The following is a 106,232-nucleotide window of genomic DNA, read 5'->3' as shown; positions in this document are numbered from 1 at the left end:
TTCCTCATCGCGATGTCGAGCACGCAATGGTACCGCGCGCGCAGGCCGACTGGATCGACCCCGACACCACCATTGCAGAGATCCAGAAGGTGATGGCCACCGGGCACACACGATACCCGGTCATCAATGACGATGACGTGCCCGTCGGCCTGGTGCATCTGGCCGACATTCTGCCGCAGATCAATGCAGGCAGGCCTGACGCGCCTGCCACATCGGTGATGCGGCCAGTCTCCATCGTGCCGACCCTGATGCCGCTTCCCGCCGCGCTCGACACGCTGGTCAAGTCCGGCAACAAGATGGTCTGCGTCATCGACGAATATGGTGGTTTCGCGGGGGTGCTCACCATCGAGGACATCGCGATGGAGGTCGTGGGCGAGATCACCGACGAATTCGACAAAAATGCAATCTCCCCGGTCCGGGAAGAAGCCGAAAATGTCTGGGTGATGGAAGGCGACGTTCACCTGGATGAGGTGGAACGGGCCATAAATCATGACCTGCCCCGAGGCGATTTCGAGACGATTTCCGGGCTGCTCATCGCGCAACTGGGGCGTTTGCCTACCAAGATCGAAACCATTCGCATCGATCTGCCCACCGAGGGTGCCGATCTTGTCTCCGAAGCGCCGATCCACCGCTGGCTGGAGGTGAATGTCCTGCGTATCGCGCGCCATGTCCCAAGCCTCGTGCGCGTCAAATTTGTCGAAGAGCCGGAGCAGGACTAATGACAGACCCGCTTGTTGTTACCCTCGCGACCATCGCCCTGATCATCCTCAGCGCCTTCTTTGTGATCATCGAGTTTGCGCTGCTCGGCGCAAGGCGGCACCGGCTGGAAGAGCTGGCCCCGAACAGCAGTTCCGCCCGTGCGGCGCTGCGTGGCATGAATGACCTGACCCTGATGCTGGCCGGCGCGCAACTCGGGATAACGCTGTGCACCTTTGCCCTTGGCGCCATTACCAAGCCGGCGGTCCATTACGCGCTTGGACCGCTCCTCCTTGAATGGGGGGCCGCCAGCTGGCTGGCGGAAAGCGCCTCCTTCTTCCTGTCGCTCCTGCTCGTCACCTTCCTGCATCTGGTGGTCGGAGAGATGGCCCCGAAGTCCTGGGCCATTGCCAATCCCGAGAAATCGGCAATGTCGATCAGCCTCCTTGCGCAGGCCTATATCTGGCCGCTGCGCCCGCTGCTGCGCTGGATCAACCACATCGCCAACCGTCTGGTCAGGGCGAGCGGCGTCGAACCGGTTGAAAGCGCCGCAGTAGGAGGACAGGACGCGGCCACGATCCGCCAGCTTGTCGAGCATTCCGCCGAGGTCGGCGCGCTGGAACCTGGCTTGCGCCGTCAGCTCTCCGGTCTGATCGACCTTGGCACCATGCCCATCCAGAGCATCATCGCAGCCGGCCATTCCGTGACCACCGTCAAACCAGACGCAACCGTGGCAGAGGTCCGCGAAATCGCCTCGAAATCCACGCATATGCGCCTGCTCATTGGCGGAACCGGCGGACCGCGCGTCATCCATGTGCGGGACCTCCTGCTGAAGGACGACAAGATCCCCGCCGCCAGCCTGGCGCGCCCGGCATTCATCCTGAAAGCCGAAACACCGATCTACGAGGCTTTGGCAAATATGCGCGCAGCAAGCGTGCAACTGGCGGTGGTTGCGAGTGAAAACCGCGTCGCTGGCGTCGTAACTCTGGCCGACATTCTCAAGCGTGTACTGCCTGTCTCACCGACAAACGCCACCCGCAGCACTGCGTGACCAGGCAAGCGGGCAGCCTCAGGAGTCGAGGAGAAGGTCAGGATGACCATAGCCCCGCAGTCAGACTGCGGGGCTATGGCAGTAAGTATTCGAACCTCCGGGACGCGACCTCGGCGCGAAGGTCAGTGGCCTCGCCCCATACCTGGGGCGAGGCCGTCTGGTTTTCACCTCAGAAGTCCATTCCGCCTGCGGGAACAGGAGCCGCTGTTTCCTTCTTCGGCTTTTCTGCGATCATCGCCTCGGTGGTGATGAGAAGCCCCGCAACCGAAGCTGCGTCCTGCAGAGCAGTCCGGACCACCTTTGCCGGGTCAATCACGCCCTGCGCATAGAGATCGCCGAACTCACCGGTCTGGGCGTTCCAGCCCCAGGTCGGTTCAGAGCTTTCCCGCAGCTTGCCGACAATGACGGCCCCTTCGGTACCGGCATTGGCCGCGATTTGACGAACCGGGGCCTCGATGGCCTGTCGGATGATCTCGATGCCGTGTTTCTGGTCAGCGTTCTCGGTCGCGATACTGTCCAGAACCTTCGCCGCCCGCAGAAGCGCCGTACCACCCCCGGGAAGGATGCCCTCCTCGACGGCAGCGCGGGTCGCGTGGAGCGCATCGTCGACGCGATCCTTCTTCTCTTTCACTTCGACTTCTGTCGCACCGCCAACGCGGATCACCGCAACGCCGCCTGCGAGTTTTGCCAGCCGCTCCTGCAGCTTTTCGCGGTCGTAGTCGCTGGTGGTCTCCTCGATCTGAGCTCTGATCTGGCTGACGCGCGCCTCGATATCGGCCTTGGTGCCTGCCCCATCGACGATGGTCGTATTGTCCTTGTCGATGACGACCTTCTTCGCACGGCCGAGCATATCGAGCGTGACATTTTCCAGCTTGATGCCCAGCTCCTCGCTGATCGCAGTGCCGCCGGTGAGGATAGCGATATCCTGCAACATCGCCTTGCGACGATCACCAAAGCCCGGCGCTTTGACCGCCGCGATCTTCAGACCACCGCGCAGCTTGTTCACAACCAGGGTCGCCAAAGCCTCACCCTCGACGTCCTCGGCGATGATCAGGAGCGGCTTGCCGGACTGGATCACCGTCTCAAGGACCGGGACGAGCGCCTGAAGGTTCGAGAGCTTCTTCTCATGAATCAGCAAGTACGGGTCTTCCAGCTCGACCCGCATCTTGTCCTGATTGGTCACAAAATAGGGCGAGAGATAGCCACGGTCGAACTGCATGCCCTCGACCACTTCGAGCTCGGAGATCGCAGTCTTGGCCTCTTCAACCGTGATGACGCCCTCATTGCCGACTTTTTGCATCGCCTCGGCCAGGAAACCGCCGATCTCCGCATCGCCATTTGCGGAAATCGTGCCGACCTGAGCGATCTCGTCGTTCTTCGTCACCTTGCGGGCATTCGCTTTCAACTCGCCGACAACGGCCTCGACCGCCTTGTCGATGCCGCGCTTGAGATCCATCGGGTTCATGCCGGCGGCAACAGCCTTCGCGCCCTCGCGCACGATGGCCTGCGCCAGAACCGTCGCCGTCGTGGTGCCGTCCCCGGCAGCATCATTGGTCTTGGAGGCAACCTCGCGCACCATCTGCGCGCCCATATTCTCGAACTTGTCCTCAAGCTCGATTTCCTTGGCGACCGATACACCGTCCTTGGTGATGCGCGGAGCTCCGAAGCTCTTGTCGATCACGACATTGCGCCCCTTGGGGCCAAGCGTGACCTTCACGGCATTGGCAAGGATATCGACGCCACGCAGCATCTTTTCACGGGCGTCAGAGTGGAATTTGACTTCCTTCGCAGTCATTTTCTGATTTCTCCTCTACAGGCAGTTTCTTCGACTGGATTGCAGGGGAAGGCCTCAGGCGGCCTTCTTCGCGGCGGCGGGCTGGTCGATGACACCCATTACATCGCTTTCCTTCATGATCAGCAGATCCTCACCATCAAGCCGGATCTCGGTACCGGACCATTTGCCGAACAGAATGCGATCCCCGACAGAGACGTCGAGCGGGATCAGCGTGCCGCTGTCATCACGGGCACCCGAGCCGACAGCCAGGACCTCCCCTTCCTGGGGCTTTTCCTTGGCGGTGTCGGGGATGATCAGCCCCCCGGAGGTCTTCTCTTCAGCGTCGATACGGCGGACCAGAATACGGTCATGCAGTGGACGGAACGTCATATCGTTCTCCTCTTGGACAAACAGATTTTGAGAGGTTCCACCGCTCCGGACCGGCCCGGAAAGACCGGGCCCAGAGCGGGGCCGCGCGACCCGTGAGGCGTCGCGCGCCATATAATTCTGTAACCCCAAAAGAGGTTTCAAGGGGTCAGGTCAAAAAAAATCACTCGCAACCCGTCGCTGCTAACAGACTGTATTCCCCCGACAAAAAATCGCGAGCACCGCCCCAACATCTTGAAAATTCGCTCTGGCCGGGACAGCATGCCTCTGTCCGGGTTATCAAACGAAGGAGGATGATATGACCCGTATTCACGGATGCGAGCTCCGTATGCAGCTTGAAGGCTACGGCCTCACAACTGCGGAAATCCACTACCGGATGCCCGATCATCCGGGGATCCTCCAGACCTATGTCTGGCAGGAATATGATCTTGCTCCGGAGTTCCCGGAGCTGCGAGGCTTTCTGGAATTCTGGGAAGCAAAACTCCACGGCCCGCTGCACTCCGTGCGCGTCGCGCATCAACACCTGATCAGGCCATCAGAATGGAAAGCTGTTGACGGGATCATCTCGATCCACTGACGGGACATTGAAGCCGGAACCGCCCACCAACTGAATTCGAGAGGGGTGCCCTGTAGCCAGAGACACGAGGCGATGTTGCGGAAGCCCGAACATGCGCATCTCGCATTTTGATCCTTATAGCGCTATTGCCAAACCATGACCGATACCTTGCCCCCCTGCCCAGAATGCAAATCCGCCTATACCTATCAGGCGGACACGCTGTTGACCTGCCCGGAATGCGGCCACGAGTGGCAGCCAGGTTCGGCTGGAGACACAGATACGCGGGAGGTGCGGGATAGCGTGGGCAATGTGCTGCATGACGGCGATACCGTCACCGTCATCAAGGACCTGAAGATCAAGGGATCTTCTTCCGTGGTGAAGGTAGGCACCAAGGTACGCGGCATCCGACTGGTGGACGGAGATCACGACATCGACTGCAAAATCCCGGGAATTGGCCAGATGGGGCTAAAGTCGCAGTTCGTGAAGAAGGTCGCTGACTGACCTCGCATACGCTCCGTATTCCAGGCACTCGCTTGTGCACATAAGTGATCGATGGTGCCAGAGAACTGACGTTCGCAGCGTTGGAATGTGCACCTGACGCATTTCATGCCGAACTGCGCCTCGTCGCTGGAGTCTGACATTACCTTTCGTGCTTATGACCGGCGCTGTTCCTTCAGGATCTCATGGCACCCCCTGCGGATCAGAGCGGCGGCAGCCGCTCCGGCGACCTCGAAGTATTCCGGGTCACGGTGCAGCAGGACGACCGCGAAGGCACCATCCAGCAGCAGGATAACTTGGCGGGCAAGCGTCTGCGAAATCACATCGTCCCCCACCTCGCGCAGCACCGAACACAGCCAGGCCTCGACCCGGTTCTTGTGCGCGCGCGCCGCTACAATGGCCGGGTGGCCCGGTAGGTCGACCAGTTCCGCCGAGGCCCGCAAGAAACCACAGCCCTTCCAGGTCCGGCGGCGTGCGGCACGGGCCAACTGGTCGAAAATGGCCTGGACCTTGTCGGCCACATCGCCCTCCGCCCGCGCGAACCAGTGCTGAAACGCGGCCAGATTGGGCTGGTCCCGCATCTCGAGCCAGGCGGCGATCAGATCGTCCTTACTGCGGAAATGATAATAGAGCGTGCGCTTGGTCACCCCCACCGCCTCGGCGATACCGTCCATGCTGACGGCGCGGAGCCCCTCGGCATAGAACAGCTTTCCGGCAGCGTCGAGGATGCGGTCGCGGGTGGGGGAAGACAGCCTAGCCATGGCCAAATATATACCGACCAGTGAATATACTCAATCCGACCCGCTGCTAAGCTGGCGCGCATGGAACATAGTTGCGATCATCAACCCCCGCCGAACGCTCCCGTCACGCTCCAATGCGCCGACGGGGTAAGCTTGCATGGTCATCTGTGGCCCGCCCGGGCAATGCGTGAAGGCCGAGTCATCATCAACCCGGCCACCGGCGTGCTCGCGCAGTATTATCACCGCTATGCGGCTTTTCTTGCCATGCACGGGTTCGACGTCCTGACCTGGGATTATCGCGGCATTGGACTGTCGCGCCCGGCGGATCTGCGCGGGTGTGGCTATCGCTGGCAGGACTGGGGAACGCAGGACTTCGCGGCGGCGCTGACGTTCATGGCCGGGCGCAGAGGCGGCCCGCTGATCGTGGTGGGGCACAGCATCGGCGGCTTCCTTCCCGGCCTCGCGGCAGGAGCGGAGCAGATCGACCGGCTTCTCACCATCGGCGCGCAATATGCATGGTGGGGCGATTACGCCCCCCGGCGGCGACTGGCGCTCTTGCTGAAATGGCATATTGCCATGCCAGTGCTTGCATCGCTTTGCGGCTATTTCCCCGGCCGGCGCCTTGGGTGGCTGGAGGACCTTCCAGCCGGGGTCGCCCATGAATGGGCCTTCCGCCGCATGCGTTTCGAATTGTCGCATCCGGTTGCGGAAAGGTCGGAGGTAACGCGACGCATGGCTTCTGTCCGCGCGGATATCCTCGCGGTCGGGGTCTCGGATGACGAATTGGGAACCCCTCCCGCCATCCATCGCACCCTTGGGTATTACACCGGCGCGGATCGCACCGCCGTGCTGCTGCATCCCGCCGATTACGGGCGGCAGAGCATCGGTCATTTCAACCTGTTCCACGACAGCCATGCGCGGAGTTTCTGGCGTGAAACGCTGACCTGGCTGCGCGACGGGCAAAACCCCTGGCCGGATCGCGTCACGCTACAGGCGCGTCCCGCGTCAGATGGCGAAACGGGCTCCTCGCCCGTGTCGGGAGGTCGGCACCCAGCCCGATACTGACTGACAGTGGCCGCACGGCCCGACCGTCTACCAGTCGGATGACCACGCGGCCCGATAGCGGGAGATATGGAGCGCACCTACGCGGGATACGCAGTGCCCCACACTAGCGCGGTGCCGAATTCAGGAAATTTCTAGAGGCAGCAACAAAATCAACGGCGGTCCCGATGACACACCACTCCGCCTGCAAGCTCGCTCAGAACATGATGAGTTAAAAGCAATTGCTTGGCCAACGACTTGCATGGCCGGACACGCTGTCGGTAGCAAGTAGCACCACCGAAACGCCTACAAGGTTGCAAAGGGCGGAAAGCCGACTGACGGCAGCGCGGCATGGCGACTGCAGCAACTCTGTCGAAGCAGCCGTTCGCGCAAGTTTCAGCAATAGGCCGCACCGGTCAGCCGAGATGGAGAAATGCACACTGACATCAGTAAAAGATGTTGGTTCCAGGAAAAAATCAGAAAGCGACCACCCAGATAGCACGCTGGAACGGCGCTGCGCCCTCGCCATGCAGGGCGGGAAGTGGGGCCGCAACAGCACGGCTCCGCATACGGAACCGCTATCTTCGTACTTTAAGATAGGAACCATTTACACAGTGCCGAGATCTCCGCCACTCCAGAACCACTACAAATATATTTACATCAGACAATGCTCAGGCCACTATTGCACAGGGTGGAATCAAAATATACTTGTACAATGGCAAAAATTTCAAACTATTCACAACCCCCAAGACTTTATAGGTATAGAAACATAGATAATCTTGATCGAGAAATGCGCTGCATCGAGGGCGCGAATTTCTGGTGCGGACTCCATAGCAAACTAAACGATCCAATGGAGGGTACCCATAGGTTTAGCGCATTGCTAAAGGAGATCACAAAGAACTCAAAAGAGGGATCACTCTCTAATGCAAAGCGGGAAATTGATAAAGTCGGCGTGGCTTCATTTTCAGAGATCAAAAACCATGAAACAATGTGGGCGCATTATGCCGGTAACTTCAACGGGATATGCATTTCATACAGAACAAGCTACCTCTTGTCTGGCCTTGATGAAGACATTGACCTTATAAAGATGAACTATAGCGAAGAAGCACCGATGCTTGTCCATAACAACGCGTCAGCACATGATCGTGCGCGCTTAGCGTTGTCTCATAAATCATCGCGGTGGTCGCCCGAGCGAGAATGGCGCATCGTAACTCCCAAGGCCGGAACGGCTGACTACAAAAACATTAAGTGCGTGACCGCCGTTTATATCGGATCACGCACTTCACAGAAGGACACAGATGAAATAATAGCAAGAATGCGAGAATTGGGAATCTCAACTTATTCGATGAAGGTGGACAGTTACACTATGAGATTCACGGCCAATACGGGCATAACCCTCAAGATATCCCCGAGAAGAAAGAAATCCTAAGGATATGTCTATGTTTGAAAGTATTAATAAATACCTTTCTGTTTGCCAATTAAAACTTAGCCCATAGAAGTAACTTATGACGAAGTTCCTATCCCGTGAAGCAACGCAAGATTACTTTCTCCTGACACTACTATCTTATCACCACGGCATCATTGGCAAGCAAGTCTTCTTAGAAAGACTGTCAGTCCTTTCATCCCTCGGAGATCGAGCGGGTGGAGCCACGATCTTTGCGAATGAAATCTTACAAGGCCACGACTGGCTGAATGACTACACCGAATTGACGGATGATTGGCTGGCGCAGGAAGAATCAGAGTTAAGTGACAGTCATGGTGAACGATCAGTGGAGGAGTCATCGAAAGACGATCCCGACGGCTTTGTAGCGCACTTAATTATCGCTGTTGGAGGAATTAGTTGGGATTTTCATCCCTTCGATGATGACTGGTTTCCGTCCGTTCCTCATGGGCACAAGCGACCAGGAAAATCGACTGAAAAGCTAGATCCATACCTTGGCTGGATATACGATAAATCCAAACAATCGGGCAGATTGAAGCGAAAAGCCATAATTTCACTCTGGAGCAATGACCGATTTCGCGAAACCGCAAGCCGCGCGATTGACTACTACCTTCATGAGCACCCCCATTATCGTGGCTGGCGTGTGTCCAATCCGCGACGGCTTCCACGACGCAAATAAGCGACTATGCGCCGGTGAATTGATCTATCGCTTTCCGCCGATCAGTGTTGGCTTCGGGGATGCTGCACTGCAGGGTCGGAAACGGCTTTGTTGCGTTATTCGGATTGAGCCCGCACCTGTCCCTTTCCCGGCTATCTTCAGCGCATGCGGACGGTCTCGGGCGTGCCGAGCGATGTGAAGCGGTTCATGAGTGCGATGCGGATCTGAACTTCTGCATCCTGCCTGTCGAAGTCTCTGGCCATGATGCGCTCGCCGAGGAGTTTGACGCATCTCATCTTGGCCTCCACGCGACTTCGTCGGTGATATCCGGACCACTTCTTCCAGTTGGCCCGGCCGAACCGCTTGCAGGCACGTAGCGCTTCGTTGCGGGCCTGCAGGCCGGGATCATGGCCCTTCCAGTCTCTGGCATTTCGTCTTGGTGGGATGATGGCATCGGCACCTCGGGCCGCGATGACGGCATGGCACCCCTTAGTGTCATAAATGCCATCGGCGGTAACGCTGCCGATCCGCTCTTCAGCCGGGATCTGCGCCAGCAGGTCGGGCAGAACGGGCGCATCGCCGATACGGTTACTGGTCATCTCCACCGCCCGCACTTCCAACGTATCAGCATCAACACCGATGTGAATCTTGCGCCACTGGCGACGGCGGCTGGCCCCGTGCTTGCGGACCTGCCACTCGCCTTCGCCCGAAAACTTGATCCCCCCTCGCCGGTTCGCTCGAACCGGTGGCGCTTGCCGGCTCGATGTCCACCAGCAGATGCAGGGGACCGGATGATGCCCGATACGGGACCTGCACCTTCAGGTGCTTCTGCCTGCGGCAGAGCGTCGTGTAATCCGGCACTGGCCAGTCAAACCCGCTCAGAGCCAACAGGCTCTCCACAAACCCCGTCGTCTGCCGCAGCGGCTGTCATCGTCATCCGCGAGGCGATCCGCCTCTGGGTCAATCGTTTCGGTGCGCATTTTGCCGCCTGCATCCGCCGCGACCGGCCACGGCCGACGGACAAATGGCACCTCGACGAGGTCGTCGTCCCGATCAACGGTGTGAAGCACTGGCTCTGGCGTACGATCGATGCCAACGGCGATGTGCGCGACGTCCTTGTTCAGCCAAGCCGGAACGCAAAGGCGGCAAGGCGCTTTCTGCTCCGGATGATCGCGCGTTTTGGCGCGCCGCGTGTCGTCGTCACGGACAGGCTGCGCAGTTACATCAAGCCGATTTCCCAATTGGTACCGCGCGCAGATCATCGGACGCACAAGGGTCCGAACAACCGTATCGAGGGATCGCACCGCACGAGCCGACGAAGAGAGAAGATCATGGGCCGGGTCACGTCACCAAGGCAGGCGCAACGATTTCTCGCCGCACACGACCAGATCAACGCGATCTTCCGGCGCCACCGCTATCGCCTTTCTGCAATCCCATACCGCAATGCCAGGGCCGATGCGTTGGACCTGTGACTCGGCTACGCTGCCGAAAAGCACGCCTGATCGCCAGACCTCGCGTAAAATCGCAGGCTTCCCCAGATAATTTGGCAATGCCAGTCGACCTTATCCGCACCGGATCGCGCACCTGTTACGTAGGCGATCGGACGAACCTTCACAAATGGGGATACGGGTGTGGGGAATGCCCCGCCTGCGACCTCGGAAGCGGAGGCTGGGAAACCGTCACATCGGCTTGAAAATCGGAAAATAAACATGGATGCTTTGATTTCCTCAGGGCATATCGAGAAGGGGAGGCAGCGCGATCTGTGTTTGTGCGAGCGGTTGGGGGCGAGTTTGCGTCGCTAGGGATAGGAAAGCAGGTCGATCGACAGGGTGACAGCTGTTCGGTCGAGTATTTCGATTCGCCTACGTCTCCGACCGTTGTCCGAACCGTTGATGCTCGTTCTCTCGAGCAAGCTGCACTGGGCGAGCAGACGCGCGTCTACCATTTTGACCAAGGGTCTGGGGTTTGGGAAATCGGCCGGCTCCTTGACGATCACGGCGACAGTCATCTCGTTCAATTCCCCAATGGGAAGACAAAGCACCTAAAATCCGAGGCGATTTTCGTTCGGTGGTCTCGCCCCATCCAGGATCCGACGCCTTTTCTCGCCAACCGGATCAATGAGAGCCCGCGGTTCTCAGACAGTCGCAGCGCTTTTGTCGGCTCGCAGATGCGACAGCGCGCCGCTTCGATGGGAATGTCTGCAGTGTTAGCGTGCGCTGTGGAGATCGAGGCCCATCAGGTCGAAGTTGTACGCCGTATCCTACAAGACCCGGTCCAGCGCTACCTCCTCGCAGACGAGGTTGGGTTGGGGAAAACAATCGAAGCGGGAATCCTGATTCGCCAGTGCGTTTTGGATGCCCAGTCCGATTGTTCCGTCCTCATTCTAGTCCCCAGCGCTCTCGTCAGCCAATGGCGCGATGAATTGACGAGCAAGTTTTTCCTTGGCCGTAGCCTCGATCGCATCGTCCACGTCGTAGCCCTCGACGACGACGACCGAATTAGAGCGATTTTGCCAAACGCCACGATGCTCGTAGTGGACGAAGCCCATCACCTTACCGAACGCGCCCGGGGTGGTGACGCAGGGATCTACGGAGAGATTGCGAGGGCAGCGCCGGCAATCGAGAGGGTGTTGCTACTCTCTGCCACGCCCGCATTGCACAATGAGCGCGGGTTCCTTGAAATGCTGCACCTCCTCGACCCAGTGACATATCCGCTCGACGGGGAGGAAGGCTTCCGCCGGAAGGTTGAGGGCAGGCAGGCGCTGGCCGAGGTGGTAGCGGGACTAACCCCGGAGAATGCCCTTTACCTAGACTACACAATCGATCAGCTCGAGAGCCTGTTCCCGGATGACGACCTGCTCCAGCAACACGCATCGGAGTTGCGGACGGTCGTCGATACGATGCCGGACGAAAGCGATCCTGCCTTGATAGCAGCCATCGGAAAGCTCCACGCGCATTTGAGTGAGGTGTATCGACTGCACCGCCGCATCCTTCGGCATCGTCGTCGCAGCATAGGCGGCTTAACGCCTGACCGTGCAGGCGCAGAGATTATTCGATATCGCAGCAGCGACCGGGAAGCGCTCACCACAGCGATCGATGACTGGCGGTTTGGCGAGGCCAGACAGTTGGACATTACAGGAACAGAGGCCTTGTGGACTGATCGGTCGAGGGCGCTGTGGCAAGTCTTGGATCGAGCCTCGCAGTTCCCGAACTCTGGTGCAGGGATGATCGAGTTTCTCGCACGGCAAACGGCAATGATTGGGGACGCAAACCGGTTCGCTCCGATAGTGAAGCTGCTTGGACGGCCAGGCCTTTTTGATGATCGGGCTGACGCATTAATCGACGCCATCCGTCCAATTCTACTCGCTAAGTCTCAATGTGTGATATTCTGCTCGGATCCTAAAACTGCGGACGCACTCGCTCTTCGGATCGCTGAGAGCCTCGACATCACGGTAGATCGGCACGATCCCAACGGACGAGAGTGGATGGCGTTTCGAGAGACCGCTGATCGCTCGGTACTGGTTTGTGATCGCCGGGCGGAGGAGGGTCTCAATCTTCAAGGCGGCAAGAAGGTCGTGGTCCACTACGACCTACCTCTAAATCCCAACCGGATCGAGCAACGGCTTGGGCGTGCAGATCGCTATGGCTCGGGTCAGGCTGTGCGATCCTTCGTGCTGGCCTGTGAAGATGACCCGCTTGAACTCGCCTGGGTTTCCTACCTGAATGAAGCGCTGAGGGTTTTCGACCGATCGGTTGCAAGTCTGCAGTACCTGATCGAGCAGACCGTGCGGAACATCACCCGGTCGTTGCTGACTGATGGCGCAGATGCGCTTGTGGATTTAACCAGTTCCAGTTCTGGCGAACTTGGTTTGATCGAGCGGGAGATCAAGGCAATCGACCAGCAGGATGCCCTTGACGCATTGGGTACCCCTCCAACCGATCTTTCGGACGAACTATCGGAAGTTGACGAGGACTGGGAGGGCATCGCAAGCGACACCGCAGGCTGGCTCGACACTATGCTGCAATTTGGGCGTGTCGACGAAGGTTACAACGGTATCAGTGGCCCTTCGCTGCCGTTTCGTTACCTATACTCGACTGCCAATCGCCACACACTGGTGCCGTTGTCGACATTCATGACGCACTGTGCGGACGCACTCGACCTGGGGCTGAATGCTCGCGGTGGCCGGGCGATCAGAACGATTCCTTACTCCTTCAGACGGCGGACTGCCCTCAATCGAGTAGCGCGCTCGAATGGTGTGGGTCTTGTCCGATATGGCGACGCCTTCGTCAGCGGGATGACCGCGTTCACCGAGGCAGATGACCGCGGACGTTCCTTCGCTATGTGGCGCTTCGCGCCAGACCATGCCGGCGATCCCATCGCGGACATCTTCTTTCGATTCGATTTTCTGCTCGAAGCTGATGTCTTCGCTGCTACGGAGTTGGCGTGCGAGCGAGGGCAGGGAACGAGTGCGGTTCGGGCCGCAATCCAGCGGCGTGGAGACATGGCGCTACCCCCATTTCATAGATCGCTCTGGCTAGATCGCGAGCTGATACCTGTAACCGACGATGCGTTGTTAGCGCGCCTTTCTCGACCCTATGCGGTCGAACCCGATCGCATCGGAGCAATGGACCTCAATCTCAACGCTCGCCGATGGCAGCGCCTTATGCAGATGCCAGTACCTGAGCTTGGGCACTGGCAGGATCTCTGTGTGAAGGCCCGCGTCTCCGCGGAAGATGTGCTGCGGACGGATCCTAACCTAGTCGACTCGTTGGTGAAGGCGGAACAAAGGTCGCTCAGGGTGGATCTTGGTCGCGCTGGGCAACTGCGTGCACGTTCGCGTGCCGGCGGCAGCGACCAGGATGAAGTTGACTTGGCATTTGAGGAGGGCCTTGCGGCCGCCATTCGAGATGGCATCCGAAAGCCTCGGATCAGGGTAGACACGGTTGGAGCCGTATTCCTGTCGGCCAGTCGCCCCGCAACTGAACGCGTGTCTGGCGGGTCCTAATGGCAGAGTTCGATTTTGGTGGCTTGCAGGATCAGATCTCAGGAGAGGCTGCCGGTCCGGATTGCAAGATTGAGGACGGTGTATTCGACCGCCTCGTGCAGATTCTCACGGCGTCGCAGGCCGGCGGCGGGCTGCAAAATTGGCCAGACGCGATCCCTCTCTTCCGCCACGTCTTGCGGCGCCAGTCGCTTCGTTCCGGCCAGCAAGCCCAACTCCGCGTTCCATCGCATGATGGGTGGCCCGATCGCTTGGGTTGGGCGTCAAGTGGCGTGCGCGCGCACAGCGAGGCCAATGGCCATTTCCTGATTGAAGCGCGACCCTGGGAAGCATCTTGGCTCGAAGAAAGCGATCGCCCGATTTTCGAGGCTGTCTTTGCTGAGCACGATGTCAGGTTGGATTGGCGGCGTCCGATTGATCCATTCCTTGGAGAAGCCAGCGGGTTTGATACTTACGTCTCTCCAGGCCAGCGTGAGGCGGTCCGCAGTGCTTTCCTGTTACCGCCCGGCGAGACGCTTATCGTCTCACTTCCAACGGGGTCAGGAAAGAGTTTCGTTGCGCAGGCGCCGGTCCTCGCCCGAGGTGTCGAAGGCGGACTGACCCTCTGTATTGTCCCGACGACTGCGCTCGTCCTCGACCAGGCTCGGCAGATGGCGGTCATGCTTAAACGCCGGTATCCACGACGTGAGGTTCCTATTCTCGCGTGGCATTCGGGCCTCAGCGCAGAAGATCGAACGAGCGTGAAGAGCGCTATCCGTGAAGGCCGACAGGGGATTCTCTACTGCTCACCGGAAGCCGCGACCGGCGCTCTGCTGCCCTCGTTATATGAGGCCGCAAGAACGGGTCTTCTGACCTATCTGATTATCGACGAGGCGCATCTGGTCAGTCAGTGGGGCGACGGGTTCCGCCCGGCTTTCCAAATGCTTGCAGGAGTTCGGCGCGGGTTGCTGGCGGCATGCCCTGAAGGGGGAGCTTTTCGGACGGTCCTAATGTCGGCAACCATGACCCCGGATACCGTCACTACGATCGATGCGCTTTTTGGCCCAACCCGCACGGTGAAGATGGTAGCGTCGGTCTATCTTCGGCCGGAACCGCAATACTGGGTGCATCGGGAGGATGATGCGGACATCAAGGACCGCAAGGTTCTCGAGGTTCTGCGGCATGCGCCGCGCCCATTCATCCTCTATGTTACAAAGCGGAGTGATGCGAAGCGATGGCTCCGCCGTCTCCGGCAAGAAGGGCATTCGAGAGTAGATTGCTTCCACGGCGAAACCGGAATCAGCGATCGCCAGCGCATAATCGAACAGTGGTCCGACAATAAACTTGATGGAATTGTTGCGACATCGGCCTTCGGTGTGGGAATCGACAAAAGGGACGTCCGGACTGTGGTGCACGCCGCCGTCCCTGAGACCTTGGACCGCTTTTACCAAGAAGTCGGTCGCGGCGGCCGTGACGGTCGACCATCGGCCTCATTTCTAATTTACTCAAAACAAGACCAAGAAACGGCGAGCCAGATCGGCTCGCCCTCACTCATCAGCGACGCTTTGGCCTTCGAGCGATGGTCAACGATGTATGGTAGCAGTCAGCAGCGTGACGGCATCGGACAACTCCTCGAGGTGGACTTGAGTGTGGTTCCTCCGCGCTTGAAGCAGCAATCCGATTATAATCTCGCTTGGAACATGCGGACGCTCATCATGATGGCCCGCGCCGGGATGCTCGAACTTGAATCGCAAGCTCCCTCAAAAATCGCCCAGCAAGACGAAGAGGCGGATTCCGCTTTTGAGTTGCGACGCGAGGAGCATTGGTCGGAATATTTCCAACGAGCAGTCATCGGAATGAACGAATTTGGTCATTTGAGCCAAGGCCGCTTCGAGACATTGTTCGGCCTTGAACGCCAGAGATCGTTTAATGCCGCAGCAGAAAATCGCACTTTGCTTGAGCGTTTGCTTAGTGGAAAGGTGGAGATCTCGTCCTTGTTGGACAATCTCTACCGTAGTAACGCGCCGGGCCGTTCGGTGATCGTGTCACGTGCTTGCGGCGGTTGCCCGGAGCATAGACGTGAAGGAACAGTCAACACACACTATCCTGCCCCGCCGGCTTATGGCATAGAAGACGTTGGCCGGCGCGATCTCAGCCTCTTCGCTGATCGGTTTCCGCAAATAGACCCCAATGAACCGGTAATTCTACCGGTCGAAGAATCGTGTGATGATTCAGTGCTGATTACTCTTCTAAAGGACTTGGTTTCGCTTTTTGGGATTCGGGAGATCGCGATGCCAGACGCCTTCCGTCAGCGAAACGCGGCTCTCGATGCCATCCACAAGCAGAGCGACGACCATATGCTTCTGATCCAGTCGCTTGAGGAAGAGCGGCTCTGGCCCTCGTCATATGAACTACCTCGCGCAACGCTCTGGACGGGTGCCTCTGGAGCATCTTTGCCGCACCACCTGTTCACAATGACCCGGCCGCTGCACGTCATCATCACCCCAAAATCGACACCTGACCATTGGAACGCCGAACGACGGATCGGGGATACCGGTTCGAACGTGTTGAGCTTTGATCAATTCAGGCTGGGAGCCCGCTTGTGAGCGTCCTTAACCAAGCCAGCGATGGCCTTTTCTCTGTGCTTATTGCTCTGACGCGCACAATCGTGCGCTTTGGCCCACGTAATCGCGAAGACCTGCTGCTCGCCTGCGGCAGTGCAGTGGACGCGGTCGATCCAAGCCAGTTGACCCAGACGTTGAACCGGTGGACCGAACTCGGTCTTTTTGGCCAGATCGATGGCCTGGTCATTATCGCCGACCCCTATCGTACGAGCCTTGGGAAAACCGCTGACGAAGCGGAAACCCGGTTGCCAGCGATTGTGAGAACGGTTGCGATGCTCCCTGAGAACAATGACCGTTTCTGGGAACGCGAAAAGTCGAAATCAGCGGACCTGTCCCGCGCCGTCGCATGGATGCTCGCTCAGGACGTGTATTCCCTCGACGGAAACGTCAAGACACTCGCGATTCTCGAAGAGGCCCAGATCGTTGACTCCAGTAAGCAAACCATCGGAAAGAACGATACACGGTGGAATGGCCTCAAGACCTGGATGCTCTATCTCGGGTTCGCTCGGGACGGCATGCAGTGGGTCGTTGATCCGACCGACGCTCTGCGCGATGTGCTGCCGGCGATATTCGGATCAGCCCGCGATCTTACTGGTCCAGCATTTGTTGAGAATGCCGCTGCGGTGCTGCCAGTTCTCGATGGCGGTTCGTACAGGACCCAAGTCGAGGCGTCGCTGAAGGATGCGGCTTGGCCGCGACCGCGGGCGGGGTTGCTCTCGTCGTCGCTCTCTCGCGCGCTTCAACGCCTTGACCGGGAGGGAGTGATTACACTTGCAAACCGGAGTGACACCGAAGGCGTCGTGACGCTGTCGGGTACAGGCATGCGAACGTGGCGTGACGTATCCCACGTGACGTTCATGCCAGCGAAGAAGGTACGCTGATGCTTGAAAAATACTGGCCCGACGCGAACGAGGTCAACGCCTGCATCAAAAATGAGGCGGAGACAACCGATGTTTCAGTCTTGCTCGCCGTCCATCAGCCTTCGCAGCTAACCACTCGCAACGCCGGGACCAATATCGAGATGCCCGCATCGGAGCAGCAACTGCTCGATGCGTTTCTGTCGGACGATGTGCCGGGAGGCTATCTTCTCTTTCCCATCACTGGCCCGTCTGGGATCGGCAAATCGCATATCGTTCGTTGGCTCGACGCGCAGCTCCAACGATCGCCGAAACGCGATCGCCTGCACATCATTCGGATCCCGAAAAGCGCCAGCCTCCGCAAGGTAGTCGAACTCATTCTCGAACCGTTGGCCGGCGATCCTCGCTTCGAGAAGTCGCGGTCGGATCTTACACGTGCTGTTGCGGAGGTGGACAAGCGTAAGGCGGTAGTTCTGTTCCGCGCACAGATTGAGAATGCGCTGACAGCCCGTGCCGAGGCGATGCAACTCGAAGCTCGGGAGCATAAGGAACGTGCCGTTGATCTGCGGCCGCTCATCGGCCACGCGAGGTCGCTGCCTCAACTGTTTAGTGACGCAGCGCTCAAGGACCATTTCGATGAAACTGTGCTCGCACGCGTAGTGGCTAGAGCTCTGCAGGGCCGCGAGGACGGAGCGGAAGGCGACGAGACGCAGTCTCAGTTTCTCGCGGAGGACCTGATCCTTCCCGACGGCATCGACCTCAACAATGCCGCACTGTCTGTGAAGACCTATTATCAGACGCAACTCGCGGTGTCGGACAGTCGGCGCCGGCAGGCAGCTGCGGATCTTCTCAACACGATAGTCGATACCGCGATTGGGAATGTCTTTCAGTTAGAGCAGAGTACCGGCGGTATCACGCTTCAGGAAATCATCTTGGGAGTCCGAGAGATCCTGTTGAAGGACAAGATGGACCTTGTCCTCTTGGTCGAGGATTTCGCCGCCCTCGCCGGAATTCAGGACGTCCTGCTCAAGGTGTGTGTTCAAGAAGGGGAATATGCCGGCAAGAGGGTGCGCGCGACCATGCGGACCGCACTGGCGCTGACCGATGGTTATCTCGCGTCGCGGGACACTATCCTGACACGCGCCCAACGTGTTTGGGTGATCGGGAATCGCCAGCAAGGCGATGATGAGATCAAAGCAGCCGTCGTTGATATGGTGGGCTCATATCTTAACGCAGCGCGGTGGGGCGAGACTGGACTGCGGCGGCGCTTTGACCGCCGCGGATCGGACGAGGGCCTCACCGATTGGCTGCCTTCATGGCATGATGAAGAGCAAAGCGAGGAGGAAGGAGATGCCCTTAACGCATTTGGCTATTCTTCGCGTGGCCATCCTCTGTTTCCATTCAATCGCCTCGCGATTGACCAACTTGTTCAGCGCCACCTGGTCGAGGGGAGTAAGCTCAGCTTCAATCCACGCCGAGTGATCAACGAAATCCTTCGGCGGCCGTTGCTCATGCGCGCCAGTTTTCTGAGTGGCGCGTTCCCTCCGGCCGAGTTTCATGGGCTGCGGCCCAATCTTTACCTCGCCGGTCTGGTTCGCGAAGCCAGCCAACCCGACGCAGTGAAAGGCCGACTGAATTCAGCGCTTGCCGTTTGGGCAGGGAACGCCGCGGACTCAGGCGATCTGGCTCACGTCCCGCCTGCAATCTTCACGACTTTTTCGCTGCCGACACCGGCGAACCTCGCGAATGTCGCGTTCGTACCAGAGGCGAAGTCCAAAGCACCGGCCGCCGCATCCGAGCAATCCAGCGTCGCTCGCGTGCCACCCCCACCGCCAGCCACGACTGAACAGGACAAGCGCGTCGCGGACTGGTCGAAGAAACTCAACGCTTGGGCTGAAGGCACCGATCTTGTGCAAGCGGATGCGCGCGAGTTGCGATCCGCACTCGCCGCGATGTTGAAAGGGGCGATTAACTGGGGCGCTCTCCGCATCCCTGACCAGGAGATTAAGGCGACATGGCTGTCGATCGCCGGCGCGCGTAGCAACCCTGTTGCAGGGCGTATCCTCGTTGTCTGCGATAGTTTTGAGGATAAGGATGCAACGCTTCGGGAGGGTTTTCTAGGCGCCCTACGGTTTGGGTATAATGGCAACCGGTGGACCTACCCCGAGGCCGACTTAGATTATGTTGCTAGCGCTGCGATCGTCGATCGCCTTGTTGCCCAACTCGTACCTATGCTCGTGGCCGAAGCGAATGCGCAGACTGCCGTAGTTGGACGAGCGCTGCTCAATCAGTCACGGATCATCGGTCTCACGCCACCAGTACGCCCATCATCGCCCGAACCCTTGCTGCGGGGGCTTTTCGCACCCGCACCAAACACCGAAGTACAGGCTTTCGAGGACGGCTGGGACCAACTACGTTCGCTGGCACTTGGCGCTATCAATGGGCGCACCACGCGGGCCGCGCTGCAAGGCCTGGTACTGGATCGAACCGCGAGCTTCCAAGGGTCAGGTAATAAGCCCTTCGCGATCGACAGCACACGCCTTCTCGATGCGCTGACAGGTGAGGCACCCACCGGACCGCCGCCGGAAGGGCTGCCGGACGATGTGCGGACGTTCATCGCGGCGATGAGCGACACACGGCTCTGGAATAGGCTGCAGACGGTGATTGCAAAGCTTCGCACGTTCAGGGAAGAGATTGCCGACTTTGTCGACGATGGCCTCGATAAGAATGCATTCGTTTCTGACCTTCGAGAGATAATTCCACTCTTACAGAAAACGAACTGCTGGCCCTCTTCAGTTACCATCAAGCATAGCGAGTTCGAGACGCGACTGACGGAGTTTCAGGCGAGCCGCTTTGTCGATCTCGTCGAGAAATCCGCGACAATCGTCGACGAGGCAGATCGAGAACAGATTCCAAAGCTGCTCAACGCTCTCGGCTCGATCGACCTTGGCCTGATCCAGCGCACCATGTCGTTCCTCAAGATCGCAAATGAGATCGTCACATTGGCTGAGCCGCGCGTCACCCAACAGGAGACAATCCGTGGTCAGTCTGATCCGTCGGTCGCGGCCAGCGAAATCGCTGGCTTGCTAGAGGCGGTGAGCCGTGAACGAGCTTCGCCTCAGGAGGCTGCCCGATGAGCGCGTCGCTCCCTGTCCGAGCAAAATTGCTTCGCGATCGCCTTCTCGCCTTAGATCACTTGGCGGCCAATGTGAAGGAAACCGGACTTCTCGCAGATTTACGATCGGACCTTGCTGCGCCAGCGACCGAACTCAGTCGGGCGCTCGACCAGCGGGGCGTTCTCATCCAATCAGGGATCACATCCTCGGCGCCCGCCACATTAGACGCTGCGCGAAAGCGCGCTGCCGCCCTGCTTGAGAAATTCGCGGCCGACCGGAAAGCAGCGACGCTCACCAAGGGGGTAGGTTGGGCAAATATGATCCGGGATATCACGACCGCATCGACGGACGTCTCCGGCGCGGTTTCGAAAAGCTGGAAAGCTTTTCGGCAGGATATCTTCACCGGAGAGGCGCCAGCCGTTGTGAAAGGGCGCATTGCCTTTACTCCAGGCAACAGCGCCGCATTCCAGCGCTATGACAAGCTTCATCAGGCTTTTCGGGCAGAGTTCGATAGGCTGCCTCCCGACCGCGCCACAGTCGACCGAATTCGGGCACTTGCTGCCCAACTCACCGAGGCTGCCGCAGACTTTGATTATGATGTTTCACCCGACGTGAAGCGGTTTCTCGAGGCCGTCCAGAGCGGGGGAGCTACGCTCGATCTGCTGACCGACGTTGTCACAACCTGGCTGAAGGATAATGGCGCCTTGGCGAGCTATCGCATCGTACCGCGGGGTGCAGATGGAAGCCGATGAGGTCCTGATACTGGCGGCGCTCGACGAGATCGAGCAGCGCGAGGCTCGGCTCCTGACGTGGGGACTCGTGGACGGCTACGTCTCGGCCGGCGAGCTATACGGCATCATCGATTCCTTGCTCGACGACCCGGAAGCGGGTGTCGGCATATCCTTTGGTGACGCAAGTGAGGTGATTTCAGCGCTGATCGGTCGGGCCCTCCTGTTCGATATCAGTGAGGATCAGCGAATGCGCTTTCGCTCGCGCATGGCTGAAGGTGTGCGATTGCTGTTCCGGCTCCGCCAACTCTTCCCTCAGCACCGCGGCCCAACAGGTTGGCAGAGTGCGCCGACGCTCGTCGCGGATTTCCGATTTATCTGGCGCCGTCGACGCTACCCGCGCCGCGACATAGACGGCTCCGCAGCGCTTTCACGGATCGCGGCTGCAACGGCTGATCAATCTGCGCGCGCTGCCCTGTCGGCTTTGATCGAAAGCTTTGGCTCAAACTTTGCCTTGGCGGGGTTCCAGGTCGATGCGGCAGCGCGCATACTTGGAGGTTTCGAGGGTTCGCAATCGATCGCTACCCTTGTCAGCGCCGGCACCGGTAGTGGCAAGACGCTCGCCTTTTATCTGCCAGCGCTGTCTCGCATTGCATCTCACATTCAGCGTGACTCGACCAATGATCGGTGGGTCAAAGTACTCGCGCTCTATCCCCGCAACGAATTGCTCAAGGACCAATTCGCCGAGGTTTACGGTCAGGCTCGTCGACTTGACGCCACCTTGGCAGCACGTGGCCGGCGCAAGATTCTGATAGGAACATTCTTCGGTCCAACGCCGCGGTCGGCGGAGACCGCGCATGAGGCGCGCAGCGGATGGCGCGTGACGTCGGCAGGGCTTGTGTGTGAGTACCTACGCTGTCCCTCATCGAGTTGCGACGGAGAGATGGCGTGGCGCGACGCTGATCGGCGCGCGAACCGCGAGCGCCTCGAATGCGTCGAATGCTCGACAACGATCGAGAGCGACGAGATCATTCTGACCCGTCAGCGGCTCCAGACTGAAGCGCCCGATATTCTGTTCACGACAACCGAAATGCTCAATCAACGCATGGGCGACGACCGCTTCCGGCACCTGTTTGGGATCGGCGCGCGTGCCCAGCGCCCGGTCGAGATGATGCTATTGGACGAGGTGCATACTTACGCAGGCACATCAGGAGCGCAGGTCGCATTTCTGCTGCGGCGCTGGCGGCGACTGGTACGACGCCATGTCAGCTTTGTGGGACTCTCAGCGACCCTGAAGGACGGCGCCCGCTTTTTCGCTAGGCTAACAGGTTTGTACGAGCAGGCCTCCGTTGAGATCACTCCTACGAACCGAGACATGATTGCTGAGGGCGCCGAGTATCTTCTTGCGCTTCGCGGAGACCCGGTGTCGCGCACAGCCCTGCTCTCAACCACTATCCAAACGGGAATGCTGCTGTCGCGCTTGCTCGACAATCCGGATGAGCGGAAGAGTCGTGGCGTCGTTGGTGAACGGGTCTTCCTCTTCACCGATGATATCGACGTCACGAACCGTATGTACTTCGCTATGCTGGACGCCGAAGGACGCACAAGCAGTGGCGCTCCTGACAGAGCGAGCAAGCCAGACGGTGGCCTAGCTTCACTCCGTCGGCCGCTTCCCGTTGAGCAGCGAAAGCTTCACGGGCAGGATTGGGAAGCCGTGGTCGATATCGGTCATAGCCTGCAGCCGCAGGACCGGAAGTCGGTCGGCCGGGTTATGTCCATGGATCCCGGCGTCGGTAACAATCTCGATATCATCGTCGCAACGGCTTCGCTCGAGGTCGGCTTTAATGACCCACGCGTTGGCGCTGTTATTCAACACAAGGCACCGCGCGACGTTGCGCAGTTCCTCCAGCGCAAGGGTCGGGCCGGTCGCTCGCGTACAATGCGACCTTGGACGGTCGCAGTGCTCTCAGATTACGGTCGAGATCGGGTCGCTTATCAGGGCTATGATCTCCTTTTCGATCCTGAATTGCCCATGCGCACCCTGCCAATCGGCAACCGCTATGTTACGCGGATCCAGGCGGTCTACGCGACACTCGACTACCTAAGCCAGTCTCTGGGCTCTTCGCGGCATGGCAGCGTGTGGGTCGATCTATCTGCGAGTACTGACAGAAGCTCTCAGCGAGCGAGGCAGACCGATTTGGCAGCGCTGATCCGCCGTATTTTGACGAGCCCCGCTGAGCAGGACCGATACTCAACATATCTCGCGTCGGCGCTGAAGGTGGGTGAGGATGCGATTACGCCACTGCTTTGGGAGCACCCGCGCCCATTGATGACACAAGTGCTTCCAACCGCGCTGCGCCGGTTGGAGAGTAATTGGACAGCTCAGGGTCAAGTCGGCAACGACTATCAGGTTTTTAACTCGCCCTTGCCCGAGTTCGCGCCAGCCAATTTGTTCAGCGATCTCAATCTACCTGAGGTGAACATCGTGCTTCCCCAACCAGGGAGCGCGACGCCCGATGAAGTAGCCATGCCGATCGCGCAGGCGCTGCGCGAGTTTGCGCCCGGTCGGGTATCGAGGCGCTATGGTATCAGCCATGCTTTCGAGCGGCATTGGATGTGCCCTCCTCTCGACCAGAATCGCGAGCAGATGATGCCTCTCGAGCCGTTCACCCAAGTAGACTCTCTCGGAGATTGGAAGATCTCGATTGCGGGTGCTGTTCGCCAAGTCCCTGTCTACCGGCCGCGTGTTTTTGAGGTGCAGCCTCCCCCAGGTACGGTTGTAGATACGTCGAACGCTCGGTTGCGGTGGCAAAGCCAGTTGGTCGCGCGAGAGCAAGGCTTAGTGCTTGATCCGCCCCGTGGCAGTCCCTGGACGCCATTGATTGAGGATGTGCGATTCTACACGCATGAGGGGCTCGCACCGATTGAAGCGCGGCGCATGGCTCTTGGGAGTGACGCTGGCATTCGCTTCCGGGACGGTGGATCTCTGCTGAAAGAGTTCATCTTCGAAGTCGGTGGAGCCGCGGCAGCGCTCGGGTTCAGCCTTGCAGTCGATGCGTTCTCTCTCCGCCTGAACTTCCCAGACCGTATGTGGTCCAATCTCGGCGATGAAGCCGACCCGCGCTATCGTGCGATGCGCACGGCTCGCTTTCACCATCAGGCCGTGCACGGGCCCTTTCTCCAGGGGGTCGACAATCCCTTTGCGCGTGACTGGCTGGCACACCTCATGTTGGCAACTCTTAGCAACGAGGCAATTGCACAAGCGATAACATTGCGAGCAGCGGCAGCGCGCTTGGAAGACGGAACGGCTGAACTCGATCTCAACCAGACGCTTAACATCCTGTTCCAGTCTCCGATCGTCGACGATGCAAATGCTCAGGGCAACCAACAAGACAAGCTGCGGCAGGATCTCGCGGCGCTCCTCGCCGATCGGCAGGTCGTTGACAGCCTGTTCAATCTGGCCGCCATCCTGTGGACGCCGATCGACGCGGGATGGGAGCCTTGGTTGCGCGAGCGATATGCGTCGACTGTTGGTGCGGCGGCGATGAGTGCCATCACTAGCCTCTGCCCAGAGATCGATGCTGACAGTCTGATCCTGGACATCAACGCAGGACCGCGTGAGGCTGACGACGTCCTTGCCAACGTCGCCCACGCTGACATTTGGATCAGCGAGGCGACGCCGGGCGGTAACGGTCAAATCGAAGAGGCCCAGCGCCAATATGTCGACGATCCAAGGCGGTTCTTCAGTTTGATGACGGCTGCGTTGCGCGACAATGATTTCGCGATCAGCGATTTTCAGCTCAGTCGGTTTCTCAGCGCCGTTGTGGACGGCGATCGGGATGATCCGCTACCGGCCGCCGCACAGGTCTTCCGGCAGGCGACGGGCGCCGAGGAAAGCCACCGGGCATTTTCGGCCCTGCGGCAAACTCTGGCCGAGGATGGCTTCATCACGTTCCACGCGTTCCTTGTCGCGTTGGCAAACCGAATCCTGCGTCCGGGGTCGAGTGAGGACAGCGATGCGTTCTTTCTCACCGCAGTCCGCCTATGGAATGCTGAAGAGACAAGGCTCGGTGTCGAACTGGATGCCCGAGTGCTCGCATATCGACTAGCTCGTTCCGAGGAGATCGACGCCGCACTTGGACTCGCTGGCATTGACGCTCCAACTGTCAATCCTGACCAATGGCGCTTCGGGGTAATCTACGGCTTACTCTGGCCTAGAGGTTCGCACATTCGGCAATCAGGCTTACGCCTCTATTCTCCCTTCGCGGATTTGCCCGCGGGGGAACCACTGCTGCTTCAGGCGTATCTCGCCGAGGATGGATCTCTGATCGATCTGATGGCGGAAGGCTGGCAGGAACTTTGCCTCGACCGTCTCGCCGATATTGGCGCGGCGACCTTGGTCTGCCCGATGTCATCGGCATCATTACTAGCGGACGCGCTGAGTTTCTTGGCCACAAATCCGGTGCAGACGGTCTACCTCTCGGTTTTCGCCCGTGTTCAAGCGGTGCGGCGCGTCGAACACGAATTCCACGTGGACCTCGACGTTGCGGAGGCGCTGCAATGAGTTTTGAGACCCGGCGCATTTTTAAGAGTGCAGTGACGAGCCAGAACCTGATCCGCGAACTCCTTCAGATGATGCTTCTCGGGGAACTCTTGTCGCCCGGCGGGCAGCGTACTTGGCTGGTCAGCCCGTGGATCAGCAACATCATGCTCTTCGACAACCGCACTGGTGGCTTCGGCACAATTAACCCCGAATGGGGGAATCGCGAAATCCGCCTCGTGGAGGTGCTTACCGACATGATGGCGCGCGGCACCGCCTTGGGAATTGCGACTAGCATGGATACGCACAACGATCCGTTGATCGCCGCGTTGACGACAGCCGTCGAGGAGGGGGGACTTTCGGACCAACTGCGCATCGTTCGCCGACAGCACCTGCATATCAAGGGAGTATTACTCAAGCGTGGTCTGCTGACCGGCTCGATGAATCTCACTTACAACGGCCTCGAACTCAACGACGAAATGGTCGTGTACGATACGACGCCTAAGACTCTTTCGGAGGCGCGGATCAACTTCGAGTCCTATCTGGTGGCCGACAGATGATCGAGCATCTCTCTCAGCAGGACCAAGCATGGCTCGCGCGCTTTTTCGCGAGTCCGAATGAACTGAGTTGGCCGACCCTTCTGGATGGCTCTGCACCAAGGCGGGAGGCAGATCAGGTTAGACACTGGCTTGGTTTCCTTGAGACGCGTCCGTCCGCTCCACTCATTCTGCCCTTTATGCGGGGAGGGAAGGTGACGGGGTGGTATGCGACAACCCAGCAGTCGTCGGGCGGTTACGAACTAGGCGATGAGCTAAATGCCTGGCTCGGGCCGACCTGGCTAAGCCGCCTTGAGCGCGTAACCGACCCAGAGAGCGATCCCTTCGCCGCTGTCTTAGCAGACCGGTTCCAAGGGATGGTCTACCGGTTCACCGGCGCGGACGCCGCGGCAATCCATTCGATAGCCGAACTTCTTAGCGAGTACGCGAGCGTTCTTTCTCGGAAGCCCCCTACTACCAAGCGACGTGTCCGCCCAGTTGGAGCGATACGAAGTGATTTCGAGCGCGCCCTGATTGCCGGAGACGAGGGGCAAGCGGAGGCGATGATCGCCGAGCTAAAGCTAAGCGGCCGCTTGAACGAGGAAAATCTCCGCTACCTAGAAGTGCGGCTCAGCGCTGGCCTGGGACTATGGCCTCAGATTGCGCGTAATCATTGGCTTATAAAGACGTTGGCCGATCTTGCGCTTCCGCCACAGGTCCTCGCCGATCTGATCGAAGCCCTATATCGTACTTATGTCGATGACGCGGAAATGGCAGGCGACGCTGCGGGGATGCAGGAAGCATTCGCGCGCGAGATAGCAACGCCATATCCTAAGCTTTTCGCATCCCGTCGAGGCGACCGCACTCCACGGGTTTTGAAGGCTTTCGCGCTCTACGAGCAACTCCAGGCGAAGCCTGATCCAGGCATAATCGGTGGGTTGCTCGAGCAACTCCCGGCGGACTCGGATACAACGCTCTTTGTTGTACCGCCTGTCTCGGATGCCTCTCCTCCCGCTGACACCTCGCTCGATGAAGCGGATGAAGCATTTGACGATGGTCAATTCGATCGAGCTTTCGAATTCTATCTACGGCTCACTCCAAGCAAGAAGACCGTCAGCAGGTTGGTATCCTGCGTCGGCACGATCGGCACGGACGACGTAAAAGATCGGCTCCTCGAACTGTTGGCATCGGCTGAACCCTCGCTGCTTATGGCGCTCGCGCCGGCGGTCACCACAAAGATCGAGAGCTTCCGGTCTTTTGAAAGACTCGCTGCACCAGACGTCCCGGAAGCTACGATAGAGGTAAATGGCGTTGATCCATGGATACGCTGGGCGAAGCATCTGCAGAGTGGCCAGAATCTAGCCGACGCGGAGCGCGCTGTCCAAACGGCAGCAACCGCGTGGGACGCGACCAAAATTAGGCGTAACAGTCAGTTTGCAAGAGCGTTCGCCGAGATCCTCGGCGGATTGAACGGCGATGCAAGTCTGGTGGCACGTTCAGCCGTTCCTCAGATCTATGTCAGTTTTTTCCCTGAAGACGCACCTGTAGCACCAGCGGCGAAGCCCATTGCCTCGCTGCTGTTCCTGCTGATCGCGATGGACGACAAACTATCGCGCACGGATCTCGACCTTCTTGGCCAACTGACCGCCATTCTGATTGAACAGGGGTTGTCGCCCGACGAGTATGTGGCCCTGATGGACGATTTAACCGATGTCCAAAAAAGGATCGGTTCCTACAGCTATTTGCCTTGGAGTCTGGACGTAAGCGAAGTCCTTGCGACGTTGCCCTGTCCGACAGACGCCGCACGTGAGGCGCGCTTACGTTTTTTTCTGCAGATTCTCGGGCAGGCATCTGGCTTCGCCCATCGCCTTGTCGTCACCGATCTCATCCCGATCGAGACGCTTGGAAGGGACTATGGCGTCGGGGACGAGGCAGTTGCCGCGCTGAAGCGCGACGTTTCTCAGGATGCTTCCGACAAGGCATCATTGCCTGACCTGCAGGGCAAGACGATCGGCATCTATACCCTCGCCGAGGCTGCGGGCAGCCGAGCGAAGGCAGCACTGGAGAGACTTTTTCCGGGCTGCAAGGTAGTCGTGAATTCCGATCTCGTCGCGACGGCGCAGTTAGCCAATCTGGCCAAAGTGGCCGACTTGTTCGTCTTCGCTTGGAAGAGCAGCAGTCACCAAGCCTTTTATTGCGTGAAGGAAGCGTTGGGGAAAGGTGAGCCCATCTGGGCACCAGGTAAGGGGACCGCAAGCATCCTTCGAGCGGTGTTGGATCAGCCGCCGCGGTAGCAATCGGCCGGTTACGGACACTCCCTTGAGTAGCGGTGCTTCAACACCCGCCGCTACGGCACATCGATGCCGCCGGGGGCGTCCACCCCATCGCCTACGATGGTCAGGGCGGGATACGTTCTTGCCATAGGCGCTCGGCGATCGATGTCTGGACGTGATCGGGACCGCTAGACTGTCAGACACCGCGCTTGTTGCCCCAGATCAGGACATGCAACTGCGGCAGGATGCGGGGAGCGAACCAGCCGTCGGCCATGGCCGTCTCGGTCAGCCAGCCAAGCCGGTCAGCCAGCGCGTGAAGATCAACCGGCGTTTCCGGATCTACCTCCGGATTGCCGGGCTGAAGGTAGAGCGGCATCTCGGGATGACGGGCATGGGCTGTCTTTGCCCAGTCGTAATCAGCTTGGTCGAACACTACGATCTTCATCACGGTCTGTCCGGCCCGAGCACCCGCCGCGACACTGGCCGCAAAGCTGTCCCAGTCCACAGTTTCGCCGCTTGACGGCGGCTTTGGCGACAAGACCAGGGTGTCGAGCGCCGAAAACCATGGCCGCGCGACCGAGCCCTGGGTTTCGCAGGCAAAGCGATAGCCCATGGACCGCCCGCGCTCGATCACCGGCCCGAAATCCTGGATGGCCGGGTTGCCGCCGCTAACCGACACCGTCAGGGGCCGGCTCTTGGAGAGGCGCAGAACCTCGGTCCAGACCGCGTCGGGGCTCATCGGTGACCAGGTATGGCGGTACCGGCTTTCTACTGCATGCAGACTGTCGCACCAGTTGCAGCGATAATCGCAGCCGCCAGCGCGGATGAAGACGGTGGGCTCGCCGATCAGGGCGCCTTCGCCCTGGATCGTCGGGCCGAAAATCTCGGCGATCCGCAAGGTCATGGCCTATACTCCGCCCAGGTCTTGGGCGTCTCGCTGACCAGGACGGCGCTGGTCTCGGGCCATTGCGCTCGGCACCAATCGTAGAAATGCCGGGCCAGGTTCTCGGCGGTCGAGGGAACGTCCAGCAGATCGTTCAGATGCCGGTGGTCGAAGCTGTCGTCGATATAGGTCTTGAGCGGCTTGAGATCATGGTAGTCGCGGACGAACCCATCCTTGTTCAGGGTCTCGGCGGCAAGCTCCACCACGACGATGTAGTTGTGACCATGCAGCCGCGCGCATTGGTGATCGGGCGGCAGATGGCTCAGCTGATGCGAGGCGGAGAATTGGAACTCCTTGCGGATGCGGAACATCAGCGCCCCTCCTGCGCGGCGACTGCCTGAACCCAGTAGTCGGGATCGGCATAGGGGGTGGGGTCCGCGACGCCGGCAAGATGGAAGGCCTCGCGTCGCTCCACGCAGGTGCCGCAGCGCCCGCAATGGACCTCGCCGCCCTTGTAGCACGACCAGGTTTCCGCAAAGGGCGTGCCAAGGGCTGCCCCCTCGCGCACGATGTCGGCCTTGCTGCGTCGGACGAACGGCACGTGCAGGCGCACATCGGCATAGCCGTCAAGCGCCGCCTGCTGCATGGCGTCGAACGCATCGGTGAAGGCCGGACGACAATCGGGATAGATGAAGTGATCGCCGCCATGAACGGCGGTGGCGACGGCTTCGTCGCCATTGGCGGCGGCTACCCCGAAGCCGATCGCCAGCATGATCGCGTTCCGGTTCGGCACCACGGTGATGCGCATGGTGTCCTCGGCATAATGGCCGTCCGGCACGTCGATGTCGTCCGTCAGCGCCGAGCCGGTAAGCGTGGCCCCGATCGGGCGCATGTCGATCAGGTGATGGGGCACGTCCAAGCGTCGCGCGGCAGCAGCCGCGAAATCAAGCTCCTTCCGGTGGCGCTGGCCGTAATCGAAGGAAACAAGCCGCGTGAGCTGGTGCCGGGCGGCGATGATATGCGCGAGCGACACGGAATCCAATCCGCCCGAGCAGATGACAAGTGTTTTCATGTTGGGCCTTTGTTTTGATGTTCGGGTAGGCTGCGACCGGATGGCGGGCATCTATCGGCATGTCGGACGCTGTGCAACCGCAGGGCAGATCCGGCGCATGTGCCCAGCCTACACGAGAAGCAGTGTTCAGACTGTCCTTTTGAAGCGCTCACTCTGCCACAGTTCTGGTCAAGGTCGCTGCAAGGCGTTGCTATCGGCCGCGGACCAAACGGTTGCGGCCAGTAGTTGATTAGGATGAGGCTGCGGCCATTCCAATGCGCTGATCCCGATTGCGAAGAAGGATCAGCACCGGGATTGCCACAAGCACCATCAAGATCTTACCGACAATCTGCCCTGCAACAAAATCTAGGCTGCCGAACGCCAGTTGAAGGAAGATGATACTGTCGATGATGAGCCCGACAACGCTGCTCACCACCGCAGCCAGCACAAGTCCACGCTTTTGCAGCGGAGTGAAAACCAAGAGATCCGCCAGTTCTGAAAACAAGAAGGCCGAGGCCGAGGCGACGACAAGACTCGGTGCAGAGAATCCAACCGATAGCGCTGCGCCAAGCAGAATGGCGCCTACGGACCACCAAAGTCCGAGCCTGCGTTGCACGAGATCGCGCAAGACCAGTCCGAGGCCGACCATTAAGACCCCGCTTGGTGCGGTCAGGCCGGGGGCAACTGGGATCATGCAGGGGCCACCGTCGGGCAGGCAAAAGGTGCCGACATGCTGAACAAGATAGTTCGCGGCCGGAATGCAGGCGGCAAAAGCTGCCAGAAAGGCAAAGCCCTCAAGGCGCCGTTGGGTGTCGTTGGGCTTGTTCATCCGCTTCTCCCTGCGAGTGTTTCGGTCCGAGACCGGAACTTTTCATAGCCATTTGCACGCAACTGGCAGGCGGGGCAGTTCCCACATCCATAACCCCAGGCATGTCTATGAGTACGGTCCCCAATGTAGCAGGTGTGGCTTTCCTCGATGATCAGATCGACAAGATCGCTGCCACCGCTCTCTTCCGCCAGTTGCCAAGTTTCAGCTTTGTCTAGCCACATCAGGGGTGTGTCGATCACGAAGCGCTTGTCCATGCCAAGGCTTAACGTGACCTGCAGGGCTTTGATCGTGTCGTCGCGGCAATCAGGGTAACCTGAGAAGTCGGTTTCGCACATACCGCCAACAAGGTGACGGATGTTACGCCGATAAGCCACTGCTGCAGCAAGCGTGAGGAACAGAAGGTTTCTTCCAGGCACGTACGTGTTCGGCAAACCGCTCTCAGCAATGGTAATTGCCATGTCCTGCGTCAGCGCTGTTTCGGAAATCTGCCCGAGGATCCCTAGATCGATCAGATTGTCTTCCCCGATGCGCTCCGCCCAGTCGGCTTGGATGCCTCCGATCCTGCCTAGGATCGTCCTGCGGCACGCCATTTCGACGATGTGCTTTTGTCCATAATCAAAGCCGATCGTTTCGACCCGATCGAACCGCGAGAGCGCCCACGCAAGGCATGTGGTCGAGTCCTGACCACCGGAGAACAGCACGATGGCACTGGAGGTCATTGTTCGGACCCTGCAGGCACCGGAGTTTGTTCGGACGCCATCTTAGTCCTCCAAAGGCGGTCGCGCTGATCGGTCCGCACCTCTCGAACAATATAGTCTGACAACAAAGCGATGTCGCTGCTGACGTTCTGGATCCCTCGCCAGCTGCGGCGTTCACCGTTGCCGAAGTCCCATTCACCCTGAGTCCAAGCAGTTAGCGGTTTAAGACAGGCAAGACCGATTGCAAATTGATCGCGTTTCGTCGCCTTGTCAAAATAGGCTAGGAGTTCCATCACATGCCCCATCGCAACGATTCCTGCGCCGTGCACAAGGCGTGAGGTCTTTGGCTTATGCCCCTCCCAATCACCGCGGAAGGTTTCGCGGACAGCCCAGTAGAACTCGTTGATCAGATCGTAGCAGCGTTCAACGCCATCAGCCTCTGGCAACAGTTCACGCATGGCCCCGTCGCTGACGGAGTTCATAATCACCTTTTGGATTGCGGTATCCTTCACCACGCCGTCTGGGTTGGTGTGCTGGTGAATAAGGCCCTTTAGCGCTGACCCTTCTGTAAAATTCAGTCGTGCTGTCAGTTCGGCAGCCAAGGCGCGTTCGCCCATCTTGCGACTGAGGCCCTGCATTGACGGCAGAAGTTCGTAGATCAGCGATTTCGGCAACGGTCGAGCCGAGTTAATTAACACGAATTGACGTTTCAGTTCTGCCTCGTCGCGGCAAACCACGGCAGATACGAGCAGTTGAAAATCCCCTCGCGAGGCTTGCGAAAGCGCGGTCAGACGTTGCTGACCATCGACGACCCACCCCGGTTTCGAGGTGGAAGTGTCAATCTTCACACGACAATGGCCTCCATCGTGCCGGTCAACCACTGTCAAGCCACCCAGAAACGCGACGACAATTGGATTTGGCAGGACCGCATCGTCTTGCTCCAGATAGTCACGGATGTTCCGAACGTGACTGGCTATCTGGGGCCGCTGAAAACCGCTAAGGCTCCCGTCATTGTCTCGACCAGCCCGATCAATCACGGCAAAGTCAAGAATTTCTGCGGCGCTGGCCGTGAAGGTCAGCACATCATGCGCTGCGCTCTGGTTGGCAAAGACAGCCGAGAAAGTTTTAGTGGAGCGCATAGGCAGACTTTTCTTTAAGGTTTTTGAGGTGACTTGAGTAGATGTGAAGATTATGAATGCCGCGGCGTTTGTTCCGGTTCGAGGCACGGAACAGCATGACTTCGATCGAAACCTCACGGCAGATCACGCAATTGCATTGCTTCCAAGGGCGATCGGTTAGCGTGCGCTCATATCGGCTGCGCAACTCGGAAATCTGTCGCGATCCGGGTAGGTTTTGTACCAGATCCCCAATCGTGGCGGGTACCGCGTACGCGAGCACTTTCTCAACGGTTTCATCGAGGTCTGCTTCGTTACGATCGTAGCGGCGTAGTGCATCGAGCGCGTCGGCCTCCATCTTCTGAAGGTCTTCCTGATGCAGAATGCCTCGTTTTGCGAGGTTCATTAGTTTCGGGTTCTCGATAGCCTGCGGCACCCGGATCGCGGTGTAGTAGTTCAGAGTGCTGCCCGAACCTGGCAGATAGAAGTTTGATTTCCCGTCCTTGAAGGCGCGGATAAGTGGTGAGGTAGTGTCGAAACTGGTGATGCCCATCCCAAAGAACTCGGAAATGTTGTCGGCCTTCGCGAAGCCGAGCACATGCAGACGCGTTTCGCGCGGGATGGCCTCGCGGATGGCAGCAACGCAGGCCTTGATCTGCGGAGCCTTCAGGGGAACCGTGCCCCCAAGAGCAAGATAGTCATAGCCCATCGCAACCAGCCTGCGTGCGGCCTCGGCCATGCTTCCAGGGGACCAACCCTGAATGACGCCCAATGGGCAAAAGCGATTTGACATGTGCCGCGTGGCCGCGAGAAACGCCTCCGCATTGGCTTGTGTGATGTCAAAGCGACGGCGGTTCTCCTCGGTCCCGCCATTCATCCCCGTCATGACCTCAGTGAAGTCGAATATGATATGGTCGACCGAGCAACCATGCGTAAACTGCCCGTCATCGTAAAACTCGGCGGTGTCTTCGGGCTTGTACGGCGGAACGTCCTCCTTGTGGTAGGAAAACGCCCCACAATCGCCAAAGATGTCGAGTGTGGCATATTTCGGGTCATCGAGACGTAGAAACTCTCGTGCGCCGACCCGTCGAAAACGCATTGCCTGAGCCTCAGTGTACTTCCCCGATATCCCGCTTCCTGCGCCGCCGCCGACGATGGCACGCGAAACCAGCATTCCCTGATATGGGGCATATCCCAAGGCCTCATGGGGGTAATGGTCGTCCCAATAGGGGCGACGGCCCTCGGCGTTGCGCTCCCGCACAAAATCATAGCCCGGATCGACGTAGTCGAGACTATCTGCGAAAATGAACTTCATTTCATGGCCCTGGACAGTTCCCGATCCTTGGCGACCAGAAACTGTGTCAATCGGTTGATGTGCTGGGGCGTTCCCTGCACCTCATTCCACGCTAGCCCGAGTTCGACTGGCCAGCGTCCTTCTGTCCACGCGCAATGCGGCGCAAGACGACCAAGGGCTGTGCGAATTTCCTTCCACGGGTCCGGCATAGATTCGGTGCGCAGGATTAACGTATCCATGAGGGAGGCCATGGATTTAATTCCGGCAGAATGCATCAGACGGCTTTGCGTCGGATCCTTGCCCCACGCCTCCTGAAAGATTTCCTTTACCGCGGTCCAGTAGGCAATCAAAGCCTCAAAGACCCTCTCGGCTTCGATCCCGTCGGCATTCCGCATCGCCGCTAGCCCGCCATAGGCCGGTCGCAGATTTTGGCGAATGGCGGTGATCAGGGCTTGATCCGAAATCACACCGCTCGTCCCACTTGATGCTCGTTTGATTAGGCCGAAGAAGGGGGAACCGGGACGCGTGTTCAGAAGAGTACATAGTTCCGACGGCAGAACGTTCTCGCTCAGATCTTTGGGGAGAAGCGCGCCAACTTCGGGCAGCAGTTCATTGATAAGGCGGGGCTCAAGAGGCTTTGATTTGTTAACCAAGATAAATTGTTCGCGTTGTGTCTTGATGTCGGGCGAAACGAAGGCGATCACTGGCACGGGAAGGGCGCTATTCGTGGTGCGGGAGAGGGCAATCGAACGCTGTTGGCCATCCACAATCCATGCAGCACGCTGACCTTCCTTCCCCCGTGGAATTGTCAACGTGCCTGAACGACCAATGTCGCTCAACCCAGCAGGCGCCGGCCCGCGCGATGGTTCGAACAGAACGCTCCGCGACAGTGCAAGAATAATGGCATTCGGAAACAGCACGGGTCCGCTATCGAGAAACTCGACGATGGAATTCACATGGGCCCGGATTTCCTTGCGCTGGAAGCCCTGAAGTTCATTGGCTTCACGCTTGATGCGACTGATATCGGCGATTTGCAGGATGTCGGAGGCAGCGATGAAGAAAGCATAGAGCTCAAATGCCCCGGCTTGCTGAGTCCGGATTGCTCGCAGCACAATGGCGTTTTCATTCAAGGAAGCCTTTGACATCTTCATACCAAGCCCTCGGCCGCCAACGCTCGTGCAATACGTGTGAAACGCGACTGCTCGCAAGAGATGAGCAGAGCGTCTCGCAAATGGCGCAGCAATCGCTGGCGGTTACCATTTGCTGACGGCCAAGCTTCGATTAGGGCTGCCCGAATTTCTTCGTCCGACTTCCGTTCTCGCTTCGGGAAAATCGGCATACGCATCGGTGCTAACGAGTGTTCCACCCGCGTCCGATCTTCGACCAACCCTTGGACTGGCTGACTTTGGGTCAGCATGGTGAAATGACGCAGCGCACGGCTTGCAAAATCGCTTTTGGTTCCAGGAAGTGGGCTGTCGGGACCATCGAGACGCGTATCGTAAGGCATAATATTTTCTACGAACCGACTGCCCCTCAAGGTCTCGCCAGCACCAGTGAAAATGCGAACCTTGCTGGTTGTCTGGGGATCGAGTTCCGAGAGGTCGTTGTAGATCATTTCCAGATAGGTTCTCGGTAGCGCGAGGCAAACGCGCCCTTCCGTGTTGGCAATCAATTTTTTGAGGGCACTGTTAGGGAACGTAGCCCGCCACCAATCAACTGGACGCGTACCCGCCGGGCATCTTGCCAAAACGTTCTCGTCAGTCGACCCGGTTGTGGTAAGCGAGTATGCTGGGATCTCGCACTCAGGACCGACGAGGCCGAGGCCCGCGCTGATGACGAAATGAGGAACACCCATGATTCGCGCTGACCAGGCGGCGTCTGTGAAGGCCCTTCCTCCATACAAAAGCGCGGCCCTGTAGGGTTTCGACGTTGAAGCGACGAGCGCGCGCCATTGATCCGCTACGTCCGATAAACTTCCTGCCGACAAATTGGCTGGATGCAAAATCGGATCTATGGGCGCCTTCTTGCGCCGGGAGCAGGCTGTGATGATCATCGCTTCGCAGTATCCGAACAGGCGCTGTTGAGTGCTGTAGTATTACTTTGATACTGCTCACTTGTCAATTAACTGCACTGCCATACACAGCATTGTGCAGTTTACCAAAGGCATCAGCGCAAGAATAAATAGTTGATTTTATTTGGCTAATTAGCGTAGTGAAAGCCACCCATCGGACACATCGTCAGCGACACATAGGGGTTCGCCATCCAACGCACGTTTTGCTGGCATTCGCGGCACAACGGCGTGGCGCGGCGAATGTTGTGGCCAGGCCGCCGGGTCTGGTGCAGCCTGGAATGACTACTCGCAGCATCTGCACTGCGGCGCAGAACCCGCTTGCTGCGGCTGCGAGCGACTTCATCGTCATGCTGCGCTCGGTCCGACTGGTCGCGGAATCTGTACTTTGCCTCGGAAGTTATGATCTCGCGTCACGGAGTTTGAGCGGCCGCTTCGACGCATGCCGCAGGGAAGCACCCCCCAAGATCGACCGACTGATTGGGGCCGCCCCCTTACGCGGCGGTTGAGAGGTCTGATTAACCGAGGGTTCACTCGTTCATCCCCGCCGCGTGCCGATCGGAGCTCTTCGCCGACAGTCGTGCGGCCTGCGGCGAAGGCCTGCCTTCTCGAATGCAGCAAAGAAGGCATAAACCATATCGGCCGAGGGTGCGTGGAAACAGTCGGTTATGGGCGACGACCAGCTGGGCCTCTGTATCGACAGCGCTCTGGACGTTGTAGCCGACCATGCCGCTGTTGCGGGCATTTGTCGCCAGCCATGGCACGCGCATTCGGATTGTTCAGCGAGATCTGGCCATCCGGCGCCTCTGCCAGTTCGATCCCCATCGCTTTCAACCGGCCAATCTCTTGGCGGATGCTGCGATAGCCGCGTGCCAGATGCGCGACTCGCTCGGCCTGCGTCTCGCCCTCCACCAGACGATCGATGCGCACCATGTCCTCGATTTAATTGCGACACTGGCCTCGATATGAACCAGGCGGCTGGCGATCTTGCCTTTGGTGAAGTTGCGATCGCGGTTGTTGACCGTTTTAAATTTGCTGCCGTCGATCGCGACACAGCCTCCCTTCAGCACACTGATCCGGAGGCAAAGTTCGATGAATTGCGCACAAGTCCGGCAGATGCCAGGCCCATCGTCGACCCTGAAATCGGCAATGGTCTTGTGGTCCGAGGCGAGCCCGCCCGTCAGCCACATCAGTTCCACATTGCGCCCGGCCTCGTGTTCGAGGCGGCGGCTCGACGGGTGGCGGCTTAGGTAGCCATAGATGAACAGCTTCAGCAGCAACGAGGGATGATAGCCGGGACGGCCAGTCCGCGCTTGTGTAAACCGCGCGAAGCCCAGGCCCTTCAGGTCGAGTTCATCTACGAATAGGTCGACGACCCGAGCCACGCTGTGTCCGTTGATCTGGCCGTCCAGCCGATGGGCAAACAGGGAAGTCTGATCGCGCACGACGCCCTCGATGAACCCTGCCATCTCGACCTCCCAAACTACGGGAAGGTCTAATACATAAGGGAATTTCCGCACAGCCTCGACCGCAGCAGTCCGTACCTTCTGCCCTGCGGCGTTCCCGAAAGTGGCGACTCAGACAAGGTGCAGCGAATTCCTCGGAGAGGTGATAGAAGCCGCGGTCGGCCTCGCCCTAACCTGCCTGACCCCATACCCAGGCAACTCGGCTCATTCAGTGTTGCAGCAACATTCTCGTTGGCGTGTTAGGTTTGAGGCCTACTGCCGCTCCAATCTCTTTTCTAATCGGCCTCCAGCGGTGGGACCGCTCCACCCTCGCCTGATAGATGAACCTGAAGCCAGTTACGGTCGATTACCTTGAGGCCTTCGTACCAAGGCTCGGAGTTCGCCACATTAAAGGACAAAGCTTCCAGATCAGTCATGACCTGATCACGGCCGGCCCTTGTGTCGTAACTGGTGCTCGACCATTCCGCGTCGAAAAACAACCGATCGAGTGTCGACAGAACATCTTTGGTGACGCTCTTCACTTTTTCTGGGTCACCTGGATCCACCTGATCGCGAAGCCGAGGATTGCGCGCCCAGGTCTTAACCGTCGCGCATACGAATTGGGTCATGCAAATTAGGCCGACCTTCGACATCAATTTGCTATTTTTGACGAAAAGATCAGGCCATTCGACTTTGATGACTGACCACATTGCGATCAGAAATGCATTGACGCTGTCGAGATCTTCCAATTCGCCGAATCCAAGCAACTTGACTTCAGACGCCATAGATTCGATCGCAGATGGTGCGACGATCCTTGCCTCTGCGGCGTTATTCGGCCAGTCAACCATTCCCTTGAATGGGCTTTCTTCGTCTTCGTCCAATACGCCCACAGAACCTAGATTGGGATTGAGCGACAAGCGCGCGGTCCGCAACCGGTCTTCCAGTTGCTCCTGCGGATAATTTAGCGCCAAGGCACGCAGATGATCCGGGGGAACTTTCGCAGACTTGTTGTTGATGACCAGGAACTGGAAGGCCATCTCAAGATCAGTTGCCTCGAGAATCGCGACAATGGGAACGAGGGTGTCCTCACTTGCCGATGCTAAGCCTCTCAGACGATGCTGTCCGTCAATGACCAAGCCTGGTTTTGCCTGCCCCTCGGTCCATTCGAAACTCAGCTTGCCCATTGACCCCTGGTTATCAATGGCGATGTTTTTCATCCCTATGACGATCGCTGTCGGGATTGTGTTATTTGGATCATCCGCGAAGAAACGCTTTATACTCGAAATCCTGCTTTTCTTTGGCTCACGCTGCGGACCAAGCTTGTTATTCGGGCCGAGCCTGTCGACATCGGTCCAGGTCGCCACTTGTCCAGCCGGAGCATTGAAAAGCGCAAGGAGCGGACCGCCGCCGTCCGCTCTCTGGCGAAAAATGAATGCGTCATACTCAAATAGCATTAACTCGGTGTCCATCTAACCAGTGTGCGCGCCTCGTCATGCACACGCATATTGAAGAAATCGTATCCTTGATCGACGTCGACCTTTGCAGGTGGTTCTCGCGGTCCGATCGTGAGGAATGCGTCGCGAAGTGTAGTACCGTTTGCTTGTGCATAGGAGGTTGCTGCACGCATGTGTAGGGCCATTTTCACTTCCCTTGGCAATGTTCGCAATCCATCGGTGTCCGACAAAACCACCGGCTGGATCCAAGCCATATGCCACGTTGCAAGGTGTCCTTTTTTGCTGTTGCAAGAAGGGCAAGCTGGGAGAAGATTTGCTTCGACAGTGTCGCCGCCGAGTGCCCGGGGCCAAACGTGATCGACCGTCGCCTTTAATCCCTGAGGAGCATCGTCAAAGTATGCACCGAAAAGGCGTCCGCAACTGTAACAATGTCGGGGACCATGTGCCATGACCGCGCGCTTCATTGCCGGTGTAGGCTCTTTATTTCCCTGCTCGGCGCTTACCAGAATTTCCTCTATCAACTCGCCAAAATCACCGCTGTATTCAAGTGGGGTTAGCTGAATGATATCACAGGTCCGCTTCCTGAGTTCAAGAACCTCGGCAAGGCGATCCGGCAAACTCATTTCCCTTACGTCATCCGCGAGGCGGATCAGCCTCTGTTGAAGATGTAAGACGGCCGTTCCAATTAGGAAACTAGCCAAGTCTTCTGACCGACGTCCGAAACGCAACTCAGCCCCCCTGAGAGTTTCGAAAAGAAAGCGCGTTTCCTGATGATATTCAGCAAGAAGAAACAACAAGCGTTCGCCAGACGTCGTGGGTTTCCAAGGTTCCGGGTTAGCAAGTAGTTCCATCTGGACGTGTTCTGAGTGTCTGATTGTGATGCGAACGTACCTTAGGCTAGAAGTGCAAACATCGGCAACAGCAGAAAGCCTGTTGCTTGCCGTCTGAGCGGCTGCATTTGCAATCATGCTTTGGCAGTCGAGCCGCCACGCAGTGAACTGCTAACCGCCCGTGACGGGACGCGGGGCAGAGTGATCGCTGCGCAACGGACGAACGACCGCTGTCCCAGGTTTGCCGCGGGCGCAATGCCGCACCACCTTCCGTCAGCTTTCCGCCCCTTGTCGACATTTGCCTACTCGAGAGTCCTAGAGGCACGGTCCTCTTTCCACACTATGCTGCGGCCCAAACCTGATTGAGGATTCTAGCTGCAATCTCGGCCTTGTCCTGCGGAAGGAAGCGCCCATAGTGCTGCGCGACCATCTCCGGTGTATCCTGAATGGCATAGCTGGCCTGCTCGTAGGAGCCTGTCTGCTTGAGGATGTGAGTGGCGAGAACATCCCGCACATTGTGTGGGCCATGGGGCAGCAATCCTTCGATGGCCCCCTTCCCTGTCCACGGGTTGTAGATCCCGTAGCGCTGGATCGCCGTGCGCCAGGCCTCGTAGAAGGTGTTCTGACCATAGGCCGCGTCGGTACTGGTTCGCTTTGCCGTCTTGACGAAGAACGTGCCGGGATCTGCCGCCACGCCGATCAGGCGCTGCCGATGGCGATCAATCCATGCGTCAATCATCTCGTAGAGCCGACCGAGGTCGGGCAGGATCAGCCGGAACGGCTTGGACCCGAAAAATGACGAGGTCGCATTTTTGAAGGCAATAGCCGGGATCAGGATTTCCCAGCCCTGGTCACGTGTGCTCCAGCGCAGTTCACCGCGCTTCATGTCCTCCAGCCGGCGCTCTGAGGTCGGCATGCCACCCCGCCCGCAGAGCAGAAGTTCGCGCAAGTTCTTCTGGCGCAGGCCGGTATGCATGCCGACACGCAGCAGCAAGAAGGCCCTGACCGCCTCGGCAGATGAACGCGGGTGCAACTCTTCGTCCGGGAGACGCCGGAGAATTTCTTCGGTGATCTTCCGGTACTCGCCGACCGGGCTCGGGGCCTCCAGCACGGGCAGGATCGGCTCGAACGGATCGCGATGGATGCGCGCAACCCTATCGATCTCTTTCGTGCGCCGGCGGGCATGTTTGTACATCCTCTCGCAGGCGCTACCCCAGTCCGCCTGCACCGAAGCAATGTCGTCAGCAGAGATCAGGCCTTCGATCTCCACCACACGGTCGGCCAACTTTGGCATCTGCCGCAGCCATCCGGTCTCTTCCCGGCAAAAGGCAGCGGCGATCGACAGCAGATCGATCTCCCATTTCGTATAGAAGCCGCGCCGGCGCTCCCGCCATTGCAGATACCAGTCCCAGACCTGTGGAAAGACCATCATCGCGAAGGTGAAGCATTGCGGATCGGCGCCAAATCCGCGGACCTCGCTCTCTGCCGGGGCTGCAAACGCCCCGAACCAGAGCCCGAAATGATCCGCTTTCTGCGTGGCAGTCTCTTCGCCCCAAACCCCGTTTCGCTGCAACCCGAAGGCTGCAAAGGTCGATGTTTTGAAGCGCAGCAGCTCTGCCATCTCGTCGTTCAGTCGCGCCGGTGCATCGACGATCCCGGCTTCGGTGTCGCTGACCGCGCCCGGCAGCTTCCGACGGGGGCCGGAAACACAGGCAAAACGGACCGCATAGCGCTGGCGCATCATCACCGCCTGATAGCGCCGGTAATCGGTCGATCCGCTGACAATCACCCGGCGCACCCATTCGACAATCTCGACCTGCTCTTGTCGGGATCTGTGATTGAAATCTTCCGGCAGGTGCCAGGCGAGCCGCCGACGTTCGGCGGGCGTCACATCCTGCAGGATGAAATCACCGGGGGCTCTCTCGGCACCGCCCCGCTTGCTGGCGAAATAGCCCTCCGGCAGCCGGTAGCGTCGCTCGATCCGCTTGAGAATTTCCAGACTGATCGCGGACCGTGGTGCCTTCTGACCTTTGCCCCATGAAATCAGTGTACTGCGATGGACCCCGTCTTCCGGCCGCACCACCGCATTATAGAGGTGATAGGTCGTCTCCCCATGCCGGGCCGCATGCAGGCGCAGCGCTTCGCCAAAGCGGCGCGGCTCCTCCCAGGTATCTTGCAGCGGCGCCGGAAATTCTTCGATCAGACGGGCTTTCCGGCCAGCATTCGGATGGGCGCGCCGGATGCGGGGTGGCTTCGGCGGTCGCAATCGCCGCTCTGTTACAGCCCGCGACACCGCATCAAAGATCGGCTTCAGCACGGCGCGCGCGGCGGATAGCTGGCTGGCCTCGATCCCCAGGGCCTCGGCCAAAGCCCGGGTATCAAGGCTGCTGCCCCGATAAGGCGGGTACTCGCCGCGCTCCAGCAAAGCGGTGAGGTAGCGACAGAGGTTTGCAACCTCGGCTGAGGGCAAAACGGCGGCGAGCCGCAGATCACAGTAGTCCTGGATCTTCTGTGGGGTCAGGTCTTGATGTCGTGAGGCCATCTTCGTGCTTCCATCTATCGCGGGGCGATCAGGCTGCTGGAAGGACGAGATGTGCAAAAGGATGTCCGGTCAGGACAACGAACTCAGGCCGCCCACCAGCCCTTGCAGGATGACGGATCAATTGCGGCCGATGTAAATGATTGGCAGCGAGACGGGCGGGCACTTTCGATAGAGATTAATGCACCCACCCGTCACGGGGCCAGCTGCAGCGCCGTCTCCATTTGCTCATGTTCGAATGCAGCAGCATAGGCGGTAGCAGCGGCACCCCTGACGCCCTGGCTCTGGAAGAACCCTCGCCACTGTGCCGAAATCCCATCGGCAAGGTCACGCGCCAGTTGACGTGCTTCGTCCTGCGAAATCTCGAAGAACGGGGCTGCTTCGATGGCGGCCACGACCGAGGGCTCGAAACCGCTCAGCGGGCTGATCCCGGTTTCCATCTGCGGCTGACACCGCGCTTGCGCATTGATGTCAAAGGCAGGAGCCAGCCGCCACCGATTGTCCCGGACATAGAGAAATCCGTGGTTCTTCAGGTGATCATCGGTGTTGTTCACGAGGATCGAGAACACCATCCGCCGCCAGAGCTCGCGCAGATCAGCCAGCGCATCGACCGAGATCTCACGGATCACATCGGCGATGTCAGTATAATAGCCGGGTGTAACGCCCTGCACCTGCAGCGCCGTTCGCGCCGACATGTAGGGAATGCGGCCTTGCCCCCGCCGATCAAAGCGCCGGATCAGCGCCACCGGCGCCTCGCTGCGCGGCAGGGCCAGCTCTGCCACCGCCGTATTCAGCCCGAGCGCGCGGCCGAGGTTGAGGATCGCCGCCTCGGCGCGCTCCACCGGCCAGGTATCCCCCGCGGCCGTGAACTTCGCGATCCAGAGCTGATCGCCGTCAATCACATTCGCCTTGGGCCGTGCGCCCCCCAATGAGCCCCCTGCCCCGGCCAGGATGCGTGCTTCCTCGGCCGCCCCAAGCGGGTCACGCTCATAGCGGGCGGCAATCGCGCGGATTTCCTCGATGTCCAACCGGCGCGGTACCGGATCGGTCATCTGGGACAGCGGCTCCATCCGCTCATCCAGAAACCGCAGCGCGCCCTGCCGGGTGACATCATCCGAGCGCACCAGATACTCGAACTCGGACAGCCCTTCGCCAAGCGTGCGCGCCATCAACCGTCGCCCCCAGCTGTCCGGTGCTGCGTCCGCGAAAGCACCCGGCAACGCATCGCGCGTGTCAGCCTGACCGCTGGCATGGATCGGACCAGGACCGAGCGGCAAGCCCGGGGCCAGAGCAAACGCCTGAGGATTGCGCAACCAGCCGGGGCTATAGATGAAAGTCGAATGCTGGCGGCGGCCATCGCTTTCGAAATGCAGCAGCCCGACCTCGATCTTCTGCTCCCCAAGCGCGACAATGGCTTCCGGCATCAGAACGCCGTCCCTTCGTCGCTGTCCTGGCCGATGGCAGGCAGGGTGGCGGTGCCCGTGATCGGCTTGCGGGTCCGGCCGATCCGTTTGGGCAGATTGGCATGGTCAATCATCAACCCGGTGTCGTCACTGGCAGGATCCAGCAATCGTTCCAGCCGCGGCAGCTCGCCAAGCGCCAGCAGCGCCATGGCGAGCGTTTCGAGCCGGGTGCCGGGCTCGCCCTTTTCCAGCCGGATTACCGTGCCCTCGGCCACGCCGATCCGCGCCGCGAAATCCTTCACCGGGATGCGGCGCTTCTTGCGGGCGACCTGTATATCCTGCCCCAACTGGCGCAGAACCTTTTCAACACGGAGGGACGACATCCTTCACTTCTCTATGTTATGGAATTTGTATCCATAGCATCAAAATATGGATGTTTAAATGCCGAATGCGGGCACGACTGTAGGAGCGCGGCGTCCGAGCGTAACGCCGTCAGCCAGCTTCCACACGATAGCCACGCCGCTGTTTTGCCATGACCAGCTTCGTCAGAGCCGCCTGCGCCTCCTCCGCATGATCGAAGGTCTCAAGCATCACGCGGCCCGGTCCACCAATGCGTCCCCAACGTCGCACCACCGAAACCCCGCCAAACAGGGTCGGCTGAATTTCCGCCGCATAGAAGCGCCGCATGTTGCGCTCCGGGTCGATCCGCTGAAGGTGAACGGGCTCATCCATGGAGGGATCATCGCATTTTTGCCCTCACCGCGTCCAACAACGGTTTGGAATCCTGGTGCCCGGGATGATTCAGAACCGTGATATGAGCGCCGTTCCCTAGTGGCGAGCGAAGAACGCCTTGCCTCTGGCAGCCGGCTGCCATCGCGCCAGCTGTAATGACATTGACACTACAGAGATCATGCCCATATTGATCGCGCAAGGAGATCGCATGATGCCCGCACCGGACACCCCAATCAGCAAGCGCGAGGTTCTGAACCTCAGGATCCGCCCCGAAGACCGCAACCTGATTGACCGGGCGGCGCAGGCACGCGGGAAAAACCGGACAGACTTCGTGCTGGACGCTGCTCGTGCAGCCGCCGAGGACGCTCTGCTGGATCGCGCGATCATCTTGGTCTCGCCCGAGGCCTATGCGGCCTTCATGTCGCGCCTCGATGCGCAGCCGGCACCGAATGACCAGCTTCGGAAGACCATGAACACACCTCCCCCCTGGGACAAGGCGTGAGCCTTTCCGCGCCTGAGCCGCTGACCACCGATCACGACCTTACCCGGTTCAGTTCCGGGGAAGAGGCGCTTGATCACTGGCTTCGGCGCCGCGCTCTTGCCAATCAGGCGTCCAGCGCATCGCGGACATTTGTCGTATGTGAGGAGCGTAGGGTTGTCGCCTATTACGCTCTCGCCTTCAGCGCGGTCACGGCGACCGATACACCCGGTCGGTTTCGGCGCAATATGCCCGATCCGATCCCCGTCGTGGTGCTCGGCCGACTGGCCGTGGATCTGGCTTTCCAGTCCAAGGGCCTCGGTCGCGCCCTGATCCGGGATGCCGCATATCGTGTGCTTCAGGCCGCAGACCTGATCGGCATTCGCGGCCTTATGGTTCATGCGCTCAACGAGGGCGCCCGGGAATTCTACGAAAGGCTCGGCTTTGATCCCTCACCGCTAGATGCGATGACGCTGATGATAAGCCTGACAGACCTCCAGGCGGCAACCAACGCGAGCTGATCGTGGTCAGCAGTTTTTGGGCCGTGATTTATAGACGTAGACTCTATAGCTCACGAACACGCCTTTCCGTGAGCTATAGGATTCCTGCCGCGGCGCCGTCCCAACGGCCTTGGGCGATATGCGCGTGCCAAGGATTGTTCGCGGCAGGGCGGGCTCTGCACCAATAGCTGGGCGGCTCAACGAACCCGCAAGCAGGTAGCCAGACCGCCAAGCCGGTCATATCGCGAGATTTTCCAGCCTCCGAACGAGAAAGCCCGCCGCAAACGCGGCGGGCTTTCTGCAGATCTTAAGACGATGAGGGAAGGCATATTCCCGCGAACCTCAAAGCCTTGCCTGCCAAAGGTAGGTCACTTTGGCCTTCAGGTCCACATCGCGGTACCCAAACAACCCCATGCCAACACGCTTTACAGCCCTTCTCGCCCGCCGACCTCGAACGGGCTGAAAGCATTAGGTCTGGAAGGGAGGTCACTCGCCTTCACCCGCGATCGGCAGATCCAGCGCGATGTCAGCCGCCGGCTTCAACAGCCCGGCATCTTCCAGCGCCTCGAGGTCCGGCAGATCGCGCAGGGTTTCCAGACCGAACTGCACCAGAAACCCCGGCGTGGTGACATAGGTGTAGGGCGCACCTGGCTCGGGGCTGCGCGGACCGCGAGCGATCAGCGCCTGTCGGTGCAGACGGGCGATCAGGTCGCGGCTGACCTCACGACCGGTCAGGCGCGAGATCGTGCCGCGGGTCACCGGCTGCATATAGGCGATGATGGTCAGGACGAGAGCTTCGTTTTGCGTCAGATCGCGTGCAGCTTCACCCTCGCCGCTCGCGGCACGGATCGCAGCAGCATGTTGCGGCCTCGTGCGGAACTGCCAGCTCCCCGCAATGCGCGCGATCTCATAAGGACGCCCCGCGAGTTCGGCAGAGATATCCTCGATCAGCAGATCGAGCGCGCAGCCCCGACCGACCACTCGCGCCAACACGTCGCGGCCCACCGGTTCAGAGGCGGCAAAAAGCACCGCCTCAACCCGCGCCATCCACTCGCGCCAGCGCAGGGCTTGCGGCAGATCGGCCAGTTCGGTGTCCAGCGGTTCTGATGATTTCCGGGCCATCGTCACAACCCGTAAAGCCGGAAGGTCGGCCGCCCGGTCAGTTCGCGCACCAGCCCGAGGGACGTCAGGCGATCAAACAGCCGCCGCGCGGCGCGATCACTGGCCTCGGCCCCGGCCTGAGCGGTCAGAGCATCCTCGGTCAGTAAGGCGGCAATGATGGCAGCGGTGTCCTTTCCCGGTCGCCGCAGATGTGCCGCGCGAAGAGCCGTGGCGCGGCGGGTCAGATCGACGTGAAGATCGAAGGCGGCAACTGCCCCCCTGCCCCAGGCCGCAGCACAGGCCGCAAGCCATGCCTCGCCCTCCAGTCGGAAGGCCGTGCGCGGCAGATGCGCTGCGAGCAGCGGCACTGGCCGATCCCAGCCGAGCGCCCGAGCCAGAAGCGCATCGGCCAGCCAGAGAGCAAGGCCGCGCCAGGCCGGACCGAGAGCGAGAACCTCCCGCGCCGCCTCCGCCGCAAACCGCAAGGGCGGGGTACGGCCAACAAAGCGCGCGCCGAGGTCGCGCAAAATCTCGGCACCCGGCTCAAGCGGCAGATCGAAAAAGCCGGGCAGGCGCGCAGGCCAGTCGGGTGATCTCAGCGCCCGCGCCTCGCCCAAGGCACGCCAGCCAAGCAGCATCCGCCCGGCGGGGCCGGGATCATCGCCGGACCTGCGCAGAGCGAAAGCATCACGCAGCTGCGCTTCGCCCTCCCGGCGCCCTTCCAGCTGGGAAACTGCTGCGGCCGCAGAGAGGGCGAGGCGCTTGCGCCACAGAATGCCCACCGGATCGTCGAACCGGGCAATCAGATCCAACGCAGCGAGCGCCGCACCGGCAGAAAACATCACCGTTTCAATATCATCACGCCCCACACCCTGCCGAATCCATCGCGGCAGGACCGGAGAGCTTGGGAGCGTCGGAGGCGGTTTCGGGGCACGGGACATGCCGGAACACTAGCAATTATCGGCGTTTTATGCCAGATATGATCCCATTATCCGCCGCGCTTGTCATTCTTTCATAATGTCCAATAAGGTTGCATTATCAGACTTTCTTTTGTGTTCCGGACCAAAGAGCTGTGATCTAAGCCCAACTCCGGGCCGTCTGGATTTCCCGCCCGATCTGAGCGCGCAGCCGATCCGGCACACCGAAATCACGCGCAACTTCGCCCCATTCATCCAAGGCCGCATCCACCGCCTCGATGATCGCGTTGCGGCGGGCAGGTTTGATGCCGGAAAGCCGCGCGACCTCGAAGATCGCTTTGACCCCCGGTCTGCGCCCTTCGCCCGCGACCGCCAGCGAATGCTCACCCCCGGGCCCGTCCGAGAACGAAACATCATAGGCAGGAGCAAGCGACCACCGACCCGCAGCATCCATCAAATAGGCATGGTTGCGCACATGGTCATCGCGGTTGAACGCGCGGATATTGAAGACCATGCGGCGGAAAACTTCTTCGACCTCGGTCATACCGCCACCTATGGCGCGGGCGATCTTGATCAGATCCACATAATCAACCGCGCCATGCACCATGCCGATATCGAGCATACCCGCAACGGTTGCCATATGCAGCCTCCCCTGCCCCGGCCGATCAAACCGCTCTGTCGCGAAGAAGGCCTCTGACGCACCGGCAAGCGCGAACATCGGGCTGGTCGTGATCCCTGCGTGCCGCATGAGCCGGCCATATGCGATCTCAGCCTCAACAACTCCATGCGGATCCGATGAGGCACGCCCTTTAATCAGCACATGACACCAGCCCGGGCCAGGATCCGCACGGTGATCCCTGAGCGACCGCATATCCTCATGCAACTGAGCCACAAACTTGGGGCGTGCACCCTGACTGCCGCCCGAGATAACCCGCAAACGCGACAGATCTTCAGCCGAGGCGCCTGCACCGACCTGCGGAATGATCTCCTCGAACCATGCCAGGTCAAGCGCGCCAATCGGGTCTCGGTCGGTGTCCGGCTGGTAGGTCAAGGCCCCTGCACCGTGGCGGCCCACATAGGCAAGACGCTCCAGATCACCGATCCCGGCCCTGCTGATACCACGCGCCTCCATCTCACGGTCAAGAAGCAGCCGTCCCCAACCATCGGGAAGGCTGTCTTCAAAGAGACCCGGCAGCGTTGCACCGCGAGCCTTGTTTGCTTCCAGAAGGGTGTAGTAATTCCGTTCAATCAACGGGCTGATGTGCAGCGGATTGCCAGCGAACCCCTTGTTCCATTCGAACACGACGGTGCGGCTGGCCTCGTCGCGGCCAAGTCGGCCAAGCGCCACGGGATCGGCGCCCGCGCCAAAATCAAGGTGCACGTTGAGCCGCATTATACTGCCTTCACCTTAGACACGCGTTTCCGGGCCTGACGGGCGTCAAGGTCATCAAGCGAATTCGGACCTGGAAGCGGGAACAGGGCAGAAAACTCAACCAAAGCGTTCAGCGATTCCGCCACGGCCAGCACTGTCGCCAAAGTAGCCGGCCCACCCGCCTCGAAACGGCGCAGTGTGGCGATGGCCACACCCGACCGCACGCTGAGATCGGTCTGTGTCATGTTCAGCGCAATCCGGCGCGCCCGCGCGGCTACCGCAACATCGGCCAGCATCTCTGCGGCAGTTTTAAGGTGTGACAGATAACTCATCGCCTCTTCCCTTCGCGAGTCTTTCACAGGACTATTAGAATGACATAACTACATATCATTTATGATTGATAAAATCCATATTTTTGCTATAGGTGATCATATATGATATCCAAAGGGCAATGGCGAACGGTCAAGCTGTGCTCGTGCACCATCTTTCGGTTTCCATAGCCAGCCGGATAGCACGGCCCGAAGTTCGTGGCTGCACCCAGGCCTTGAGTGGGTGGACAAGCTCTACCGCGCAAGACTGTACATACGTGCTCACCCATGGTGTTCATGCGCCGAATGTCCGCAATATCTAGAAACTACTTGATCGAATCTATTTGTCGGGGCAATAGTCTCGAAAAATAACGCGCGGTGCAGAAAAAATCGCGACCACGATTAGGCAGTAAAAATGAGCGAGACGGACAACGACCTCGACGTCGCAATCGGTCGCTACGCGGAGCTACTCGCGTCGAACCTTCATGCGCAACGCGCGGCACATTTCCCGCCAGACGCAAAGAAGACCATGCGCCATCTTACTAGCGGCGAGGCGGCCGAACTTCTGGGCGTGGATCACACCTACCTGCGCAAACTGCATCGGGACGGCAAAGTCCCCGAAGTGGAGCTGACCTCCGGCAGCCACCGACGCTACACGCTTGAAGATGTCTGGGAGATCCGCAAGAATCTCGATGCGGGGGCTAGGAAGCCCGGAACATACCTCCCAGGCCGCCGCGAAGGTGATGACCTTCAGGTCATCTCAGTTGTGAACTTCAAAGGCGGATCAGGCAAAACCACCACTTCGGCGCATCTCGCGCAGCGCTTTGCGCTCAAGGGATATCGGGTGCTGGCGATCGACCTTGATCCCCAAGCATCTTTCTCTGCCCTTCACGGCATCCAACCAGAGATCGACCTGAATGAGGGCGGGACGCTTTATGATGCAGTGCGCTACGATGACCCGGTTCCGATCACCGATGTGATCCGTAAAACCTATATCAAGGGTCTCGATCTGATCCCCGGCAATCTTGAACTGATGGAGTTCGAGCATGAAACCCCCGCTGCGATCCAGCGTGGCGGCGCAAGGGCCTTCTTTGCCCGCGTTCGCGATGCACTCGACGCAGTTGAGGCCGACTATGATGTCGTGGTCATCGACTGCCCGCCACAGCTCGGCTTTCTGACAATGTCCGCCCTCTCGGCTTCGTCAGGGGTGCTGGTAACCGTTCACCCGCAGATGCTTGATCTGATGTCGATGTCGCAGTTTCTGCGAATGACGGCAGATTTGCTTGGCGTGATCCGGGATGCGGGCGCGAACCTGCGATTCGACTGGCTGCGCTTCCTACCGACGCGTTACAAGGTCGGAGATGCACCCCAGACCGAGGTGATTGCTTTCATCCGCGGGCTTTTCGGCAGGTCTGTGCTGACCAATCATATGGTAGAATCGACAGCAATTTCCGACGCAGGCCTGACGAAACAGACCCTTTATGAGGCCGACCGCAAGGAATTCACCCGGCAAACCTTCGACCGGGCCATCGAGTCGATGAACGCCGTGAATGATGAAATCGCCGTCATCGTGCAGGAAACCTGGGGGCGTCATGTCAAGAAAGCCTAAGCTCGGACTGCCGCTGCAGACATTACGCAACGCGCCCGACGCCCTGGAGGGGCGCCGACTGCGTGGCGGTGTGCAAGATATCGAAACTGACCTCATCGATACCGCCGGACGACTATCAGACCGGCTGGCGCTTGAGGCAGATGGTCTGGCCGAGTCAATCCGGGCCAGCGGGCAACGCGTTCCGATTCTGGTTCGACCAATCAGTGACGGGCGCTATGGACTGATCTACGGTCGACGCCGGCTTGAGGCATGCCGCATCCTTGGCATCAGGGTTCGGGCGATCGTGACCGAGACGGATGACCGCCATGCCCTGCAAGACCAGCTGATCGAGAACCAGGATCGCCGTGACCTGAGTTTCATCGAGCGGGCACTTGTCGCCACCGCCCTGCTCGATGGCGATCATTTTTCCGACGGCGAGCGGACCAATCGGGCCGTGGCCGAAATTCTCGGGCTAACCGAGGCAGGCGTCTCGCAGCTGTTAAGCGTCGCGCGAACCGTTGGCGAGGGTCTGATCCTTGCAATCGGACCTGCTCCGGGAATTGGTCGCCCGAGATGGGAGGAGCTGAAGAAGTCCCTCTCGGACTCTCAGGCTGACCCTGCAGCTTTGATCGAAGTCGCAGAGCGGGTGAGATCGCTGGATGCTCCCGCCCCGGATGGCCGTTCCGATGCCGCGTTTTCTGCCACGCTCGCTGCGGCGAAGCGATTGAACGCCGCACCTGTGGGCATGCATCCGCCGGTTCCCGACGGCTTGTTGACCATCGCGGGCGTCGGCTCTGCACGGATCAAAACCGGCCAACGTGGCCGGCGGCTCCGGCTCGACCTCGACGCAGAAGACAAGACATTCGTCGCCTGGCTGGAGGCCCGTGCCCCCGAGCTGATCGCAGAACTTCACGAGCGTTGGCGCTTGGAAGACTGACCTCGCAAACGGGATCAGAAGACTGAGGCAGAGCAACTTAACAAGAAAAGGAGGCACGAGACAGGCAGATAGAAAAAAGGCCCCGCGAAGCCGGCAAGCTTCACGAGACCTTTCCTACGTTTCGCATTGGGGGCCAACCCCGCTACAAAACCAGTTTTCGCACCTCTGAATGTAGCGTTCAGCCCTCATACCCGCAAGCGCAAAGCGATTCGCGGGACGGAGTTCTTTTGCCTTCGTGATTTTCAAACATGTCCTACATGCCCATTTCGCCGTTTATGCGGCCGATTTCTCATACCCATCTGAAGGTGATCGAGACGCGGGCTACCCCCCTGCCCTACTCGGTCAACAAATGGAAAGTGCTGCGGGACCTGTCGAAGGCCCAGGCCGCCTTTGGTATCAACGTGCGAGATCTCACCGTCCTCCAAGCTCTTCTGAGCTTTCACCCCGAAGATGACATCGGGGGCGCTCCGACAATCGTCTTCCCGTCGAACAAAACCATCTGTGAGCGCCTGCATGGGATGCCCTGCTCAACCATGCGTCGGCATCTTGGGCGATTGATTGATGCCGGTCTGATCAGCCGCAAGGACAGCCCTACGGGCAAGCGTTACTTGCGCAAAGGCCGGGAAGGTGAAACGGCGTTCGGCTTTGATCTCTGCCCCTTGAACCGGGAGGCCGATCAAATCGCCAAGGCAGCCGATGAGGCACGGGAAGCGGAAAGCCAGATCAGGCACAAACGTGAAGCTATCAGCCTGATGCGCCGGGACATTAATGCGCTCATTGCGCTTGGCCGAAGCGAGGTGCCCGCGCTTAGCCTGTGGGACAGACTGGAGGATGCTGTAGCCCTCACCGGCAGAACACTTCGCCGCAAGCTTCCGGCAGCAGAGCTGGAGCATTTGATAGCCGACTACACAGCGATGATTTCTGAAGCGCAAGGCGTACTTTCGCCTCCTCCTGCAGTCGATTTGGACACCGATGATGCTCAAAATGAGCAGCGCCATCTTAGTTCAAATAAAGAATATCAAGAATCTGAATTGGACGAATGTATCGAGGCACCTCGCCAACCCCATGCGATAAGAAATGATGCTGAGAAAGCACTCCGCTTGCCTCTGAGCCTCGTTACAAGCGTTTGCCACAGCCTCAGAAGTTTTTATCCTCAGAAAGTTAACAGCTGGAATGAGCTGTTCAACGCAGCTTCAGATTTACGTCCGGCAATGGGTGTCAGTATGCACGCCTGGCAGGAAGCCACCGCCAAAATGGGTAAGGACATTGCTGCAGTCACCCTAGTAGCAATGCTTGAGCGGTTTTCGGAGATCAGAAATCCGAGCGGATATCTTCGGGCTTTGGCCGTCAAAGCAACGCAAAATACATTCTCCCCTGCCCCGATGATCATGGCGCTATGCCGAGAACGGAAAGCGGCTTAACAGCTGTTAAGGTCACTAAGTGGATCCACGATCAGACCTGATCACGGCCTTAACAGCTGTTAAGTTTAAGCCTGAGCAACCTTCGAGGCCGGTTTTTCCATTGTGGAGCATGGCGTTACGCCGGTTGTCTCGCTTCACGGCTGTTACAAATTTCCCGCTTTGCACTGATAGGGATAACCTCACCTGAAATCCCTTGTCTTCACCCGGATGCTGTCGAGATGCAGATCGCGGATATACATGTCTCGGGTCTTCATGGCGGTTGCCGTGCGCGGATCCGGCGCGGGTGTGCCGTGATGGAACTCATCCCCGCGACCATGGGGCAGCGGGAAGGCGGCATCTCTCTGACCAACGCTGGCCAGCGCGGCGGAGAGATCCGTCAGCCCATAGGCAACATGGTGAACCACTTCACCCTCGCGCTGCACCCGACCTCGCACCGAGACCATGCTTGCGCCCAGGATGATCCGGCGATTTGCCTCGAAGACCTTTGGCCAGACCACCAAGTTGGCGATGCCGGTTTCGTCCTCAAGGGTGATGAACATGACCCCCTTTGCCGATCCGGGCCGCTGGCGCACCAGCACCAGCCCGGCCACTTCGCACCAGCGCCGGTCGCGCAGTGACATGGCATCAGAACAGGTGACGATCCGGCGCCTGCTCAGTTCTTCACGCAGGAAGGCAACCGGATGGCGGCGCAGCGACAGGCCGGTATGGCTGTAATCCTCGACAACCTCGCGGCCCGCCGCCATCGGGCGCAGGCTGACCTCGGGCTCGATCACCTCGCGTCGGGTTTTGTCGGGATCGGCCGCTGCGGCGAAGAGGGGCAGTTCGGTGTCGGACAGACCTTTGATCGCCCAGAGCGCCTCGCGGCGGGCAAGGCCAAATGCGGGGCGGAAGCCATCTGCTTCGGCGATGCGGGTCAGGCTTGCCACCGGCACCTCTGCCCTGCGCCACAGATCCTCGATCGAGGTGAATGGATCCTCCGCGCGGGCAAGGGTAATGGCGGCGGCATGGATATTGGCCAGACCCTTTACCATGCGCAGACCCAGCCTGACCGCGAACAGCCTCTCGTTTGCCGTGGGTTCCAGCGTGCAATCCCAGCGGGAGGCATTGATGCAGACCGGGCGGATCTCGACGCCATGGTCGATGGCATCCCGCACGATCTGGGCCGGCGCGTAAAAGCCCATGGGCTGGCTGTTCAGCAAGGCCGCGCAGAAAGCGTCCGGGTGCCAGCATTTGAGCCAGGCTGAGGCATAGGCGACCAGGGCGAAGCTGGCTGCGTGGCTTTCCGGGAAGCCGTAGCTGCCAAAGCCCTCAAGCTGTTTGAAGGTGCGTTCGGCGAAGCTCGCTTCATAGCCACGGTCGACCATGCCGTTGATCAGCTTGTCCCGGAACGCAGAGACCCCGCCGGTAAACTTGAAGGTGGCCATGCTCTTGCGCAGCATATCCGCCTCACCCGGGGTGAAGCCAGCGCATTCAATGGCAACCCGCATCGCCTGTTCCTGGAAGAGCGGCACACCCAGCGTCTTGCCCAGCACCGCCTTCAGTTCCGGCTTCGGGTATTCCACTTCCTCCTGCCCGGCGCGGCGGCGCAGATAGGGATGGACCATATCGCCCTGGATCGGTCCGGGGCGCACAATGGCGACCTGAATGACGAGGTCGTAGAAGGCGCGCGGCTGCAGCCTTGGCAGCATGGCCATCTGCGCCCGGCTCTCGATCTGGAAGGTGCCGAGCGTGTCTGCCTTGCGTATCATCGCATAGGTGCGCGGATCTTCGGCCGGGATGGTCGCGAGATCATGGCTGATGCCCTTATGCTCCGCGATCAGAGACAGGCCCTTGGCCATGCAGGTCAGCATGCCGAGCGCCAGCACATCCACCTTCATGAACTTCAGCGCGTCGATGTCATCCTTGTCCCATTCGATGATCTGGCGTTCTGCCATGGCGGCGGGTTCAATCGGGACCAGATCGTCCAGCCGGTCATGGGTCAGGACAAACCCGCCGGGATGCTGGCTGAGGTGGCGCGGCGTGCCCATCAGCTGGTGGGCCAGCTGCAGGGTCAGGCGCAGGCGGCGATCGGCCGGGTTCAGGTTCAGTTCGCGCAGCTGGCTGTCCGTGACACCCTGCTCCGACCAGGCCCAGAGCAGACCCGAAAGCGCGGTGATCAGATCCTCCGGCAGGCCCATCGCCTTGCCAACATCGCGCAAAGCGCCCTTGGCGCGGTAGCGGATCACCGTGGCGGTCAGCGCGGCATGGTCACGGCCATAGGTCTTGTAGATCCACTGGATCACCTCCTCGCGCCGTTCATGCTCGAAGTCGACATCGATATCGGGCGGTTCGCGGCGTTCCTCAGAGATGAAGCGCTCGAACAGAAGGTCATTGCGCTCCGGATCAATGGCGGTGATGCCGAGCACATAGCAGACCGCCGAATTGGCGGCTGAGCCGCGGCCCTGACAGAGGATGCCCTGCGAGCGCGCATAGCGGACGATGTTGTTGACCGTCAGGAAGTAAGGTGCATATTCCAGCCGGCCGATCAGGGTAAGCTCGTGGTTCAGCGCCGTCCTGGTCTTGTCGGGAATGCCCTCCGGATATCTCGCTTCCGCGCCCTCCCAGGTCAGCCGCACCAGCGTGTCCTGCGCGTTCAGGGCCGGGGCGTCGCGCTCTTCGGGGTATTGATAGCACAGCTCCTCCAGCGAGAAGCGGCAGCGCCCGGCGATCTCTGCCGTTCGGGCAAGGGCTTCCGGATAGCGGGAGAACAGGCGTCGCATCTCCTCCGGCGGCTTCAGATAGCGATCCGCATGGCGCTCTCGCCGGAACCCGAGCGCGTCGATGGTGGTATTGTGCCGGATCGCGGTGACCACATCCTGCAGGATGCGGCGGCCCGGCTCATGGAACAGCACATCATTGGTGATGACCGTTGGCACCCGCATTTGCGCGGCAAGGGTTGACAGCTGGTGCAGGCGCAGCTGGTCATTCGGGCGTCTGCGCAGGGTCAGCGCCAGATAGGCCCGGTCCGCGAAGAGCCCCTGCAGCCGCCTCAGGCGCAATCCGCAGATGTCATCGGCCTGATCCGGGATCAGAACCGCGATCTGCCCCTCGGCATAGGGGGCCAGATCGGCCCAGTCCAGATGGCAGCCGCCCTTGCCCGCGCGCGCCTTGCCGAGGCTGAGGAGGCGGCAGAGCCGCGCATAGGCCGCGCGATCTGTCGGATAGACCAGCAGCGCCATGCCGCAGGCCAGCTCCAGGCGGCAGCCGATGATCAGCCTGACCCCGGTGGTCTTTGCCGCCTCATGCGCCCGCACGATCCCGGCCAGAGAGTTCCGATCCGTGATGGCCAATGCCGCCATCCCCATGACTGCGGCGGTGGCAAACAGCTCCTCTGCCGAGGAAGCGCCGCGCAGGAAAGAGAACTGCGAGGTCACCTGTAACTCGACATATCCCGGACCGCTCATCCGAAGATTCCATGCAGAAACCAGCGATGCGAGCCGGTCGCCGCGTTCTCGCCATCACCGGCGCGGAAGATCCAGTAGCGCTCGCCGGTATCATCCTCGATGCGGAAGTAATCGCGCACCGCGATCATCTCTGCATCCCGTGTCCACCATTCGCCGAAGATCCGCTCCGGCCCATCGGCGCGGCGCACACGGCGGCGCACCCCGCGCCAGGCGATCCAATTCGGCGGGTGGTCGGGCAGGAGGGCCATGGTCTCGATGGGCTCAGGCCGAGCCAACAGACGGGCAGGGCGGGGCCAGTGGTCCGGCCAGCCCGCGCCGGTCTCCTCCGACAGGGGCGCGATGCGTCGCACGGATCTCTCCGGCACATCGCTGGGCATCGGCGCCATGCGGTAGACGGCGCGGGCGCCGACCCGGTTTGCCAGAACATCGACCAGCCCGGAGAGATCCGGAGCGGTGGGCTCCAGCAGGCTGCTCGCCTGCCGGGGCGCCAGTGGCTCGGTCAGCGTGGCGGTCAGGGTCATGATCTCGATCCCGAACCCGGGATCAATGGTCTCGATCTTGTCGCACAGCAGCCGCGTCAGGCGCTTCACATCCCGCTGTGGGGCCGCGAGGCCAATCCGCACCGTCTGGGCGTGGCTGTCGACGCGGGCACAGATCAGATCCATCCGGCGCAGGCCGAGGCCCTTCTCCTCCAGCGCCAGGCAGAGCTGTGCGACCAGCTTGCCGATATAGCGGGCGATGGTCTCGGCCGCCCCAATGGGTTCGGCAAAGGCACGCCGCACCTCAATCACGCCCGCCGGTCGCAGGGCCTCAATCGGCTCTGCGACCGCGCCGAGGGCCTGATCGATGCGCCGACACAGCTCGGGGCCAAAGCGGCGCGTCAGCGGTGCCCGGGGCTGACCCAGCAGATCGCCGATCCGCAGGAAGCCAAGATCGCGCAGGCCGCCTGAGACCGTCGCAGGCAGGCGCAGCGCCTCCAGCGGCAGCGGCGTCAGCAGGTCAGTCCCGCTGGTGATCAGGGTCGGTCGCGCGGCATGCCGGGCCAGCGCATGGGCCGCGCCCCAGGTATCGGCGATGGCGGCGCGCGCGCTGACGCCCGAGAGGGTGAGGCGGCCAATCAATGTCTCCAGCATCACCGCCTCCCCACCATGCAGGTGATCGGCGCCGCTCGACTCGATCACGATGCCATCGGGCGGGTCGACCGCGACAATCGGGGCAATGCGTTGCAGCACCCAGAAGGCCAGCCGTTCAAGGCTGGCAAGATCCGCCACCGGGTCCGCGCGCTCGATCACCAGATCCGGCACCAGCGCCTGCGCTTTTGTCACCGGCATGCCCTGCTTCAGCCCAAGGGCTGCTGCGGCCGCATCCACCGCCGTGAGCAGCCGCCGGTTGCCCACACGGCCCGCAATGACCAGGGGCGCCTCAGCGGAAGGCGCTGCGGCGCCCGCCCAGCGTCTGATCCGATCGGTCGGCCAGAGGGGCAGGAAGACCGAGATGACCCGTGCCATCACATGCCTCCAGTTCGATATCGAGACTCTCGCCCGCCCGGGCGCGGATCAGTTCAATGAGCCAGCGCGCCCGGCCAACGCCCGGCACCGGCAACGGCGCGGAGGGCAGGACCGAGACGCGCCAGCGCGTCATGGCCGCAGTCGGTTGCCCAAAATCCACCGCATCCGCAGGACGCCGCCAGCGCCGCAGGGCGATGCCGGTGGTCCCAGACCCTTTGGCGGCCAGATGCAGGCGCCGCGAGGCGGTCATCGACAGCCGCGCCACATCCGCCACCACTGCCGCGAGGCCCCCATGGCGCAGGCCTTCCTCCATGCAGGCCAGCACGCTGGTGTCATCGCCTGCCTCGACATAGATCACCCGGTCCGGCGGCAGACCTGCTTGTTCCAGCCCTGGCGCGAAGAGATCGGCCTGGGTCACGCACCAGAGCACCGATCCGGGCAGCCGCGCGGCAATGCCTGCCGCAAAGCAGGCCGCGGCTGCACCATCGACCGCGCCATTGCCGCCGCCCGCCACCTCATGCAGGCAGCCGATCGCCAGACCGCCCTTCGGCAGGCGGCGGTCAAGCGCGGCCACATGAAACGGCAGCACCGCCGATGGCGGCGCGCCATCGCCCTCAAGCGCCGAGACCTTCCGGCGCAGCGCATCAAGAGCTGAGGTGGAGGCACGCGATGCCATCGAGCTTTAGGATTCCATGAGGTGGGGAACGAAATATGTTCCTTCTTTGTTCACGTCAGGTCTGTGAGTCAATCTGATCCATGATAATGTGATCGGACGGGCCGGCCAGCAGGCCGCACCACCGGGTTTGGGAGCAACCGACTTGTGCAATCTTTACAATGTGAAGACCAATCAGCAGGCGATCCGCGATATCACGGATGTGATGATCGAGAGCATCGGCAATCTTGAGCCCGAGATCGCTGTTTACCCGGATCGCCCCGCGCCGGTGGTGCGGAATACCGGCAAGGGCCGCGAGCTGGCCCGACTCACCTGGGGCATGCCCACGCCGCCGCAGTTCCTGAAATCCCCCGATGCGCCTGACACCGGTGTGACCAACATTCGCAACACCGCCAGCCCACACTGGCGCCGCTGGTTGGGGGTCGAGCACCGCTGCCTCGTCCCGGCCGCCGCCTTCTCGGAATATGGGCAGACCCCTGATCCGGTCACGAAGCGCAAACCGCTGCATTGGTTCGCCCTGGATGAGAGCCAGCCGCTCTTCTTCTTTGCCGGGATCTGGACGCCCTGGCAGGGCACCCGCGGGTCGATGAAGACACCGAGGGCAGGGAATCATGAGCTCTTTGCGTTCCTGACCTGCGCGCCGAACGCGGAGGTCGGGACTGTTCACCCCAAGGCCATGCCGGTGATCCTCACCACGAAGGATGAGATTGAGATGTGGATGACGGCGGATTGGGCGTGGGCGAGAGGGCTGCAGAGGCCACTGCCGGATGGCGCTTTGCGGGAGATTGCTGCGCCCAATCCGCCCTCCGCACTCTGAGCCAGGGCGCAGGAAATATACCTAGAGGGGCTTCAGGGTCTCGCGGGGACGGGGGTAATGACGCGTGAGTTGAGCGCCAGGGCGGATGTTTCGCGAGACAATGGGAAGAGCGAGAGGAGGGGAAGGGGAGGGCGGCGGGTTCTGGCCGGAAGAGAGGCTTCCGGGGCTCGCCGGGAGAATGGTCATGACACAGATCGAGGTTCTGGAACCGGCGCGCCCGGTGCGCCGCGGCGGCTACAAAGTCGATGTGAGCCGCGGAGAGCGAAATGGACGCATCTCGTCTGAATGGTTCAGCCGACCCGACGATGAGCGGTATCTTTCGCTGGATGACCTCTGGGCCTCGGTCAAGGCCAGGTCGGACCGCAGCCGCACACGTATCGTCGAGACGGCGCGGATCCATGTCGATGCCAGCCGCGACAATGCAGAGCGGCTTCAACTGATCCTTCCGAGGGCCGATGCCCCTGTCGTGCCAACCCATTGGGCCTTCGGGCAGCTCGCCAGCATGGTCGGGGCGCCGGCTTCTTATCTGCGGCAACTGCCTGCGCCATTGGCCGGTATCAACTTGCAATACGGGCTCGCCAGCAATCGGGTCGAGCAGATCAAGACTCTCGAGACCGAAGACGGGCGTATTGAACTCAGAGCCGCCACCGGACCCGACTATGGCCGGATCTACGATCACGAACTGGTCGAGGCGGTGCAGCGCATTGCCGGAAATGGTACCGGAGACACCCGTTGGAAAGTGCCTGGCACCCTGGATTGGTCGACCGGGGTCTATAACCCGGATGTTGATATCACCCGTGACACGACCACGCTCTATGCCTCGGATCGTGACGTCTTTCTGTTCCTCGTCGACGATCACAACCCGATCGAGGCAGGCAAGCTCCCAGATGGATCGCCCGACCTCTATTTTCGGGGCTTTTACTGCTGGAATTCCGAGGTTGGGGCGAAGACACTCGGGATAGCTAGTTTCTACCTGAGAGCTGTATGCCAGAACCGGAACATTTGGGGACAGGAAGAATTCCAGGAGATTACGATCCGGCATTCCAAACATGCGGCATCTCGCTTTGCACATGAGGCGGCACCGGCCCTGACGCGCTTCGCTAACTCCTCACCGTCCGGCTTCATCAACGGCATCAAGGCTGCGCGGCAGCAAATCGTCGCCCGGACCGAAGAAGACCGTGAGACCTTCCTGCGTAAACGCGGCTTCTCCAAAGCTGAGACGGGAAAAATCATCGAGACGGTGCTGAAAGAGGAGGGCCATCCTCCGGCGAGTATCTTTGATTTTGTGCAGGGGATCACGCGCCTCGCGCGGGAGAAGACCCAGCAGGACGCGCGTCTTGATCTCGAGAGCAAGGCCAAGAAGCTGCTCGACCGCGTTGGCTGACAACCGGCTTTTCTGACAGTAGCCGGCGATGTAGCCCGCTCTTCACGCAGCGCATTGGCTATGCTGCGTGCGTTGTGGCCTTCAGACCGGCTCTTCAGCGGTGCCGCTCCAAGCGGGGGGGCAGGGGGGCTGGTCTTTATCCCATGAGGACCACACCACCAGACTTGTCACGAAAAGCTGGAAGCCGCCGTCCACGCTGTGTTCGAGGCGCTCGGCCTATCGGTCGAGCCCAACATGAACTTTGCCTGTCGGCTCAACGATCTGATCGCCCAGGAGTTTCAGTTCACCTTGTCGGGTGATGATGCGGATGTCTGCAAGGCCGACGCATGTTCCCTGGTGGAGGCGGAAATCCAGGAAGCGGCGTCTGGTCGCTTCCATTCTCAGGGTCCGATTGCTGCCCAGGTAGATTTCCCCGTGCACTGTGCGAAACCGCCGTTCTCGTTCCGGCGACCGTTTCCTGTCGGTTCAGGAGATCCCGTGAGGTTGTCGCTCAGGTATTGAGGGCGTCCTTCATGGCTTTGGCCGGTGTGAAGGTGACCTTCTTCGGCGCAGCGATGGTGACTGTCTCGCCGGTCGCAGGATTGCGGCCTTCGCGTTCCGCGGTTTCCTTCACCTTGAATTTCCCGAAACCCGGGATCGAGGTTTCTTCCCCGGCGCCAGCGGCTTCCGCCACGGCCCTGAACACTGCCTCGACAGCGGATTTCGCCTGAGCCTTGGTCAGTCCATGTTCCTCAGAGAGTTTAGCGGCAATATCTGCAATGCTGGCCATTCGGATTTCCTCAAAATGTTCGGTTGGCAAAATGTCTGATACATCGGGCCTCAGGAATCCAGGAGGAAACGCGATCGGCTAATGTTCTGACCATCGGCAGTGCCTTCTGCAGCTTCCAGTCTCTGCTCAGTTTGCTCGGGTTCGGGCACAGCCGCGCCCTGCTCCCGGATAAGATCCATCGTCTTTCGGCATGCCGGATCTGCCGATTGCAGAGGATCGTTGGCGCTGCATCTCAGCATATCAATGCTGCGCTGATCTGCGTGATGTGGGTCATGCAGCATGATCGCCCCTACAGGACTGTGGCTCTGCATGAACATTTCCAGCCAGGCGCCAAGATAGTCGGCGTCATTGGTGAAAGCCGAACTGGCAGCCTCGAGCGCGTAAACCAGGATCTGTGGCGTGGGGGAGGGGGGTGCCACGGGCACAAATGGACCAAACTCATGGCGTGTCACCAGCCAGCGCAAGGTGATGTCGGTGGCGCGGCGCAAGGCATCTGGAAGATCATCGGCAGATCGGGGTTTAATCGGAAGGCGCGCGGTATCGAGGCAACGCCATTGACTGGTGTCCTCGGAGTAAAATGCAAGCAGGTAGCGCATTGTGATGATGCCCGTATTTTTTCATTGTCGCTGGGGCCTTAGGCCCGATGCTGACTTAGGGAGGCACCCTTTTGCTCGCAAGGTCAGGTATAGGAGGATGGGCGGCAACCCGCCCGGCAAAAACGTGGTCCAGCGCCGGTCCCGCGCATGGCGAACTCGCGTTTCGCACCCGTTCGTATTGCCAGCCCTTTGCGTGACCGAACAGCCATTCCTGCGCGCCCGACTTCAGTCATTCTGGTTGCGGGCGCTGCGATCAATGGCGGCAGTACGGCCTGCGGTGTTGGCGCTGTGAGAGAAAGAGGGGGGAGGGGGGTTCTGCGGCGGGTTTGAGGATCGGGAGAGCGGCTCCCGGCGCCCGTCGTGGAGAAGACAGATGGCGAAAGCTGTTCAGAAGATCACCCTCTCGCGCTCGCGTGACATCCCCTTCGAGAAGCTGGTCCTCAGCCAGTCCAACGTCCGCAAAATCAAGGCGGACATTTCCATTGAGGAACTCGCAGAGGACATCGCACGCCGCGGCCTGCTTCAAAGCCTCAATGTGCGTCCGGTCCTTGATGCCGAAGGCGCTGATACCGGGATGTTCGACGTCCCCGCCGGCGGTCGTCGCTATCAGGCTTTGGCCCTGCTGGTGAAACAAAAGCGCCTTGCGAAGGACGCGCCGGTGCCCTGCATACTGCGCGAAGGTGTGAGCGATATCCTTGCCGAGGATGACTCGCTGGCCGAAAACACGCAACGCGCGGCTCTGCATCCGCTTGATCAGTTCCGCGCCTTCCAGACCCTGCGCGAAAAGGGGCAGACGGAGGAACAGATCGCGGCCGCGTTTTTCGTTCCTGCCTCTGTGGTGAAACAACGTCTGAAGCTGGTTTCTGTCGCGCCGGACCTGCTTGAAATTTATGCCGCTGACGAGATGACGCTCGAACAGCTGATGGCTTTCACAGTATCTGCTGACCATGAGCGCCAGATCCAGGTCTGGAACGCGGTGAAGGATTCCTGGCAGCGCGAACCCCACAACATCCGCCGCAAGCTGACCGAGACCTCGGTGCGATGCAGCGACCGCCGGGTCCGCTTCGTTGGTATTGAGGCCTACGAACTCGCCGGAGGGACGCGAAGCCGCGACCTATTCGAGGATGACAATGGGGGCTGGATTGATGATGTCGGCCTGATCGACAGCCTCGTGAACGCGAAGCTGAAGGCCGAGGCCGAAGCCATCGCATCAGAGGGCTGGAAATGGGTCAAAGCCGATGTCAGCTTTGAATATGGCCATACATTCAGCTTGCGTCGCGCCCCGGCCGAGCGGGTGGAACTGACAGATGAGGAGCGGGCTGCCCGCGAGGCGCTGCGCAGCGAATATGATGCGCTTGAGGCCGAATATGCCGAGGCCGGAGATTATCCGGACGAGATTTCTGTACGTTTTGGTGAAATCGAGACTGCTCTCGCGGGGTTTGAAAACCGCCCCGAAACCTTTGACCCTGCCGATATCCGACGGGCGGGCGCTTTCATCAGTATTGCGCTTGATGGGACGCTGGATATCCAGCGCGGCTATATCAGGCCGGAAGACGAAATTGCCGACGCCGAAGAAGCCGGGCACGGTGAGGATGCCGGGCCCGACAGTGACAGACCCTGCCATGGTGATCATCGCGACGATGCTGGTGAAGATGAGCGCCGGATTGCGGGCTCGGTGGTGACCATCGGCGGTGAAACATCCGAGCAGGAGGAAGACGAAGGCGAGGCCGTCAAGCCGTTGCCGGATCGGCTGCTCTCGGAACTGACCGCCTACCGGACGGTGGCCTTGCAGGATGCTGTGGCGCGCAATCCGCATGTGGCAATGACTGCGCTTGTGCACAAGCTTGTCTGCGACCTGTTCCGGGCGTCGCCGGGCCGGGTTCTGGAGGCATCGGTCACAACCGTTCACCCCGCCGTCCAGCCGGATGACCTGAAATCCTTCCCGCCTGCGCTGTCGATTGCGGAACGCCATACGGCCTGGCAGGAAGATATCCCGCAGGATGATGATGATACGCTCTGGGTATGGATTGCCGGTCTCGATGAGGCAAGTCGACTGGCGCTGCTCGCACATTGCGTTTCATTCGGGATCAACGCCTTGCACGAAAAGCCGAACCCTTACAGTGGTCACGGGCTGAGCGAGCACGCGTTGAGCCGCCGAATGGCAGAGGCAGAGCGGCTGGCCCTCTCAACCGATCTCGACATGTTCGAAGCTGGCTGGGAGCCGACGGCCGATAACTACCTTGGCCGTGTCACCAAGCCCCGGATTCTCGAAGCCGTTCGGGAAGCAAAGGGCGAGGCTGCGGCCCAGATGATCGATCACCTGAAAAAAGGGGACATGGCGTCTGAGGCCGCCCGACTGATCAGGGGAACTGGCTGGCTTCCGGAAATCTTCCGGACCCACAGCGATGAGGAACCAGCCGCGCAAGAGGCTGGCGTCGAGATTGTGGAGGTCGAGGATCTGCCTGCTTTCCTTGCAGATGAAGCCTTAGGGCCGACGGCGCAGCCTGATGGTGCTCACGCCGATGACCTGATCGCGGCCGAGTGATCCCCAAAGAGGTCCGCGGCTGTCGCGACCTCTATCCCTTTCCAAACCTCTATCGCGCGGCCTGAGGTTCTCCCCGGGTCGCGCCTCTTCATGGAGAGACACATGTCCGCAGAACAGATTTTTACTCGCGCCCCATTGGGAGCTCTGATCCGCTACAGCGATGGCAAGCCGCGCCCACCCGCCCGTTTTACGAAGAAGCTCGCCTCATGGCAGCGCAACAACGGGATTGGCCGATTGGTTCGGAAAGAACCCGGTCGGGCCGGGGGGAGCGGCCATGATATCCCGGCTTCGATCACGCTGCATGAGGGTGATTACTCGTCGGCAGGGGTAATCCTCGTTGTAATGCACCGGACCTATTCGGTCACCGGAGAGCTGAAGTTTGAAATCGCTGATCTGCCGCGCCCGGGCATGGTTCGCGTTGTTCAGATTTTTGGGGACACCACCGAGCTTTTGCACCTGGCTGAGAATATGGAAGCAGCTGAACTCTGGCTTGGGAAGAACCCCTACAGCCTCGCCCGCTTTGAGGTGGTTGGTGAGGAAATTCCGCCGGGGTCTGATCAGATCGCCGTTGCAGCCTGACGGCTGGCATGGATGTGCCAATCCTGCGCGCCTGCCGTTTCGGCAGGCGCGTATTCTTGTTTGCCCGGGCACCGGATTCGGCGTCAGGAGAGCCAGGGGAGGGGAGGGGGAAGCGTGCCGGATGGAGGTGCGAGGGAGTGGCTCTCGCGGGTCCGGCCTGGAGCTTCCGTCATGACCGTTGCGTTCAATCTGACCGAATTCGCTTTGCCGCCGCGCGTGGTTGTCGGTGATATCAGCATTGCGCGGCCAGGCCCGCTGACCGTCACCTGCATTGGTGAGGTCAGGCACATGGAAGATGATCCGGCCCTTGGCCCCTGGTGGCAGCAGAAAACCGTGACGCTCGGGCGTTGTGCATCCATTGCCGAGGCGATCAGCTTCATCTCGCTCGCCGTGGCGCGCGGCGATATTGCGATGGAGGAAGGCGAAGCACTGGATTTCGCGCCCATCCTGTTTGTCATTCTGGACCGAGACAAGAGGCTTGTTCTTGCGGGCGAGATGAGCGGTGCGGACGTTGAGTGGTGCGATCCCGTTGCCAGTGACGGGGAGGCGCGCCAGGTTGTCGAGGCAGCGAGCCGCATCCGCGCCGAGGCGAGTTATGAGGCAGGATGGGATAATTTCAGTACCGCCAAGGGGCTGCGCCACAAGGCGAGTGTGCTTGAAGGCAGGCTGGTTGATCACGCCTGGCGCGAGGAAGTGCGTCGAATTTTGCGGGAGGGAACATGAGAGCGGGTAAAACGGAGTTGGAGTTGCTCCAGCTCGCGCCGATAAGGCGGGTTGGGACGATGGGACCCTGCTCAGCCTTATTTGCGACTGGCTCGATACAAAGGATCTCGGCCTTGAATTGCACGGCGATCTTGTCGCGCTGGCTGATCGGGAGACCGGCGAGAAAGGCAATGGCTGAGGCCTTCGCCTGAAGCCGCAGGAGAAGGTAGCCGGACAATCGCCCCCAGGCCCGCCCGGCTGCGGACAGGAGCGCGGCATCCCGGGGCCCACGGCTGACAAGGCGGTCAGGAGAGGAAGAGGGCAGGGCGGGGAGGTGAACCGGAGGGCTTAGAGAGAGCCACGGTTTTTGCCCTTCACCCAGACGGAGAGTTCCTTTGCCCGACATCATCCTGCAGTGCGAGCAAATACTGCTGCGAAAACCTCAGATCGACACTCATGCCTTGCGCCAAGCCGCCGCTCTGGAGGCGACGGGTGAGGTCAGTGTCGCGATCAACAAACAGGCGGTATTTGATGCCCTGACTGCTGCGGGCATTACACATGCGGCTGTCGAATTCGATAATATCGGCATTCATGCCCATATCCTGAGCGTCGATGTCTTCGACGGAGTTGTTGCGATCAGCATGCCATCAACAGTGGTCGCCATTACTTCGTGTCACCCGGAAGGCCGCAGGTGCATTTCTTCGATGGGGCTTGCGGATGCCATCATGTATCTCGCCAGTTCCCTCCTCGCAGGCGCGATTGTGGGGCTGGAGGATCAGGATTGCTCCCGCTGCACATTCTGTTTTGACGCAGTGGCCCGCACCATCCAGATCGACTTCGATGCGGGGTGATGGGGGCATGAACATCATTATTCCAATTGATGCCGGTCGACCGCTCTCTCACATTCCCGTAGTCGAATTTGGCCGTAGTTTGGACGGTTTGCTGGTCGCCCGGGTGGGCGACAAGGCTTTTGCAATGGTTGCGGCCAGAGATGGCCATCATTTCCTCGCAACGGGCTGGCGTTTGCAACTCCCTCTGACAGGTTGGGTCCGTTCGGATTTCTTTGGCAATTCTGGAAGTGTCGCCGACGAGGCCGCGTTCCGGGCTTTGGTCGGTGAAGAGGCAGATCATCAGCGCGAAGTTGCGGGCCTGGATCGGCGGGATGTACATATCCATGCCAGCACTCCCTGGGGCGCTTCGCAGTGCGCCACTCTTTATGCTGAGGGCGTGGTGTTCCACTCGACGGCCAGTCATGGCGGGTTCCATCTCTCTGCCGACCGCAACAGGGGCGTTCATGCAACGCTGCGAAATCCCGCAGGCTGGTATGAAGAGGACTGCGTCTGGGCGGCCGTCGCGCAGGCATGGCCTGACCTGTTCACCGGCCGCGAGCGCTGCCAGGCGGATGGCACCTTGCGGAACTACTGGCCCGAGGCATGGGAAGCGATCCACCGCCGCAAGCTGCTGCCCGGGGAATCCAGCGAACGGGACCGTCAGGAGTTTGAGCGGGTGCATGCGGATGATTGGATCGTGATATCTGCCATTCGATCTGACCATTTTCCGGGTTTCACCGAAGTCATTGCCACGCGCGGTGGGACGCGCGGTCCAGATGCGGATCAGCGACGCTTTCTCGTGCCAGCGGCAGAATACCGCGCCGGGGCATTCGGCTTCGTTATCGACGAGCCTCGGCATGCGGCTTTTGATGGTCCATCGAGCTTTGTCGGCTGGAGAGCCAAAAGCTGAGCTAAATGTAGCGAAATCCCTGCTCTTGAGGTTTCTCACACAGCCGAGCCACGGCAGTTGCAATTGATGCCACCCAGGCGCCATGGCCAGACCACCGCGAGTCCATGGTGATTTTCCAGGCACCTTCCGAGCACAGACGATTACGGCCCCAGCCTTCGGGAGGGGCCTTTTCTTACTCTCCCTCCCGCTCCCAGAGCCAGAGGAGGGCCGGAAGGGCTTTGGGGCCCGTGCGGGGGAGAGAGTGCTGCGCGGCCTAGCCTCGTAACCCGCTCTCTGGAGATAACCCTTATGAACATGATGCCCCCCGTCCTCGTGACGGGCCCGTCAGCTGTTGCCAATGCCGCGGCGGTCCTTTCGGCCGCCCAATCGCTGGTGCCCTTGCTCGCACAAGGCCGCCGGATCGACGCCCCGATCTTGCGCGCAGCCATGGAGGGCGCTTTTAGCGGCACGGATGCTGATGGGGCCTGGGACTGGAAAACAGCCTATGAGGCCACCGAGGTTGCTACGGTCCTCTTCCTGCGAACATACGGTCGCGCCCTGCTGCAAAAAGCCGGATCAGCGGCAAACCTTCTGCCACTGCTCACGCGGATCACTGGTCTGTTGCCATCTCAGACCCGGCGGTCTGAAGAAATGCAGGCACGGCAGCAGTTTTCGACACCAATCCCACTTGGCCTCGCGGCCGTGACGGCAGCGGCGATCACACCTGCTGACCGGGTGCTGGAGCCCTCTGCCGGCACAGGTCTCCTCGCGGTTCTGGCCGAACTCTGTGGCGGCACCCTTTTGATGAATGAGCTCGCGGATTTGCGGGCCGGCTTGCTTGATGCGCTGTTTCCGGGCGTGCCGGTCACGCGCTTCGATGCCGCACAGATAAATGACCATCTGCCGGAAACGCAGGTGCCAAGCGTAGTGCTGATGAACCCACCCTTCTCGGCCATGGCCCATGTTGAAGGCCGGGTCCCTGACACCACCCTGCGCCATGTTGCCTCGGCCTTGGCACGCCTGGCTCCTGGCGGACGGCTGGTCACCATCACCGGCGCGAGTTTCTCACCAGAGCACCCGGACTGGCGCGAAGCCTTCGGCCGGTTGCAGGAGACCGGAAGGGTGGTCTTCTCGGCTGCTGTCGATGGCGCGGTCTACGCAAAGCACGGCACAACGTTCCCGACCCGGTTGACGGTGATCGACAAGATCCCGGCAGCAGATCCGGCGGCGTCTCCGACTATGCCGGGCTGTGCGCCCGATGTTGCGACGCTCATGGGCTGGATTTCGGATAGGCTCCCCGCCCGTCCTGAGGTACAGGTGCCGTCTGCGCCACCTGCGGTCGCCGGACGCAGGATACACCATGGACCTGCCGCCCGGCCGAAGCGTGTTCTGCGCCGGGGTGTGGACACTGTCTCCTCCGATCCGGTGGCCGAACGCCTCGCCTATGACACTCTGGACTGGCAGCCCGACGAGGCCGCGAGGCTGACAGACGCGATCTATGAGAAATATGCGCTCCAGACCATCGCAATCCCGGGCGGCAAGGCGCATCCGACGAAACTCGTGCAATCTGCGGCTATGGCCTCGGTCGCCCCGCCTAAACCCAGCTATCGTCCGCTGTTGCCGTCAGCGATCCGCGACACCCTCTCGGCCGCGCAGCTCGAGACCGTGATCTTCGCCGGAGAAGCCCATGCCGAATTCCTGCCGGGCAGGTGGCAGGTGGATGAGACCTTCGATATGGTGACGGTGGCCCGGGAGGGCGCCGCGCAGACGGTTCAGTTCCGGCGCGGCTTCATGATCGGTGATGGCACAGGCGTTGGTAAGGGTCGCGAAGGTGCTGCGATCCTGCTCGACAACTGGCTGCAGGGCCGCCGCAAAGCCGTCTGGCTCAGCAAATCTGACAAGCTGATCGAGGATGCGCAGCGTGACTGGTCTGCGCTCGGCATGGAGCGGCTGCTGGTTCAGCCCCTGTCCCGTTTCTCTCAAGGCAAGGCGATCACTCTGCCTGAGGGGATCCTTTTTGCGACCTATGCCACGCTGCGGTCAGATGCGCGTGGCGAGAAGAAATCCCGGGTTTGCCAGATCGTGGACTGGCTTGGGGCGGATTTCGATGGCGTCATCCTCTTCGATGAGGCCCATGCCATGGCCAATGCGGCGGGTGGCAAAGGCGAACGTGGGGATGTCGCGCCGTCACAGCAGGGCAGGGCGGGGCTTCGATTGCAACATGCGCTGCCGAGGGCGCGGGTGGTCTATGTCTCAGCGACCGGGGCGACCACCGTTCATAACCTCGCCTATGCGCAACGCCTTGGGCTCTGGGGCGGCGAGGATTTTCCATTCTCGACACGTGCCGAATTCGTGGCTGCCATTGAGGATGGCGGGGTCGCCGCCATGGAAGTTCTCGCCCGAGACCTGCGTGCGCTTGGGCTCTATACGGCCCGTTCCCTCAGCTTCGACGGGGTGGAATATGATCTGGTCGAACACGCACTGACGCCTGAGCAGACCCGCATCTATGATGCCTATGCCCAGGCCTTCATGGTGATCCATAACAACCTCGAGAAGGCGATGGAGGCCGCAAATATCACCGGGGCCAGTGGCACGCTGAACCGTCAGGCGAAATCCGCCGCGCGCTCGGCCTTCGAATCCACGAAGCAACGGTTCTTCGGTCATCTGCTCACCGGGATGAAAACCCCAACGCTGATCCGCTCGATCACCGAGGATCTGGAAGCGGGGCATGCGGCCGTGATCCAGATCGTCTCCACCGGTGAGGCTTTGACGGAACGCCGCCTCGCGGAACTGCCAACAGAGGAATGGAGTGACGTCCGCATCGATATTACGCCGAGGGGCATTGCCTCGGGTACTTGCAACATTCCTTCCCGGTGCAGCTCTATGAGCCATATACCGATGCCGAGGGCAATTTGTTCTCGCGCCCCGTTACACGCGATGGACAAGTGGTGGAATGCCGCGAGGCCGTGGCACGGCGGGACGAGTTGATCGCCCATCTCGCCAGCCTGCCGGCGGTTCCCGGCGCGCTTGATCAGATCGTTCAGCATTTCGGCACGGATATGGTGGCCGAGATCACTGGCCGGGCGCGGCGCATTATCCGCAAGGGCGAGCGCCTCGTGGTCCAGAACCGCTCCGGCTCCGCAAACCTGTCCGAGACTCAGGCCTTCATGGATGACAACAAGCGGGTGCTGGTATTCTCCGATGCCGGCGGCACCGGGCGCAGCTATCACGCCGAGCTGTCCGCGAAAAATACCCGGCTGAGGGTGCATTATCTGCTGGAGCCGGGCTGGAAGGCCGATGCCGCGATCCAGGGCCTTGGGCGCACGCATCGGACCAATCAGGCGCAGCCGCCGCTGTTCCGGCCGGTTGCCACGAATGTCAAAGCCGAAAAACGCTTCCTCTCCACCATTGCGAGACGCCTCGACACGCTCGGCGCCATCACCCGCGGTCAGCGTCAGACCGCCGGACAGGGTCTCTTCCGCGCCGAAGACAATCTCGAAAGCGCTTACGCGCGGGATGCGATGCGCCAGCTCTACATCCTGCTCTCTCGTGGCAAGGTCGAAGGTTGTTCGCTGGAAACCTTCGAGGCGATCACCGGGCTGAAACTCACCGATGACAACGGGATCAAGGATGATCTGCCGCCGATCACCACTTTCCTGAACCGGCTGCTTGCGCTGACCATCGAGATGCAAGGCATCCTGTTTTCGGCATTCGAGCAATTGCTGACGGCGAAGGTGGAGGGCGCCATGGCCGCCGGGATCTACGATATGGGGCTGGAGACGCTGCAGGCTGAGAGCTTTGATGTCATCGACCGGCAGGTGATTTATACGCACCCTCGCACCGGGGCGGTGACCCAGCTCCTGACCATCTTACAGCGCGAACGCAACGCCCCACTCGGCCTCGCAGCAGCGCTGGAATGGCTGGATCAGGAGCCGAAAGCGCGACTTCTGATCAATGAGCGCTCCAACCGTGCCGCTGTCGAAATCCCCTCGACCAGTATTATGCTGGACGAGGGGGACATCATTCGCCGGGTCAGGCTGATCCGCCCGATGGAGAGTTTCAACCTCCCGACCTCACGGATGGAGGAGTCAGCCTGGGTTCCTGCCGACGCGAGCAGTTTCCGCACGGCCTGGCTGGCGGAACTCGGCGAGATTCCGGAACTTTCCGAGACCACGCTGCATATGGTAACCGGCCTCCTGCTACCAATCTGGAAGCGATTGCCGCAAGACTCCACGCGCGTCTATCGCCTCCAGACCAATGCGGGCGAGCGGATCATCGGGCGCAGGGTCTCTCCAGCCTGGGCCGCCTCCGCCAGCACGGTCGGGGTGTCCTCGCTGAAGCCAGAACAGGCGCTTGCGGCGCTGAACGAAGGTCGCACGATCCTCGATCTTCAGGAGGGGCTGCAGCTCCGACGTGCCCGTGTCATGGGTGTCTCGCGGATCGAGCTGACCGGATTCTCGGATATCATGCGGCACCGCCTGGCCGCTTATGGCCTCTTCCACGAGATCATCAGCTGGAAGCTTCGCATGTTCGTGCCGACCAATGAGGATGGTGTGGCCGTCCTGGGCAAACTCTGCGAGCAATGGCCCATCCGGCGTGTTTCGGATCGGGAGGGTGCATGATGCCGCGCCTGATCGCCTCCGATATCGCTGCCCGTCTTGGCCGACAGGCTGAGGCGGTCTGCCGCCATTATCTCCCGGCCGGTCGTAAGACCGGTCGCTACTGGATCGTTGGCAATGTGCATAATGCGCCTGGCCGCAGCATGTTCGTGCGCCTCGTCGGGCCGGACACCGGCAAGGGCGCAGCCGGGAATTGGCAGGATGCCGGTACAGGGGATTACGGGGATCTTCTCGACATCATCAAGGCGCGGTGTGGTCTGCCCGCGTTTCGGGAGGTGGCGAATGAAGCCGCCCGCTTTCTGGGCAAACCGCTTCCACCCCCGATTGCAAGCTCTCCATCACAGCCCCGGTCAGATACGAGTTCCGAATTCGGTCACGCCGCTCGCCGTCTGTTTCGCATGTCGCATAATCTCAGTGGCAGCCTTGCAGAAACTTACCTGCGCAGCCGGGGGTTGACCCATCTCGCTGGTGTTACTGCTTTGCGCTTCCATCCCCGCTGCTTCTACAAGCCAGATGGTGGCGGTTTGACCGAGCAATGGCCCGCGCTGCTCGCGGCGGTCACCGACCTGAAGGGGCGACAGACCGGCACGCATCGCACCTGGCTGGCCCGGAACGGCGCAGGTAAGGCGCCGCTTGATCCGCCAAGGCGGGCGATGGGCGATCTTCTGGGCCATGGCGTGCGCTTCGGGTCGCCCCGTGATGTTCTCGCAGTCGGAGAGGGGATCGAGTCCGTCCTGTCCGTCCGCGAAGCTTTGCCCGTTATGCCCATGATGGCGGCGCTGTCGGCGGGTCATCTAGCGGCCGTCTTGCTATCGCGCGGACTGAAGCGACTCTACATTATCTGCGACCGTGATCCGGCAGGGGAGCGGGCAGCTGATCGTCTTGCCAACCGAGCTTTCGAGTCCGGGATCGAGCCGGTGCTCTTGATGCCCATGTTCGGCGATTTCAACGACGATCTGCAACGGCTTGGTCGGGTGGCGCTGCGGGCGCATCTTCTGGATCAGGTGCATCCCGAGGACCGGCATCGGTTCCTGTGCGACGGACCTTGAAGGTCAAGGGGGGAGGAGATGTAGCGCGTCCGCCCGCCTCCGATCCCGCATGATCGGGGGGCTATGACTGCGCTCGGCGCCCAATGCCTTCGGGAGAGGGCGATCGGCGCACAGGCGGGACGGTCCGGCAATGGCGGCGCCCGGCTATTTTCCGCCGCGCGGGCCACGGCCCGCGCTTTGCATCGCGAGACAAAATAGCCGGCCTTTACCATCAGGGCCCTCGCTTTGCTCGGGCTGCCAGACCGTCCCGCCCGTGCGCTTCGACGCCTGCGAAGGCCGCGATGGGCGCGGCCGAAGATCAGGAGTCACCAGATGCAGGCGGAAGATTTTGACGGGCGAGAGCCGAGCCACACCACCTCTCCCACCTACCATGCGATTGCCTATCTCCAGCAGCACGGCTGGCGGCCGGGCCAGGATGAACCCGATCCACGCCCGATGCCCGAGGCGGATGCCGTCTCCCAGGCAGTGGCAGATATCTTCGACGCTTTCGTCGCCACCCTCGGTGATACCCGGCTGGAACCTGATCTCGAAGAGCTGCTCTGGGGCACCGTCAATCTCTTTCACCGCGCCAATGCCCGGATCGAGCGGCAGCTTGACGATAATGAACAGGCGCAACGCCGGCTTCAGGGCGAGCAGGACGGCTCCGAAGTGAAATCCGTCGAGTTGGAGCGCATCACCGCCGAGGGTCAGACACTGGTTGAGCGGCGCAGTGCGATGGAGGCGTTCCGCGATCTCTCAGCCGATGCATTTGAGACCCATACCGGGTCGGCCTGGCGTCCGCGCGCCGGTTCTATGGTCAATCACCGCCATCTGACCTCGGCACTTGTCGACAGTCGCGACTTTCTTGCTGCAAAGCGGCGCAGTGAGGCCGAGGTGCTGATGCCGTCCGGCCCGAAGATTGCCTTCTCAGGCGGTCTGGAATTCAACGACCACCGTATTATCTGGGACCGGCTCGATCAGGTTCACACGAAGCATCCCGATATGGTGTTGCTGCATGGGGCCTCGCCGCGCGGTGCCGAACTGATTGCCGCGAAATGGGCGGACAACCGTAAGGTGGCACAGGTGGCTTTCCGCCCGGACTGGAACCGGCACAAGAATGCAGCTCCCTTCAAGAGAAATGACGCAATGCTGGAGGTTCTGCCAATCGGTGTCGTTGTCACTGCGGGCACGGGTATTCAGGAGAACTTTGCCGATAAGGCCCGTAAACTTGGCATCCCGGTCATGCGGATCGGAGGCGGCGCGTAAGCGCCGCACCATCACAGAAGGGCAGGGGTGCCTCGGCGCGCCTGCAAGTATCCCAGGCAGATTGTACTTTTGTCCGATCTGAGCATACTCGTCTGGCAAGCGCGGCTCACAAGTTCAAAGCTCCGCAAACGTCAACCGGTAGACCCGTGGCGTGGAACTACGGGCATCCATGAGGAAAATGATGGTCGAAATCGATCTGAACACCCTTTCGCTCGCCGAACTGAAGCAACTTGAGAAGGCTCTGGCCAAGGCCATCACCAGTTTCGAAGGACGCCGCAAGGCAGAGGCGCGGGCAAAAATTGACGAGCTGGCGCGCGAACTCGGCTACTCATTCGCGGAGCTTTCAGACGCAACCCCCGTGCGTACCCGCTCGGCATCGGAGCCGAAGTATCGCCATCCCGAGAACCCGGAGATCACCTGGTCGGGCCGTGGTCGCAAACCGGCATGGATTGCCGATGCACTGGCCGCCGGTAAATCGTTGGATGACTTCGCGATCTGATCGGAGGGGCCTGTCGTGCAGCATTCTGTAAATGCGGTCCGGTTGCATGTTTCGCTGGCGGAAATTGCTCCGCCGATCTGGCGACAGCTTATCGTGCCCGCAGACTGGACTCTCGACAGGCTCCATCTCGTCCTGCAAGCTGCCTTCAGCTGGACCGACAGCCATCTCCATGAGTTCAATATCGGTGGGTTGCGCTATGGCGACCTTGCTCAGCTCGAGGATGATTTCGGGGGATCGAGGATCTTCGACTACACCGAGGTCAGGCTGGCAGATTTCAGCGGGCAGGACCTGCGCTTCAGCTATACCTATGACTTTGGCGATAACTGGACCCATGTCATCCGCATCGAGGAATGGCTGTCACGCGACACGGCGCCCCGTCATGCAGAATGCATCGGTGGCGCCCGTGCGCGGCCTCCTGAGGATGTCGGGGGACCTTGGTCCTATGGTGACTTCCTCGAAACGATTGCGGATCCTGCGCACGATGAACACAAGGCAAATCTTCGCTGGGCGGGTGGCCACTTTGATCCCGAATGGTTTGACATCGGGTTGATCAACAAGGATCTGCGCAACACGTTTCGGGCAAACGTCAACAGGCGCCTGCATCAGCCAAAGCCGAAGATCGCAGTCGGAAGGGTCGAGGCAAAATCGACGTGAAGGGCGGAAAGCCGTCTGATTGCGGCGCGGCATGGCATCCGCAGCAAACTCGGGAAAGCGGTCATCCGCGCGCGGTGCGGCATGGCCACCGCAGCAACTTTGGCGAAGCAGTTCAGACAGAACGCAGCGAGATCATCGCTAGTTCAGTCGTGAGGACGGGTAGAGACAACCGAAAGCCGCACAAGGTCGTCATTATCGCCATCGCAAATGCAATCCTGAAAACAAGAGCGGTATGGCGTCAACAGCTCAATCGATAGACACAATTGTTAGCGTGCACCACCTTGCCGCCGACATTCAGGCAACGCGGCCATCTATCACCCGGTCAAGCCAGCCCACCGCCATATCCGGAACCGATGCCAGCAGCTTATGCGTATATGGCTCATGTGGTGGCGAGAAGACTGCTTCTTTGTGCCCCTGCTCGACAATAACGCCATTTTTCATCACGACGACACGGTCGGCGATGGCGCGCACCACTTCAATGTCATGGGTGATGAACAGGTAGGAAACGCCCAGTTTCTCCTGCAACCCGATCAGCATCCGCAGAACTTCGGCCTGCACCACCTTGTCCAAGGCCGAGGTGATTTCGTCACAGATGATCAGCTCTGGCCCCGCAGCAAGGGCGCGCGCAATGGCAACCCGCTGCTTCTGGCCGCCGGAAAGCTGGCCGGGGGTGCGATCGGCGTGTTCAAGGTTCATCTCGACCATTTTCAAAAGCTCGGCCAGCCGCTTCTCGCGCGCGGCACCGCGCAGCCCCTGATATAGGCTCAGCGGACGCCCGATGATCTTTCGAACCGTCTGGCGCGGATTCAGGGCCGTGTCGGCGGATTGGTAGATGATCTGGATCCGGCGCAGCAGATCCAGCTTGCGATGGCGCAGCTTTTCCGGCAGCGGCTGCCCGTCGAACACCGCCCTGCCCTTTGACGGCTCTTTCAGCCCGGTGATCACTCGTCCGAGTGTCGATTTCCCCGACCCGGATTCGCCAACCAGCGCCACGGTTTCACCACGCCCGACCTGCAGGTCGATCCCGCTCAGAACCTCGAAATCACCATAGCGCGCCGCGAGCCCCTCAATCGACAGCAAGGGCCTGCCGCGCGTTTCATGGCCGCTTACCGCCGTGACCGGCATTTCATGCACCGCCCAGAGGCTTTGGGTATAGGGATGCTGCGGGACATCCATAATCGCCGCAATCGGCGCCTCTTCGACCACTTCGCCATAGCGCAGCACCGCCACGCGATGGGCGATCTGTGCCACCACGGCGAGGTCATGGGTGATATAGATCGCGGCCACGCCAAAATCCTCGATCACCTTGCGGATCGAGATCAGCACCTCGACCTGGGTCGTAACATCCAGCGCGGTCGTCGGCTCGTCAAACACGATTAGCGATGGGTTGCAGATCATCGCCATCGCCACCATGGCGCGCTGCAGCTGACCGCCCGAGACCTGATGCGGAAAGCGCGCGCCGAAATTCTGCGGGTCCGGCAGTTGCAAGGCGGTGAACAGGTCTACCGCGCGCTTTTCGGCCACTTCTCGCGACAGACCGCCGCGATCAACCGCCACCATGATAATCTGGTCCATCAAACGATGCACCGGGTTGAACGCGGCCTGGGCACTTTGCGCCACATAAGCGACCTTTGTGCCGCGAATGAAACGGCGCTCTTCCTCGGGGATCGCAAGCAGCTCTGTCCCCAAAAGCCGGATCGAGCCGCCATTCGCCCGCGCCCCGGGCCGCAGATAGCCAAGCGCCGCGAGGCCGACCGTCGACTTGCCCGCGCCGGATTCACCAACCAGCCCCAGCACCTCGCCCTTTCGAATGGTCAGGCTGACCCCGCGCAAGATCTGTGACCATTGGTCATTGGCCTTCGCCTCGATCTTCAGGCCGGTGATTTCGAGAACCGGTGCGGATTTTGACATATCATTCATCGCTCAGCCCTCTTCACTTAGCCCGCTGGCACGGTTCAGGAGCCAGTCGACGACAAAATTCACCGCAATCGCCAGAAACGCGATCGAGGCGGCAGGGATCAGCGGCGTGATATCCCCCATATTGATCAGCGCGGCATTGTCGCGAACCATCGACCCCCATTCCGCCAGCGGCGGCTGGATGCCGACCCCCAGGAAGGACAGCGCCGCAATCGAGAGAAAGATAAAGCAAAAGCGCATCCCCAGTTCGGACAGGATCAGCGGCAGGATATTGGGGAAGACCTCATTGACGGAAATCCACAGAAGGGATTCGCCCCGCGCTTTCGCCGCCTCGACGAAATCAAGGCTCGCGACATTCAGCGCCGCCGCGCGTGAGATGCGGAAGAAGCGGGTCGAGGTCAGCACCGCGATGATCAGGATCAGGTTGGGGATCGAATTGCCGAAGATCGACAGGATCATCAGTATGAAGATCAGATCCGGCACTGACATCAGCGCATCCACAAAGCGCGAGATCACCTGATCGACAAAGCCCCCGATCAGCGCCGAGAAGACGCCCAGCAGGCAGCCGATTGTGAAAGAGATGATTGTGGTGATCAGCGCAATCGAAATGGAATTGCGCGCGCCAAAGATCAGGCGCGACAGGAAATCACGGCCCAGCTGATCCGTGCCAAGAAGATGTTCAGCGCTCCAGCCGTCAAAGGGGATACGCGAGACCACATCGACCTCGCCATAAGGCGCGATCCAGGGCGCAAAGACCGCGACAAAAGCGTAAATCGCGACCACCACCATGCCGAGCTTTGCGCTGAAGGGCGCGGTGGCCAGAAATCGTCTGGTACGGGTGAGGCGTGAAGGGGTGGCACGGCGGGACTCGATGCTTTGGTCCATGATATTCCCCCTCAGCGCGGATGCAGCAGGCGCGGATTGCTGACAATCGAGATGATGTCGGCGATCAGGTTGAAACCGATATAGGCGGTGGCAAAAATCAGCGCGCAGGCCTGGATCACGGGAACGTCCCGGTTTCTGACCGCGTCGATCATGGACTGGCCAACGCCCGGATAGACAAAGACCACTTCGATCACCACAACCCCGGAAATCAGATAGGCAAGGTTCAGCGCCACCACGCTGGCAATCGGGCCGATGGCATTCGGCAGCGCTTGGCGCATCACCACCCGCCCTTCGGATTCGCCTTTCAGACGGGCCATTTCGACATAGGGGCTGGACATCACCGAAAGGATCGCAGCGCGGGTGTTCCTGACCATATGCGCAAGGATCACCAGCAGCAGCGTCAGGATCGGCAGCACCATGCGGTAAAGCTGCTCGCCGAAATCCATGCTGTTCCGGATCCCGGCCATGGACGGGAACCATTGCAGTTTCACGGCGAAAACCATCATCACGATATAGGCGACAAAGAATTCCGGCAGCGAGATCGAGGCCAGGGTCGAGGTCGAGAGCAGCCGGTCGATGAACCTGCCACGAAAGCGGGCGCAGATCACGCCGAGGACAATCGCCAGCGGCACCGCAATCACCGCGGTGATCGAGGCGAGCGTGATCGTGTTCACGAGCCGCAGCCCCAGCACCGCCATCACCGGCCGCCCGGCAAAAGACTGGCCAAGATCGCCCGTCGCAGCCGCACCGAGCCAGGCGATATAGCGCCAGAGCGCGGGCTGATTGAGGCCGAGCTTCTCTTCCATCGCCGCCACCGCCTCGGGCGTGGCATTCTGGCCAAGGATTGCCGAGGCGTAGCTGCCCGGCAGCAGACTGACCGAGAAAAAGATCACCAGAGACACGATAAGAAGGCTGAGTAGCCCCAAACCGACCCGACTGACCACCATGGACAATATCGGATGGGAAGTTCTGTTCATTATCGGCTGTCTCCGGTCAGGGGATCGGTAGGTATCGGGGTCGGGGTACCGCCAGGCAGCGCCCCGTCCGTCACATAACGGTTGCTCAGATATCGGTGCGCCACCAGCGTTCGGCGCAGCGGTGATTGTCGGCGGGAAGAATGCCGCCGGTTTCCCCATGGCCAATCGCTTTGGTCATTGCGAGGCGCCATGACACGAAGGCCACGGTGATCACGCCGCCCTCATCATGCAGGATCTGCTGCATCTCGGCATATTGCCCGGCCCGGACAGCCTCATCGGTCTGCGACCGCGCAGCGGCATGCAACCTGTCAAAATCCGTGTTGCTGAACCCGGTGTTGTTCCAGGGCGCATCCGATGTGTAAGACGTCGAGAACAGCCAGTCGAGCGTCACCCGCCCATACCAGTCCGAGGCATTGAAGGGCTTTACCAGCCAGACATTGTCCCAATAGCCGTCATCGGCCTCCTGGATCAGATTGACGGTGATCCCGGCTTTTGCAGCATGTTCGCGGAAAAGAACGCCGGCCTCAATCGCGCCGGGAAACGCCGAATCCGCCACTGAAAGGTCAACCACCAGGCCCTCGACCTCCGCCTCTGCCAGAAGCGCGCGGGCAGCATCGGGATCATAGCGATGTTCGGGCGGCGTTTCGGCCCAGAACGGCATGATCTTTGCCACCGGATTGTCATTGCCGGTCTCTGCCTCTCCAAGGAAAACCTTGGTGATGATATCCTCGCGGTCAATCGCCAGTTTCAGCGCGCGGCGCACAGCCGGATTGTCGAACGGGGCCACCTGGCAGTTCATGTCAAAGGTCAGATGGCGCAGGCTCGGGGTGCGATGGACCACCAGTTGCGGGTTCGCCTCGATCAGGCCGACATTGCGGATATCGACATCCTCGATCACATCGACCTCGCCGGTCAGAAGCGCATTCAGCCGCGCCGAACGGTCGGGGATCACAATGAATTCGACCTCATCGAAATGCGGCAGGCCCGGCTTGTGATAGTCCGGGTTGCGGCTCATGCTCACCGCGACGCCGGGCTCAAAGCTGTCGAGCCGGAAGGCGCCGGTGCCCACGCCGCTTTCCCAGTCGATGCCGCCGCCTTCCCTGGCCGGGAAGACCGAGAGATGGTAATCCGACAACAGATAGGGGAAATCGGCATTGCCCTGGGACAGGGTCACGATCAGCCTGTCTTCGCCCTCGATGGCGATGTCGCTGATCTGGCTGACGATGGACAGCGCCCCAGATGTGCTGCCCTCGCCCATATGATGCAAGAGCGACTGACGGGCATCTTCCGGGGTAAAGGGGCGGCCATCATGGAATTTGACCCCCTTGCGCAGGATGAACGTCCAGCGGGCAGCGCCTTCGTCGGTTGCCCAGCTTTCCGCCAGATCGCCGGCGAGCGAGCCATCCGGCAACAGCTCCACCAGGTTGTTGCACAGCGCGCCGTTGAAGGCCGCACCGCACATCACCGTGGCCCAGCTGCCCGGCTCCAGCGAATCCTGTTGCGAGCCGTCATTGACGCCGTAGCGCAACCGCCCGCCCTGTTTCGGCCCCTCTTCGGCGCGCAGCGAGGCGGGCAGAAAGATCGCCCCGGCAACCATCGCCGCGCCACCCAGAAAGCCGCGCCGCGATGGCGCTATGCCTCTGGTCAATGTCTGAAACTGCCCGCTGATGGGGCCTGTGGGATAGCGCACCAGGTTTCCTCCGCCCTGAACGACAATCGTCGGTAAATTCGGTGATGCCCGGTGCGGGGTCGCGCCGGGCCTGTACTGACATGCGGCAGGGCCAGGTCAGTCTTTCATCCACCAGCGCTCGCACATCCGCATATTGTCCAGCGGCATCAGACCACCGACCTCGCCAAAGCCGACCCGGTTCGAGACCGCATTGCGCCAGCTGACAAAGGCCACGGTGATGACATTGCCTTCATCGCGCAGGATTTCCTGCATCTCAGCATAGCAGGCGGCGCGTTTTGCTTCATCGGTTTCAGCGCGGGCGGTCTGGTGCAGCTCGTCAAAGCGCGCATTCGACCAGCCTGCATTCCACGGCGCATCCGTGGTGTAGCTGGTCGAGAACAGCCAGTCGACCGTGGCGCGTCCAAAGTAATCAACGCCACAGAAGGGCTTCTTGCGCCAAACATTCTCCCAATACCCATCCGCGGCTTCCTGGATGATGTTGATATTGATCCCGGCTTGGGCTGCATGGCCCTGATAAAGGGTCGCGGCCTCGATTGCGCCCGAGAAGGCATTATCTGCCACCGAGAGATCGACGCTGACTGTGTCGAGCCCCGCCTTGGCCAGATGTTCTTTCGCCTTTTCGATGCTGTGCTCACGCGGCGGCATATCATGGTAGAACTTCTGGATAGACGCCACCGGATTGTCATTGCCCCTGGTCCCCTCGCCGAGGAAGACCTTGTCGATCACATCATCCCGGTCGAGCGCGTATTTCAGCGCCAGCCGCACGTCGGGGTTGTCGAAGGGCGCGACACGGGTGTCCATGTCAAAGGTGAAATGGCGCAGGCTGGGCACGCGCTGGACCCCGAAATCGGCGCTGCCCTCGACCATCGGCACGTTGCGGATGTCGAGATCCTGGATGAAATCGACCTCACCGGTCAGCAGCGCATTCAGGCGCGCGGTGGCATCGGTGATGTTGATGAACTCGACCTCGTCGAGATAGGGCTTGTTGTTCTTGTGGTAGTTCGGGTTGCGCGCAAGGCGGGTCGCGATGCCCGGCTCGAAACTTGCAAGCGTGAACGCCCCGGTGCCGCTGCCGGATTCCATGTCAATGCCGCCACCCTCAAGCGCCGGATAGATCGACAGGTGATAATCCGACAAAAGGTAGGGTAGATCGGCATTGCCCTCGGTCAGGGTGATCGTGACTGTGTCCGTGCCGCTGATGTCGATCTTCTCGATCTGCTGCACGATGGCCCGCGCGCCCGAGGTGGAATCGGGCTTCATGTGATGTTCAAGCGACTGGCGCACATCTTCCGCATCAAGGCTTTTGCCATTGTGGAAGGTGACGCCCGGGCGCAACTTGAAATGCCAGACCTTTGCGCCGGGTTCTGCCTCCCAGCTTTCGGCCAGATCACCGGCAACCGAGCCATCGGGCAGGATCTCGACCAGGTTGTTGTAGACACCGCCATTGAACGAGGCACCGGTCCAGCTGGTCGACCAGGTGCCTGGGTCAAGATTGTCGTTCTGCGACGCATTGTGCAGCCCGAGCCGCATGAAGCCACCGGCCTTTGGCGTGGCGTCTTGCGCACGCAACGCGCCGGGCAGACCAGCCATGGCCCCCGCTGCCAGCACGGCGGAGCTGCGGGCCAGAAACTCACGACGCGACAGCTGTCCGCGGCGCAGACGGGTGGCCAGATCGTCCATCTGGCGGTGGTGCGATTCGTTCATGTGTTTACCCTGTCAGGTTCGGTTATAGTTGGAATTCCGCCCGGTTCGCCGCTGTCTGATGCAGCTTTCAGCATCCCCGGTGTTCTTGTGCAAATGACGATACGCGTAAATCAGATTCTGTCAACAAACTGATTGACCAATCAATCGAGCAATGACCAGAATGTCCTCGAATTCCTCCTGCTTCAGGGCTCTCATACCATGTCCGACACACCTCTTTCATATCTCAGCGCGTCAGAGCTGGCAGCACTTTACCGCGCCCGGAAAATCTCGCCTGTCGAAGTGGTTACTGATGCTTTGTCACGGATCGGCGACAGTGCCGAAAGCCTGAACGCGGTCTGCTTTACCTATCCGGACGAGGCGATAGGGGCTGCGAAAAAATCTGAAGCACGTTACATGTCGGGCGCACAGAATGCGGGCATCCTTGACGGCATTCCGACCGCGCTCAAGGATGAGAATATGATGGCGGGCAAGGTGACCACCTATGGCTCGCTGCTCTATGCCGGGCATGTTGCCACCAGAAGCGCGCCGGTGGTGCAGCGGCTGATGGATGCGGGCGCCGTGATCCATGCGCGCACCACCACGCCGGAGTTCTCCTGCGCCCCCTTCTGTCACTCCAGACAATGGGGGGTGACGCGCAATCCCTGGAACCAGGACTACACGCCGGGCGGATCATCGGGCGGTGCGGGGGCGGCGCTTGCGGCGGGGCTGACACAGCTTGCCACCGGATCTGATATTGGTGGCTCAATCCGCATCCCGGCCTCGGCCTCGGGCGTGGTGGGGTTCAAGCCACCCTATGGAAGGGTGCCCTCGACGCCACCTTTCAACCTGGATCACTATAACCACCCAGGGCCGATGGCGCGCTCGGTTGAGGATTGTCTCATGATGCAGAATGTTCTGGCCGGGCCGCATCCCGAAGACATCACATCCCTGAAACCAAAGCTGGAACTCCGCGCCGACCGCTCGGGCGTGAAGGGCTGGAAGATCGCCTATTCGCTGGATTTCGGCTTTATGGAGATCGACCCGGTGGTGCGCGCCAATACCCTTGCCGCGCTAGAGGTGTTCCGCGCGCTTGGTGCCGAGGTGACAGAGGTCGCCCTGCCCTGGTCGTGGGAGGTCTATCACGCCGCCGCCACCCACCATAAGACGCTGTTCGGCGCCTGGCTCGCCGAATATCTCGACGAGCGCGAAACCCAACTGACCTCCTATGCCCGCAGTTTCGCGCGTGATGCGCTTGGCACAACCACCCGCGACTACCTTGCCAGCCTTAATGTCGAAGGCCGGATCTGGTCGCATTTCGGCCCGATGATGGAGGGGTTTGATCTGTTCGTCTGCCCGACCCTGGCAATCCCAGCGGCGCCCGCAGAATTCGATTTCTCGAATCCGCTGGTGATCAACGGCAAGGAAATTGACCCCTATCTTGGCTGGACCATGGCCTGGCCCTTCAACATGCTCAGCCGCTGCCCGGTGCTTTCGGTACCGTCCGGTCATGCGCCGAACGGGGTGCCGACAGGCATCCAGCTGGTGGGCCGCACCTATGAGGATCAGTCGGTTTTCACCGCCGGCCTGGCCTATGAGGCCGCCCTTGGCGGCTGGTATCGCAGCGCTTCGTCCCGCCCCGCACTTCCTTTCTGAGGCCGATGATGAAAACGATCTTCTCCGACAAACACGCGTTGCAAAGCGTTGAAACCGAGTTCTATCGCGGCAAATGGGTAGAGGCCTTCGAGATCCCACGCCGCGCTGAACTGGTCCTGGCAGAAGTAACGCGCTCAAGGCTTGGCCCGGTGATCGCGCCCGACAGCTTTGATTTCAAGCCCGTGCTGGCGGTCCATGACGAGACATTCGTGCGGTTTCTGGAGACCGTCTGGGAGGCCTGGACCGCCGAAGTCGGCCTGGTCCCGGCCTATCCGAATATCTGGCCGCCGCGCCGGTCGCGGATGATCCCCACGGTGCGGCCAGGGGCCGAACTGGGCCGCTATGCGGTCGATATGAGCAGCCCGATCCTTGCCGGGACATGGGAGGCCGCGCGCGCCGGCGTTGATTGCGCGCTGACTGGCGTACAGCTGATCGAGGCCGGTGAGGCAGCGGCTTTCGCCCTTTGCCGCCCGCCGGGCCATCATGCCGGGCGCGACTATTTCGGCGGTTACTGCTTTCTGAACAACGCCGCGATTGCGGCCCAGCAGTTTCGCACCCGTGGCGCGGAACGCGTGGCGGTGCTGGATATTGACTACCATCACGGCAATGGCACCCAGGACATATTCTATGACCGGGGCGATGTGCTGACGGTCTCAATCCATGGCGATCCGGTGCAGGAATACCCCTATTACATCGGCTTTGCGGACGAGACCGGCGAGGGCGCAGGGGCGGGCGCCAATCTCAACCTGCCCCTGCCCTGGGGCGCGGATTTCACCGCCTACAGCGCCGCGCTGGATGAGGGTCTGCAGCGGATCAGGGCCTTTGCGCCCGAGCGACTGGTGGTCTCGCTGGGCGTTGACACCTATCAGGGCGATCCGATCTCGCATTTCAGGCTGCAAAGCGCGGATTACCCGCAGATCGGGGCAAAGATCGCGGCGCTTGGCATCCCGGTGCTCTTCGTGATGGAGGGCGGCTATGCCATCGAGGCAATCGGGGTGAATGCGGTCAATGTGCTGAAAGGGTTCGAGGCCGCGCGCGGCTGACGCCTCTTCGCCTTTGCCTGGGGATCAGAAATCCTCGGGGAAAATCAGGCGCATATAGGCCAAAGACGCATCATGTCCGCGCTTTTGGCCCTCGGCAATTGTCACCGGCAGCAACAGGTTCTCGATCCAGAGGCCAGAGATCATCGCGTTCAGCGTGACCGCGATCTGTTCGGCCTGCACCGTAAGCCCGCGCAAAGCGGCCAGCTCTGACACATCCGCCGTCACGGCCTCATTGTATTGCACCCGAAGTGCTGCGCAGCGTTTGCGAAAGCTTGGCACGCGCGCGGCCTCGGCCCAGAAAGCCAGCCAGAGCGCGATGGAATCCTGCCCCGCCGCCTTGCGGCTGAAATCGGTGTCGATCATGTGGCGGATCCGCTCGGCCGGGCTGCGCACAGACGCATTCAGCCGCGCGAGAAATGCCTCATATTCCGCCGCCGTATGGTCGAGGGCGGCGAAAATGATGCCTTCCTTCGACTGGAAGTGAAACGCCACCACCCCGTAAGAGCATTCCGCCTCGGCCGCGATGGAATTGATCGTAACCCCGGTCAGCCCCCGTTTCGAGATCACCTTCACCGCCGCTTTCAGCAGCGAGCGGCGCCGGTCGACCACCTGGTCATCGCGGGTCTTGGCCGGGGCTGCGCTGCTGCGCTTTGCTTTTGGTTTCTGCTCGGTCATCGGGACTCCGGCACTTCGCGGCAGGGCAATCGGCGTGGCACAATCCTGTCGGCATGAAAGGGTGCAGGCGCAAAGTCAAGTTCCGCCAGCATCAAGGCCCAGGAACCGCGCCGCATTGGCGTGCAGCCACAGCTGCCGTGTCGCCGCATCAAGGCCAAGCCCGTCGAGATCCGCGAGGGCGGTTTCAACCGGCATCATCGGAAAGGCCGATCCGAAAATGATCTTTTCTTTCAGGATGGTGCGGCCATATTGCAAAAGCGGCTCATAACCGGAATGCTGTTTCGCCAGCAGCTTCGGGCGTACCGCCAGCACCCCGATATAAAGGTTCGGATGCCGCCAGGCGACACCGATCAACTCCTGCACCCAGGGCCAGCCGGGGGGCGAGGCCACCGCGCGCAGTTCCGGATAGCGCACCATGACAGTGTCGAGATATTCAGGCCGACCTATCGCCATCGGCGTATGGGTCGAGAAATTGATGCCGCAATGGATATTCACCGGCACATTCAGCTCGATTGCCTTTTCGTAGAGCGGAAAGAGCCGTTCGTCATCAGGGCGCAGCTTAAGCTCGAAACATTGCAGATTGAGACCGCGCAACCCAAGATTGCGGACAGCGTGATCGAATTGCGCCACCGCATCTGCCTGCCAGGGGTCAACCCCCGCAAAACCGATATAGCGCGGGCCATGGGCCTGGATGAAATCGGCAACCACTTCATTCGGGATCTTGAACCCGAAAGTGGTGGTCAGATCGCGCGCTTTCAGCACCACATGGCGGGCGCCGAGGCGTTCGTAAGTCGCAAGCCAGCTGTCGAGCCCCTGCGCCGCGTCCGACGCCGCAGAACGGCTTTCGCTTGCCTGATAGACGCGCCGATAATTCTGCAGATGCGGCGCAGAGGGCGCGAAATCCGGATGCGGCGGGCGCGAGGCAAAATCGATCAACATCAGGTCAGCTCCATTTCCGGCGGTCTTCAAGGATCACTTTCGCCGCATTATGCCCCGGCACGCCGGTCACGCCCCCCCCCGGATGGACTGACGCAGAGGCCTGATAAAGGAACTCTACCGGGCTGCGGTAATCGGCGAATTGCGGGGAGTGGCGGCGGAAAAACATCTGATCCGCGCTGATCTCGCCATGATGGACATGGCCGTTCGGCAGGTCGAAAATCCGCTCCATATCCAGGGGTGTCAGGATCTGGCGATGCAGGATCTTGTCCTCGATACTAGGGAATTGCGTTTTCAGCACGCGCAGCACCTTTTCCCACAGCTCGTCGCGGCGGGTGTCCCAGTTCCCCCTGGCCAGCGTGTAGGGCGCATGGCCGCCGAAGATATTCATGATGTGATGGCCAGCCGGTGCCAGCGTCGGATCGACCATCGAGGGGAGTTTGACGATCAGGAACGGCTCGTCCGACATATCGCCCCCCTGGGCCTGATGCCAGGCACGCTCCATATAGGCGACATTCGGCGCGATGGTCATTTGCGGCACGACGCCGCCGTCCGGACTGGCCTGGCTGAAAACCGGCGCTTCGGGCAGCGCGGACAGTGCAAGATTCACCCTGAACACCGTGCTTTCGCAGCGGATGTTGCGGATGTCGCGATTGAACTCTTCGGGGAGGGTCGCGGTGTCGACGAGTTTCGTGAAGATCGTCCGCGCCGTCGCATTGGCAATCACGATTTTCGAGCGAATTTCCTCGCCGCCTTCCATTCGCACGCCGACCGCGCGGCCCTGTTCGGTCAGGATCTTTTCGACCGGGCAAGAGGTGCGCACTTCCATGCCATGCGCCTCACCCGAACGGCGGATCGCGTCGGAAATAGCACCCATTCCGCCTTTCATAAAGCCCCCGGGCCCCGCCGCGGTCGTGCCATCGCGCACGATGCCACGCGCCAGCATATAGGCTGAACCCGGCGTCTTCAGGCTGGAATTGGCACCACCGCCACCGGCAAAAAAGCCCAGAACCAGCTTTACATCATCGGATGAGAACCAGCGCGACAGGTAGTCATATGCGCTCATCGTCAGCAGGTTGTAGATGTCGTAAAACTGCGGCCCGATCTTGCGGAAGCGCCAGACGAAACCCGCCAGCCGCTTCAGATCACGCAGCTTGCCGCTGGAGGGGTTGACCGGCACCTCCCACAGCAATTGCTTCATATGTGGTGCGATTTTCAGCATATGCGCGCGGTATTTCGCATAGGCCTCGCCATCGATATTCGAGAACTTTGCGATCTCGGCCGCGAAGCGGTCGGGGTCGTCCCACATGGTAAAAGTGCGGCCGCCTTCGAGCGCAAAGACGGTGGGCGCGGCCGTAAGCACCTCGAAGCCGTATTTCTGCAATTCAAGGTCCAGAATGACCTTCGGCTGCAACAGTCCCTGATAATAAGACGCCATAGAACTGCGATAGCCGGGCGCGATCTCGCCCGTCACCGCCGCGCCGCCGATGATCTCGCGCCGCTCGACCACAAGCACCCTGACACCGGCGCGGGCAAGATAAGCACCGCAGGTCAGCCCATTATGGCCACCGCCGACAATGATCGCATCATAGCCAGGCTTCATGCGGATACCCCTTCGATCCAGGCATTGGTGGTGCGGTCGTAACTGCCGGCGCGCAGATCTTTGACCCCGGCGGTGATCAGCGGCTTGGCGATTTTCAGCGATGCGGTGCGGGGGAAATCATCGACGAATGCGTAAAAGCGCGGCACTTTGAACGGCGCAAGGCCGGCTTTTGCCGTCGTGATGATCCCTTCCAGCAGCGCGTCGCTGAGGATGACGCCTTCTTTCAGGCGAATGCAGGCCTTGACCTCTTCACCGCGCAGCGCGTCTGGCACACCGACCACCGCGACCTCGGCCACGCCCGGCGCGGCGGCGAGCACGGTCTCGACCTCGCGCGCGGCGATATTCTCGGCAGAGCGGCGGATCATGTCCTTCTTCCTGCCGACGATATAGTAAAATCCATCCGCATCCTGGCGGAACAGGTCCCCGGATGAAAACCAGCCGTCCTTCAGCACCTCGGCTGTGGCTTCGGGGTTGTTGTAATAGCCCAGCATGATGCCGGGGCCACGGATCTGCAGCTCTCCGGTCTCGCCCTGGGCGACGGGCTGGCCGTCTTCGCCGATGATCCGGCATTCCCGAAACGGGCAAGGCACCCCGCAGGAGCCGGAGCCGACTTTGTCCGCCCGCTCCACCGGCGCGAACATCGCCGGGCCGATTTCGGTCATCCCAAACGCTTCGCGGGCGTTTAGGTCGAACCGTTCTTCGATCCCCTTATGCAGGTCGCGCGGGCAGCCGTAGATATTGGCGCGGATGATGCGGTTATCGGCGTCATGGGCCTGTGGCGCCATGCCATGCAGCACCCAAGGCAGCAGGCAGAATTCGATCTGATGTTTTTTCAGCCAGGCCGAGAAACGGCTGGTCGATTGCTTTGCGGCCACAAACAGCGTTCCGCGCTGATACAGCGTCATCAGCAAAAGCCATTGCGGGTCCATGTAGAAAAACGGCGTCGAGGCGAGGATGCGGCGGTAAACCCGCCCGTCCCGGAACGCATTCACCTTGCCCGCCGAGATCCAGTAACGCTGGCTGAGCATGCAGCCTTTCGGAAAACCCGAAGTGCCCGATGTGAACTGGATGTTCAGCAGGTCGTCATGGCCAACAGGCGCGGGTAGCGTGAAATCCTCGCGCGGGCTGGCCGCCAGCTTGCCCCAGTCATGCGCACCGCCAGCCGCGCTGCCCACCACGATCAGCCGGTCGGCGGGCAGGCTGACAAGCCCATCCGCATCCGCCTGGTCCAGCACTGCGCGGGTGGTGTCATGGGTCACAACCCATTCGGCTTCGGCCACCTGCATTACATGCGCGATCTCACGCGGGGTATAGCCCGGGTTGATCGGCAACATCACCGCGCCGATCCGGCCAAGCGCCAGCCAGGTCAGGGGGAAGGCCGGAATATTCGGCAGCATCACGCCCACATGCGTGCCTTTGGTGATCCCAAGCGCCACAAGCTCTGTCGCCAGCCCGTTCACCATCCGGCGCATCTCACGGTAGGTGATGGTCTCGCCGGTTTCGAAGAAATTCCACAGCACCTGGTCACCTGCCGCCTGCGCGGCCTCATCGATCAGCGCGCCGATATTCCCGGGCAGCGGCTCTGCCTCGATCCGGTTGCGGCGTTCTTCGTAAGGGGTGACAGCCTCTGCGAGGACTTCGTCCTTCCACATAGGTGGACTCCAGTCTGGGGGGAGGGGGAGGGAAAACGCGCATCGCCCGGGGAGCGCGGGCGATGCGCAGCGGCTGCTCAGTGGGCGAACCAGACGGCCTTCAGGTCGGTATATTTGTCCATCGCATGCAGCGACTTGTCGCGGCCAAAGCCCGATTGTTTAAAGCCGCCGAACGGCACCGCCAGCGAGCCACGGTCAAAGCAGTTGACCCAGACCACACCTGCCCGCAGCGCCTTGGCCGCCCGATGCGCGTTCTTCATGGAACCAGTCCAGACAGCGCCCGCAAGGCCGTAAACGGTGTCATTCGCCACCGCCATCGCCTCATCAAACCCATTGACGGTGATGGCCGAGAGCACCGGGCCAAAGATCTCTTCCTGCGCGATCTTCATATCATTGCGGACGCCTTCAAAGATCGTCGGCTCGATATAGAAACCGCCGGTCTCGGTCTTCACCCGGTTGCCGCCGATCAGCGCATTGGCCCCATCGGCGCGACCGGCGTCGATATAGCCAAGGACGCGGTCCATCTGCTCTTCGCTGACCATCGAACCCATGCGGGTCGTGGCGGAAAGCGGATCCCCCGGCGCGAAAATCTTCGCCTGGGCCGCGATCTTCTCCAGCAGCACATCGCGGATCTTAGCATCGACGATCAGACGCGAGCCGGCGTTGCAGACCTGCCCTGTATTGGCAAAGATCCCCGCCGCGATTCCTGCCGCTGCCGCATCCAGATCTTCGCAATCGGCCAGCACAACCTGAGGAGATTTGCCGCCCAGTTCCAGCCCGATCCGTTTGATATTGGACTGGCCGGAGTATTGCATGAAATACTTGCCGACCTCGGTCGATCCGGTAAAGCCGACGCAATCGACATCCATATGCAGGCCAAGCGCGCGGCCCGCGATATGGCCAAGTCCCGGCACCACGTTCAGAACACCCGGCGGGATGCCCGCCTCTACCGCCAGTTCGCCGAATTTCAGCGCGGTGAACGGCGATTGCTCTGCCGGTTTCAGGATGACGGAATTGCCGGTCGCAAGCGCCGGGCCAAGCTTCCAGGCCGCCATCGACATCGGGTAGTTCCACGGCACCACGGCGGCGACGATGCCAAGGGGTTCGCGCACCACCAGGGTGGTCATGTCATGGGCGGTCGCCGCAACCTCGCCGTAAACCTTGTCGATGGCTTCGGCATACCAGGCGATGCAGGCGGCGGCGCTGACCGTATCGCCGTTATAGGCATTGGCGATCGGCTTGCCGACATTCAGCGTCTCCAGCAGCGCCAGCTCTTCCCGGTTCGCAAGGATCAGTTCGGAAAAGCGCAAAAGGATGCGGCGGCGGTCTGCCGGGGCCATCCGCGACCAGACCCCGGAATCGAAAGCCTTGCGGGCAGAGCGGACGGCGACATCCACATCCGCCTCATTGCACGAGGCGACCTGCGTCAGCAGGCGCCCGTCACCGGGATAGATACAGGCAAAACTCTCGCCTGACAGGCTGTCGACATATTTGCCGTCGATAAAGGGGCGGTTCGGAAGGGCCACGGCTTTGGCGCGGGCGTGCCAGTCAATCTCTTGCAGCATCTCTGCTCCTGTTGGATGTGGGGTTTCTGGGCCGCTTCAGACAGCAGCCGATTCTTTTACGTGCAAGCCATGCGCCGCACCGATCTCGGTGATGGCACGGGCCATGATGGCAACCATGTCGTCGATCTGTTCGCGCGAGATGATCAGCGGCGGCGAGATCACGCAAAGATCCCCCAGCGGGCGCACGATCAGGCCCAGCTCGAAACAGCGCTCGTCGATCTTCAGCGTGAAGGCCTTGTCCTCGGCATTGCCATCGGCGCGGGTCGGATCCAGCAGGCATTGCACGCAGCCGACAAGTCCCACGGAACGGGTTTCTGCCACACCCGGCAGCGCGCGCAACGAGGCCAGTGCCCGGGCGAAATACTCTGCCAGATCGCGGGCCTGATCGACGATGCCTTCACGCTCCATCAGTTCGATATTGGCGAGGGCGGCGGCACAGGCGACCGGCTGGTTGGTATAGGTATATCCGTTCGTAAACCAGCTGCCTCTGGCATTCTCGCCAGAGATCCGCGCCAGCACTGCCTCGGAAATCGCGAGGCCCCCCAGAGGCACATAGCCCGAGGTCACGCCCTTGGCGAAGGTGATGATATCGGGCACCACGCCGAACACTTTTTCCGATGCAAACCATTCGCCACAGCGGCCAAAGCCCGTCACCACCTCATCCGAGATGTAGAGGATGTCATGCTTTTCGCAGATGGCTTTGAACCGCGCGTGATAGCCTTTGGGCGGAATGATCACGCCGCCCGAGGCCAGGATCGGCTCGGCAAGGAAAGCCGCGATGGTATCGGGGCCGAGGCTTTCGATCCGATCCTCGAATTCCTGCACGAGGTCATCGAGAAAGGCCTCCTGGCTCCGGTTGCCGGCATGGCGCGGATTGGGGCTGGACAGGAAGGAAATCCGGTCCTGCTGAATGTCGAAATTCGGCCAGTTTCCGGTGCGCCCGGTGCAGGCCGCCGTCAGTGCGGTCGACCCGTGATAGCCGTCATAGCGCACGATGATGCGCTTTTTCTGCGGCCGCCCCAGCACGTTGTTGTAAAACTCGGAAAAGCGCAGTGCGCTGTCGACCGCCGTCGAGCCGCCGGTGGTGAAAAAGATCCGGTTCAGATCGCCCGGCGTCAGTGAGGCGATCTTTTCCGCCAGCTTTGCCGAGGGGCTGGTCGCCATATACCAAGGCGAGGCATAGGGCAGCACCATCGCCTGATGCGCCATCGCATCGACGATTTCGCGGCGCCCATACCCCACCTGCGCGCACCACATTCCTGCGGGGCCATCAATCAGACGGCGTCCGTCTTCGGTATAGACATAGATGCCCTCGGCATGGGTCAGCACGGGCTGAGACGCCTTGCCAAGTTTCGCCATCTCCTGCGCGGGCAAAAGGATGTGATCCCGCATCGCCGCGCTGACAGCACCCGATGTCTTCGCCGCATCATTCGTCGTCATAGCCGACCTCCCCTTTCATTCCGCGCATTGGTCCTTGCACTTGCCCGCTCTTGCCGCCGGGCATCGCGCTTCCCGCAAGTAGTGGGCAATCGAATCCGACAAGTCAACATTTCTGATTGCCCGATCAATCAGAAATGTTGCGAATTCCCAATTTGCGTGCTTATGCTGGCAAAGGATTGCGCCGGGTGATGCGACCTTTCGGGGTGTTATGCGGACCGGTCCGGTTGCCGGCCTGCGGGTAAAAATCTGATCTAATATGCTGAAATCATAGGAGTTATCATGAAAAACGCCTGGATCATTGATGGTCTCCGCACCCCGTTTGGCCGTTATGCGGGCGCGTTGGCGCAGTTGCGCGCCGATGATCTGGCGGCGCTGCCGCTGGCCGCGCTGATGCAGCGACATTCTCAAATTGATCCGGCACGGATCGAGGATGTGATCCTCGGTTGCGTCAATCAGGCGGGCGAGGATAACCGCAATGTGGCGCGTATGGCGCTTTTGCTGGCGGGTCTGCCAGAGACCGTGCCGGGGGTTACGGTGAACCGGCTTTGCGGCTCCGGGCTGGAGGCGGTGGGTCAGGCCGCGCGTGCGCTGCGCTGCGCCGAGGCCGATCTGATGATCGCGGGCGGGGTCGAACATATGACCCGCTCGCCCTTCGTCATGGCCAAGGCCGGAGAGGCCTTCTCACGCCAGGCCGGGATCTTTGACACCACAATCGGCTGGCGCTTTCCCAACCCAAGGATGGAGGCGCTTTACGGCACGGATTCGATGCCCCAGACCGCCGACAATGTCGCGGCAGAGCATGGCATCTCGCGCGCGGACCAGGACGCTTTTGCGCATCGCAGCCAGCAAAGATGGGCCGCGGCCCAGGCGGCCGGTCGTTTTGCGCCCGGGATCATGCCGGTCTCCCTGCCGCAAAAACGGGGCGACCCTCTGGTTTTCGACACGGACGAGCATCCGCGCCCCGCAACCAGCCCTGAACAGCTGGCCGGGCTGAAGCCGGTCAACGGGCCAGGCAACAGCGTCACGGCAGGAAATGCTTCGGGGGTGAATGACGGGGCGGGGGCCTTGCTGCTGGCATCCGATCAGGCCCTGCGCGATCACGCGCTGACCCCACGCGCAAGGGTGGTTGCGATGACCTCTGCCGGGGTCGCGCCACGCGTCATGGGCTATGGGCCGGTGCCCGCCGTGCAGCGTCTGCTGGCCCGCACCGGGCTTTCGATCACCGATATGGATGTGATTGAGCTGAACGAAGCCTTTGCGGCGCAGTCACTTGCGGTGCTGCGCGGGCTTGGTCTGGCCGATGACGCGGAACATGTGAACCCCAATGGCGGCGCGATTGCGCTTGGGCATCCCCTGGGCGCATCGGGCGCGCGTCTGGTGCTGAGTGCGGTTCATGAGCTGGAGCGCCGTCAGGCCCGCTATGCGCTGTGCACCATGTGCATCGGCGTCGGCCAAGGCATCGCCATGATCATCGAAAGGGCCTGAGACCATGACCGAAGATCTTGTCCGCCGTGAGGATCACGATGGCATCGCAGTTCTGACGATCAGCAATCCGCCGGTCAATGCGCTTGGCCTTGCCACCCGTCAGGCGCTCATCGCCGCAATCGCCGCGCTGGAGGCCGATGACGGCATTCGCGCGGTGGTGCTGACCGGCGCGGGCAAGGTTTTTGTCGGAGGCGCCGATATCAGCGAATTCGACCGCCCCCCCGAGGCACCACATCTGCCCGATGTGATCGCCGCCATCGAGGCCGCGCGCAAGCCATGGATCGCTGCGGTGAATGGCGCAGCCCTTGGCGGCGGGGCCGAGCTGGCGCTTGGCTGTTCCTGTCGCATTCTCGCGACGACCGCCCGGATCGCCCTGCCGGAAACAAAACTCGGCATCATCCCCGGTGCTGGCGGCACGCAGCGGCTGCCCCGGCTGATCGGCATCGCCGCCGCCATCGACGTCATCACCGGGGGCCGTGAAATCACCGCAGACGAGGCGCATGATTCGGGGCTTGCTGACGGTCTCGCCGGTGACGATCTGATCCGGACGGCGCTGGATTTTGCCCGTGGGCTTACCGGCCCCTTGCCAGCCCCTGCCGCCACGCGCCCGCTGGAGGATCCCGGGGCGGAATTCTGGGATAAAGCGCGCGCCCGCATCGCCAAAGCGGCGCGCGGCAATCCGGCGCCGCTGGCCGCGCTGGCGGCAATTCACGAGGGGGCCACCGCAGGCTTTGCCGCCGGGATCCGCCTTGAGCGTGAAACCTTCCTGCGCCTGCGCCGCTCGGATGAGGCGGCGGCGCTGCGTTATCTGTTCTTTGCGGAACGCGCGGCGCCACGCCCCGCTTCGCTGCGTGGCATCACCCCTGCCCCCCTGGCCCGGATCGGCGTGATCGGCGGCGGCACAATGGGTAGCGGCATCGCCGCCGCATTGGCCAATGCCGGACTGCCGGTGACCCTGGCCGAGACCAGCCCGGAGGCCCTTGCAACCGGCATGGCCCGGCTGAGCGCAATCTTCGCGGCCCAGGTGAAACGCGGGCTGCATGATGCGGCGGCGGCAGAGGCACGGATCGCATTGGTCACCGGCACTGTCGGGCTGGCGGACCTGTCATGCTGCGATCTGGTGATCGAGGCGGTTTTCGAAGATCTCGCCGTCAAACGCGGTGTATTCGCAGAGCTTGCCGGGGTCTGCGGGCCTGAAACGATTCTCGCGACCAATACCTCTTACCTCGACCCCGAACAGATTGTCGCCGACCTGCCCCATCCCGGGCGGTTCATCGCCTTGCATTTCTTCAGCCCCGCGCAGGTGATGAAGCTGCTGGAGATCGTGCCGCTGGCTGCCACCTCGCCGCAGACGCGTGCCACCGGATTCGCACTGGCGGCAAGGCTGGGCAAAATTCCAGTCACAGCGGGCAATTGCGAGGGGTTCATCGGCAACCGTATCCTGAAACGCTACCGCGCCGCCGCCGAGATGCTTCTGACAGAAGGCATCCCGCCCGCCGCCATCGACGGGGCGATGCGCGATTTCGGCTTTGGCATGGGGCCTTTCGAGATGCAGGATATGTCCGGGCTGGACATTGCCTTTCGCGCGCGAGAGGCGGCGCGGGCCTCAGGCGAGGGCGTGCCTGAGATCCCGGGCGATGTCCTGGTCCGGGCCGGACGGCTTGGGCAGAAAGCCGGGGCTGGTTGGTATGACTATGCGCCAGGAAGCCGTCAGCCCCTGCCGTCGGACAGGGTGGCCGGGCTGCTTGCGCCATTTGTGCTGACGGCGCGCCCGCTGAACAGCGCCGGGATTGCGGACCGGCTGGTCGGGGTGATGGCGGATGAGGGGCAGAAAATCCTGGCTGAGGGCATCGCCCTCAGCCCTGCGGATATCGATCTGGTCGAAATCCATGGCTATGGATTTCCGCGTCACAGGGGCGGCCCGATGTTCCATATGTCGCGAAAGCGGCAGGCCTGACCGGCAGAAAGGCCGCCCCGCAGCGGCCTTTCCCGAATATGTCACTGCGGGAAGGTGATGACCGAGCGTGCCAGATCGCCACGGCGCAGGGTTTCAAACCCTTCATTGACCTGTTCAAGCGGGATACGGTCAGCGATCATCCGGTCCAGATGCAGCCGTCCCGCCATGTAGAAATCGACATAACGCGGCATATCCACGCGAAACCGGTTCGACCCCATGTTAGAGCCCTGCAACCTGCGGTCCATCAGCAGGGCAACCGGGTCGATCTCCAGCATCTGGCCTTTCGGAACCATGCCGATCACCGTCGCCGTGCCTGATCGGCGCAGCATCTTCCAGGCCTGTTCGGCAGTCGCCTTCGCCCCAAGCGCCTCGAAGGAATATTCCACCCCGCCCGATGTCATCGCCAGCACCGCCTCGACCGGATCAACCTCCCGCGCATTGACCACATCCGTCGCGCCAAAAGCCCGCGCGAGGTCAAGCTTGCCGGGCTGGATGTCGACCGCGATGATGCGCCCCGCCCCGGCAATCGCCGCCCCGTTGATCGCCGAAAGCCCGACACCGCCGCAGCCGATCACCGCAACCGTCGCCCCGACCGGGATCCGGGCGGTATTCGTTACCGCCCCCATGCCGGTTGTCACCGCACAGCCGATCAGCGCAGCGCGGTCCAGCGGCATATCGCGGCGGATCTTCACCACCGCATGTTCATGGACCAGCATCTGTTCGGCAAAGCCGGCAAGGTCGTAGAAATGATGCAAGGGCCTATCCCCAAGCGAGAGGCGAGGCGCATCATGCGCGCCGCGCCGCGTCTCATGCTGATGGTCGCAGCTATAGGGCAGGCCGGTGGTGCAATAGGCGCAATGGCCACAAAAAACCGAGAGACAGGTGATGACATGATCGCCAAGCGCGAGGCCGGTCACATCCGCGCCGATCTTCTCGACCACCCCGGCCGCCTCATGGCCCAGAATGGCAGGCGTGTTCACGCTGTAAAGCCCGTCGATGTAATGCAGATCTGAATGGCACAGACCTACGGCGGCGGTGCGGATCAGCACCTCGCGCGGGCCGGGATTGTCGATGCTGACGGTTTCGATGGTCAGCCTTTCGCCGGGGCGGTGAAAAATCGCAGCTTTCATTCTGGTCGGTCCCTGTTGATGTCGTTCTCCGGGGTTTGCTCCCGGCTCTGCGTCTGGGTCAGCGGCTGTTGCGCCAGGCGATGGCGGCCTTCAGCCCCTCCTCCTTGCGGATGCGGTTAAACTCGGCTCGCTCCGCCCCGCCCGATGTCTCGATGACGAGATCGGTCTCCACCGCCGCCAGCAGCGCATTGCGCATGCCGCGCATGTCGAAGCTGCGATTGATCGCGCGCTTGGTCAGTTCGACCGACAGCGGAGCGGCGGCGGCAATCTCAAGCGCCTTTTCAAAGGCGCGCTCGACATGGTGGCCTTCCCAGACCGTCTCGGTCACAAGGCCGATCTCGGCGGCGCGCGTCGCGGTGATCTGGTCATTGCCGGTCAGCAGAATGTCTTTCGCGTGTTTCGGGGCCACCATCCAGGGCAGCACCATCGCCACAATCCCCGAACCGAACCGCACCTCAGGCTCGCCAAAGATCGCGTCCTCGCCCGCAATGGCGATGTCGCAGGCCACCGCCAGTTCCAGTCCGCCGCCGATGCAATGGCCGTGAATTGCCGAGATGGTCGGCTTCGGGCAATCCCAGAAGCGGATGACAAAATCGAAATCAGCCTCGAGGACGCGGCGCCAGTCCTGAACGCTGCGCTCGCCCGCCGCAGCGGATTCTTTCAGATCGAACCCGGCGGAAAAGGCCCGTCCCTCACCCGAGACGATAAAGCAGCGGATATCGGGGGCGCGTTCCAGCGCGTCCATCACCTCATTGACCTCGCGCATCATCACCGAATTGATGGCGTTAAGCACCCGGGGCCGGTTCAGGATGATATGGGCAATGCCCTCATCCGACACTTCGACCCTGATGGTTTCGTAATCACTGGCCATGAGGGGCCGCCTCCTTCTGGTTCGGGGATTTTCTGCGCGCGAGGCAATCAACCGCAACCGCACCGCCGGGGCCGGCAAGAACCGGGTTGATTTCGATTTCCTGCAACAGCCCCGCCGCACCGACCGCGAAAGCCGAAAAGCGTGAGATCAGGGCACAAAGCGCATCCAGATCCACCGGCACCCGGCCACGCGCGCCCGTCAGCAGCGGGAAGGCCTTCAGGCGTTCCAGCGCTTGGCGCGCGGTCACGGCGCTGAAAGGCGGCAGCACAGCGGTGGTGTCGCGGAACACTTCGGTGAACACGCCGCCCAGACCCAGCGTGATCAGCGGTCCGAAATCGGGGTCGGTCGTCATGCCAAGAATGATCTCCACCCCCGCCGCCATTGCCTGCGCAATGATCGGTGCCTCCGGATGCCGGGCGCGCAAGGCGCCCCAGGCCGCGATGGCCTCTGCCTCATCCTTCAGCGCAAGAAAAACCCCGCCCAGGTCGGATTTATGCGGGATCGCCGCATCGTCGATCTTCAGCGCCAGCGGCCAGCCATGTTGCGACGCAAATGCACTGATCCGGGCCGGAGCGGCAATCTCCGCCACTGCTGCACAGGGAATCCCGGCATCGGCAAGCAGCTGAAACCCTTCAATACTCCGCAGAACTTCCTGGCTCGTCGCAGAAATGATCCGCAGCGCCTCTTTGCTCAGCGGCAGGGGCGCGGTCTCATCCGCCGCCGGTTCCCCGAACCGCCAAGCTCTGAGATGGCCAAGGGCCGCCAGCCCGCTCGCCGTTCCCATCAAGACCGCGATACCGCGCCCGCGCAGCGCCTCTGCAATCGCGGGCGAGAGGGTGGAGGCGATGTTTCCCATCACCGCCACCGGCTTGTCGGTCGCGGCATGAACCGCCCGGATCGCGGCGGCGGATTGGTCCGAGAAGGGCCGGTCGGGCGGCAGATTGGTCGCCATCACCACGATGCCAACACCCGGATCACGCGACATTTCGATCAGAACCGGGGCCATCACATCCTTGCCATCGCCCCAGTAATCCAGTGGGTTCGAGGCCTCCATTCCGGGGTCAAGATGGGCTTCCACCGCCGCAACTGTGCCGGGCGCAAGCGGCGCAAAGGCCAGGCCGATATCAGCGGCGAGATCCGTAATTAGCTGCCGCTCGCCGCCGGAATCGGTGCCAAGAGCGATGCCTGCCGCAGGCATATGGCGGCGCAGCGCCATCAACTCCGCCGTATCCAGCAGCTCATCAAGATTGCGAACCTGGATCACGCCATGTCGCGCAAAAACGGCGTCATAAGCCGCGTTCGATCCCGACAGCGCTCCGGAATGCGAAATTGCGAAATGCTTCGCCGCCGCACTGCGCCCGAGTTTCAGCACCACGACCGGCACGCCCTTTTCCCGCGCCAGCCCAACCGCCGCGACAAAGCCTGCCGGGTCCCGGATCGTTTCGAGCACACAGGCGATCACCCGGATTTCGGTTTCACGCACCAGAAAACGGATGTAATCAGCCACCCCCGTTGCCAGTTCCTGGCCTGCCGAGATCGCGTAGTCGAACCCCATCTGGCGGCGGTTGCCCACCAGGCCCGACCATGTCGACCCGCTATGCGAGATCAGCGCCACGCCCGACGGCGCAGGCAGCGCCCGAAACGGCATCCCTGTCAGTTGCAGCCGGTCGGCAAGGTTGATGAACCCCATGCAATTCGCACCGCAGACCGCCATACCCGCATCCCGCGCGGCCTCGCGGATCAGATCCTGGCGCGCGCGGCCGTGCTCTTCGCCATGGGCACGCCCGTAAAGGACCGCGCCCTTCAGCCCCGCCGCAGCCGCCTCGCGCAGCGAAGCCACCAGATGCGCGTCACCAACCGCAAAAGCGGCGCAGTCCACTTGCCCCGGCACGTCGGCAATGCTGCCGTAACAGGGGGCATCGCCGATCCGGTCATGACGCGGGTTGATCAGAACCACCTCGCCCGGGAAATCCAGGAAACGGATCGATTGCAGCAGGCTTGCGCCAAAGCTGCCCTCCTTCGGGCTGGCGCCGACAATCGCCAGCCGTTTGGGGCGCAAAAGGGCCCCGATGGCCTTGCTCATTCTCTTATTCTCCTGCGGCGACGGGTGCGGTCAGCGCGCCCAGAAACTGGCGGGTCTGGACCAGACCGTCATAAATCGCCTCTTCAGCGCTGCGCGCGATCATGCAATCTCCGATACTGAGGGTCGGCAGGCCCACGGTCGCGATCTCACGTTCCAGCGTCTGATCGGGGACATGGCCCTCAACGAGGATCAGGCTGTCGAAGCCTGCAACCTCGACCGCCGCACCGCTGGTCGTGTGCAGAAACCAGGCGGTGCCCCGGTCCAGCCCGTAGATGCGGGCGAAGGGGATCACTTCGATCCCGGCTTCATGCAGCCGCCCGATCCAGAGGTCGCGCAGATATTGCTGAAGGTTCTGCCCGGCGCAGACCCCCGCCACGACCAGCCGCACGTGATGGCCCAGCCGCGTCAATCGCATCGCAAGCCCGATGCCGATCTGGTCGCAGCGCCAGTCGGCAATCACCACCCGCGCGCCCGGCTTTGCCCGACCTGCCAACAGCTCGGTCGCCTGAATGACATCGCCGCCTTCGCCTTCCAGCACGCGCGGATATGGCGCAGAGCCGGTGGCAAGGATCACTGCATCCGGGCGCTCGGTCTCGATCAGCGCCCGCGTCACACGGGTGTTCAGGCGGATCGGCACCTGAGCATGGCGCAACTCGGTCACCAGATTGGTCACCAGCCCGCCGAATTCGGCCCGCTCAGGCAGCTGTTGCGCCAGCAAAGCCTGACCGCCGGGCTGCGCGCCGGCCTCGGCAAGGATCACATGATGGCCCATCTGCGCTGCGGTGACCGCGGCTTTCATCCCGGCAGGTCCGGCGCCCGCGATCAGAACTTTCAGCCCGCGTGCGGCAGCGGGCGGCGCGCCAAGCTGGATTTCGCGCCCCGCGACCGGGTTCTGGATACAGGAAATCGGGTTTCCCGCGTGAAAATGCCCGATACAGGCCTGGTTGCAGCCGATACAGGCACGTATTTCATCCGAGCGGCCGGTCTGCGCCTTGCGTGGCAAATCCGGGTCGGTGATCAGCGCGCGGGTCATGCCGCACATATCGGCCTGGCCCGCCATCAGCACAGCCTCGGCCACCTGCGGCTGGTTGATACGCCCGGCGACAAGGACCGGCACCGACACGCCCCTGCGGATCACCGCCGCCTTCGCCGCGACGTAACCCGGCGCCACCTCCATCGGAGGCACCACATGGATCGAGGCCCCCGGATCGGCCATCGACCCAATCGTTGTGTTTATATAATCGACCAGCCCCTCATCGCTGAGACGCTGGCAGACCGCTAGGATCGACGCCGCGTCAAGCCCGCACTCGCTGTCCTCATCGGCAGAAATTCTCAGCCCCAACACAGTGCTTTTCCCGACCGCGCGCCGCGCCGCAATCAGCGCCTCACGCAGCGGTCTCAGGCGGTTTTCATCGCTGCCGCCATAGATGTCTTCGCGCCGGTTCACCGCCGGGTTCAGGAATTGCGCGAATAGCAGCCCATGGCTCGCCATCAACTCGACCCCGTCATAGCCCGCTTCGGCATAGCGACGCGCGCCCTCGCCCGCGGCTGCGATGATCTCGGCGACCATCTCTGCCGGCATCTCGCGCGGCAGGGTATGAAAGCGGTTCTCCGGCACCGATGACGGCGCCCAGACCACGCCGCGCATCCCGTTCATCATCCGCCGCGTCACCCGCCCGGAATGCGAAAGCTGCCCGAAGATCTTCGCGCCCTGCCGCTGCACTGCCAGGGCCAGCCGCGCATAATACGGAATTGCGGCATCATCGGTCAGTGCCAGGTCCTTCGCCTCACCAATCCCCGAGGCATGAAACCGCGCAGATTCAGTCACGATCAGCCCGACCCCGCCCCGCGCGCGGGTCTCGTGATAGGCAATCAGCGCGTCGCCCGGGCGACCATCTTCCGCCAGCCAGGTCTGATGCCCGGTCGACAGAATGCGATTGCGGATCTCATGCCCCATGATGGTCAGAGGCGTGAACAGATGCGGGAAGCTGGCTGACAAATCGCTGGGCTCTCTGCTGGACGGGGCGCCTCGTAAAAGAGAGGCCCAATTTCAGATCACCTTAGCAGCCGGATTTTCCCTGTTGAGTTCTGTAATTGTAGGACTACCATAACCTCAGATCATAGTGAGACATCCGCCATGCCCCTGCGCCCAAGACTGCCTTCTTCCGGGGCGCTCTTCATGTTCGAGGCTGCGGCGCGGCATTGCAACTTCACGCTCGCCGCACGCGAATTCAACGTGACCCAGCCCGCAATCAGCCGGATGATCTCGCGGCTGGAGCAGCATCTCGGCACCACGCTTTTCATCCGCAAAGCTGGCGGGCTGGAGCTGACCGGCGAAGGTCGCCTCTTGTTCCGGGCCGTCCGCGAAGGGTTCGAGCGGATCGAAAATACTGTCTGCGAGATTGAAAGTCGCGCCCAGGACCCGGAAATCGTCACCGTTTCGGTCACTTCGGCCTTTGCGATCCACTGGCTGATGCCGCGCTTCGATCGCTTTCGCCGCGAGGTGCCGGGTGTGACCATGCGGCTTGACCTGATCCATGGCGAGCCTCTGGGGCGGATCGGTGCCGCAGATATCGGGCTGCGCTACAACATGCCCGAAGGCGAAGATATCGAGAGGCTGCCATTGGATGCAGAGATGGTGATCCCGGTTTGCAGCCTTGGCTATCTTGAGGAGCACGGGCTGATCGACGGGCCCGAGGGGCTGAAAGGCCAAGTGCTTGCCAGCCTGATGGGGCGGATGCGGATCCCCTGGACACGGTTCCTCGACGTGATGGATATGGGGCCGATGCGCGATGCGACCGAGCTTGGTTTTTCGGATTACGCGCTGGTGATCCAGGGCGCGATCAAGGGTCAGGGTGTGGCACTTGGCTGGTGGCATGTGGTAGCGGGCGAGATTCTCAGCGGTGGTCTTGTGCCCGCAAGCACGCGCCTTCTGAAGACCGGGGCCTCTTATCACCTTGTGATGCGCCGCTCTGCCACCAGCCGCCCGGCGGTGCAGAAGGTGCGCGACTGGCTGATGGCGGAATTCACTGAACTGGAGGCCTGCCGGGCCGAGCTCGGCCTGACGCCGGTCCATTGTGACCTGTCAAACCCGGTTATTCCGGAATAGACAACCCGCGTAAATTCTACCGCCCCCATAATCTGAGGTTTGCCTTGTGCAGGTGGCTTCAGCGGCATCGCACTGGAATAGCTGGCTTTCATCCTGCGCGAGCGGCAACGCGGGCCGCTGGCGGTCAGGGCGTTGCGGGCACATCCGCGCCAGCTGGCCTTTGCAGGCCGACCTGCGCGCAGTAGCATCCTTAGCATTGGCCGCTCACAGCGGCGCCGCGAGAATGGAGTTCCTATGACCAGCACATTTCCCGCCATGGTGATCAGCGCGGAAGACGGGCAGCATAAAGCGGCCATCACCGAACTGAGCCTCGCGGACCTGCCCGACAATGAAGTTCTGGTAGAGATCAGCCATTCCAGCCTGAACTACAAAGACGGGCTGGCGATCACCGGCAAGGGCCGGATCGCCAGACGGTTGCCGATGGTGGCGGGGATAGACCTTGCCGGTGTTGTGGTCTCGTCACGCTCTCCTGACTGGCAAGCGGGCGATCCGGTGATCGTTAACGGCTGGGGCCTCTCGGAAACCGAATGGGGCGCCTATAGCCGGTTTCAGCGCGTGAAACCGCAGCATCTGACGCGGCTGCCCTCGGGATTTTCGCCGGTAGAGGCTATGGCCATCGGTACGGCGGGCTATACAGCGGCCCTTTGTATCCTGGCTCTGGAAGACCACGGGGTGCTTGGTCGGGGCGGCGCATTTCTGGTGACCGGCGCCGCAGGAGGCGTCGGCACGGTGGCGATTGCGCTTCTCGCCGCGCGGGGCCTGCAGGTGACGGCATCGACTGGCCGGCCCTCGGAAGAGGGTTTCCTGCGCGGCCTTGGGGCTACCGCTATCCTTGACCGCAACACCCTGTCAGAGCCGGGCAAGATGCTCCAGGCCGAGTGCTGGTCGGGCGGTGTGGATTCTGTTGGCAGTCATACCCTCGTCAATGCTCTTGCCCAGACGGTTTATGGCGGGGCTTTTGCCGCCTGTGGACTGGCAGGCGGCGCGGATCTGCCGGGGTCGGTCATGCCGCATATCCTGCGCTCGGTCGCGCTTCTGGGAGTCGACTCCGTAATGTGCCCTCAAGAGCTACGGTCACGGGCGTGGTCGTTACTGGAGCGCGACCTTGATCGCGCAAAATTGGCGCAGCTGACAACAGTTGCTCCGATGGAAGCCCTGCCGGAACTGGCCAACGATATTGTCACCGGGAAAATCAGAGGGCGCACAGTTATACAAATCGGCTAGCTCCACGTGAATAATTGCCTATAGTGGGTGGTGACACACCACTGCACTTTCACACTCGCCCAGAACATGATGCGTTAAAAAACATCATCTTGCCAATGACTTGCATGGCCAGACACGCTGTCAGCAGCAGGTAATGCCACCAAAACGCCTGCAAAGTCGAAAAGGGCGGGAAGCTGACTGATGGCGGTGCGGCATTGCGCCCGCAGTGGGCCTAGGAAAGCCGTCGTTCGTTCATACTGCAGCGATCATCCTGCCCTACCGCCCGTGATGGGCGGAGAGCCTCCTTTCGGTGCCGTAGCGACGCATTCGCAGAAGTACTGGCTAAGCAGACACTCAAAAATCAGCAAAAAGTTGCCTACGGTACGCGACGAACCTCAACCGCTCTACCCTTAG

82 protein-coding genes and 3 pseudogenes are annotated in these 106,232 nt (G+C 61.0%); 41 read left to right on the top strand and 44 right to left on the bottom strand.

Going from position 1 to position 106,232, the window contains the following annotated elements:
* Both M3484_RS20620 and M3484_RS20615 read left to right on the top strand, forming a co-directional pair.
* On the top strand, nt 1–719 hold a 719-nt coding region (locus tag M3484_RS20620), incomplete at its 5' end, for a transporter associated domain-containing protein (protein WP_249499039.1).
* Nucleotides 719–1,747: a CNNM domain-containing protein gene (locus tag M3484_RS20615; protein ID WP_249499038.1), complete on the top strand. Its 1,029-nt coding sequence runs from the start codon at nt 719–721 to the stop codon at nt 1,745–1,747. The genes M3484_RS20620 and M3484_RS20615, both read left to right, overlap by 1 nt.
* 169 nt (nt 1,748–1,916) lie before the next feature.
* On the opposite strand, the gene groL is transcribed toward M3484_RS20615, so the two are convergent.
* Nucleotides 1,917–3,542: a chaperonin GroEL gene (gene groL, locus M3484_RS20610; RefSeq protein WP_249499037.1), complete on the bottom strand. Its 1,626-nt coding sequence runs from the start codon at nt 3,540–3,542 to the stop codon at nt 1,917–1,919.
* A 54-nt stretch (nt 3,543–3,596) separates the two neighbouring features.
* On the bottom strand, nt 3,597–3,911 hold the full coding sequence (locus M3484_RS20605) for a co-chaperone GroES (RefSeq protein WP_172361203.1): 315 nt from the start codon (nt 3,909–3,911) through the stop codon (nt 3,597–3,599).
* Nucleotides 3,912–4,206: 295 nt separating this feature from the next.
* Here M3484_RS20605 and M3484_RS20600 point away from each other — a divergent pair, with 295 nt between their 5' ends.
* On the top strand, nt 4,207–4,485 hold the full coding sequence (locus M3484_RS20600; protein WP_249499036.1) for an usg protein: 279 nt from the start codon (nt 4,207–4,209) through the stop codon (nt 4,483–4,485).
* Nucleotides 4,486–4,620: 135 nt separating this feature from the next.
* Nucleotides 4,621–4,965, top strand: coding sequence for a zinc ribbon domain-containing protein YjdM (locus M3484_RS20595; protein ID WP_249499035.1), 345 nt, complete (start codon nt 4,621–4,623; stop codon nt 4,963–4,965).
* A gap of 152 nt (nt 4,966–5,117) precedes the next feature.
* On the opposite strand, the gene M3484_RS20590 is transcribed toward M3484_RS20595, so the two are convergent.
* Nucleotides 5,118–5,723 carry a TetR/AcrR family transcriptional regulator gene (locus M3484_RS20590; RefSeq protein WP_249499034.1) on the bottom strand — a complete coding sequence of 202 codons (606 nt, stop codon included), beginning with the start codon at nt 5,721–5,723 and terminating at the stop codon, nt 5,118–5,120.
* Nucleotides 5,724–5,885: 162 nt separating this feature from the next.
* Between M3484_RS20590 and M3484_RS20585 the strand changes: the two genes are divergently transcribed.
* The 3 genes from M3484_RS20585 to M3484_RS20575 all read left to right on the top strand — a co-directional run bounded on the left by M3484_RS20585 (nt 5,886) and on the right by M3484_RS20575 (nt 8,863).
* On the top strand, nt 5,886–6,767 hold the full coding sequence (locus M3484_RS20585) for an alpha/beta hydrolase family protein (RefSeq protein WP_249499033.1): 882 nt from the start codon (nt 5,886–5,888) through the stop codon (nt 6,765–6,767).
* A 766-nt stretch (nt 6,768–7,533) separates the two neighbouring features.
* Entirely contained in the window at nt 7,534–8,172 is a 639-nt protein-coding gene (locus M3484_RS20580) for a DUF2971 domain-containing protein (RefSeq protein WP_249499032.1), read from the top strand.
* A 76-nt stretch (nt 8,173–8,248) separates the two neighbouring features.
* A complete protein-coding gene (locus M3484_RS20575; protein ID WP_249499031.1) occupies nt 8,249–8,863 on the top strand; it encodes a hypothetical protein in 615 nt (204 codons plus the stop codon).
* A 137-nt stretch (nt 8,864–9,000) separates the two neighbouring features.
* Here M3484_RS20575 and M3484_RS20570 read toward each other — a convergent pair.
* Nucleotides 9,001–9,766, bottom strand: a pseudogene (locus tag M3484_RS20570) (IS5 family transposase); the annotation flags it as partial.
* Between M3484_RS20570 and M3484_RS20565 the strand changes: the two are divergent.
* The 9 genes and pseudogenes from M3484_RS20565 to dpdD form a co-directional block, all read left to right on the top strand.
* A pseudogene (locus M3484_RS20565) lies at nt 9,757–10,314 on the top strand (IS6 family transposase); the annotation flags it as partial. The pseudogenes M3484_RS20570 and M3484_RS20565 overlap by 10 nt on opposite strands.
* 290 nt (nt 10,315–10,604) lie before the next feature.
* A complete protein-coding gene (gene dpdE, locus M3484_RS20555; RefSeq protein ID WP_249499029.1) occupies nt 10,605–13,847 on the top strand; it encodes a protein DpdE in 3,243 nt (1,080 codons plus the stop codon).
* Nucleotides 13,847–16,429 carry a protein DpdF gene (gene dpdF, locus M3484_RS20550; RefSeq protein WP_249499028.1) on the top strand — a complete coding sequence of 861 codons (2,583 nt, stop codon included), beginning with the start codon at nt 13,847–13,849 and terminating at the stop codon, nt 16,427–16,429. The genes dpdE and dpdF overlap by 1 nt, the downstream gene beginning before the upstream one ends.
* Nucleotides 16,426–17,328 carry a protein DpdG gene (dpdG, locus tag M3484_RS20545; RefSeq protein ID WP_249499027.1) on the top strand — a complete coding sequence of 301 codons (903 nt, stop codon included), beginning with the start codon at nt 16,426–16,428 and terminating at the stop codon, nt 17,326–17,328. The genes dpdF and dpdG overlap by 4 nt, the downstream gene beginning before the upstream one ends.
* Nucleotides 17,328–20,441, top strand: coding sequence for a protein DpdH (gene dpdH / locus M3484_RS20540; RefSeq protein ID WP_249499026.1), 3,114 nt, complete (start codon nt 17,328–17,330; stop codon nt 20,439–20,441). Before dpdG ends, dpdH begins: the two co-directional genes overlap by 1 nt.
* Nucleotides 20,438–21,172, top strand: coding sequence for a hypothetical protein (locus tag M3484_RS20535; protein WP_249499025.1), 735 nt, complete (start codon nt 20,438–20,440; stop codon nt 21,170–21,172). Before dpdH ends, M3484_RS20535 begins: the two co-directional genes overlap by 4 nt.
* Nucleotides 21,159–25,712: a protein DpdJ gene (gene dpdJ / locus M3484_RS20530; RefSeq protein WP_249499024.1), complete on the top strand. Its 4,554-nt coding sequence runs from the start codon at nt 21,159–21,161 to the stop codon at nt 25,710–25,712. Before M3484_RS20535 ends, dpdJ begins: the two co-directional genes overlap by 14 nt.
* Nucleotides 25,709–26,248, top strand: a complete 540-nt coding sequence (gene dpdK, locus M3484_RS20525; protein WP_249499023.1) for a phospholipase D-like domain-containing protein DpdK — start codon at nt 25,709–25,711, stop codon at nt 26,246–26,248. Before dpdJ ends, dpdK begins: the two co-directional genes overlap by 4 nt.
* Nucleotides 26,245–28,518: a protein DpdD gene (gene dpdD / locus M3484_RS20520; protein WP_249499022.1), complete on the top strand. Its 2,274-nt coding sequence runs from the start codon at nt 26,245–26,247 to the stop codon at nt 28,516–28,518. Before dpdK ends, dpdD begins: the two co-directional genes overlap by 4 nt.
* 175 nt (nt 28,519–28,693) lie before the next feature.
* Here dpdD and queE read toward each other — a convergent pair whose 3' ends face one another.
* The 16 genes and pseudogenes from queE to M3484_RS20440 form a co-directional block, all read right to left on the bottom strand.
* Complete coding sequence (queE, locus tag M3484_RS20515; RefSeq protein WP_249499021.1) at nt 28,694–29,401, bottom strand: 7-carboxy-7-deazaguanine synthase QueE; 708 nt, start codon at nt 29,399–29,401, stop codon at nt 28,694–28,696.
* The gene (gene queD, locus M3484_RS20510; RefSeq protein WP_249499020.1) at nt 29,398–29,751 is read right to left on the bottom strand and encodes a 6-carboxytetrahydropterin synthase QueD; all 354 of its coding nucleotides are present in this window, start codon (nt 29,749–29,751) and stop codon (nt 29,398–29,400) included. Before queD ends, queE begins: the two co-directional genes overlap by 4 nt.
* Nucleotides 29,751–30,452, bottom strand: a complete 702-nt coding sequence (queC, locus tag M3484_RS20505; RefSeq protein ID WP_249499019.1) for a 7-cyano-7-deazaguanine synthase QueC — start codon at nt 30,450–30,452, stop codon at nt 29,751–29,753. The genes queD and queC (M3484_RS20505) overlap by 1 nt, the downstream gene beginning before the upstream one ends.
* Before the next feature lie 229 nt (nt 30,453–30,681).
* A complete protein-coding gene (locus tag M3484_RS20500) occupies nt 30,682–31,260 on the bottom strand; it encodes a VUT family protein (RefSeq protein WP_249499018.1) in 579 nt (192 codons plus the stop codon).
* Nucleotides 31,257–31,979, bottom strand: coding sequence for a 7-cyano-7-deazaguanine synthase QueC (queC, locus tag M3484_RS20495; RefSeq protein ID WP_249499017.1), 723 nt, complete (start codon nt 31,977–31,979; stop codon nt 31,257–31,259). Before queC (M3484_RS20495) ends, M3484_RS20500 begins: the two co-directional genes overlap by 4 nt.
* The gene (dbpB, locus tag M3484_RS20490) at nt 31,976–33,097 is read right to left on the bottom strand and encodes a DGQHR domain-containing protein DpdB (RefSeq protein ID WP_249499016.1); all 1,122 of its coding nucleotides are present in this window, start codon (nt 33,095–33,097) and stop codon (nt 31,976–31,978) included. Before dbpB (M3484_RS20490) ends, queC (M3484_RS20495) begins: the two co-directional genes overlap by 4 nt.
* Nucleotides 33,084–34,388 carry a tRNA-guanine transglycosylase DpdA gene (dpdA, locus tag M3484_RS20485; RefSeq protein ID WP_249499015.1) on the bottom strand — a complete coding sequence of 435 codons (1,305 nt, stop codon included), beginning with the start codon at nt 34,386–34,388 and terminating at the stop codon, nt 33,084–33,086. The genes dbpB (M3484_RS20490) and dpdA overlap by 14 nt, the downstream gene beginning before the upstream one ends.
* Nucleotides 34,385–35,518: a DGQHR domain-containing protein DpdB gene (dbpB, locus tag M3484_RS20480; RefSeq protein WP_249499014.1), complete on the bottom strand. Its 1,134-nt coding sequence runs from the start codon at nt 35,516–35,518 to the stop codon at nt 34,385–34,387. The genes dpdA and dbpB (M3484_RS20480) overlap by 4 nt, the downstream gene beginning before the upstream one ends.
* Entirely contained in the window at nt 35,515–36,420 is a 906-nt protein-coding gene (locus M3484_RS20475) for a hypothetical protein (RefSeq protein WP_249499013.1), read from the bottom strand. Before M3484_RS20475 ends, dbpB (M3484_RS20480) begins: the two co-directional genes overlap by 4 nt.
* A gap of 680 nt (nt 36,421–37,100) precedes the next feature.
* Nucleotides 37,101–37,904, bottom strand: a pseudogene (locus tag M3484_RS20470) (transposase); the annotation flags it as partial.
* Between the two features lie 272 nt (nt 37,905–38,176).
* Nucleotides 38,177–39,334 (bottom strand): DGQHR domain-containing protein, encoded by a 1,158-nt coding sequence (locus tag M3484_RS20465; protein WP_249499012.1) that lies wholly within the window; start codon nt 39,332–39,334, stop codon nt 38,177–38,179.
* The gene (locus M3484_RS20460; RefSeq protein ID WP_249499011.1) at nt 39,334–40,185 is read right to left on the bottom strand and encodes an HNH endonuclease; all 852 of its coding nucleotides are present in this window, start codon (nt 40,183–40,185) and stop codon (nt 39,334–39,336) included. The genes M3484_RS20465 and M3484_RS20460 overlap by 1 nt, the downstream gene beginning before the upstream one ends.
* 319 nt (nt 40,186–40,504) lie before the next feature.
* Entirely contained in the window at nt 40,505–42,763 is a 2,259-nt protein-coding gene (locus tag M3484_RS20455) for a hypothetical protein (protein WP_249499010.1), read from the bottom strand.
* A 134-nt stretch (nt 42,764–42,897) separates the two neighbouring features.
* On the bottom strand, nt 42,898–44,127 hold the full coding sequence (locus tag M3484_RS20450) for a type II toxin-antitoxin system HipA family toxin (protein ID WP_249499009.1): 1,230 nt from the start codon (nt 44,125–44,127) through the stop codon (nt 42,898–42,900).
* Nucleotides 44,127–44,489, bottom strand: coding sequence for a helix-turn-helix domain-containing protein (locus tag M3484_RS20445; protein WP_249499008.1), 363 nt, complete (start codon nt 44,487–44,489; stop codon nt 44,127–44,129). Before M3484_RS20445 ends, M3484_RS20450 begins: the two co-directional genes overlap by 1 nt.
* A 109-nt stretch (nt 44,490–44,598) precedes the next feature.
* On the bottom strand, nt 44,599–44,838 hold the full coding sequence (locus M3484_RS20440) for a WGR domain-containing protein (RefSeq protein ID WP_249499007.1): 240 nt from the start codon (nt 44,836–44,838) through the stop codon (nt 44,599–44,601).
* A gap of 208 nt (nt 44,839–45,046) precedes the next feature.
* On the opposite strand from M3484_RS20440, the gene M3484_RS20435 reads away from it, so the two are divergent.
* Nucleotides 45,047–45,340 (top strand): type II toxin-antitoxin system TacA family antitoxin, encoded by a 294-nt coding sequence (locus M3484_RS20435; protein WP_249499006.1) that lies wholly within the window; start codon nt 45,047–45,049, stop codon nt 45,338–45,340.
* Entirely contained in the window at nt 45,337–45,837 is a 501-nt protein-coding gene (locus tag M3484_RS20430) for a GNAT family N-acetyltransferase (protein ID WP_249499005.1), read from the top strand. Before M3484_RS20435 ends, M3484_RS20430 begins: the two co-directional genes overlap by 4 nt.
* A gap of 465 nt (nt 45,838–46,302) precedes the next feature.
* Here M3484_RS20430 and scpB read toward each other — a convergent pair whose 3' ends face one another.
* The 4 genes from scpB to M3484_RS20410 form a co-directional block, all read right to left on the bottom strand.
* Nucleotides 46,303–46,938, bottom strand: a complete 636-nt coding sequence (gene scpB, locus M3484_RS20425) for an SMC-Scp complex subunit ScpB (protein WP_249499004.1) — start codon at nt 46,936–46,938, stop codon at nt 46,303–46,305.
* Nucleotides 46,939–46,940: 2 nt separating this feature from the next.
* The gene (locus M3484_RS20420) at nt 46,941–47,858 is read right to left on the bottom strand and encodes a DUF1403 family protein (protein WP_283258526.1); all 918 of its coding nucleotides are present in this window, start codon (nt 47,856–47,858) and stop codon (nt 46,941–46,943) included.
* 136 nt (nt 47,859–47,994) lie between these two features.
* Nucleotides 47,995–49,227 carry a type II toxin-antitoxin system HipA family toxin gene (locus M3484_RS20415; RefSeq protein ID WP_249499002.1) on the bottom strand — a complete coding sequence of 411 codons (1,233 nt, stop codon included), beginning with the start codon at nt 49,225–49,227 and terminating at the stop codon, nt 47,995–47,997.
* Complete coding sequence (locus M3484_RS20410; protein WP_249499001.1) at nt 49,227–49,538, bottom strand: helix-turn-helix domain-containing protein; 312 nt, start codon at nt 49,536–49,538, stop codon at nt 49,227–49,229. The genes M3484_RS20415 and M3484_RS20410 overlap by 1 nt, the downstream gene beginning before the upstream one ends.
* A 391-nt stretch (nt 49,539–49,929) precedes the next feature.
* Between M3484_RS20410 and repA the strand changes: the two genes are divergently transcribed.
* The 3 genes from repA to repC all read left to right on the top strand — a co-directional run bounded on the left by repA (nt 49,930) and on the right by repC (nt 53,460).
* Nucleotides 49,930–51,123 (top strand): plasmid partitioning protein RepA, encoded by a 1,194-nt coding sequence (repA, locus tag M3484_RS20405; RefSeq protein ID WP_249499000.1) that lies wholly within the window; start codon nt 49,930–49,932, stop codon nt 51,121–51,123.
* Nucleotides 51,065–52,039: a plasmid partitioning protein RepB gene (repB, locus tag M3484_RS20400; RefSeq protein ID WP_249498999.1), complete on the top strand. Its 975-nt coding sequence runs from the start codon at nt 51,065–51,067 to the stop codon at nt 52,037–52,039. Before repA ends, repB begins: the two co-directional genes overlap by 59 nt.
* A 248-nt stretch (nt 52,040–52,287) precedes the next feature.
* Nucleotides 52,288–53,460 carry a plasmid replication protein RepC gene (gene repC, locus M3484_RS20395; RefSeq protein ID WP_249498998.1) on the top strand — a complete coding sequence of 391 codons (1,173 nt, stop codon included), beginning with the start codon at nt 52,288–52,290 and terminating at the stop codon, nt 53,458–53,460.
* A gap of 179 nt (nt 53,461–53,639) precedes the next feature.
* On the opposite strand, the gene M3484_RS20390 is transcribed toward repC, so the two are convergent.
* The 3 genes from M3484_RS20390 to M3484_RS20380 are packed head-to-tail and all read right to left on the bottom strand — an operon-like array spanning nt 53,640 to nt 59,087.
* The gene (locus M3484_RS20390) at nt 53,640–56,903 is read right to left on the bottom strand and encodes an error-prone DNA polymerase (RefSeq protein WP_249498997.1); all 3,264 of its coding nucleotides are present in this window, start codon (nt 56,901–56,903) and stop codon (nt 53,640–53,642) included.
* Entirely contained in the window at nt 56,900–58,411 is a 1,512-nt protein-coding gene (locus M3484_RS20385; RefSeq protein WP_249498996.1) for a Y-family DNA polymerase, read from the bottom strand. The genes M3484_RS20390 and M3484_RS20385 overlap by 4 nt, the downstream gene beginning before the upstream one ends.
* Nucleotides 58,326–59,087: an ImuA family protein gene (locus M3484_RS20380; RefSeq protein ID WP_249498995.1), complete on the bottom strand. Its 762-nt coding sequence runs from the start codon at nt 59,085–59,087 to the stop codon at nt 58,326–58,328. The genes M3484_RS20385 and M3484_RS20380 overlap by 86 nt, the downstream gene beginning before the upstream one ends.
* A gap of 88 nt (nt 59,088–59,175) precedes the next feature.
* On the opposite strand from M3484_RS20380, the gene M3484_RS20375 reads away from it, so the two are divergent.
* The 3 genes from M3484_RS20375 (at nt 59,176) to M3484_RS20365 (ending at nt 61,786) form a co-directional block, all read left to right on the top strand.
* The gene (locus M3484_RS20375; protein ID WP_349306284.1) at nt 59,176–59,901 is read left to right on the top strand and encodes an SOS response-associated peptidase; all 726 of its coding nucleotides are present in this window, start codon (nt 59,176–59,178) and stop codon (nt 59,899–59,901) included.
* A gap of 184 nt (nt 59,902–60,085) precedes the next feature.
* Nucleotides 60,086–61,285, top strand: coding sequence for a hypothetical protein (locus M3484_RS20370; protein ID WP_249498993.1), 1,200 nt, complete (start codon nt 60,086–60,088; stop codon nt 61,283–61,285).
* 198 nt (nt 61,286–61,483) lie between these two features.
* On the top strand, nt 61,484–61,786 hold the full coding sequence (locus M3484_RS20365; protein WP_249498992.1) for a hypothetical protein: 303 nt from the start codon (nt 61,484–61,486) through the stop codon (nt 61,784–61,786).
* Here the strand turns inward: M3484_RS20365 and M3484_RS20360 are convergent.
* Both M3484_RS20360 and M3484_RS20355 read right to left on the bottom strand, forming a co-directional pair.
* Entirely contained in the window at nt 61,776–62,054 is a 279-nt protein-coding gene (locus M3484_RS20360; RefSeq protein WP_249498991.1) for an HU family DNA-binding protein, read from the bottom strand. The two genes, M3484_RS20365 and M3484_RS20360, sit on opposite strands and share 11 nt — an antisense overlap.
* A 50-nt stretch (nt 62,055–62,104) precedes the next feature.
* Entirely contained in the window at nt 62,105–62,650 is a 546-nt protein-coding gene (locus M3484_RS20355; RefSeq protein WP_249498990.1) for a hypothetical protein, read from the bottom strand.
* 373 nt (nt 62,651–63,023) lie between these two features.
* Here M3484_RS20355 and M3484_RS20350 point away from each other — a divergent pair, with 373 nt between their 5' ends.
* From M3484_RS20350 to M3484_RS20300, 11 genes are all read left to right on the top strand, one after another.
* Nucleotides 63,024–65,195, top strand: coding sequence for a ParB/RepB/Spo0J family partition protein (locus M3484_RS20350; protein ID WP_249498989.1), 2,172 nt, complete (start codon nt 63,024–63,026; stop codon nt 65,193–65,195).
* Between the two features lie 102 nt (nt 65,196–65,297).
* Nucleotides 65,298–65,774, top strand: coding sequence for a UCP036055 family protein (locus M3484_RS20345; RefSeq protein WP_249498988.1), 477 nt, complete (start codon nt 65,298–65,300; stop codon nt 65,772–65,774).
* A gap of 171 nt (nt 65,775–65,945) precedes the next feature.
* Nucleotides 65,946–66,497 (top strand): hypothetical protein, encoded by a 552-nt coding sequence (locus M3484_RS20340; protein ID WP_249498987.1) that lies wholly within the window; start codon nt 65,946–65,948, stop codon nt 66,495–66,497.
* 374 nt (nt 66,498–66,871) lie between these two features.
* Complete coding sequence (locus tag M3484_RS20335; RefSeq protein WP_249498986.1) at nt 66,872–67,327, top strand: DUF6878 family protein; 456 nt, start codon at nt 66,872–66,874, stop codon at nt 67,325–67,327.
* A gap of 7 nt (nt 67,328–67,334) precedes the next feature.
* Nucleotides 67,335–68,216: a DUF7007 domain-containing protein gene (locus tag M3484_RS20330; protein WP_249498985.1), complete on the top strand. Its 882-nt coding sequence runs from the start codon at nt 67,335–67,337 to the stop codon at nt 68,214–68,216.
* 288 nt (nt 68,217–68,504) lie between these two features.
* A complete protein-coding gene (locus M3484_RS20325; RefSeq protein ID WP_249498984.1) occupies nt 68,505–71,183 on the top strand; it encodes a strawberry notch-like NTP hydrolase domain-containing protein in 2,679 nt (892 codons plus the stop codon).
* Nucleotides 71,069–72,817 (top strand): strawberry notch C-terminal domain-containing protein, encoded by a 1,749-nt coding sequence (locus M3484_RS20320; RefSeq protein ID WP_502942493.1) that lies wholly within the window; start codon nt 71,069–71,071, stop codon nt 72,815–72,817. Before M3484_RS20325 ends, M3484_RS20320 begins: the two co-directional genes overlap by 115 nt.
* Complete coding sequence (locus M3484_RS20315; protein ID WP_249498983.1) at nt 72,817–73,863, top strand: DUF7146 domain-containing protein; 1,047 nt, start codon at nt 72,817–72,819, stop codon at nt 73,861–73,863. The genes M3484_RS20320 and M3484_RS20315 overlap by 1 nt, the downstream gene beginning before the upstream one ends.
* A gap of 312 nt (nt 73,864–74,175) precedes the next feature.
* The gene (locus M3484_RS20310; RefSeq protein WP_249498982.1) at nt 74,176–75,108 is read left to right on the top strand and encodes a DUF2493 domain-containing protein; all 933 of its coding nucleotides are present in this window, start codon (nt 74,176–74,178) and stop codon (nt 75,106–75,108) included.
* 181 nt (nt 75,109–75,289) lie between these two features.
* Nucleotides 75,290–75,607 (top strand): H-NS histone family protein, encoded by a 318-nt coding sequence (locus M3484_RS20305; RefSeq protein ID WP_249498981.1) that lies wholly within the window; start codon nt 75,290–75,292, stop codon nt 75,605–75,607.
* Nucleotides 75,608–75,622: 15 nt separating this feature from the next.
* Nucleotides 75,623–76,261: a plasmid pRiA4b ORF-3 family protein gene (locus tag M3484_RS20300; protein ID WP_249498980.1), complete on the top strand. Its 639-nt coding sequence runs from the start codon at nt 75,623–75,625 to the stop codon at nt 76,259–76,261.
* Nucleotides 76,262–76,555: 294 nt separating this feature from the next.
* Here M3484_RS20300 and M3484_RS20295 read toward each other — a convergent pair whose 3' ends face one another.
* The 5 genes from M3484_RS20295 to M3484_RS20275 all read right to left on the bottom strand — a co-directional run bounded on the left by M3484_RS20295 (nt 76,556) and on the right by M3484_RS20275 (nt 83,434).
* Complete coding sequence (locus M3484_RS20295; RefSeq protein WP_249499040.1) at nt 76,556–78,172, bottom strand: ABC transporter ATP-binding protein; 1,617 nt, start codon at nt 78,170–78,172, stop codon at nt 76,556–76,558.
* A 12-nt stretch (nt 78,173–78,184) separates the two neighbouring features.
* On the bottom strand, nt 78,185–78,967 hold the full coding sequence (locus M3484_RS20290; protein WP_349306285.1) for an ABC transporter permease: 783 nt from the start codon (nt 78,965–78,967) through the stop codon (nt 78,185–78,187).
* Between the two features lie 107 nt (nt 78,968–79,074).
* On the bottom strand, nt 79,075–80,040 hold the full coding sequence (locus M3484_RS20285) for an ABC transporter permease (protein ID WP_249498978.1): 966 nt from the start codon (nt 80,038–80,040) through the stop codon (nt 79,075–79,077).
* Nucleotides 80,041–80,125: 85 nt separating this feature from the next.
* Nucleotides 80,126–81,730, bottom strand: a complete 1,605-nt coding sequence (locus tag M3484_RS20280; protein WP_249498977.1) for an ABC transporter substrate-binding protein — start codon at nt 81,728–81,730, stop codon at nt 80,126–80,128.
* A 96-nt stretch (nt 81,731–81,826) separates the two neighbouring features.
* The gene (locus M3484_RS20275; RefSeq protein ID WP_249498976.1) at nt 81,827–83,434 is read right to left on the bottom strand and encodes an ABC transporter substrate-binding protein; all 1,608 of its coding nucleotides are present in this window, start codon (nt 83,432–83,434) and stop codon (nt 81,827–81,829) included.
* Between the two features lie 198 nt (nt 83,435–83,632).
* On the opposite strand from M3484_RS20275, the gene M3484_RS20270 reads away from it, so the two are divergent.
* Nucleotides 83,633–85,066: an amidase gene (locus M3484_RS20270; RefSeq protein ID WP_249498975.1), complete on the top strand. Its 1,434-nt coding sequence runs from the start codon at nt 83,633–83,635 to the stop codon at nt 85,064–85,066.
* Nucleotides 85,067–85,074: 8 nt separating this feature from the next.
* Nucleotides 85,075–86,109 carry a histone deacetylase family protein gene (locus tag M3484_RS20265; RefSeq protein ID WP_249498974.1) on the top strand — a complete coding sequence of 345 codons (1,035 nt, stop codon included), beginning with the start codon at nt 85,075–85,077 and terminating at the stop codon, nt 86,107–86,109.
* Nucleotides 86,110–86,133: 24 nt separating this feature from the next.
* Here the strand turns inward: M3484_RS20265 and M3484_RS20260 are convergent, their stop codons facing one another.
* The 6 genes from M3484_RS20260 to M3484_RS20235 all read right to left on the bottom strand — a co-directional run bounded on the left by M3484_RS20260 (nt 86,134) and on the right by M3484_RS20235 (nt 93,980).
* Nucleotides 86,134–86,784, bottom strand: a complete 651-nt coding sequence (locus M3484_RS20260) for a TetR family transcriptional regulator C-terminal domain-containing protein (protein WP_249498973.1) — start codon at nt 86,782–86,784, stop codon at nt 86,134–86,136.
* 75 nt (nt 86,785–86,859) lie between these two features.
* Complete coding sequence (locus M3484_RS20255) at nt 86,860–87,723, bottom strand: amidohydrolase family protein (RefSeq protein ID WP_249498972.1); 864 nt, start codon at nt 87,721–87,723, stop codon at nt 86,860–86,862.
* 4 nt (nt 87,724–87,727) lie between these two features.
* Nucleotides 87,728–89,323 carry a phytoene desaturase family protein gene (locus M3484_RS20250; protein ID WP_249498971.1) on the bottom strand — a complete coding sequence of 532 codons (1,596 nt, stop codon included), beginning with the start codon at nt 89,321–89,323 and terminating at the stop codon, nt 87,728–87,730.
* Nucleotides 89,320–90,975, bottom strand: a complete 1,656-nt coding sequence (locus M3484_RS20245; protein ID WP_249498970.1) for a class I adenylate-forming enzyme family protein — start codon at nt 90,973–90,975, stop codon at nt 89,320–89,322. The genes M3484_RS20250 and M3484_RS20245 overlap by 4 nt, the downstream gene beginning before the upstream one ends.
* A 77-nt stretch (nt 90,976–91,052) precedes the next feature.
* On the bottom strand, nt 91,053–92,540 hold the full coding sequence (locus M3484_RS20240; RefSeq protein WP_249498969.1) for an aldehyde dehydrogenase: 1,488 nt from the start codon (nt 92,538–92,540) through the stop codon (nt 91,053–91,055).
* 36 nt (nt 92,541–92,576) lie between these two features.
* Complete coding sequence (locus tag M3484_RS20235; RefSeq protein WP_249498968.1) at nt 92,577–93,980, bottom strand: aminotransferase; 1,404 nt, start codon at nt 93,978–93,980, stop codon at nt 92,577–92,579.
* Between the two features lie 279 nt (nt 93,981–94,259).
* Here M3484_RS20235 and pcaF point away from each other — a divergent pair, with 279 nt between their 5' ends.
* The gene (pcaF, locus tag M3484_RS20230; RefSeq protein ID WP_249498967.1) at nt 94,260–95,465 is read left to right on the top strand and encodes a 3-oxoadipyl-CoA thiolase; all 1,206 of its coding nucleotides are present in this window, start codon (nt 94,260–94,262) and stop codon (nt 95,463–95,465) included.
* Between the two features lie 4 nt (nt 95,466–95,469).
* A complete protein-coding gene (locus tag M3484_RS20225; RefSeq protein WP_249498966.1) occupies nt 95,470–97,422 on the top strand; it encodes a 3-hydroxyacyl-CoA dehydrogenase NAD-binding domain-containing protein in 1,953 nt (650 codons plus the stop codon).
* Between the two features lie 41 nt (nt 97,423–97,463).
* Here M3484_RS20225 and M3484_RS20220 read toward each other — a convergent pair whose 3' ends face one another.
* Genes M3484_RS20220 through M3484_RS20205 form a run of 4 tightly spaced genes read right to left on the bottom strand, consistent with a single transcriptional unit; the run spans nt 97,464 to nt 103,505 of the window.
* Nucleotides 97,464–98,552 carry a Zn-dependent alcohol dehydrogenase gene (locus M3484_RS20220; protein ID WP_249498965.1) on the bottom strand — a complete coding sequence of 363 codons (1,089 nt, stop codon included), beginning with the start codon at nt 98,550–98,552 and terminating at the stop codon, nt 97,464–97,466.
* A gap of 58 nt (nt 98,553–98,610) precedes the next feature.
* Nucleotides 98,611–99,423 (bottom strand): enoyl-CoA hydratase/isomerase family protein, encoded by an 813-nt coding sequence (locus M3484_RS20215; protein ID WP_249498964.1) that lies wholly within the window; start codon nt 99,421–99,423, stop codon nt 98,611–98,613.
* Nucleotides 99,413–101,506, bottom strand: a complete 2,094-nt coding sequence (locus M3484_RS20210; RefSeq protein ID WP_249498963.1) for an acetate--CoA ligase family protein — start codon at nt 101,504–101,506, stop codon at nt 99,413–99,415. Before M3484_RS20210 ends, M3484_RS20215 begins: the two co-directional genes overlap by 11 nt.
* Nucleotides 101,507–101,510: 4 nt before the next feature.
* Entirely contained in the window at nt 101,511–103,505 is a 1,995-nt protein-coding gene (locus M3484_RS20205; protein WP_249498962.1) for an oxidoreductase, read from the bottom strand.
* Nucleotides 103,506–103,643: 138 nt separating this feature from the next.
* Here M3484_RS20205 and M3484_RS20200 point away from each other — a divergent pair, with 138 nt between their 5' ends.
* Complete coding sequence (locus M3484_RS20200) at nt 103,644–104,615, top strand: LysR substrate-binding domain-containing protein (protein WP_249498961.1); 972 nt, start codon at nt 103,644–103,646, stop codon at nt 104,613–104,615.
* 234 nt (nt 104,616–104,849) lie between these two features.
* Nucleotides 104,850–105,839, top strand: a complete 990-nt coding sequence (locus M3484_RS20195) for an MDR family oxidoreductase (protein ID WP_249498960.1) — start codon at nt 104,850–104,852, stop codon at nt 105,837–105,839.
* Nucleotides 105,840–106,232 lie beyond the last annotated feature (393 nt).

The sequence above is a fragment of the Pseudomonas sp. GX19020 genome, assembly GCF_023371075.1.
GTDB lineage: Bacteria > Pseudomonadota > Alphaproteobacteria > Rhodobacterales > Rhodobacteraceae > Pseudogemmobacter.
The sequence above is the reverse complement of the archived record's forward strand: the minus strand, read 5'-3'. Positions and strand labels throughout refer to the sequence as shown.

Excerpts from the sequence above, each read along its gene's own strand:
- M3484_RS20615 (WP_249499038.1), top strand. The coding sequence starts at position 719 with ATGACAGACCCGCTTGTTGTTACCCTCGCGACCATCGCCCTGATCATC.
- groL (WP_249499037.1), bottom strand. The coding sequence starts at position 3,542 with ATGACTGCGAAGGAAGTCAAATTCCACTCTGACGCCCGTGAAAAGATG.
- M3484_RS20605 (WP_172361203.1), bottom strand. The coding sequence starts at position 3,911 with ATGACGTTCCGTCCACTGCATGACCGTATTCTGGTCCGCCGTATCGAC.
- M3484_RS20600 (WP_249499036.1), top strand. The coding sequence starts at position 4,207 with ATGACCCGTATTCACGGATGCGAGCTCCGTATGCAGCTTGAAGGCTAC.
- M3484_RS20595 (WP_249499035.1), top strand. The coding sequence starts at position 4,621 with ATGACCGATACCTTGCCCCCCTGCCCAGAATGCAAATCCGCCTATACC.
- M3484_RS20590 (WP_249499034.1), bottom strand. The coding sequence starts at position 5,723 with ATGGCTAGGCTGTCTTCCCCCACCCGCGACCGCATCCTCGACGCTGCC.
- M3484_RS20585 (WP_249499033.1), top strand. The coding sequence starts at position 5,886 with ATGCGTGAAGGCCGAGTCATCATCAACCCGGCCACCGGCGTGCTCGCG.
- M3484_RS20580 (WP_249499032.1), top strand. The coding sequence starts at position 7,534 with ATGCGCTGCATCGAGGGCGCGAATTTCTGGTGCGGACTCCATAGCAAA.
- M3484_RS20575 (WP_249499031.1), top strand. The coding sequence starts at position 8,249 with ATGACGAAGTTCCTATCCCGTGAAGCAACGCAAGATTACTTTCTCCTG.
- dpdF (WP_249499028.1), top strand. The coding sequence starts at position 13,847 with ATGGCAGAGTTCGATTTTGGTGGCTTGCAGGATCAGATCTCAGGAGAG.
- dpdH (WP_249499026.1), top strand. The coding sequence starts at position 17,328 with ATGCTTGAAAAATACTGGCCCGACGCGAACGAGGTCAACGCCTGCATC.
- M3484_RS20535 (WP_249499025.1), top strand. The coding sequence starts at position 20,438 with ATGAGCGCGTCGCTCCCTGTCCGAGCAAAATTGCTTCGCGATCGCCTT.
- dpdJ (WP_249499024.1), top strand. The coding sequence starts at position 21,159 with ATGGAAGCCGATGAGGTCCTGATACTGGCGGCGCTCGACGAGATCGAG.
- dpdK (WP_249499023.1), top strand. The coding sequence starts at position 25,709 with ATGAGTTTTGAGACCCGGCGCATTTTTAAGAGTGCAGTGACGAGCCAG.
- dpdD (WP_249499022.1), top strand. The coding sequence starts at position 26,245 with ATGATCGAGCATCTCTCTCAGCAGGACCAAGCATGGCTCGCGCGCTTT.
- queE (WP_249499021.1), bottom strand. The coding sequence starts at position 29,401 with ATGACCTTGCGGATCGCCGAGATTTTCGGCCCGACGATCCAGGGCGAA.
- queD (WP_249499020.1), bottom strand. The coding sequence starts at position 29,751 with ATGTTCCGCATCCGCAAGGAGTTCCAATTCTCCGCCTCGCATCAGCTG.
- queC (WP_249499019.1), bottom strand. The coding sequence starts at position 30,452 with ATGAAAACACTTGTCATCTGCTCGGGCGGATTGGATTCCGTGTCGCTC.
- M3484_RS20500 (WP_249499018.1), bottom strand. The coding sequence starts at position 31,260 with ATGAACAAGCCCAACGACACCCAACGGCGCCTTGAGGGCTTTGCCTTT.
- queC (WP_249499017.1), bottom strand. The coding sequence starts at position 31,979 with ATGACCTCCAGTGCCATCGTGCTGTTCTCCGGTGGTCAGGACTCGACC.
- dbpB (WP_249499016.1), bottom strand. The coding sequence starts at position 33,097 with ATGCGCTCCACTAAAACTTTCTCGGCTGTCTTTGCCAACCAGAGCGCA.
- dpdA (WP_249499015.1), bottom strand. The coding sequence starts at position 34,388 with ATGAAGTTCATTTTCGCAGATAGTCTCGACTACGTCGATCCGGGCTAT.
- dbpB (WP_249499014.1), bottom strand. The coding sequence starts at position 35,518 with ATGAAGATGTCAAAGGCTTCCTTGAATGAAAACGCCATTGTGCTGCGA.
- M3484_RS20475 (WP_249499013.1), bottom strand. The coding sequence starts at position 36,420 with ATGATCATCACAGCCTGCTCCCGGCGCAAGAAGGCGCCCATAGATCCG.
- M3484_RS20465 (WP_249499012.1), bottom strand. The coding sequence starts at position 39,334 with ATGCTATTTGAGTATGACGCATTCATTTTTCGCCAGAGAGCGGACGGC.
- M3484_RS20460 (WP_249499011.1), bottom strand. The coding sequence starts at position 40,185 with ATGGAACTACTTGCTAACCCGGAACCTTGGAAACCCACGACGTCTGGC.
- M3484_RS20450 (WP_249499009.1), bottom strand. The coding sequence starts at position 44,127 with ATGCCGGAAGCCATTGTCGCGCTTGGGGAGCAGAAGATCGAGGTCGGG.
- M3484_RS20445 (WP_249499008.1), bottom strand. The coding sequence starts at position 44,489 with ATGTCGTCCCTCCGTGTTGAAAAGGTTCTGCGCCAGTTGGGGCAGGAT.
- M3484_RS20440 (WP_249499007.1), bottom strand. The coding sequence starts at position 44,838 with ATGGATGAGCCCGTTCACCTTCAGCGGATCGACCCGGAGCGCAACATG.
- M3484_RS20435 (WP_249499006.1), top strand. The coding sequence starts at position 45,047 with ATGATGCCCGCACCGGACACCCCAATCAGCAAGCGCGAGGTTCTGAAC.
- scpB (WP_249499004.1), bottom strand. The coding sequence starts at position 46,938 with ATGGCCCGGAAATCATCAGAACCGCTGGACACCGAACTGGCCGATCTG.
- M3484_RS20420 (WP_283258526.1), bottom strand. The coding sequence starts at position 47,858 with ATGTCCCGTGCCCCGAAACCGCCTCCGACGCTCCCAAGCTCTCCGGTC.
- M3484_RS20415 (WP_249499002.1), bottom strand. The coding sequence starts at position 49,227 with ATGCGGCTCAACGTGCACCTTGATTTTGGCGCGGGCGCCGATCCCGTG.
- M3484_RS20410 (WP_249499001.1), bottom strand. The coding sequence starts at position 49,538 with ATGAGTTATCTGTCACACCTTAAAACTGCCGCAGAGATGCTGGCCGAT.
- repA (WP_249499000.1), top strand. The coding sequence starts at position 49,930 with ATGAGCGAGACGGACAACGACCTCGACGTCGCAATCGGTCGCTACGCG.
- repB (WP_249498999.1), top strand. The coding sequence starts at position 51,065 with ATGATGAAATCGCCGTCATCGTGCAGGAAACCTGGGGGCGTCATGTCA.
- repC (WP_249498998.1), top strand. The coding sequence starts at position 52,288 with ATGTCCTACATGCCCATTTCGCCGTTTATGCGGCCGATTTCTCATACC.
- M3484_RS20390 (WP_249498997.1), bottom strand. The coding sequence starts at position 56,903 with ATGAGCGGTCCGGGATATGTCGAGTTACAGGTGACCTCGCAGTTCTCT.
- M3484_RS20385 (WP_249498996.1), bottom strand. The coding sequence starts at position 58,411 with ATGGCACGGGTCATCTCGGTCTTCCTGCCCCTCTGGCCGACCGATCGG.
- M3484_RS20380 (WP_249498995.1), bottom strand. The coding sequence starts at position 59,087 with ATGGCATCGCGTGCCTCCACCTCAGCTCTTGATGCGCTGCGCCGGAAG.
- M3484_RS20370 (WP_249498993.1), top strand. The coding sequence starts at position 60,086 with ATGACACAGATCGAGGTTCTGGAACCGGCGCGCCCGGTGCGCCGCGGC.
- M3484_RS20360 (WP_249498991.1), bottom strand. The coding sequence starts at position 62,054 with ATGGCCAGCATTGCAGATATTGCCGCTAAACTCTCTGAGGAACATGGA.
- M3484_RS20355 (WP_249498990.1), bottom strand. The coding sequence starts at position 62,650 with ATGCGCTACCTGCTTGCATTTTACTCCGAGGACACCAGTCAATGGCGT.
- M3484_RS20350 (WP_249498989.1), top strand. The coding sequence starts at position 63,024 with ATGGCGAAAGCTGTTCAGAAGATCACCCTCTCGCGCTCGCGTGACATC.
- M3484_RS20345 (WP_249498988.1), top strand. The coding sequence starts at position 65,298 with ATGTCCGCAGAACAGATTTTTACTCGCGCCCCATTGGGAGCTCTGATC.
- M3484_RS20340 (WP_249498987.1), top strand. The coding sequence starts at position 65,946 with ATGACCGTTGCGTTCAATCTGACCGAATTCGCTTTGCCGCCGCGCGTG.
- M3484_RS20330 (WP_249498985.1), top strand. The coding sequence starts at position 67,335 with ATGAACATCATTATTCCAATTGATGCCGGTCGACCGCTCTCTCACATT.
- M3484_RS20325 (WP_249498984.1), top strand. The coding sequence starts at position 68,505 with ATGAACATGATGCCCCCCGTCCTCGTGACGGGCCCGTCAGCTGTTGCC.
- M3484_RS20315 (WP_249498983.1), top strand. The coding sequence starts at position 72,817 with ATGCCGCGCCTGATCGCCTCCGATATCGCTGCCCGTCTTGGCCGACAG.
- M3484_RS20310 (WP_249498982.1), top strand. The coding sequence starts at position 74,176 with ATGCAGGCGGAAGATTTTGACGGGCGAGAGCCGAGCCACACCACCTCT.
- M3484_RS20305 (WP_249498981.1), top strand. The coding sequence starts at position 75,290 with ATGGTCGAAATCGATCTGAACACCCTTTCGCTCGCCGAACTGAAGCAA.
- M3484_RS20295 (WP_249499040.1), bottom strand. The coding sequence starts at position 78,172 with ATGTCAAAATCCGCACCGGTTCTCGAAATCACCGGCCTGAAGATCGAG.
- M3484_RS20290 (WP_349306285.1), bottom strand. The coding sequence starts at position 78,967 with ATGGTGGTGGTCGCGATTTACGCTTTTGTCGCGGTCTTTGCGCCCTGG.
- M3484_RS20285 (WP_249498978.1), bottom strand. The coding sequence starts at position 80,040 with ATGAACAGAACTTCCCATCCGATATTGTCCATGGTGGTCAGTCGGGTC.
- M3484_RS20275 (WP_249498976.1), bottom strand. The coding sequence starts at position 83,434 with ATGAACGAATCGCACCACCGCCAGATGGACGATCTGGCCACCCGTCTG.
- M3484_RS20270 (WP_249498975.1), top strand. The coding sequence starts at position 83,633 with ATGTCCGACACACCTCTTTCATATCTCAGCGCGTCAGAGCTGGCAGCA.
- M3484_RS20265 (WP_249498974.1), top strand. The coding sequence starts at position 85,075 with ATGAAAACGATCTTCTCCGACAAACACGCGTTGCAAAGCGTTGAAACC.
- M3484_RS20260 (WP_249498973.1), bottom strand. The coding sequence starts at position 86,784 with ATGACCGAGCAGAAACCAAAAGCAAAGCGCAGCAGCGCAGCCCCGGCC.
- M3484_RS20255 (WP_249498972.1), bottom strand. The coding sequence starts at position 87,723 with ATGTTGATCGATTTTGCCTCGCGCCCGCCGCATCCGGATTTCGCGCCC.
- M3484_RS20250 (WP_249498971.1), bottom strand. The coding sequence starts at position 89,323 with ATGAAGCCTGGCTATGATGCGATCATTGTCGGCGGTGGCCATAATGGG.
- M3484_RS20245 (WP_249498970.1), bottom strand. The coding sequence starts at position 90,975 with ATGTGGAAGGACGAAGTCCTCGCAGAGGCTGTCACCCCTTACGAAGAA.
- M3484_RS20240 (WP_249498969.1), bottom strand. The coding sequence starts at position 92,540 with ATGCTGCAAGAGATTGACTGGCACGCCCGCGCCAAAGCCGTGGCCCTT.
- M3484_RS20235 (WP_249498968.1), bottom strand. The coding sequence starts at position 93,980 with ATGACGACGAATGATGCGGCGAAGACATCGGGTGCTGTCAGCGCGGCG.
- pcaF (WP_249498967.1), top strand. The coding sequence starts at position 94,260 with ATGAAAAACGCCTGGATCATTGATGGTCTCCGCACCCCGTTTGGCCGT.
- M3484_RS20225 (WP_249498966.1), top strand. The coding sequence starts at position 95,470 with ATGACCGAAGATCTTGTCCGCCGTGAGGATCACGATGGCATCGCAGTT.
- M3484_RS20220 (WP_249498965.1), bottom strand. The coding sequence starts at position 98,552 with ATGAAAGCTGCGATTTTTCACCGCCCCGGCGAAAGGCTGACCATCGAA.
- M3484_RS20215 (WP_249498964.1), bottom strand. The coding sequence starts at position 99,423 with ATGGCCAGTGATTACGAAACCATCAGGGTCGAAGTGTCGGATGAGGGC.
- M3484_RS20210 (WP_249498963.1), bottom strand. The coding sequence starts at position 101,506 with ATGAGCAAGGCCATCGGGGCCCTTTTGCGCCCCAAACGGCTGGCGATT.
- M3484_RS20200 (WP_249498961.1), top strand. The coding sequence starts at position 103,644 with ATGCCCCTGCGCCCAAGACTGCCTTCTTCCGGGGCGCTCTTCATGTTC.
- M3484_RS20195 (WP_249498960.1), top strand. The coding sequence starts at position 104,850 with ATGACCAGCACATTTCCCGCCATGGTGATCAGCGCGGAAGACGGGCAG.